At 50.6% G+C, this 115,343-nt stretch carries 87 protein-coding genes, 1 tRNA gene and 1 pseudogene (2 of these 89 cut by a window edge); 16 read left to right on the forward strand and 73 right to left on the reverse strand.

Annotated features, from left to right (window positions below):
• From PXY01_RS04975 to PXY01_RS05035, 13 genes and pseudogenes are all read right to left on the reverse strand, one after another.
• On the reverse strand, window positions 1–495 hold the 5' portion of the coding sequence (locus PXY01_RS04975; protein WP_164744305.1) for a YcnI family copper-binding membrane protein. It extends 189 nt beyond the left edge of the window; 495 of the gene's 684 nt are visible here — the first part of the coding sequence; it begins with the start codon at window positions 493–495; the stop codon falls past the left edge of the window.
• 13 nt (window positions 496–508) lie between these two features.
• The gene (locus tag PXY01_RS04980) at window positions 509–2,188 is read right to left on the reverse strand and encodes a copper resistance CopC/CopD family protein (protein ID WP_127567895.1); all 1,680 of its coding nucleotides are present in this window, start codon (window positions 2,186–2,188) and stop codon (window positions 509–511) included.
• The gene (locus PXY01_RS04985) at window positions 2,185–3,609 is read right to left on the reverse strand and encodes a 4-hydroxyphenylacetate 3-hydroxylase family protein (RefSeq protein WP_127567897.1); all 1,425 of its coding nucleotides are present in this window, start codon (window positions 3,607–3,609) and stop codon (window positions 2,185–2,187) included. The genes PXY01_RS04980 and PXY01_RS04985 overlap by 4 nt, the downstream gene beginning before the upstream one ends.
• 8 nt (window positions 3,610–3,617) lie before the next feature.
• Window positions 3,618–4,550 carry an ABC transporter ATP-binding protein gene (locus PXY01_RS04990; protein WP_127567899.1) on the reverse strand — a complete coding sequence of 311 codons (933 nt, stop codon included), beginning with the start codon at window positions 4,548–4,550 and terminating at the stop codon, window positions 3,618–3,620.
• Complete coding sequence (locus PXY01_RS04995; protein ID WP_127567901.1) at window positions 4,547–5,806, reverse strand: 4-hydroxyphenylacetate 3-hydroxylase C-terminal domain-containing protein; 1,260 nt, start codon at window positions 5,804–5,806, stop codon at window positions 4,547–4,549. The genes PXY01_RS04990 and PXY01_RS04995 overlap by 4 nt, the downstream gene beginning before the upstream one ends.
• 26 nt (window positions 5,807–5,832) lie before the next feature.
• Entirely contained in the window at window positions 5,833–6,177 is a 345-nt protein-coding gene (locus PXY01_RS05000; protein WP_127567903.1) for a 4Fe-4S binding protein, read from the reverse strand.
• A pseudogene (locus tag PXY01_RS05005) lies at window positions 6,174–7,778 on the reverse strand (FAD-dependent oxidoreductase). The gene PXY01_RS05000 and the pseudogene PXY01_RS05005 overlap by 4 nt, the downstream one beginning before the upstream one ends.
• A 328-nt stretch (window positions 7,779–8,106) precedes the next feature.
• Window positions 8,107–9,108, reverse strand: coding sequence for an ABC transporter substrate-binding protein (locus PXY01_RS05010; protein ID WP_246027800.1), 1,002 nt, complete (start codon window positions 9,106–9,108; stop codon window positions 8,107–8,109).
• A 20-nt stretch (window positions 9,109–9,128) separates the two neighbouring features.
• Complete coding sequence (locus PXY01_RS05015; RefSeq protein WP_127567905.1) at window positions 9,129–9,881, reverse strand: ABC transporter permease; 753 nt, start codon at window positions 9,879–9,881, stop codon at window positions 9,129–9,131.
• Window positions 9,878–10,690 (reverse strand): ABC transporter ATP-binding protein, encoded by an 813-nt coding sequence (locus PXY01_RS05020; protein ID WP_246027801.1) that lies wholly within the window; start codon window positions 10,688–10,690, stop codon window positions 9,878–9,880. The genes PXY01_RS05015 and PXY01_RS05020 overlap by 4 nt, the downstream gene beginning before the upstream one ends.
• Complete coding sequence (tenA, locus tag PXY01_RS05025; protein ID WP_127567907.1) at window positions 10,687–11,358, reverse strand: thiaminase II; 672 nt, start codon at window positions 11,356–11,358, stop codon at window positions 10,687–10,689. Before tenA ends, PXY01_RS05020 begins: the two co-directional genes overlap by 4 nt.
• Window positions 11,359–11,380: 22 nt before the next feature.
• Window positions 11,381–12,670 (reverse strand): acetylornithine deacetylase, encoded by a 1,290-nt coding sequence (locus PXY01_RS05030; protein WP_127567909.1) that lies wholly within the window; start codon window positions 12,668–12,670, stop codon window positions 11,381–11,383.
• A gap of 226 nt (window positions 12,671–12,896) precedes the next feature.
• Entirely contained in the window at window positions 12,897–13,151 is a 255-nt protein-coding gene (locus tag PXY01_RS05035) for a prolipoprotein diacylglyceryl transferase family protein (protein WP_246027802.1), read from the reverse strand.
• A gap of 329 nt (window positions 13,152–13,480) precedes the next feature.
• On the opposite strand from PXY01_RS05035, the gene katG reads away from it, so the two are divergent.
• Window positions 13,481–15,673, forward strand: coding sequence for a catalase/peroxidase HPI (katG, locus tag PXY01_RS05040; protein ID WP_127567911.1), 2,193 nt, complete (start codon window positions 13,481–13,483; stop codon window positions 15,671–15,673).
• Window positions 15,674–15,922: 249 nt separating this feature from the next.
• Here katG and PXY01_RS05045 read toward each other — a convergent pair whose 3' ends face one another.
• The 13 genes from PXY01_RS05045 to nrdR all read right to left on the reverse strand — a co-directional run bounded on the left by PXY01_RS05045 (window position 15,923) and on the right by nrdR (window position 29,359).
• On the reverse strand, window positions 15,923–16,945 hold the full coding sequence (locus tag PXY01_RS05045; protein WP_246027803.1) for an ABC transporter substrate-binding protein: 1,023 nt from the start codon (window positions 16,943–16,945) through the stop codon (window positions 15,923–15,925).
• Window positions 16,946–16,975: 30 nt separating this feature from the next.
• Window positions 16,976–18,049, reverse strand: a complete 1,074-nt coding sequence (locus tag PXY01_RS05050) for an ABC transporter ATP-binding protein (protein WP_127567913.1) — start codon at window positions 18,047–18,049, stop codon at window positions 16,976–16,978.
• The gene (locus PXY01_RS05055; RefSeq protein WP_127567915.1) at window positions 18,049–19,707 is read right to left on the reverse strand and encodes an ABC transporter permease; all 1,659 of its coding nucleotides are present in this window, start codon (window positions 19,705–19,707) and stop codon (window positions 18,049–18,051) included. The genes PXY01_RS05050 and PXY01_RS05055 overlap by 1 nt, the downstream gene beginning before the upstream one ends.
• Before the next feature lie 41 nt (window positions 19,708–19,748).
• Window positions 19,749–20,804: an ABC transporter substrate-binding protein gene (locus PXY01_RS05060; RefSeq protein ID WP_127567917.1), complete on the reverse strand. Its 1,056-nt coding sequence runs from the start codon at window positions 20,802–20,804 to the stop codon at window positions 19,749–19,751.
• Window positions 20,805–20,959: 155 nt separating this feature from the next.
• Window positions 20,960–22,228: a PTS ascorbate transporter subunit IIC gene (gene ulaA / locus PXY01_RS05065; protein ID WP_127567918.1), complete on the reverse strand. Its 1,269-nt coding sequence runs from the start codon at window positions 22,226–22,228 to the stop codon at window positions 20,960–20,962.
• 10 nt (window positions 22,229–22,238) lie between these two features.
• Window positions 22,239–22,538 carry a PTS sugar transporter subunit IIB gene (locus PXY01_RS05070; RefSeq protein WP_127567920.1) on the reverse strand — a complete coding sequence of 100 codons (300 nt, stop codon included), beginning with the start codon at window positions 22,536–22,538 and terminating at the stop codon, window positions 22,239–22,241.
• The gene (locus PXY01_RS05075; protein ID WP_127567922.1) at window positions 22,535–24,622 is read right to left on the reverse strand and encodes a BglG family transcription antiterminator; all 2,088 of its coding nucleotides are present in this window, start codon (window positions 24,620–24,622) and stop codon (window positions 22,535–22,537) included. The genes PXY01_RS05070 and PXY01_RS05075 overlap by 4 nt, the downstream gene beginning before the upstream one ends.
• A gap of 399 nt (window positions 24,623–25,021) precedes the next feature.
• Window positions 25,022–25,456, reverse strand: coding sequence for a MarR family winged helix-turn-helix transcriptional regulator (locus tag PXY01_RS05080; RefSeq protein WP_127567925.1), 435 nt, complete (start codon window positions 25,454–25,456; stop codon window positions 25,022–25,024).
• An 8-nt stretch (window positions 25,457–25,464) separates the two neighbouring features.
• Window positions 25,465–26,418, reverse strand: coding sequence for a quinone oxidoreductase family protein (locus PXY01_RS05085; RefSeq protein WP_127567927.1), 954 nt, complete (start codon window positions 26,416–26,418; stop codon window positions 25,465–25,467).
• Between the two features lie 263 nt (window positions 26,419–26,681).
• Window positions 26,682–27,950 carry a flagellar filament capping protein FliD gene (gene fliD / locus PXY01_RS05090; RefSeq protein ID WP_127567929.1) on the reverse strand — a complete coding sequence of 423 codons (1,269 nt, stop codon included), beginning with the start codon at window positions 27,948–27,950 and terminating at the stop codon, window positions 26,682–26,684.
• 63 nt (window positions 27,951–28,013) lie between these two features.
• Window positions 28,014–28,418: a hypothetical protein gene (locus PXY01_RS05095; RefSeq protein WP_127567931.1), complete on the reverse strand. Its 405-nt coding sequence runs from the start codon at window positions 28,416–28,418 to the stop codon at window positions 28,014–28,016.
• A gap of 294 nt (window positions 28,419–28,712) precedes the next feature.
• Window positions 28,713–28,788, reverse strand: a tRNA-Ala gene (locus tag PXY01_RS05100).
• Between the two features lie 70 nt (window positions 28,789–28,858).
• Entirely contained in the window at window positions 28,859–29,359 is a 501-nt protein-coding gene (gene nrdR, locus PXY01_RS05105) for a transcriptional regulator NrdR (protein ID WP_127567933.1), read from the reverse strand.
• A gap of 130 nt (window positions 29,360–29,489) precedes the next feature.
• Here nrdR and PXY01_RS05110 point away from each other — a divergent pair, with 130 nt between their 5' ends.
• The gene (locus PXY01_RS05110) at window positions 29,490–29,702 is read left to right on the forward strand and encodes an alpha/beta-type small acid-soluble spore protein (RefSeq protein WP_127567935.1); all 213 of its coding nucleotides are present in this window, start codon (window positions 29,490–29,492) and stop codon (window positions 29,700–29,702) included.
• A 68-nt stretch (window positions 29,703–29,770) separates the two neighbouring features.
• Here the strand turns inward: PXY01_RS05110 and PXY01_RS05115 are convergent, their stop codons facing one another.
• The 10 genes from PXY01_RS05115 to PXY01_RS05160 form a co-directional block, all read right to left on the reverse strand.
• Entirely contained in the window at window positions 29,771–30,358 is a 588-nt protein-coding gene (locus PXY01_RS05115) for a lytic transglycosylase domain-containing protein (RefSeq protein ID WP_127567937.1), read from the reverse strand.
• A gap of 3 nt (window positions 30,359–30,361) precedes the next feature.
• On the reverse strand, window positions 30,362–30,967 hold the full coding sequence (gene coaE, locus PXY01_RS05120) for a dephospho-CoA kinase (protein ID WP_127567939.1): 606 nt from the start codon (window positions 30,965–30,967) through the stop codon (window positions 30,362–30,364).
• 24 nt (window positions 30,968–30,991) lie between these two features.
• Window positions 30,992–31,696 carry a sporulation membrane protein YtaF gene (ytaF, locus tag PXY01_RS05125; protein WP_127567941.1) on the reverse strand — a complete coding sequence of 235 codons (705 nt, stop codon included), beginning with the start codon at window positions 31,694–31,696 and terminating at the stop codon, window positions 30,992–30,994.
• 106 nt (window positions 31,697–31,802) lie between these two features.
• Window positions 31,803–32,699, reverse strand: a complete 897-nt coding sequence (gene mutM / locus PXY01_RS05130; protein WP_127567943.1) for a DNA-formamidopyrimidine glycosylase — start codon at window positions 32,697–32,699, stop codon at window positions 31,803–31,805.
• 59 nt (window positions 32,700–32,758) lie between these two features.
• Window positions 32,759–35,416 carry a DNA polymerase I gene (polA, locus tag PXY01_RS05135; RefSeq protein WP_127567945.1) on the reverse strand — a complete coding sequence of 886 codons (2,658 nt, stop codon included), beginning with the start codon at window positions 35,414–35,416 and terminating at the stop codon, window positions 32,759–32,761.
• A gap of 164 nt (window positions 35,417–35,580) precedes the next feature.
• Window positions 35,581–35,802, reverse strand: a complete 222-nt coding sequence (locus tag PXY01_RS05140) for a PhoU domain-containing protein (RefSeq protein ID WP_127567947.1) — start codon at window positions 35,800–35,802, stop codon at window positions 35,581–35,583.
• A gap of 6 nt (window positions 35,803–35,808) precedes the next feature.
• A complete protein-coding gene (gene pstB, locus PXY01_RS05145) occupies window positions 35,809–36,579 on the reverse strand; it encodes a phosphate ABC transporter ATP-binding protein PstB (RefSeq protein WP_127567949.1) in 771 nt (256 codons plus the stop codon).
• Between the two features lie 67 nt (window positions 36,580–36,646).
• The gene (pstA, locus tag PXY01_RS05150) at window positions 36,647–37,597 is read right to left on the reverse strand and encodes a phosphate ABC transporter permease PstA (protein ID WP_127567950.1); all 951 of its coding nucleotides are present in this window, start codon (window positions 37,595–37,597) and stop codon (window positions 36,647–36,649) included.
• Between the two features lies 1 nt (window position 37,598).
• Window positions 37,599–38,489, reverse strand: coding sequence for a phosphate ABC transporter permease subunit PstC (gene pstC / locus PXY01_RS05155; protein WP_246027809.1), 891 nt, complete (start codon window positions 38,487–38,489; stop codon window positions 37,599–37,601).
• 87 nt (window positions 38,490–38,576) lie between these two features.
• Window positions 38,577–39,566 (reverse strand): PstS family phosphate ABC transporter substrate-binding protein, encoded by a 990-nt coding sequence (locus tag PXY01_RS05160; RefSeq protein ID WP_127568094.1) that lies wholly within the window; start codon window positions 39,564–39,566, stop codon window positions 38,577–38,579.
• 300 nt (window positions 39,567–39,866) lie between these two features.
• Between PXY01_RS05160 and PXY01_RS05165 the strand changes: the two genes are divergently transcribed.
• Window positions 39,867–40,079 (forward strand): DUF6254 family protein, encoded by a 213-nt coding sequence (locus PXY01_RS05165; protein ID WP_127567952.1) that lies wholly within the window; start codon window positions 39,867–39,869, stop codon window positions 40,077–40,079.
• Between the two features lie 121 nt (window positions 40,080–40,200).
• Here the strand turns inward: PXY01_RS05165 and PXY01_RS05170 are convergent, their stop codons facing one another.
• Genes PXY01_RS05170 through PXY01_RS05180 form a run of 3 tightly spaced genes read right to left on the reverse strand, consistent with a single transcriptional unit; the run spans window position 40,201 to window position 42,371 of the window.
• A complete protein-coding gene (locus PXY01_RS05170; RefSeq protein ID WP_127567954.1) occupies window positions 40,201–40,923 on the reverse strand; it encodes an amino acid ABC transporter ATP-binding protein in 723 nt (240 codons plus the stop codon).
• The gene (locus PXY01_RS05175) at window positions 40,920–41,567 is read right to left on the reverse strand and encodes an amino acid ABC transporter permease (protein ID WP_127567956.1); all 648 of its coding nucleotides are present in this window, start codon (window positions 41,565–41,567) and stop codon (window positions 40,920–40,922) included. Before PXY01_RS05175 ends, PXY01_RS05170 begins: the two co-directional genes overlap by 4 nt.
• A 12-nt stretch (window positions 41,568–41,579) precedes the next feature.
• The gene (locus tag PXY01_RS05180) at window positions 41,580–42,371 is read right to left on the reverse strand and encodes an ABC transporter substrate-binding protein (protein WP_127567958.1); all 792 of its coding nucleotides are present in this window, start codon (window positions 42,369–42,371) and stop codon (window positions 41,580–41,582) included.
• Window positions 42,372–42,540: 169 nt separating this feature from the next.
• On the opposite strand from PXY01_RS05180, the gene PXY01_RS05185 reads away from it, so the two are divergent.
• From PXY01_RS05185 to PXY01_RS05205, 5 genes are all read left to right on the forward strand, one after another.
• On the forward strand, window positions 42,541–43,719 hold the full coding sequence (locus PXY01_RS05185; RefSeq protein WP_127567960.1) for a M20 family metallopeptidase: 1,179 nt from the start codon (window positions 42,541–42,543) through the stop codon (window positions 43,717–43,719).
• Window positions 43,720–43,880: 161 nt separating this feature from the next.
• Entirely contained in the window at window positions 43,881–44,753 is an 873-nt protein-coding gene (locus PXY01_RS05190) for an SPFH domain-containing protein (RefSeq protein ID WP_127567962.1), read from the forward strand.
• A gap of 11 nt (window positions 44,754–44,764) precedes the next feature.
• Complete coding sequence (locus PXY01_RS05195) at window positions 44,765–44,935, forward strand: type II toxin-antitoxin system antitoxin (protein WP_127567964.1); 171 nt, start codon at window positions 44,765–44,767, stop codon at window positions 44,933–44,935.
• Window positions 44,936–45,078: 143 nt separating this feature from the next.
• Entirely contained in the window at window positions 45,079–46,329 is a 1,251-nt protein-coding gene (gene pepT, locus PXY01_RS05200) for a peptidase T (protein WP_127567966.1), read from the forward strand.
• Window positions 46,330–46,480: 151 nt separating this feature from the next.
• Window positions 46,481–47,350, forward strand: a complete 870-nt coding sequence (locus PXY01_RS05205; protein WP_127567968.1) for an AraC family transcriptional regulator — start codon at window positions 46,481–46,483, stop codon at window positions 47,348–47,350.
• A gap of 83 nt (window positions 47,351–47,433) precedes the next feature.
• Here PXY01_RS05205 and PXY01_RS05210 read toward each other — a convergent pair whose 3' ends face one another.
• The 3 genes from PXY01_RS05210 to PXY01_RS05220 form a co-directional block, all read right to left on the reverse strand.
• Window positions 47,434–48,156, reverse strand: coding sequence for a response regulator transcription factor (locus tag PXY01_RS05210; RefSeq protein ID WP_127567970.1), 723 nt, complete (start codon window positions 48,154–48,156; stop codon window positions 47,434–47,436).
• A 105-nt stretch (window positions 48,157–48,261) separates the two neighbouring features.
• Window positions 48,262–50,091 (reverse strand): two-component system histidine kinase PnpS, encoded by a 1,830-nt coding sequence (gene pnpS / locus PXY01_RS05215; RefSeq protein ID WP_127568096.1) that lies wholly within the window; start codon window positions 50,089–50,091, stop codon window positions 48,262–48,264.
• A gap of 29 nt (window positions 50,092–50,120) precedes the next feature.
• Complete coding sequence (locus tag PXY01_RS05220; RefSeq protein WP_373864274.1) at window positions 50,121–51,089, reverse strand: bile acid:sodium symporter family protein; 969 nt, start codon at window positions 51,087–51,089, stop codon at window positions 50,121–50,123.
• A 247-nt stretch (window positions 51,090–51,336) separates the two neighbouring features.
• Between PXY01_RS05220 and PXY01_RS05225 the strand changes: the two genes are divergently transcribed.
• On the forward strand, window positions 51,337–52,227 hold the full coding sequence (locus PXY01_RS05225) for a transposase (RefSeq protein WP_127567972.1): 891 nt from the start codon (window positions 51,337–51,339) through the stop codon (window positions 52,225–52,227).
• A 627-nt stretch (window positions 52,228–52,854) separates the two neighbouring features.
• On the opposite strand, the gene PXY01_RS05230 is transcribed toward PXY01_RS05225, so the two are convergent.
• The gene (locus PXY01_RS05230; protein WP_127567974.1) at window positions 52,855–54,399 is read right to left on the reverse strand and encodes a FumA C-terminus/TtdB family hydratase beta subunit; all 1,545 of its coding nucleotides are present in this window, start codon (window positions 54,397–54,399) and stop codon (window positions 52,855–52,857) included.
• Window positions 54,400–54,518: 119 nt separating this feature from the next.
• Between PXY01_RS05230 and yfbR the strand changes: the two genes are divergently transcribed.
• A complete protein-coding gene (gene yfbR, locus PXY01_RS05235; RefSeq protein WP_127567976.1) occupies window positions 54,519–55,130 on the forward strand; it encodes a 5'-deoxynucleotidase in 612 nt (203 codons plus the stop codon).
• A 94-nt stretch (window positions 55,131–55,224) separates the two neighbouring features.
• Window positions 55,225–55,878, forward strand: coding sequence for a hypothetical protein (locus PXY01_RS05240; protein WP_127567978.1), 654 nt, complete (start codon window positions 55,225–55,227; stop codon window positions 55,876–55,878).
• A gap of 54 nt (window positions 55,879–55,932) precedes the next feature.
• Here the strand turns inward: PXY01_RS05240 and PXY01_RS05245 are convergent, their stop codons facing one another.
• From PXY01_RS05245 to PXY01_RS05295, 11 genes are all read right to left on the reverse strand, one after another.
• Window positions 55,933–56,154 carry a hypothetical protein gene (locus PXY01_RS05245; protein WP_127567980.1) on the reverse strand — a complete coding sequence of 74 codons (222 nt, stop codon included), beginning with the start codon at window positions 56,152–56,154 and terminating at the stop codon, window positions 55,933–55,935.
• Window positions 56,151–57,341 carry a Ger(x)C family spore germination protein gene (locus PXY01_RS05250; RefSeq protein WP_127567982.1) on the reverse strand — a complete coding sequence of 397 codons (1,191 nt, stop codon included), beginning with the start codon at window positions 57,339–57,341 and terminating at the stop codon, window positions 56,151–56,153. The genes PXY01_RS05245 and PXY01_RS05250 overlap by 4 nt, the downstream gene beginning before the upstream one ends.
• Entirely contained in the window at window positions 57,338–57,871 is a 534-nt protein-coding gene (locus PXY01_RS23020; protein WP_127567984.1) for a GerAB/ArcD/ProY family transporter, read from the reverse strand. Before PXY01_RS23020 ends, PXY01_RS05250 begins: the two co-directional genes overlap by 4 nt.
• A complete protein-coding gene (locus PXY01_RS23025; RefSeq protein WP_164744306.1) occupies window positions 57,826–58,443 on the reverse strand; it encodes a GerAB/ArcD/ProY family transporter in 618 nt (205 codons plus the stop codon). Before PXY01_RS23025 ends, PXY01_RS23020 begins: the two co-directional genes overlap by 46 nt.
• Before the next feature lie 22 nt (window positions 58,444–58,465).
• Window positions 58,466–60,016, reverse strand: a complete 1,551-nt coding sequence (locus tag PXY01_RS05265; protein ID WP_127567988.1) for a spore germination protein — start codon at window positions 60,014–60,016, stop codon at window positions 58,466–58,468.
• Window positions 60,017–60,201: 185 nt separating this feature from the next.
• The gene (locus PXY01_RS05270; RefSeq protein ID WP_127567989.1) at window positions 60,202–60,384 is read right to left on the reverse strand and encodes a hypothetical protein; all 183 of its coding nucleotides are present in this window, start codon (window positions 60,382–60,384) and stop codon (window positions 60,202–60,204) included.
• A gap of 37 nt (window positions 60,385–60,421) precedes the next feature.
• On the reverse strand, window positions 60,422–63,304 hold the full coding sequence (locus PXY01_RS05275) for a DEAD/DEAH box helicase (RefSeq protein ID WP_127567991.1): 2,883 nt from the start codon (window positions 63,302–63,304) through the stop codon (window positions 60,422–60,424).
• Window positions 63,301–64,947: an SWIM zinc finger family protein gene (locus PXY01_RS05280; RefSeq protein WP_127567993.1), complete on the reverse strand. Its 1,647-nt coding sequence runs from the start codon at window positions 64,945–64,947 to the stop codon at window positions 63,301–63,303. The genes PXY01_RS05275 and PXY01_RS05280 overlap by 4 nt, the downstream gene beginning before the upstream one ends.
• Window positions 64,948–65,094: 147 nt before the next feature.
• The gene (locus PXY01_RS05285; RefSeq protein ID WP_127567995.1) at window positions 65,095–66,855 is read right to left on the reverse strand and encodes a sensor histidine kinase; all 1,761 of its coding nucleotides are present in this window, start codon (window positions 66,853–66,855) and stop codon (window positions 65,095–65,097) included.
• A gap of 90 nt (window positions 66,856–66,945) precedes the next feature.
• The gene (locus PXY01_RS05290; RefSeq protein WP_127567997.1) at window positions 66,946–67,629 is read right to left on the reverse strand and encodes a tetratricopeptide repeat protein; all 684 of its coding nucleotides are present in this window, start codon (window positions 67,627–67,629) and stop codon (window positions 66,946–66,948) included.
• 116 nt (window positions 67,630–67,745) lie between these two features.
• Window positions 67,746–68,381 (reverse strand): cyclase family protein, encoded by a 636-nt coding sequence (locus PXY01_RS05295; RefSeq protein WP_127567999.1) that lies wholly within the window; start codon window positions 68,379–68,381, stop codon window positions 67,746–67,748.
• 193 nt (window positions 68,382–68,574) lie between these two features.
• Between PXY01_RS05295 and glsA the strand changes: the two genes are divergently transcribed.
• A complete protein-coding gene (gene glsA, locus PXY01_RS05300; protein ID WP_127568001.1) occupies window positions 68,575–69,519 on the forward strand; it encodes a glutaminase A in 945 nt (314 codons plus the stop codon).
• A gap of 208 nt (window positions 69,520–69,727) precedes the next feature.
• On the opposite strand, the gene PXY01_RS05305 is transcribed toward glsA, so the two are convergent.
• The 6 genes from PXY01_RS05305 to PXY01_RS05330 form a co-directional block, all read right to left on the reverse strand.
• A complete protein-coding gene (locus tag PXY01_RS05305) occupies window positions 69,728–71,344 on the reverse strand; it encodes a response regulator (RefSeq protein WP_127568003.1) in 1,617 nt (538 codons plus the stop codon).
• Window positions 71,345–71,672: 328 nt separating this feature from the next.
• A complete protein-coding gene (locus PXY01_RS05310; protein WP_127568005.1) occupies window positions 71,673–73,607 on the reverse strand; it encodes a cellulase family glycosylhydrolase in 1,935 nt (644 codons plus the stop codon).
• Window positions 73,608–73,637: 30 nt separating this feature from the next.
• A complete protein-coding gene (locus tag PXY01_RS05315; protein WP_127568007.1) occupies window positions 73,638–75,410 on the reverse strand; it encodes a cellulase family glycosylhydrolase in 1,773 nt (590 codons plus the stop codon).
• A gap of 175 nt (window positions 75,411–75,585) precedes the next feature.
• Entirely contained in the window at window positions 75,586–78,315 is a 2,730-nt protein-coding gene (locus tag PXY01_RS05320) for a glycoside hydrolase family 6 protein (protein ID WP_373864275.1), read from the reverse strand.
• An 89-nt stretch (window positions 78,316–78,404) separates the two neighbouring features.
• A complete protein-coding gene (locus PXY01_RS05325) occupies window positions 78,405–81,965 on the reverse strand; it encodes a glycoside hydrolase family 48 protein (RefSeq protein ID WP_127568009.1) in 3,561 nt (1,186 codons plus the stop codon).
• Window positions 81,966–82,062: 97 nt separating this feature from the next.
• The gene (locus PXY01_RS05330) at window positions 82,063–85,080 is read right to left on the reverse strand and encodes a glycoside hydrolase family 9 protein (protein WP_246027805.1); all 3,018 of its coding nucleotides are present in this window, start codon (window positions 85,078–85,080) and stop codon (window positions 82,063–82,065) included.
• Window positions 85,081–85,542: 462 nt separating this feature from the next.
• On the opposite strand from PXY01_RS05330, the gene PXY01_RS05335 reads away from it, so the two are divergent.
• A complete protein-coding gene (locus PXY01_RS05335; protein WP_006040330.1) occupies window positions 85,543–85,767 on the forward strand; it encodes a helix-turn-helix domain-containing protein in 225 nt (74 codons plus the stop codon).
• A gap of 276 nt (window positions 85,768–86,043) precedes the next feature.
• The gene (locus tag PXY01_RS05340) at window positions 86,044–87,072 is read left to right on the forward strand and encodes a S1C family serine protease (RefSeq protein ID WP_127568013.1); all 1,029 of its coding nucleotides are present in this window, start codon (window positions 86,044–86,046) and stop codon (window positions 87,070–87,072) included.
• Window positions 87,073–87,130: 58 nt separating this feature from the next.
• Here PXY01_RS05340 and PXY01_RS05345 read toward each other — a convergent pair whose 3' ends face one another.
• Window positions 87,131–87,892 (reverse strand): YhcN/YlaJ family sporulation lipoprotein, encoded by a 762-nt coding sequence (locus PXY01_RS05345; RefSeq protein WP_127568015.1) that lies wholly within the window; start codon window positions 87,890–87,892, stop codon window positions 87,131–87,133.
• A gap of 524 nt (window positions 87,893–88,416) precedes the next feature.
• Between PXY01_RS05345 and PXY01_RS23140 the strand changes: the two genes are divergently transcribed.
• On the forward strand, window positions 88,417–90,183 hold the full coding sequence (locus tag PXY01_RS23140; RefSeq protein WP_307719367.1) for an extracellular catalytic domain type 1 short-chain-length polyhydroxyalkanoate depolymerase: 1,767 nt from the start codon (window positions 88,417–88,419) through the stop codon (window positions 90,181–90,183).
• A 444-nt stretch (window positions 90,184–90,627) separates the two neighbouring features.
• Here the strand turns inward: PXY01_RS23140 and PXY01_RS05355 are convergent, their stop codons facing one another.
• From PXY01_RS05355 to PXY01_RS05385, 7 genes are read right to left on the reverse strand one after another with little or no spacing between them, the layout of a single operon-like run.
• Entirely contained in the window at window positions 90,628–92,280 is a 1,653-nt protein-coding gene (locus PXY01_RS05355; protein WP_127568017.1) for an ABC transporter substrate-binding protein, read from the reverse strand.
• Window positions 92,262–94,058: an ABC transporter ATP-binding protein gene (locus tag PXY01_RS05360; RefSeq protein ID WP_127568019.1), complete on the reverse strand. Its 1,797-nt coding sequence runs from the start codon at window positions 94,056–94,058 to the stop codon at window positions 92,262–92,264. The genes PXY01_RS05355 and PXY01_RS05360 overlap by 19 nt, the downstream gene beginning before the upstream one ends.
• Complete coding sequence (locus PXY01_RS05365; protein ID WP_127568021.1) at window positions 94,021–94,938, reverse strand: ABC transporter permease; 918 nt, start codon at window positions 94,936–94,938, stop codon at window positions 94,021–94,023. The genes PXY01_RS05360 and PXY01_RS05365 overlap by 38 nt, the downstream gene beginning before the upstream one ends.
• Before the next feature lie 14 nt (window positions 94,939–94,952).
• Window positions 94,953–95,978 (reverse strand): ABC transporter permease, encoded by a 1,026-nt coding sequence (locus PXY01_RS05370; RefSeq protein ID WP_127568023.1) that lies wholly within the window; start codon window positions 95,976–95,978, stop codon window positions 94,953–94,955.
• Window positions 95,975–97,756 carry a hydantoinase B/oxoprolinase family protein gene (locus PXY01_RS05375; RefSeq protein WP_127568025.1) on the reverse strand — a complete coding sequence of 594 codons (1,782 nt, stop codon included), beginning with the start codon at window positions 97,754–97,756 and terminating at the stop codon, window positions 95,975–95,977. Before PXY01_RS05375 ends, PXY01_RS05370 begins: the two co-directional genes overlap by 4 nt.
• Before the next feature lie 24 nt (window positions 97,757–97,780).
• The gene (locus tag PXY01_RS05380; RefSeq protein WP_127568027.1) at window positions 97,781–98,869 is read right to left on the reverse strand and encodes a hydantoinase B/oxoprolinase family protein; all 1,089 of its coding nucleotides are present in this window, start codon (window positions 98,867–98,869) and stop codon (window positions 97,781–97,783) included.
• 35 nt (window positions 98,870–98,904) lie between these two features.
• Complete coding sequence (locus PXY01_RS05385) at window positions 98,905–100,971, reverse strand: hydantoinase/oxoprolinase family protein (RefSeq protein ID WP_164744307.1); 2,067 nt, start codon at window positions 100,969–100,971, stop codon at window positions 98,905–98,907.
• A gap of 251 nt (window positions 100,972–101,222) precedes the next feature.
• Between PXY01_RS05385 and PXY01_RS05390 the strand changes: the two genes are divergently transcribed.
• A complete protein-coding gene (locus PXY01_RS05390) occupies window positions 101,223–102,119 on the forward strand; it encodes a LysR family transcriptional regulator (RefSeq protein ID WP_164744308.1) in 897 nt (298 codons plus the stop codon).
• Window positions 102,120–102,194: 75 nt separating this feature from the next.
• On the opposite strand, the gene PXY01_RS05395 is transcribed toward PXY01_RS05390, so the two are convergent.
• The 5 genes from PXY01_RS05395 to PXY01_RS05410 all read right to left on the reverse strand — a co-directional run.
• Window positions 102,195–102,773, reverse strand: a complete 579-nt coding sequence (locus PXY01_RS05395) for an LURP-one-related family protein (protein WP_127568033.1) — start codon at window positions 102,771–102,773, stop codon at window positions 102,195–102,197.
• Window positions 102,774–102,879: 106 nt separating this feature from the next.
• Window positions 102,880–105,192, reverse strand: a complete 2,313-nt coding sequence (gene fabD, locus PXY01_RS05400; RefSeq protein WP_178943797.1) for an ACP S-malonyltransferase — start codon at window positions 105,190–105,192, stop codon at window positions 102,880–102,882.
• Window positions 105,193–105,225: 33 nt separating this feature from the next.
• Window positions 105,226–106,179 carry an acyltransferase domain-containing protein gene (locus PXY01_RS22750; protein ID WP_178943796.1) on the reverse strand — a complete coding sequence of 318 codons (954 nt, stop codon included), beginning with the start codon at window positions 106,177–106,179 and terminating at the stop codon, window positions 105,226–105,228.
• Window positions 106,180–106,237: 58 nt separating this feature from the next.
• Window positions 106,238–107,104 carry an SDR family NAD(P)-dependent oxidoreductase gene (locus tag PXY01_RS05405; RefSeq protein WP_127568035.1) on the reverse strand — a complete coding sequence of 289 codons (867 nt, stop codon included), beginning with the start codon at window positions 107,102–107,104 and terminating at the stop codon, window positions 106,238–106,240.
• Between the two features lie 27 nt (window positions 107,105–107,131).
• Window positions 107,132–115,343, reverse strand: the 3' portion of a protein-coding gene (locus PXY01_RS05410; protein WP_127568037.1) for a hybrid non-ribosomal peptide synthetase/type I polyketide synthase. 50 nt of this gene lie beyond the right edge of the window; 8,212 of the gene's 8,262 nt are visible here — the last part of the coding sequence; its start codon lies beyond the right edge, outside the window — the gene reads right to left on this strand; the stop codon is at window positions 107,132–107,134.

The raw sequence follows: 115,343 nt of genomic DNA on the forward strand, positions 1-115,343 counted from the left end.
ACCTTCCGCGCTATGGTGGTCCTCTCCCCCTGTACCCGGAAGCACTCTAGTGACCGATGCCGGCGTCTTAGCCCCGGCTTCACCCACCCATTCCACTACAGAGCCGTTCGCATAGGTCTGAACTGCTTTCCAGACGAGCTCCTGCACATCATCCGCTACTTTGCCCTGCAGCTTGAATTCACCGAATTCGCCCTCCTTCAGCCCGGCTCCTTCGGCTGTCCATACGATGGAAGCGTTGCCGCCATCCGCATCATTGCCAAACGAATAGCTCCAGCCCGGCTGCGGCAGGACGCGGCTAATCTCTACTCCCTCCGGGAACAACAATTCAATCGTTGTCGTCTCTGATTGCTCCTCCGTCGGTACGCGAACCGTAAAAATTTCGTATGCCCCCTGCGTCGTCTCACTCGGCGACACTGTAACATGTGCGGATACAGTACCCGCCAGCGCCAGCATGAGTACGATCAGAACGATGGCTCCGACCGCCCATTTCGCCACCTGCGTCTCCCCCCTACTCCACAACTGCATGATTACTATAAAATGTTTTTGCCGTCACGTATTCGTCCAAATTCTCGTCCAGCACGCGCACCTCCAGCCTCCACTTGCCCGGCAGCGATAAATAGCTTCCTTCGGCCTCATAGCGTAAGTCGTACAGGCTAGTACGGCTTTCTGCCGCCGGCAGTACCGTTAGCGGTACATCGATCGGCGGAATGTCCGGATGATCGATCGATTGGAGCGTCAGCGTTACGTTTCTTAGCCCATTATTGCTTCTAGCATCAGCTGCCTTCGCTTGTTTGCCCGACGCCCGCACCCCCCCGATAAAGACCGAGAACTGGTTCGTTGAGCCCGCTTGATTCGGCGTTATGATCGTCGCGATATGTACACCGTCTACCTTCTTATGCCAGAATAATGGTCCGGACGCCGGGAGCGGATTCAAATAGGTGAACACCGCGGTGATCCCGATCACGACGACGAACAAGCCGCAATCGAAGGTCAGCCAAGCCGATGCACGACGCAAGCGGCCGCTTCCAAGCGCATGTCTGATGCAGGCCCCCGCGGCCAAGACGAGCAGAACAGCGCCAGCCTTCGCGGTCATGAGCCGTCCCCACTGTGAATCCAGCAGCCGGTCGAAGCCGTTCGTGTACAGCGCAGCAGTAACGATTCCGCTGACGGCAAGGATGCCGATCGCAGCGAATGCAGCCTTTGACAGCCGCGCCGCGGCCGCACCGCCTGCTTCAGTCAACCGCCTCGCCCCAACGACCGTAAAGGCGAGCAGCACACCGGCCCATATGCTGGCTACCGTCAGATGCAGTACAACCAGCGCATAGGAAAGCACCGGGACAGTATAGCCCATCGCATGACCGTTCAAGCCTTTGGCCGCGAATACGAGCAAGATCCACACCGCATCGACGGTACGCCATCTTCCGGTCAACCAGAAGCCGATGAACGCTGCCGGAATTGCAAAGGCGTAAGACAATCCGATGGAGGTGCCCATAAGCAGCTCCATCCGATGGGCCGACTCGATGCCGATACGCAGCTTGCTGTAGTCCTGCCAGGCCAGGAGCAGCAGCGCGAGCAAATGATACCCGAGCAGCAGCCTGCGGATGCTTTCATAACGTCTTCGGTCCCAGCTTACGGCTGCCGGGGCATATACTCGCAAGCCGACCCATCCTGCTGCAGCAATCAAACCGAAAAAATATAGGCCGCGCACCAGCCAATAGGAAACGTTCTTGCTCAGCTCATGCTCCTCGTGCAAGCGTGAAGCTGAAACGTACCCGATGCTTGACTCTGTCGACAATCCGACCGTGAACACATAGGAGCCGCGGACCGGGTGTCCGTCAGCCGATAACAGCCGATAAGCGACCGTGTAGCTTCCATCCTCCAGCGGCGGTAATGCCAAGGTGATCGCCCTGCGGCCTGCCTCCAGCACGGCTCCGTTTGAAGCAACCGGCTTTCCTTGGCGGTCGTATACTTGAATGGCGAAGCCTCGGCTTTCCAGCCGTTCGTTGAACTTCAGCACGACAGTTGATGGAGCTTTGAGCAGCCGGCTGTCCGGAGCCGGCTGTGCGTCCGTCAGCGACGAATGTGCCGAGACGGTACCGCTTAGGAACAACAGCCACACGCTCGCCAATAGTGCTAACGGGATAGCAAGGCGGAGGCGGAGTAGGTTTCGGCCGAAACGTACGCTCATCCCAATCGGCGCGCCGCCTTGTCGAGCAGCCGCTGCTTGTCGTAGTCGACATACTGCCCGGCGTACGTTCGCACCGGATCACCTGCATAGAATCGCTCGTACAGCTCGTGTCTAGCGCCGAGTCGGCTGCCGACCAGCTCCCAGCTCAGCTTAAGCAACTTCACCCGATCTAGCGCATCTCGATCAGCTCCCCGGTACACCTTCTGAAGCTGCGAGCCTAATAAGCCGTTCAATTCCGCAATGGTCGAAGGCACCTGAAGCATTCCAGCACCGGACAGCTGCTGCAAAATTTCAAGCGCTCGGGGATAATAGACGTTGCCTAAATTTTTGGCCGTCGTAATCGGCTCAAGCGCAGGCTCCCATACGCCTAAAGGGTGAAGCTCCGCCCGATGCTCCGACGACAGCAGCAGCGCTCGGATCGATTCCAGCTGGTAATACAGCTCCGCCAGCTTCTCCTGAACGTGAGCGAACTTCGTGATGCCGATCGAATAAGCTAATTCGGTTCCGACCGCCGCCGTAAATTCGAGCTTGCTCGCTAACCGGACGATATTCTCATGCAGGCTGAGCGCTCTGCTCAGCCGGTCTGATCGAATGCTCCAGATGGCCTCCGGATCATCCTTAATGAATACCCTCTCCCATGGAATGAGCGCATCGTCGAAGATGAGAACCGCATCCATCTCATCAAATCTCGAGCTAAGCGGATGATCATCTCTCTGCTCAGAGGCGAAAGACTCGCGGCAGATCATATGCACGCCGGGGTGACTGGCCGGGACCGCGAACATGACCGCGTAACGCTGCTCATCACCCGTCTTCTTGCTATGCGGAGATACGATGATTTCATCCATATAAGGAGCGCCGGTTGCGATCATTTTGGCCCCTCTGACGACGATGCCGTCTTTCGTCTCCCGGACGATTCTCACCGCTGTGTATAGGTCGCCCAGCTCGTGCGCCAGCTTCGTCCGGTCGATCTGCGGATCGTGACCGGCCGCCGTCACCAACAGATCGTTATCCCGAACGAACCTGTAATAGTCTGCGATCTTGGACGGAAAGTGCGGCTGCTCCTCCGCTATAAGGTTCCGAGCGACATACCAGGTCGTAAGCTGAGTCCGGTAAAATCCGCCGACGCGGCTCATGACGCCGAACGTTGCGTCCGACCAAAGCTTAAGACCATAGCTTCGTTTGAACAGTTCATCCTTCGATTCCGGTATGAGATAAGCGATATTCGCTTTGACTCCAGTATCGGTCTGGTAAGTGACATGGGCCTCCGTAGTAGGATCATCCTGCAAATCGAGAATAGCTGCTACCGACTGAACAGTCCCTTGGAACGCTGGATGGCTGCGAATATCGGGAACGATCCCTCCATCGAGCCATACTCGCCGCCCGTCATTCAATCGATTGAAATATGCTTCTCCTGCTGTCATATGCGATTTCATCCTCCACTCTGATCAGCTACCGTTTGCCGCCCTCTTCTGTAATGGTCTTCTTCAAGCTCTGCAATAAGCTGCGGCTTAATAGCAACAACCGAGCTGCCGTGCGCAAGGCCGACCGGGAGAGCCGCTTCGGGCTTGCCCAGCTGCTGGGAGCGGTCAACTTCGTCCTTCAATATCTCCCAAGCCCGCTGACGCAGACTGATAAAGCTTTCAGAGTTACGAATTTCTGCGGCGCGCGGACGCTCCAGCGGAATATCGATCAGCTCTTTCACTTTGCCCGGCCTCGCAGTCATAACAGCGACACGGTCCGCCAGATAGATCGCTTCATCCAGACTGTGCGTAATAAAGACGATCGTAGTCTTCTTTGCCTCCCAAATACGCAGCAGCTCCGATTGCAAAATCTCGCGTGTCTGCGCATCAAGCGCCGCGAACGGTTCATCCATCAGCAGCACATCTGGAGAGTAAGCAAGCGAACGGGCAATGGCAACGCGCTGCTTCATGCCGCCGGACAGCTCATGAGGATACCGGTTCTCGAAATCTTGCAGGCCGACAAGCTGAATATATTCCCTCGCGATCTGCTTACGCTCCTTCGAGCGGACGCCTCGGATTTGTAATCCAACCTCGACATTCTGCAGGACCGTACGCCAAGGAAACAGCGCATAGCCTTGAAACACGACGCCACTCTTCTTATTGACGCCGTCTATCGGAACACCGTCTACCGCAATGGCACCTGAGGTCTGCTTGGATAATCCGGCTAGAATATGGAGAAAGGTCGACTTGCCGCAGCCGCTCGGGCCTAGCACGGCAAGAAATTCACCTTCTCTCACCTCCAGATCGAAGCCGTCCAATACCGTAATCGGCTCGTTATTCTTCGCATCGTTCGTTGATTTGAATTGCATAAATACCTGTTTGGCCGATATTTTGACGGTCATCGTCGCACCTCCGACTCGTTATCACTCTCTAGCGGTTTCACAGCTTGCCAGAACTCTCGGTAACGGCTTCGCAGAAGATGCACCGGATAATGACGGTACAGCTCCTGCGACTGCGCCAGCGGATCGCCGAACGCATGCTGTTCGTGCAGCTTTGTCATGACCGCCTCAGAGCTTCCCGCAAGCTGCCAAGCCAGCTGGAGCAGTGACGGCTGCCCCTCATCCTCACGGGCAGAGGCTAACACATTCGGAAGAGTCAAAAATATTGCGGATCCAATACGCTGAAGCACATGCACCGCCTTGCCGTAATACTGAATTCCGGCTTTGCGTGCCGCAAGCAGCGGCGTCAAATCCGGCAGCAGTACGCCAGCTGGACTTCGCTCGGCTCCAATTTCCGCGGCATGGAGAAGCGCCTTCAGCGTCTCGACCCCTTGTATCAGCTCACCGAGCTCGCCTTGTATGTGCAGCTCGGCGTGTAAGCCCGTCTGCTCCGCAAGCGCGAAGGCCGTACCTGTGAGCAGTTCGATTGCGTCAAGCTGTCTGGATGCCCACTGATAACCTGCGAGCGACTTTATAAGCGGGTGACCAAGCAGCTGCTGCAATCGATTTGCCGCTCGCGTAACGAGCAGCCTTTCTTGCGGGATGATTACGTTCTCGTAAACAACCAAGACACTTCCAGCTGTAGATTTCGAGCTACCGCCGCTAGCATCATGCCCGGCAAAGACCAGCTTCACACCCTCCGTCTCCTTCGGAATTAACGCGGCTGTTCCATCGCCATGGACGATGACAAGCAATTCGTCTGCTTTTAGCACGTCTAATCCGAACGTCTGATGTCCATTCAGCCGGATGTCTCCATGCGGTCCATCTTGAACGATCGACAGGCCGCCACTAAGGCTCGAGGCCTGATACAGCGACGTCGTAATGACCGACCTTAGCCTTTCGTTATGCTCATAAACCCGTCTCCACAATCCTGCAGCCTCAGGCGCTCGAACCGAGTCGCTCCCCGCCTGACCATCTTCGGCCAGCACGTACTCTTCATGAGCGTACCATCCCGCAAGCAGCGAATGTGCATAATCAGCACAGCCGCTCGCGAACGCTGAGACGCCCTCCGCCAATCCGTAGAAGCCTAGCCGCTTAAGCCGAAGCTCTTCTGGAGAACGCGGCAGCAAATACGCAAGCTTAACCAGCTGGTCACCCGGCTCCTTACCGTCTTCGCTGAACAATCGCTTTATTTCCAGATCCTCTTGATTAACCGCCATTGTTCTACGCCCTCTCTCTGAATGCGCTAATGTCCTGGTGTCTTCTGCATCGCCCTAAACATGAGATATGATTTGTCGTTGGCCGCCCCCGGCGATCGCCCCCTGCCCCAGCCAACCTGCTCGCGGTAACTACCGAGCAAGCCGGACTGAGCAAGCTCCAGCTCGCCCGGCACATTCACCGGATGGTCGTGAGGCGAGACATATAAAGCATCTACTGGGCAATAGAGCTCGCACATAAAGCAGGTCTGGCAGTCATCCTGTCTTGCGATGACCGGCATGCCGCTAGGCGATTCGTCGAATACGCGAGTCGGACATACGCTGACGCATTGGCCACACGAGATGCAACGGCTGCTGCTCACGACCTCGATCATGACTGCCGCACCTCCACGCTCGACAATACGCCGCTTTCAGGCTTCACCCATACCTCATCCAATCCACCGGTCAACAGCCGATAATGCTGGCTTGCGTCCGTCCCCGGATAATCGAGCCGCTTGTGCATGCCTCGCGTCTCTCTTCGAGCAAGCGCCGACGAATACATCCACCGCGCCGTCGCCGTCATCGCCTGCACCTCCCGAAGCTTCACCGCATCAGCCGCGTTCATAGCTGCGGCGTTCCGCACATTGCGCCATAAGCTGTGAAGTCTTCCCAGCGATTGCGCCAGCGTCGTTTCCGTCCGGAACAAATTAATGTCGAACGGTTCGACCTCCCGTTTCACAGCAGCGATCCGCTCCTGAATCTCACCAGTACTCACAAGCGCAGACACCGACGCTTCAACACCCGCTCCCGTCAGCTCACGCTCATTACGGCGACTGCCAAGCGATACCGCATACGCAGCCGCCGCCTCGCCTGCCCAATAACCGGTTGACATTGCCCACGCTGCATTATGGCTTCCGCCGCCCGTAAAGCCACCGCATATGAACTGGCGAGTTGCCGCGTCACCGGCCGCATATAAGCCGGGCACACCCGTAGCACACGACTCGTCGATGAGATGAATGCCGCCGGTTCCGCGGACAGTGCCTTCCAGACGCATCGTTACCGGGAACAGCTGGGTGAACGGATCGATGCCTTGACGGTCAAATGAAAGGAAGAAATTCGGCTGCGCGGCCCGCATCCAGCGCCGCATCTCCTCTGTTGTCCGATCGAGTCGAGCATAGACAGGCTGCGTCTGCAGCGTACGAGCAATAACCGAACGCCCCTTCTGCGAGCCTGCACCTTCAATAACGGTTCCGTCCTCGTAATAGAAGGTCGCCCACGTATAGAACGCCGTCTTGGTCACCGTCGAGAACACCGGGCTGATCGCATACGCATTGGAGAACTCCATCCCAGACAAGCTGGCTCCCGCTTCCGCAGCAAGCAGATAACCGTCGCCCGTCAACACGTTGCAGCCGAGCGCCTTGCTTAGAAATGCGCAGCCGCCGGATGCAAGAATGACGGCGCCGGCCTTGACTGTCCATGTCTCACCCGTAGCGCTACGGATGCCGCTCGCACCGCCTACGCCATGCGCATCAACCAGCAGTTCCAGCGCCGGGCTATGATCCAATATCCGTACGCCGGCTTTCTTGACCCGCTTGCGCATTAGCTTCATATATTCCGGTCCTTGCAGGCTGCGGCGATACGATTGTCCCTCATCATCAATTGGAAAAGGATAGCCGGACACGGCCAGATCGTTCATGTTCGCATACGTTTGGTCCAGCACTCTTCTCATCCAGCCTCTGTCCGCTAGATAGCCGCCCAGCGCCTCCCGGCTCTTCATCGCCGCCTCGCGTTCCCCCTCGGTCGGCTCCACGTACCATACACCGGTGCCTGAAGGGGCAGTCGCCCCGCTCGTTCCGCAATAGCCCTTATCGACGAGTACGACGCTCGCTCCTTAGGCTGCGGCTGTGAGCGCCGCCCAAGCTCCTGCTGGTCCTCCTCCGATTACGAGTACGTCCGTTGTTAATTCCACATCAGCACGCCCTGCAGCTTTTACCATGCTCCAGCCTCCATTTCTTCGTTTTGATAAAAAAAGCCTCGCAACCCATACGGGTAACAAGGCCTCCGGATTCCCGGTCGGTAAGAACAAGCAAAAAACCGGAAACTCGCTTTGTACAACAAGCAGAGTTTCCGGTTTTCCGGTATCCCGTCAATTCCTATTAGTTTAATAAGATATGTAGCTCGATATGATCCTACCATGAATAGGCTCCAGAGTCAACCATTTCATCTATTTGTTTCATATAGACAAAAACATAACCGAACAAAGGTTGGACAGAAAACAAGCTATTGTTTTCCGCCCAACCTTTTATTGATCAAACTCTTCTCTACTATAAATTACGGAATACATCTTGCGGCTTAACATCCTTCGCCAGTTGTCCTTGCTCCTTCAGCCAGTCGATAACGGTACTCCATGACTGCTCGGACTGACTGCCGAAAGGCTCCGCGCCCGCATCCATTAACGGCAGCAGAAGCGATAAGCTGTTCTTCTCGATGTCCGCATCGAGCGGAAATTCGCTGCTTTGCTTATCCAACAGCAGCTGCAACGCTTCATCCGGGTGGTTCGCCGTATATTCCTGTCCCTTCGCTGATGCCTCCATAAATTTTTTGATCGCTTCCGACTTGCTCTTCAATCCTTCCTCGCTTGCGGTCAGAACGAGCTCGTAATAATCTGGCACGCCGTACTTAGCGGGATCGAAAGCGGTCACTTCATGTCCATCCTTCTCTAGCAGCAGCTTCTCGTGGTTAATATAGCCGCCAATAATCGCATCGACACGCTTCATCGTCATCGCCGGAATCAGATCCCAAGAGACGTCTGTATAGTTCAGCTTCGAAGGATCGCCTCCATCCGCCTTCACCATCGTATTGACGATCGCTTGATCGAGCGGAATCGACGGGTATCCAATTGTGGAACCAACGAGATCCTTAGGACTTTGAATATTCTTCGAATCGAGCACCATTAATTGATTAAGCGGATGACGGACGATCGCGCCGACCGATACGATCGGAATGTCTTCAGAGCGTGCTATCGCTACCTGCATCTGATAGCTTAGCGCCAAATCCGCTTTGCCCGTCGCCACAAGCTTCAACGCATCATTCGTATCTGCAGGTGTGACCAATTTAACCTTCAAGCCCGCTTCTTTATAGAACCCTTGCTCCTCCGCTGCATACATGAACGTATGCGGAGCATTCGGATACCAATCCAGCAGAACGGTCAGCTCTGTCTCGCCCGATTCCGTTGTCTTCGCTGAGGAGCATCCGACAGCTGCGAGAAGCACAGCGAAGATTGCTATAGACATCCATGCTTGTGGAAGTTTCCATTGAATTTTCAATTGATTTCCCCTCTATCCCTTTATCTATTACGGTACGCGAGAACCGCTTTCTCAAGCCACGATACAATCAGAAACAATAAAATCCCCATCGCAGACAGCAGCAGCACGCCAGAGAACACAGCATCGGCGCGGAGCATATTGGATGCCCGTTTCGTATAGACGCCCAAGCCACTCTCTCCGCCTAACCATTCTCCAAGTGTAGCCCCGCCGATACTGAAAGCCGCCGCCAGCTTCAAGCCGGTAAAAAAGCCCGGCAGCGCAGAAGGAATTTTCCACTTGAACAGCAGCTCACGCTTGCCTGCTCCCATCGTCTGCATCAACGCCCCGATATCGGGATCAGCCGAGCGGAACCCGTCCGCCGTATTCACCGCAATGGAGAAGAACGTGAACAATATCACGACAGCGATTTTGCTCCATATTTCGTAGCCGAACCACATGACCATAATGGGAGATAACACAATGATTGGAATCGTCTGCGAGGCGACGATTAGTGGATAAATCGTCTTCTTCGCCAAGCCTGAACAGTCGATCCATACTGCAGCCAGCGTCCCGACAGCCATAGATATCCCAAGACCCAGCAGTGCCTCCCATAACGTGGTGAGAGCATGCTTGCCGAGCAGCTCCCGATTGTCCCACATGGAGACAAAAACATCCGACAGCTTCGGAATAATGTAATGCGGAATGTCGAGGAAGCTCGTCGCGGCTTCCCATATCACTGCCAGCAGCAGCACAAATAGAAGGACGGGCACATTTGCAGCCAGTTTTCGTCTCACATTAAAGCACCTGCCTTACTGCCTGCCGTCCGGCCAAGCCGCTCAAGCAGCTGCCGCTTCAAATCAATGAAGGCGAGTTCCAGCGCCGCTTCATAGCTGCGGGGACGAGGAAGCGTAACGCGCACTTCGCTAAGCGCAGTAATCGGCGACTCCGACGCTACAAGCACACGATCGGACAGGAGCAGCGCTTCATCGACATCGTGCGTAATAAACAGAATCGTCTTGCGGTGCTGCTCCCATACCTGCAGCAGCCATTCCTGCATGCTGACGCGGGTCATCGCATCCAAAGCGCTGAACGGCTCGTCAAGCAGCATCAGCTCCCCGCCTCCGAGCAGCGAACGCAGAAACGATACACGCTGGCGCATGCCGCCAGACAGCTCTTGCGGATATTTGCTCTCTGTTCCTTCCAATCCAAGCTCCGGCAGCAGCTCCATCACCCGGCGCCGCGCTTCCTGCTTCGGCGTGCCTGCCAGCTCCAGACCTAAGGCTGCATTGTCCAGCACCGTTCTCCACGGCATAAGGCAGTCCTTCTGTGGCATATAGCCGATCTTCCCCTGCCTGGACGCTTCCGCTGCCGAATGCTCTGTGGACCCAATAGAGATTGTCCCTGCCTCAGGAGTAAGCAGACCGGCCAGCATGCGGAACAGCGTCGTCTTACCGATCCCGCTCGACGCCAGTATGCTGACGAATTCGCCTTGCTGAATATCGAAGCTTAGCTGCTCGAACAAGCGAGGCTGTCCAGGGAACGAGAAGCTAAGCCCGCGGACCGACAAAGCAGTCCTTTGCCCTTCAATAACCGTTCGGTTCAAATCGGCCACTCTTCTTTCCGGTAAGCCATATCCCAGAACATATACTCCAGCTTAGATGCAGTCAGAAAACGTTCCTCCAGCCGATCCAGCTCTTGCTCCGGCAAGCCTTCCGCCAGACGGTCCATCATTTCAATTGTCCAATCCGTCAGCGCACCGAATTCCTCCGAGCTGTACATCATAATCCACTCCCGGTACAACGGATGATCCAGAGCGCCTGGAATTGTCGCGAACGCGAAGCCGATCTCCCGATAGCTCCACATGCATGGAAGCAGTGCAGCGACTACCTCGGCTAATGACCCCTGCGAAGCGGTATCCAGTAAATATTTCGTATACGCAACCGTCGTCGGCGCCGGGATCGTCTGCTCCAGCTCTTCGCGAGTAACGCCAAAGCGCGCCGCATAGTCCCGATGGAGCGACATTTCCACATGCAGCGTAGAATGAAGCAGCTCCGCGAACTTCGTCATCGTCTCCAGATCACGGGACTTCATGCTTGCCATGGCGAACAGCTTCGCATAATCGATCAAATACACATAATCCTGCTTCAAATAATAAATGAAACGCTCCGGATCAAGCGTCCCTTCTCTTAGCTCCTTCAAGAACGGGTGCTCATGGCACTGGGCCCATATCTCACGGGCGGATTGATACAGTCTATCGCTAAATCGACTCATCGTTGCTCCTCCAATCCTATTGTTAACATGCGCATTTTGGACGGTTGCACCAATCCGCAATGAAGGCAATCATAATCTTCGTGTAATCTAACAGTTCTTGGATGTCCGTACTTTCATTTACTGCATGGGCATGGGCAAGCTCCCCCGGTCCGTAGATCACTGTTGGAATTCCAAATCGGCCGATCCAGCCGGCATCGGTAACCGTTGGGCTCATGCCTGACTGAGGCTTAATACCGCGCACATGCTCATGGCTCATCACCAGTGCCTTGAACCCTTCGCTCTCTGTATCCAGCTCTAAGGACGGAAAAATTTCTCCCCGCTCCTCGATCATCGACCGTCCTCCCCAGTGGAAGGTCGGCGGATGGTTCCGCAGCCACGGATCGCCTGCCGCTACCCGAAGCAAATGATCCTCGATCTCGGCAGCAACTGACTCATAATCCTCATTCGGATAAAAATGTACCGTAATCCACAGCGAGCACCGGTCCGCAATAAACGCCGCATGGCGGCCGCCTTCAATTACCGCCGGATTGATCGTATTCGACCCAGGCGGGAATCCCGGATACGATTTGGTTACGGCCCAATGCCGCTCCAGCTCTTGAAGCCCTGTAATGAGCTTGGCCATTTTCTCAATTGCGCTTGCACCGCTCACTCCGCCTCCGGCATGGATCATTCTCGACCGCATACCGTCATGGTAAGTAACGGGACTTTGCACCGTCACCCATCCGGTAATAACACCGCCCTGCCCTTGAATCGCTAATCCGCTCGTATCTGCAACGACAGCGAAATCTGCCTGACACCCCTTCTCCATACAAGCGCGTGTGCCAGCTTCACCGGCTTCTTCGCCAATAACCGAGTGGAACAACAAATCTCCTTTCAGCTCCACGCCTGCTTCTGTCAGCAGCTTCACCGCAAATAATAGAGCAGCGAGTCCGCCTTTCATATCTGCAGTTCCTCGGCCATAAGCTCTGCCTTCCTTCAACGTCAGCTTGAACGGGTCGACCTGCCACTTTCGGCTGTCTCCCACTTCAGCGACATCCATATGACCGTTCAGCAGCAAGCTTCGATAAGCATCGCGCTCGGTGCCGCGCTTCACTCCCGTTACATTCGGATCGCCGGGGTACACTTCCCACAGCTCCGTCTCGAAGCCGCATGCCCTCAGCTGCTGCTCTAGAAACTGCTGAGCCAACATCGTATTCCGCGCTGGCGGACTGACAGTCGGAAAAGCGATCAGCTCGCCTAGCAGCGCAAGCAGCTCGTCCTGTCTGGCGTCCACTTGCTGCTGAAGCTTTTGAATCGTTATTGAGTTACTCATAGCTTGCTCTCCTTCGCTTGGAACGCGAGCGGGCGGGAACAAATGAAAAAAACCATTCGAGAATAGACGAATGGTTACAATCCATGACATTCTCTACGCCAGCATTACCTGGTTCAGATTAACGGTCAGGGAAAATACGTTCCCAATCTCAGCCAGACTTCATCCAGCCCCCGCAGTTCGATATGAAATTAAATAGTGGATAGTTTCACTATAGCTTATAAGTAGTCTATTGACAATGGGAGTTAGAGTACAGCAGCTTGGCCCCAACAAATCCGCCTGCTACGCTCCAACCCGCCAATGAGTTGAAACGCGTTAAATCCAATTGACGTTTAGCCGCCCGATAAACCGCCAGTCTGTATGCCAACAGAATCCCGAGCGCGATCATCAGTCCATATCCATAAATCGTGACTGGACCGATTTTAATTAACTCGTTATACATACTCTCTCCCCACATGATAATGTCCTGACTGCTGCTCTTCATCTCTGCCGCCCTCAGATCAAATCATGCTGTCGTTAAAACCTTGTTTCTACCACAGTGTAATATTGCTGCACATTAGTATCAATTACGATCTCATTGATTCCGTAGGACTAACCATGACCTCATCCTAATATAAATGAATTAGAATGCAAGATCTGTTTGCCCGCTCATGTTCGCCACACCCGCCGTTCACCTTCCAGCCTGTACATGAACGCTGAATGAAGATTACATGAAAGATCGTTCAGTTTCATTGATTTCAAGTGTCATTAGCTTTATAACTAGATCAGCACCTAATTTATAATAATTCTAAATAACGAGCAGGAGATGATTATATGGATACAGCTTTTTCCCAAGGCTCAGGCAAATGTCCTTTCCATCACGGCAGCGCTACGACTCACCAATCGAGCGGCACGTCGAACCGGGATTGGTGGCCCAACCAGCTTAACCTAAATATTCTTCATCAGCATGACCGCAAATCGAATCCGATGGGTGAAGAGTTTAATTATAGAGAAGAGTTTAGCAAACTAGACTATTACGCGCTGAAGGAAGACCTTCGCAAGCTGATGACAGACAGTCAAGATTGGTGGCCTGCCGATTACGGCCATTACGGTCCACTCTTTATCCGCATGGCTTGGCACTCCGCTGGCACCTATCGGACAGGCGACGGACGCGGCGGCTCCGGCAGCGGCTCGCAGCGTTTTGCCCCGCTTAACAGCTGGCCGGACAACGCCAACCTCGATAAAGCACGTCGGCTGCTGTGGCCGATTAAACAAAAATATGGCAACAAAATTTCGTGGGCCGATCTGTTCGTTCTGACCGGCAACGTTGCAATTGAATCAATGGGCGGCAAAACGTTTGGCTTCGGCGGCGGACGCGAGGATATTTGGCATCCAGAGGAAGATATATATTGGGGTAAGGAAACGGAATGGCTAGGCGACAAACGTTATAAAGGCGACCGCGAGCTTGAAAATCCGCTTGCGGCTGTTCAAATGGGCCTGATCTATGTTAACCCGGAAGGTCCTAACAGCAATCCAGACCCGCTAGCAAGCGGCCAAGATATCCGCGAAACGTTCGCCCGCATGGGCATGAATGATGAAGAAACGGTGGCTCTCATAGCCGGCGGTCATACGTTCGGCAAAGCTCATGGCGCAGGCGATGCTGCTCTTGTTGGTCCAGAACCAGAGGCAGCCCCTATCGAAGCGCAAGGCTTGGGCTGGATCAGCTCGCACGGCTCCGGTAAAGGCCGGAACGCCATCTCAAGCGGCATCGAAGGCGCGTGGACTCCGAATCCGACCCAGTGGGACAACGGCTACTTCGATATGCTGTTCGGTTACGAATGGGAGCTGACGAAGAGCCCGGCGGGCGCCCATCAATGGGTAGCCGTCAACCCAGCCGACGATCATCTTGCGCCAGACGCTGAAGATGCATCCGTTCGCGTTCCGACGATCATGACGACCGCAGATATGGCGCTGCGCGTAGATCCTGTCTATGAGAAAATATCGCGCCGCTTCCATGAGAATCCGGAAGAGTTCACCGACGCTTTCGCCCGCGCTTGGTTCAAGCTTACCCACCGTGACATGGGTCCGCGAGCTAGATATTTGGGGCCGGAAGTACCGGAAGAGGTTCTCATCTGGCAGGATCCGATTCCAGCTGTCGATAATACATTGACAGAAGCAGAGATCGAAGAGCTGAAAGCCAGAATACTTGACTCCGGTCTTACCGTCAGCGAGCTCGTCACAACAGCATGGGTTTCGGCCAGCACGTTCCGCGGCTCCGATAAGCGCGGCGGCGCGAACGGTGCCCGTATCCGCTTAGCTCCGCAGAAAGATTGGGAGGTCAACCAACCGGAGCAGCTGACGAAGGTGCTTACGATACTTGAAGGCATTCAACAAGGCTTTGATAAAAAAGTCAGCATAGCCGATCTGATCGTGCTCGGCGGCAGCGCCGCAGTCGAGAAAGCTGCACGAGATGCCGGCTTTGACATCACGGTGCCATTCTCACCTGGACGCGGCGACGCATCTCAGGAAGACACCGACGTAGAGAGCTTCGCGGTGCTGGAGCCGATTGCAGACGGGTTCCGCAACTATCAGAAGAAACAGCTCAGCGTCAGCGCAGCCGAGCTTCTCATCGACAAGGCGCAGCTGCTCAACCTTACTGCTCCGGAAATGACCGTGCTTATTGGCGGCATGCGCGTTCTAGGCACCAACTTCGGAGGCACGAAGCATGGCGTATTCACTGATCGTGTCGGTATGCTTACGAATGACTTCTTCGTGAATCTGCTTGATATGAGTGTAGCATGGAGGCCGGTCGATTCCGTCATATACGAAGGCCGCGACCGTAAGACAGGCGAGGTTGTACGTACAGCGACCGTTGTTGACCTGGTGTTCGGCTCGAACTCTGTTCTTCGCGCACTTGCAGAAGTGTACGCCCAGGATGACAACCAAGAGAAATTTGTTCGCGACTTTGTTGCAGCATGGGTTAAAGTGATGAACGCGGATCGATTCGATCTGAAGCAGAGCAATTAATCGATTCGCTGAAGCTTACTGCATCGAATGAGTGACTCTTAGGCACTAGCCCTTTGGGTCACTCTCCCCTTCGCTCAGGAAAAGCTGTTGGTCAGCATCACTATGGTCCGTGTATGTAAACGATTTTGCTCAGCAGCCAGAAAGCTTCATTCCCTTCTCCTGAGTGGAAGGGATAGTGGACAAAAGGCATCATTGGCACTACAGTTGTCAAATAAAAAAGCAGCTTCACATCGCGTATGTGCAAGCTGCTTAATCTTTCTTATAGACTTCGTGAAGCCATTTGTTTATCAGCCGTTCCCGGTTGCTGCCGGACCAATTAATGTCATAAGGTATGACATTAATTGACTCGAGCGCGATAGCCTCTTTAGGAGACTTGGCATCCTTGTTCGTCAACAACTGATAATTACCGACCTGCTTCCCCAGCTCCTGAGCCTGCTTGGTCAGCGCCCAGTCGACAAACTTCTTCGCTTCCTCCATATTGGGACCATTCTTAATAATAGCAACTCCGCCAATCTCATATCCCGTACCTTCTTTAGGGAAAGAGATGACGATATCCTGAAACCCTTCCTTATAGAACTTGATCGCATCATGTGAGAAGGCAATCGCAGTCCCAACTTCGCGCATGCCTGCCGCTCTCCCCGATAAGCTGCCAGAGGTCGTATACGTCGGGCTTTGCTCGTTCAGCTTACGCAGATATTGGAAAGCCTTATCCTCACCGTACAACTGAACGAGCGTCGAAATAACGGTATACCCTGTTCCAGATGAATGGGGCGACCCCATTGCAAGCATCCCTCTATATTCTGGTTTCAATAGATCGTCCCAGGAATCTGGAGCGTTCAAGCCCATCTGCTGAAGCCATTTCTTATTGGATACAAATGCAACGGAGCCAATATATATACCGGTCCAATACCCGTCTGGATCTTTATATTCCGTATCGATCAATCGCGCGTTCAACGATTCGTAAGGCTCCAGAAGACCTTCGAGCTTCGCTTGCACGAAGGTGTCTCCCGTTCCGCCAAACCATACGCTGGCTATCGGATTATCCTTCTGCTTCCGAATACGCTCCAGCACTTCGCCGGCAGACATCCTCGCATAGGAGACCTTAATACCGGTCTCCTTCTGAAAGGTTTCAATTGCTTTTATAGCATGATCCTCATACAAGCCTGCATAAATGACAAGCGATCCATTCGATTTCCCGCTGCTGCAGGAGGTAGTGGCGAATATTGTAATTGCCAGCATCAGAAGGACTATAGAAAACCGCTTCCGAATCATAGCTGACGACCTCCCACTTTCTACACTACACTACGAGTTAGCAGGTATGACGTGGAGAGAATGCTCCGCAAATTGCAGCGACACAGAAGAGCCTACAGCGAAGGTCTCTTCAAAAATCGGGTTAGGCACCGAAATTTGAATGATCTGCCCTTCGTATTCGACCTCATAATCCTGGTTTTGTCCCATAAATACGCTTTTTCGAACGATGCCTACGTGACTGGTTCCTTTCGTCAGCGTAATGGCTTCCGGTCTTATGACAACCGTAACTTTATCATTCACTTTAAAACCGGTACGTTTAACCTTCAGATCTCCGGAGCTCGTATGCACGACAATATGGTCCGCTTCTACAGCTCGTACCGTTCCATCTACGAAATTCGCAGTTCCGATAAAATCAGCAACGAATCTTGTCTGAGGGCGTTGATAAATTTCAATAGGGCTGCCGACTTGCTCAATCTTCCCTTTATTCATAACAATAACAAGGTCGCTCATGCTCATCGCTTCGCTTTGATCATGCGTAACATAGATCGCGGTAATACCGATTTGCTGTTGAATACGGCGAATTTCGTCACGCATGACGACACGAAGCTTAGCATCGAGATTGGACAGCGGTTCGTCGAATAAAAGGACACCAGGCTCCATTACGAGTGCACGAGCCAGGGCAACACGCTGCTGTTGTCCGCCGGACAGCTGGGAAGGTGTACGCTCCTTATATTCTTGCAAATTCATAATTTTTAATACATCATTAACTTTCTTTACGATTTCATCCTTCGAGAGCCTTTTAATCTTCAAACCATAGGCAACATTCTCGAAGATATTCATGTGCGGGAATAATGCATACGATTGGAATACCATCGTGCAATCGCGCTGATTCGGAGGAATATCGTTTACTTTCTCATTGCCGAAATAAATGTCGCCTTCCGAAATTTCCTCAAAGCCCGCAACCATGCGAAGAGTCGTAGTTTTGCCGCAGCCAGACGGTCCAAGCAGCGTAACGAATTTCCCTGCTTCGATCTCAAGGTTGACGTCTTTGACGGCATAGTTTTTAGTGCCTTTATCCGATCCGTAAGATTTATTAACGCCCCTTAAGCTAACTGTCTTTGCCATTAATAGCTCCCCCTTTTCGTGCCGCTGAGCCATTTCACTAGCATATTCAGCAATACTAATGCAATAGCCATAATAATGATCAGAATCGTACAATAGGCGCTTGCAACACCGATCCGCCCATTCTCAACCTGAGCCATAATCGAGGCGGTAATGAGATTGTACTTCGCGGAGATGAGGAAGATTACAGCACTCATCGCCGTCATACTCTTAACAAAGCTGTTGACCAGACCGTTGAAGAAGGCCGATTTAATAAGCGGCAGCACAACGCTGGTAAATACTTTTGCCCGGCCTGCACCCAAATTCGTTGCAGCCTCTTCAATACTTGGATCAATCTGCTGCAGCGCCGTTACGCCGGAGCGAATACCTACCGGCAACGCACGAACGACGAACGCGGCCACAATGATGATACCTGTACCGGTCAATGCAAGCGGTGCTTTGTTGAAGGCCAGGATGTATCCGATACCGATTACAGTACCTGGTACCGCAATGGATAGCATACTGACGACCTCAAGAGTCTTCTTGCCTCTAAATTTCGTACGAACAATTAAGTAAGCAAAGATCATGCCCAGCAAGCCTGCAATTGGTGTTGCGATAACGGCCAGCTTAAGCGTATCAAACACAGCTTTTTGTCCCAGATCGAATACATATTTGTAGTGATCCACCGTAAAGCTGTTATCGACACCCCACAGCTTGATGAAAGATCCTACTGGTACTAGCGCGTAGAACGCAATAACGACTACGGAGACAACCATGCTGGAAATGAACAGAGCCGTTTTGGCAGGACCGCTCTCGATCATTCTCCGTTGACCAGTTGGTTTACCCGTTACCGTTACATAGCTTTTCTTACCAACCCAGAAATTCTGAATAATGTAAACTAAAATCGTAATCGTTAGCAGCAGCATAGCCAGTGCGGCGCCTGCTTGCATATTGTAACTACCTACAGCCTGCAAATAAATTTCACGTGCTACAGTGGAATAGTTACCGCCGATTGTCATCGGGTTACCGAAATCCGCGAGCGATTGGACAAAGACGAGCAGGAATGCGTTAGCAATGCCTGGCACGGAAAGCGGAAGCGTAACCGATACGAAGGTTTTCCATTTGCTGGCACCCATATTTTGACTCGCTTCTTCAAGCGAAGGGCTAATCGAACGCAACAGTCCGGACAGGGTAAGGAATGCAATTGGGAAGAAGCTTAGCGTCTGTACAAGTACCAGACCGTGCAGCCCGTATATATTCGCATTCTCCAGTCCGAGCAGATGTTTAGTTATTAATCCTTGCTTACCTAACAGCAGCATTGCAGATAGAGCGATTACAAATGGTGGTGAAATAACCGGTAAAATTGCGATTGCATTAAACAGCTTTTTAAACGGAATTTTCACATAAGCAAATGTATAAGCGAACATATAAGCGATGACTGTAGACAAAGTAGCCGAGATAGCTGCGAGTACCAAAGAGTTGGTCAGGGAGCGTGAAAGCCCCCCGCCCGACAACACTCTTTTGTACCCATCCATCCCGAATTGCCCATCATTCGTCATGAAGCTAGCTTTCGTAATTTGATATAATGGGAATACGATAAAGACAATTAAGCAGAGCGATACCAACACGATTAAGATCGGCAGGAGCGGCTCTCGCTTGAATCTCTTGTACATCGTGCTCATTCAAGCTTCTCTCCTTTCGGGACGGTGGGAATGAAAAGATATTATTTACTTACTTCTGCATTCCATTTATCGATCAGACGTTGACGCTGTGCACCTGCATCCTTAATGTCATAGTCAACGAGTTTGATTTTAGTCAAATCAACTGCTTGTTCCGGACCAACAGCGTTAGGGTTCGTCAGGTTTTGGAAGCTGCCTACTGTTTTACCAAGCTCTTGTGCGGAAGTTCCAAGCGACCAGTCAACGAACGCTTTAGCAAGCTCTTGGTTTTTCGAGTTCTTAATAATACCGATCGAGCCCGTCTCATAACCTGTACCCTCTTCTGGGAACGTCATAATGAGGTTGTCGTAGCCTTCTTCTTGGTATTTAATAATGTCATGTGCGAACAGAATGCCTACGCCAGCTTCTCCCAAGCCAACCATACGTCCTGGAGCGGAGCCGCTTGTCGTATATTGCTGTACTTGCGGATGCAGCTTTTTCAAGTAATCAAAGCCTTTTTCCTCATCGCCTAGAACCTTCAGAATGCTGTAGATCGTCGTATATGCCGTACCCGAGGATGCTGGGGAGGCCATTACGATCTCGCCTTTCAGCTTAGGATCAAGCAGGTCTTCCCAAGAATCTGGAGCTTCAAGACCGTTCTTCTCAAGGAATTGTTTGTTAGATGCAATGCCTACTGCACCTACGTATACGCCAGTCCAATATCCGTCTGGATCTTTATATTTCGGATCAATAACTTCGGCAACTGGCGATTTATAAGCTTCCAGCAGACCTTCCTCTGTAGCTTGTACGAACGTATCGGCAGGTCCGCCATACCATACGCTTGCCTGCGGGTTATCCTTCTCTGCACGGACTTTAGCCAGAATCTCACCTGCGGACATCCGAATCATTTCTGCTTTAATGCCCGTTTCCTTCGTGAAGAGCTCAATTGCCTTCAAGGCATGATCTTCTTGGAAACCAACATATACGGTCAACTTACCGTCCAGCTTCTTCTCGGATCCCGACTCGTTCGAATCGTCCTTCGTTGCATTCGAGCCGCAACCTGTGAACAATGCTGCTGTAAGGGCGAGTACTGCCACCTTACCGATCCATGATTTTTTCATTGCTGTGTGACCTCCTCTTTATGTTTGGAACAGTTTTTATTATATTGGTTACGTTTACACAAGCGTTAGATTAACGTTTTGCCGTTTGCTTCGGCAAAAAAATATACAAAAAAAATAGACTGCCTCAGCAGTCCATCACACCTATAACTTATCGCCTATATAAACCAACGTACAATCATATGAATAATAATACCGACTACAGAGTAATCGAGATCGGCGAAGGTCACTCTCAAGTAGCCTAAGTTAGACAACAGAGGTACGAGAAATACCGGCATTAAGCTAAGAACAAAACCATGCAGCAATGAGGCAATAACGAGTCCTCTCTTGCCACCCATATGATAGGCAATTACACCGGCTGCGCCCCCCGAGAAGAAGTTCGGAATAACGCCTGGAATAATAACCGTATATTGCAGCTGCAGCATAACAATCATAGCCCCTAACCCGCCAGCAAAGCTGAGCAGAAATCCCGTTACGGCAGCAATCGGCGCATAACTGAACAATACAGGAGAATCAAGCGCGGGAATAGCCCCCGGCACGATCCGATCTGAAATCCCTTTGAAGGCAGGCACAATTTCCGAAAGCATCATTCTTACGCCCGCTAGTACGATATAACAGCCTCCGGCAAACCAGGTAGCTTGAATAATCGACTCCACAATATAATGATGTCCTCCGAACATGCCTTCAATGCTTCCGGATGAAGAGAAGACACTTGCGATCGCAAAGAGTAAGAAAGTAAAGACGAAAATAACGACCATATGGTCTTGAAACAAGCCGCTTAATTTCGTCTTCTTCAGCTCCCGAGGCTTCTCCTGTTTTCTTGACCTAAAGAAGGAACTGATGAAGCCGGCCAGCAAATAGCCCGTACTGTTAAATTGAGCGATTGCCAGTTGATTCCCGCTGATTACTTTACGCACATAAACCTGTGATAGCATTGGCGCGGCTGTCATGCTCAATGCTAACACAATTCCACCAATCAGCATCGTCTGCCATGTTCCGAACGCACTTGACAGCAGCAATGAAGCAAGCATAGCAGACATGAACAGCACCTGATGTCCAGCTAGAAAAATATATTTAACAGGCGTGAACCTTGCGATTAACAAGTGTAGAATCATTCCGACCATCATAATGACTGCGATTTCCTCGCCATAATTCATTTGAGCCATCGCGGTAATCGTTTCATTATGAGGGATTATGCCGATAATCTGAAAGCTGTTCTGGATTACGGCTGACATATTAGACAGAGACGAGCCAGTCTCGTTGGCACCAATTTGCATAATTTTAAAGCCAAGCATCGTCTTAATCGTGCCGCTTAATATTTTCTGGGCAGACTGCCTCTGCAGCAGCAGCCCAACTAGAGCAATAAACCCCAGCATCAATGCTGGCTCGCCTAATAAGCCATTATGAAACCATTGCGATGGATTCATCCTCATTCACCTATTCTGTTTCAGACAGCCACTTCAGAAACACCTTGCTATTCATCAGCTCATGCTTCAAGTATTGGCGATCCATAATATCATCCAGTCCAATTATTTCCTTATCGTCAGCGACCTCAATGGAATCCATAATGTAGGATGAACAAACGATAAGCTTTGCATTATGCGCTCTCAGTGATGTAACGTCAGTATGCTCGACAACAACCTCGAGGCCCAACTCCCTCATCAGCGCCTCAATATTTAAACGAATCATAAGGCTAGTCCCTAGACCGCTGTTACAGGCAACAACAATTTGTTTCATTGGACCTCCCTCTTATGCAAACGCTCCCAAATTTCATTTGCGTCCATCGCAGTCCGCAAGCAGCTCATGAATTCGGCATCATTAAGAGCTTCAAGCAAAGTACTTAGTGCAGCAATATGCCTCTCCTTATCTATAGCAGCAAGTATAATCATGAGCCACACCGGATGCTTAGATGGTCCAAATAATATTGGCTCTTTAAAGGTTACAAGACTGAATGCCGTCTGCATTACATCCTCCGGCATATAGGCATGCGGGAAGTATACGCCTTCGTGAATGAGAAAGGAGTGCTTATTACTATTAACCATATCGACAAGCTTCTGCTCATAATGAATGCCTGAGGCACCTCGATCTATCAATAATTGGCTTCCATATCTAAGCGCGGCTTCCCAGTCATTCGAATCGATCTGCAGCTTAATGGATGATACAGGGAGCAGCTCGACTAATGAATTCGCTGACTCGTTGTCACCCACGCTTCCTCCTTGTAGAAAGAACAATAAATCCTCTACCAGCTTATTGCGATTATGAATAGAAGCATTCCGTTCGATAATCTTAATCATACTATTTACCGACTGAATCGCCAGCGCCGTCACATTCTCACCCTTATAAGGGAGACCGAAATAATCCGCTATGTTACGCTGATCTTTGGCTGTCAGCAGCGGAGACACCTTCAGCCAAGGAATAGGAAGCGAATGGCCGATATCAACGGTAGACAGCACTGCATCCGTATCGAATGCCGTCAATTCAACTGCATCCTTATACGAGCATGTCCTTACGACCTCAAGCTGCGGAAAAATAAAGGACAACCTCTGCTTAATCAGCGCCGAGGTGCCGACTCCCGAGCCGCATACAATAATCACCCGTTTGTTAACATTCATCACCTGCGGTACAATACCGCTCGCAACATGAAGCAGGATGTAGCCAATTTCATCCCGTCCGAACGAGATGGACATGCTTCTAATGACCTCGTTCACAACGCGTTCCAAAATGTTAAGAAGTGAGCCATACTGCTGCTCCAATTGCGCTAGCAGCGGATTCTTGGACTGGAGATTAAATTTGGCCCGGTATACTGCTGGCTTCAAGTGGATCGCCAGACCTTGAATAACCTGTTCAGAAAGCTTCAGACGGTATCCAAGCTCATCCTCTGTGCGCCTAATTATTTCCTCTGCTAAATTAACGAAGATAAGATCCTTCACCGGTACACGCTGCTTCTGCGCTCCTAGCATATGCTGTGTAATATAGCCAATCTCTGATGCCGGCAGCTTGACTTTGAAGTGAGCTTCAATCATTGGCGTAATATGGTTCTCGATGAGATGATACATTTCCGACTCTTGAAGCTCCTCTAGCAGCTGAGAATCGATTTCGATCGAATGACGATGCTTAATCCGCTCCATCGCCATCAAAATATGCAGCGTGACGGTCGTATACCCCGTATCCGAAAACTGCAGCCTCATGGCTGCTTCGAGACTTTGCAGCGCGTTAAATATCACCTCGACATCTTCTGCTTTGAACCATATATAGAGCGGAGATAAGTTCTTCGACTTCTCTTCATTTCGATCAAACATATAACGCAAAAGCTTGTCTTCTGTAATTTCAGTACGCAGCAGCTCCAGATATGCTCTTCGCATCGCCTGCTCACTGCCCGTAACAGACAGAATCCCTCGTGATTTGTGAACCGTTAACCGCCGCTCCTGAAGCCAGATCTTAATCTCGTTCAAATCGGTGAGCAGCGTACTCTTGCTAATCCGATAGTCCTCTATTATTTGTTCCATAGATACATTGTTTTCTTTCAACAACAGCTTTAGAAGCGACGTAATCCGCTGTTTAGAATCCATATAGTCCGGGTGCTGATGGATCTCCTGCTTGAGCAGCTGCAGCTGTTCCATCTCATGCTGCAGCTTTACCCCTTTCACTCGATGGCGGATGAGCAGCACACCATGCTTGCGAAGCCAGTCCTCGAGGTTCAACAGATCGTGACGAACCGTTCGATCCGATATATTGTACATTTCACTTATTTGTTGAAGTGTGATATAGTCATCTGCTTCGATAAGCTGCTTTAATAAACGCTGTTGTCTGCTACTAATCATTTGTTCACCCGAATTCCTTGTTTGTTATATCCCATAATGTCTGATTGCAGCATTACAATGTCTATTATAAGTTACGATGCCCGTATTCTAAACCATGTTGCAAAATTAAAAAAAGTAATTACTTTCATGTGAAGTAATTAATTCTAATTTAGTAACGGACTAGGCATGAAACCTTTTGGTGCATTATCCCTATAACTCAGGAAGAGATGACGGTTACCAAGGCAGTTATGCAGTAGAGCTGCGTTCAGAAGCTACCATCCTTATATATAATAAGTAATAAGGAAACAACGAGCCTCCGGGTGATTTAATGGAGTACATCGAAGCTCATCTTCATTAGCAAAATAAAACCCCTTGCTAAGCAAAGGGTCCAATAATTCTTCGTCTGATTAGTTTCCTGATCTAGTCGAATTTCTTTAACACATCGGACAAACGAGTCAAGTAATCTAACAAGCTGCTCTTGTCTTCAGCCTTCCAATCCCTTAATGCTTCGCGCATAATGCGTTCGCGTGTCGTTTGAATGAATGAATTAATCTCCTTCCCGTTCTCGGTCAATTCAGACACACGTATACGAGAATCTTCAGCCGATGGGTACGTACGCACTAATCCTGCCGCCTCTAATTTATCAATCTGGCGACTGACACTCGAGTAGTTTCTTCCCATCATATCGGCCAATTCACCAACGCTCGTCGATTGAAGATGCCCGATGCCAACGAGAACTCGAAAGGCTGCATCCTCCAGATGTACGCCGGCGCTTGCCATCAGCTTCTTATCACGATCCGGCCGATTAAAAATTGCAAATAAATCAATTAGCGCTCTAAAAATTTTCTCTTCCATGCATACTATTATACCCGTATGACTGGCCGAGGAGTCAAGGGTGCATGCCAAGCCGCCTCGATATCTTCTAAAGCGTACTCCGCGATGGAGATTTTAATGATTCCCTTAGCAGCCAGCTCCAAAACGCTTTTTGCAGATGACACCATATTAGCTAGCGATACACTTCTGCCGCCGCTTCCTAGCAATTCAATGGACGAAGCGCGAAGAATCGAGGAGGAAACTTCAACGTTCTCTTGACCCGACGAGGTTCCGATACTAATAAAGCGAGTTACCCGATCTGCACCGCCCTTAGCAATAGCCGTCATAATGGCAAGAGCGCTGTCGCCCCACAGATAATCCAATACTACGTCTACCCCTTTAGCAATAACGGGCATCAACGCATCTTCAAACTTTTGTTCCCCTCCTTCAACTGTCATATCGAATGCAACGATTTCATCAGCCCCCAGCATTCGCAGTTTTGCTTCGTTACGTCCAGTCGCAATGATTTTGGCAGCTCCCAGATACTTAGCGATCTGAACGGCTAAGTTTCCGGATGAACCAGTCGCGCCATTGATTAGAACCGTGTGGCCAGGTTTGAAGTGCGCCTTGTATACTAGAGCAGCCCATGACGACATTGCTGGATTAGCGATAGCAGCTGCAATCGCATCATCAATACCATCCGGCAGCGGAATCATCATCTTGACGTTAACAAGCGTTTGCTCCGCCAAACTACCGTATGGTGCATTAGGAATAGCAAAATATACGCGAGAGCCATCCTCCAACGTCCCAACACCGTCTGCACCAGCTACGATTGGAAAGTTTCCTTCTGAAGAGTAATGCAGCCCCATCGAACGGTACTTACTCAGCTTACTTAAAGCTGCTGCCGTAACATTAACGACTACTTGACCTTCTGCCGCAACTGGTGAATTGAATTGACCAAATACTGGAGCTGCCCCTGCCTGCTTTACAATTGCCGCTTTCATCGTTTTGAATCTCTCCTTTTAGGATAATATGTGCGGTTTGCACATAAATACTGTAGCACAAATATGTGCAATATGCACGTATTTTTCGAATATTCCGCAGGAGCCTACCATAAGCTGCTGAATAGCGAATTATTAGAGGACCGAGAATCAGCTCTACCTGAGTCATAGTGATAATGGTCAAAGGATTTAACAAAGGAATGCCCTAAAAAAAAGCCTCCCTGCTAAGCAAGGAGACTTCTGTTATTCATCATTCTTAATCGAACCTAATAAAGCGAGTTCACGATCCAACCGCTTGTCTGTGTAGGCATCGTCCACTGCATTGTAGACTGATACATCGCATATTGCTGCACCTGGCGAGCCTTTGAGTTGAGCAAACTGCTTGCCGAAACCTCATTGTACCTTTCTACTGCGGAAGACAAACGGTCAGCCAGACCGTTGCTGCCGCTAATCGCTTTCGCTGTTTGCTCGAAATTGGAGCTTAAGCTTTTCTTTAGTTGATTTTCGTCCAGCTTGAGTGTACCATCCCCGCTGCGGTGAATACCGATTCGCTCATAAGAAGCTGAATCGACTACTGATTCCAAGCTTCGGCGGACAGATGAATTCATAACCCCACCCGCTTCCTTCAGGCGGTCATGCATCGTATTGTAGCTCGACACCAGATCTTTAACTTGCGCAATGATCTTGTCCTCGTCCGGTTTGACTTGAATTTTCAACGTTTCCGTCGATTGAGCCATTAATGTTGCCGTAACTTTTCCCTTCTCCAGTTCGATCGTGTTCGACTGCGAGGTCTGAACTGCGCCGCCATTCACAGTGTAGGACGCGTTGGAAGCTTGTTGCGTTACATTTACTACACCGGTAGCCGACATCGCGTTGCCGGTAACATCTTCAACCTCGAAAGCCTGATCCGTTCCGGTTTTATCGCTGCTTAACTCAAGCTTTTTCGCACCTGTCTTATCATCGGTTACAATACTGGCGGTTACGCCCGTCTTCGCCGCATTGACCGCATTCTTCAGCTTTGTTAAAGCTTGCTCGTTCGTATCGTTATTAGAAATTACAGCCGATATCTTCGTCGTCTTGCCGCCAATCGTAAGATTGAACTCATTTAATCCCTTGCTTACAACAGATGACTCTGATTTCGACAACGATGTCCCGCTGTTCGTCTGAGAAGTGGCGACGGAGTCCACTTTCACTTCATAAGCTTTATTCGTTGCTCCTGCCGATGCCGCTGCAGTAATCTTCTTACTGTCTGAGGATACAGCCGTACGCGCTTGAAATACTGAATCATTCTTCTGCATCAATTGTTGTGCGGAGCCTTGAACATTCTGCGCTGACTTCAAAAAGTTAGCAATTCCCACAGCTGCTGTCTTAATAAATTGCTCATAAACATTGCTCTTGGGAGTGAATTGTGAGTATACAGAAGTATTCATACCCTGGCTGTTAAAAATCTGGGAATCCAATGACGTCATTCTACTTACCGGATTGATAAGATTCATCGCATTAATGGAGTTATTCGAATTAATGGATAATGCCATCCCTTACTCCTCCATTCTGTTATTTATATAATTGAATCATGATTCATAGTTGGCTAATCGATCTCATCTCAGAGAGGCATACTTACTTGATCGAACAAATTCGCGATGCGCATCTTGAATACTGTTCGTACGCATCAGCAGCTCCTCCGAGTTACCATGCTTTAGTTCCCCGGCTATCTGCATCAGCTTATAGCTATTGAGAAAATTCGCATCCGCTTTACTGCGACTGGATTGTAATGCGTCCTCATACGCTTGACGCTCCATTGAGATGCGCATCGCTTGATTATGTAAATCAGGATCATGTCGCTGCAAATAGCCTATCTCACTTACGCTTAGCTTCTTGCCTTGCAAGAGCAGATTTCGAATCGATGACACACGCGACGATTGATCTACTGTAGCGCGTGCATCGTTGTTTTGCTGCATCATTTTGATATAACCGCCGACCGTCTGCACAGAATTCACATTCATGAAATCTCCTCCTAATTTACTATATCGGTATGAATATTTGACCAGTTTAGTAATTTTACACATTAATTTTCCATAGCTCGATGCATAGTTAGGTATTTAGACTTAGTATCATAGGATCAATAGGGGGAGGGAGAGCATTTAGTCAGTCGGTCGGTATTTCCGGTTTGAATAATTTGCAGTTGAGAATAAATTTCCTGAGGTATGCGGACTGAACCCCGGGGTTCGCCCCCTTTATCGGCTCCAACAAACAGCAAAAAAGCACGCCTACGAATGGCGTGCTTCGTTATTGTTGTTTGGTGGAGCCTAGGGGGATCGAACCCCTGACCTCATCGCTGCCAGCGATGCGCTCTCCCAGCTGAGCTAAGGCCCCGAGACGGCTTGTCGACCTGCCAAATTAAGGCGGCGACAGGATCGATCTTACCACGCAGTGGCGCGGAGTGTCAATCCTTTTTGAGCTCGTTCACTGCCCCTGTGCTTCCAGTCATGGTGTTCTTGGAAAGCAGGGAGTTCAGTTCCTTCATGAACATGTCGATATCTTTGAATTGACGATATACAGAAGCGAAGCGGACGTAAGCAACCTCGTCGATCGGGTACAGCTGCTTCATCACGAGCTCGCCGATAACACGGCTCTCGATCTCGGCGTGAGCCGTCGTACGCAGCTCCTTCTCAACCTCGGAGACGACGACCTCCAGCCGTTCGGCGGGCACCGGACGCTTCTCGCAGGCGCGGATTAGACCACGGAGCAGCTTCTCCCGGCTGAACTCCTCGCGGCTGCCGTCCTTCTTAATGACAATAAGCGGTGTTTCCTCAATCATCTCGAACGTCGTAAATCTGCGGCTGCATCTCTCACATTCACGTCTGCGGCGAATGGACTTATTCTCGTTAGCCGGCCTCGAATCGAGCACCTTGGAGCCGGCATAATCACAATATGGACATCTCATTAGGCTAATCCTCCAAGACGCTTTCGCACCGTAATTATTTCGTTATTTCTGCACATTCCATCTGTTACCTGTAATGAAGTTTAAATTAATACACATAATACAGTTACCAACCGCAAGGAGGTGAACGACAATGGCACAGGGTAACAGTAACCAACTGGTTGTACCTCAAGCGTCTGCAGCTCTCGACCAACTGAAATACGAAGTTGCTTCGGAGCTTGGTATCGCACTTTCGCAAGACGGTTACTACGGCAACCTGACGACGAAAGAAGCTGGCTCTATCGGAGGCAGCATCACGCGTAAGCTTGTACAAATCGCAGAGCAATCTCTTGCTGGCCGCGTCTAACGCGTAACAAGCAGCAGGTAGAAAGCTTGAGACAGCCTGCCGGCTCACTCATGAGCCGCAGGCTTGTCTCAAGCTTTATTCGTATGATTGCCGAAATCGGGATACAAGTCCTTATATTTATTATAATAATAAAAAACCCGTTGTACATAGTGCCGCGTCTCGCCAAACGGCACATCCTTCACCTTCTCGATCGTGCCGTCCCACACGTTACCGTTCATCCACTTCTTCACATTACCCGGGCCGGCATTATAAGCTGCAACCGCTGCCACCCGGTTGCCTTCAAACTGTCTATGTAGATTACTCAAGTACCATGATCCAATTCGAATGCTAACATCTGCACGATGCCGAAGTGCTTCTTCCGTTACATTCTCGAACCCTGCCTGCTGAATAATCCAATTTGCTGTGTCCGGCATAATCTGCATCAGTCCGAGTGCACCCTTCTTCGATTCCTTACCCGTCGAATAATTCGTCTCCACCCGGATTACCGCTGCTATTAGCAGCGGGTCCAAGTTATAATGGTTTGCGCTGGCACGTATGTCTTCCTGATAATGGATCGGATACATCCAGCGAGCCATCCAGTCCGATTTCACGAATAGGAAGGCAACGAATAAGACGATAAGCAAAATCAGCACTCTTCGGCGTGCCAAACGTCTCATAGGTTACCCCTTTCTCGATCGCCCGAGTTCATCCCAAAGCCTCGCGACGAGCTCTCGCGTCTGCTCTATCGATCCGCTATTATCGATAACCCAATCCGCCAGCTCCCGCTTGCGCTCAATATTCATCTGGGAACGAATGCGGCTGTCCGCCTCTTCTGCTGTAAATCCGTTGCGGCTCATAAGACGAGCACGCTGAAGCTCGACCGGAACATATACGACAATGACGCCTTCGTATGACGTTTGCTGTCCCGTCTCGTACAGAAGTGGAATGTCCGCAATAATAATAGCATCTGAATCCTCTCGTTCCCAACGCTCCATCTGCTCACGCATGCGCTGCCGGATAGCCGGGTGAAGGATGGCCTCCAGCTCGCTGCGTTTATCCTCTTGACCGAACACGATCGCACCAAGCGCCTGCCGGTTAAGCGTACCGTCCTCGTGCAGTACCGCTTGTCCGAACCGCTCCGCGACGGCGCGGAGCGCCGGCTCACCCGGAAGGACGACTTCCCTGGCCACCTGGTCGGCATCGACAAGGCGAGCACCTCGCTCGACCAGCATAGCCGATACGGTGCTCTTGCCGCAGGCGATGCCTCCAGTTAACCCGATTCTCATACCGATACCCCTCCGATGCTGCACTTAGAACAGCTTTATAATTCCCATAACAATAAGTAACATTCCCGGCAAAACAGATAATGACTGCATGCCTCGCCATCCGGCATACTTGAAGCCTACACGAAGCCCGGCCAACAGGAATACAGCGCTCGACAATGCAATTGCTGCCGCCGTTGTTGCCGAATGAAGACCAATCATTGCTGCGCCCAGCCCTGCGCCGAATGCGTCGAACGACAGCGCTACTCCCAGCAGAACAGCCTCCGATGAAGAAATACTGCCGGAACGGTCCACATCCGCTACTTGCGGCTTACGTAAAATTTGGATCACGATGCCCAGCTGCTTTACTTCCAAACTGACGAGCGTACGATTCGTTAATGGCTCATGCCGAACTTCGTCAAATGCTACTGCACGCTTCCTGTCCTCCACACTGGAAGCTTCTTCATCCTGCTTGCTGTCACGGCTTCGTCTTAATTGCAGGAGCGCCCAGCAGCCGATTGCAATAAGAATAAATGCGCCGATCATACGCGCCACAGCCGGCGATAAATACGTCGTCAGCCAGCCGCCAACTGTCATAGAAAACCAAATAATAATGCCTGAGCACAAGGCAATGATCGCAATCGACAGCACAGGTATTCGGATGCGTCGCAGCCCATACGTTACGCCGACGCCGAAGCCGTCTAAGCTGACAGCGAACGACAGCAGCAGCAATGATGCCAAATGCGCGAACAACCGTTGTCCCTCCCCGCAGACGACCAGTTAACCGCGCACCGTGCGCGGGAACAATCGCCTATGTTCGATAGACCATCTTATGCGGGGAATTCGATCACGTGTTACTTTAATGAATTTTTGGATAGACACCTTTAGGCCTTGCTTGTCTTCCAGCCTTCTTCGCAGCAGCGCCTCTCGGCTTCGGCTGGCATTTCGGGCAAATATGCGTGCCTCGGCCGCCAAGCACAAACTTCTCAAGCAATGTGCCGCACACTGTGCATGGCTCACCGCCTCGTCCATAAGCGAGCAGGGAATGCTGGAACATCCCCATCTCGCCCTGACCGTTCACATAGGATTTGATCGACGAGCCGCCTGCTTGTACCGCACGGCTAAGTGTATCGCGGATCGCATCATACAGCCTTTTCCATTCCGCAGCCTTCAGCGAGTCGGCTGTGCGCTCCGGATGAAGCTGCGCTTGGAACAGCGCTTCATCCACATAAATGTTACCTAGTCCGACAATGTACGATTGATCAAGCAGCAACGGCTTCAGCTTCGTTGATCGTTGAGCAAGTCTATGACGAAACGCCTCCAACGTGAACGTCTCGTCGAGCGGCTCTAATCCAAGCTTATTCAGCGGTGGCATCGTCCATTCCTCACCTGGCTTGAACAGATCCATCGTTCCAAACTGACGTACATCCTTGTACCGAAGCTCTGTATCATCGGTAAAATGAAACACGACATGCGTATGCGTCTCAACCGGCTCGTCCTTCTTGTATACACCATAACGTCCTTCCATCCGAAGATGGGATACAAGGATGAGGCCGTCCAGAACAAAACGAATAAATTTCCCCCGTCGTTCCACCGATTGAATCGTCTGTCCAGCTAAAGCGGCAGCGAACATCTCGGGCTCGACAGGTCTTCTTATAATACGCGGCAAGCTCACCGATACGCTGGCGATCGTCTTGCCTGCGACTAATTGGTTAAGTGTACGGCAGACTGTCTCTACCTCTGGCAATTCAGGCATGATGGATTCACCTCATCGCCTATTATAACGCATAGTGGTCCTAGATGGGCTGTCATGCGTTATTTTGCCTCATACCAATTGACACCGTAACTAACGTCCGCTTTGAGCGGCACATCGAGCTTAATAGCATTTTCCATGACTGATGGCACGAGCTGCTTCATCGTCTCCAGCTCATCCTCAGGCACCTCGAACACGAGCTCGTCATGCACCTGAAGCAGCATGCGGCTTTTAAGCTGTCTATCGCGCAGCTCGGCGTCCATCTTCACCATTGCCAGCTTAATAATATCAGCCGCCGTTCCTTGGATCGGCGTATTCATCGCGGTCCGTTCCGCGAACGAGCGGAGGTTGAAGTTCGATGCTTTAATCTCCGGCAAATAACGGCGCCGCTCCAGCAGCGTCGTCACATATCCGTCCTGCCGTGCCTGCATCACGATGTCGTCCATATACTTGCGTACGCCGCTGAACGTCGCATAATACTGCTCGATGAACTGCGCCGCTTCCTTCCGCGTAATGCCGAGGTTCGTCGAGAGACCGAAGTCGCTAATGCCGTACACGATACCGAAGTTAACCGCCTTCGCTTGGCGGCGCATGCTCGCATCTACCATTTCCGGCGGTACACCGAATACGTCAGACGCTGTCTTCGTATGAATATCCATGTCATGCAGAAACGCTTCCTTAAGTCCATTGTCGCCGGAAATATGTGCAAGCACGCGAAGCTCGATCTGAGAGTAGTCAGCGGCAAGCATATACCAGCCTGGCTGCGACGGCACGAACGCCTTTCGAATTTTGCGGCCTTCCTCGAGACGAATCGGGATGTTCTGCAAATTCGGATATTGACTGCTCAGACGGCCTGTAGCGGCGATCGTCTGGCGATAGTACGTATGAATATGTCCCGTGCTCGGACGTATTTCCTTGAGCAATCCTTCTACATAAGTCGACTGAAGCTTGGTCAGCTGACGGTACATCAGAATCGACGGAATAATGTCGTGATATTTGGCAAGCTCTTCGAGCACGTCTGCATCGGTCGAATAGCCAGTCTTCGTCTTCTTCTTCGCCGGTAATCCAAGCCTCTCGAACAACACTTCACCAAGCTGCTTCGGCGATCCGATATTAAACTCCATGCCCGCCAGCTCATAGATCGTGTTCTTCAATTCCACGATACGGCCTTCAAGCTCTGCGCCAATCTGCTCGATGACGCTTGCGTCGGCCTTAATGCCCTGCAGCTCCATACCCGCTAGCACGCGGGACAGCGGCTGCTCCAGCTCGTAATACAGCTTGTGCATGCCGGTCTTCTCCAGCTCCGCGCGTTGAATCTCTGCAATGCGGCGAACGGCATCCGCCTTCGAAGCAACGAAAGCATGCAGCGCTTCCGTCTCCGGCAGCTTGAACTTCGCTCCCTTGCCGTATACGGCTTCGTCAGAAGCAACACCCGGCAAGCCGTATTTGCTGCAAAGCCCGCTAATCGTCAGCGACGAGTCGGTCGGATCGAGCAAATAAGCCGCCAGCTGCACATCAAATTGGATGCCGCCGAGCTTAATGTCCTGCCATGCAAGCGACAGCTCGCTGCGATGCATATCGAAGCCAACTTTGCCAGCGTCTGCAGCGGTCAGCCAATCGCGTACAAAGCTTAGCGGCTCGGCTTTCACATCCTCGAACGGCACGACATAGACAGCATCCGCTGTCGTTACCGCAATGACAACGATCTCACTATGATGCGGATTGTCTCCGATTACTTCAAAATATACGCTCTGTGCATTAGCCAGTCCGTCCGCCAGCTGCCTGCACGCAGCTTCGTCGCTTGCCGTGACCGAGATGACGCGAAGCTCCGCTGCTTCGGCTGCCCCCTCCGATACTTCTCCGGTAAGCTCAAGCCGCTCCAGCAGTGACTTAAACTCGAGCTTGCGGAATGCCTCCGCTAGCACCGGCTTTTCATAGCCGGTATAAGCCATGTCGGATATCCCTTTATCAAGCGGCACTTCCCGGAATATCGTCGCCAGCTTCTTACTCATCAGAGCTTCATCTTTATGCTGCTCAACCTTCTCCTTCAGCTTGCCCTTCAATTCACCAGAGTGCTCCAGCACGCTTTCGACTGAGCCATACTCGTGCAGCAGCTTCAGCGCTGTCTTCTCGCCGACGCCGGGAATTCCCGGAATGTTGTCGGAGCTATCACCCATCAGACCCTTCAGATCTATAATTTGCTTCGGTACAAGACCATATTTCTCTTGAATTTCGGCAGGGGAGTAGCGTTCAATTTCGCTGACGCCCTTACGCGTAATGGCGATCGTTACTTTATCCGAAGCGAGCTGCAGCATATCCTTATCTCCAGAAACGACCAGCGTCTCGGCGCCCTGCTCGTCCGCCATGCGCGTCAGCGTTCCGATAATATCATCCGCCTCATAGCCGGCAAGCTCAAACTGACTAATGCCGAACGCCTGCAATAGCTCCTTAATAAGCGGGAATTGCTCTGAAAGCTCCGGCGGCGTCTTCTGACGCCCGCCTTTGTAATCGCCGTAGCCTTCATGGCGGAACGTCACCTTGCCCGCATCGAATGCTACGAGCATATGAGTCGGTTTCTCCTCCTCCAGCAGCTTCAGCAGCATCGTTGTGAAACCAAATACAGCATTTGTATGTAATCCACTTGTATTCGTAAGCAGCGGCATGGCGTAGAAAGCCCGGTTGGCAATGCTATTGCCGTCGATCAAAATCCACTTATCCATTGGGGCATCTCTCCTGCATTTTCAAAGTGTTACTGCGTGCCTTGACTGCTAACTATCATACCATAAAAAGGCCAGCCTATGCCCGATGAGACGAGGACGGAGAGAAAAGAAAAAAACACGCCGTGGACGTCGTTCCCACGGCGTGTTGTATCCAGTCATATCGATTAGTTCAGATCCGGTCGTCTGCCCGTTACAAGGTAAACGACGCTCTCGCCAATGTTCGTCGCGTGATCGGCGATCCGTTCGAGAAAATCGAGCAACGAAGCTAAGCTGCATCGACTGTGAAATCGTTTGCGATCTTCCAGCATGAGCGAGAATAGCTCACGCCAAATTTGCTTATAGAGGGCATCGACCTTTGTTGGCGCGGAGTCATTAATCCGCTTCACTCTCCCTTAGCCGAACCGGCCGCTAATATAATCTTCCGTCCTCTTGTCGGAAGGGTTCGAGAACAGCTTTTCCGTCTCGTCATATTCTACGACTTCACCGTTCAGGAAAAACACCGTTTGGTCTGATATACGTGCCGCTTGGTGCATATTGTGCGTAACCATAACGATCGTATAGCGGCTCTTCAAATCTTGCACCAACTCCTCAATCTTGAGCGTCGAGATTGGATCGAGCGCCGAAGTCGCTTCATCCATGAGCAGAATATCCGGGTTCACAGCGAGCGCTCTGGCAATACATAGGCGCTGCTGCTGACCGCCGGACAAGCTGAACGCAGACCGCTTCAAATGATCCTTCACTTCATCCCACAGTACGGCGGAACGGAGGCTCATCTCAACGATTCCGTCAAGCGTCTTCCGGTCGCGGATGCCGTGAAGCCGAGGGCCGTAAGCAATGTTGTCATAGATCGACTTCGGAAATGGGTTTGGCTGCTGAAACACCATGCCAACCTTTTTGCGCAGCGTCTCGACGTCTACTTCACGGGAATATATGTCGGTGCCCGAGATTATAATTTCTCCCTCGATGCGAGTGCCAGGGATCATATCATTCATCCGGTTCAGCGTCCGAAGCAGCGTCGATTTACCGCAGCCCGACGGTCCGATAAACGCTGTTACCGCTTTCTCCGGAATTCGAAGTGATACGTTCTTAAGAGCGTGAAGGGTGTCGTAATATAGGTTCAGTCGATTGATTTCAATTAAAGCTGTCATCGTCGCAGTTTGCATTACTCGACCTCCGCAAGGAATGTAATTGGAACTCCAATCGGGGCCACGTAATCAAATTGTTGTTCCATTAAATATGCTTGTTATATTTATTACGAAGCAGAATAGCCGAGAAATTCATCAACAACAGCATTATGAGCAGCACGATAATTCCAGCGGCAGCAAGCTCTTGGAACGATGCTTGAGGACGGGACACCCAGTTATAAATTTGTATTGGCATAACCGTGAACGAATCCATCGGACCTTCCGGCAGAAAAGCGACAAATGTCAGTGCTCCAATCATGACGAGCGGAGCTGTCTCGCCTATCGCCCGCGACATGGCCAGGATAACGCCGGTTAAAATGCCAGAAATCGACGACGGGAGCACCGAACGGGATACCGTCTGCCATTTGGTCGCGCCGAGGGCGAACGATGCGTCGCGGCGCGACTTCGGGACGGCCCTGATCGCTTCCTGAGCCGAGACGATAATAATCGGCAGCACGAGCAGCGTCATCGTGAATGCACCAGCCAGCAGGCTGCGCCCCAAATGCAGATCACGGACGAATAACGTTAAACCGAGAATGCCGTAGACGATCGAGGGTACGCCTGCCAGCGTACTAATGTTAAGTTGAATAATGCGGGTGAGCCAATTTTTCCCTGCGTACTCTTCCAGATAGATTGCAGCGCCGACGCCAAACAAGAAGGAGAGCGGAGCCATAATAAGCAGCATATAGAGTGAACCGACAATAGCCGACTTCATGCCTGCCTCGCTCGCACGGCGAGACGGGAAATGGTTAAACAGCTCCGGCTGCACCCGGGTAATACCCTCCATTACGATATCAATCAAGAGCGCCATCAGCGCTATGACGCCAATCGACGTTGCGATCAGAAACAATAAACAGAGCAGCCAGTCGATCCGGCGGCGGGCTGCGATTTGCTTGCGATTTGCGTCCTCGAAGATACCTTTTGTTCTAACCAGCGCCTCGTCTTGCTTCTTGGTCACTTTCGTGCTCCTATTTACGTTCGCATTAACGTTGTTCATCTTAATACTCCTCCCTGAACCGTCTTGCCACATACTGGGCAAAGATATTAAGCAGAAAGGTAATGACGAACAGCGTCATGCCTACGGCAAAGATCGTTCCGTATTCCACACTGCCATGAGGCGTGTCGCCAAGGCTTACTTGCACAATATAAGCAGTCATCGTCTGAATACTTTCGAGCGGGTTACCCGTCAGCTTCGGTGTAGAGCCTGCCGCGACCGTAACGATCATCGTCTCGCCAATTGCACGGGAGAAGGCCAGCACGGCCGATGCGACAATGCCCGAGAATGCTGCCGGTACGACGATTTTGAGCGCGACCTCGAATCGAGTTGCGCCTAAAGCATACGCGCCGTCGCGCAAGCTGCGCGGCACAGCCGTCATCGCATCCTCGCTTAAAGAGCACACCATTGGAATAATCATTATACCGACCACAATGCCGGCGCTCAGTGCGTTGAACACACCGGCTTCGGAGAACAGCGAGCGAATGACAGGCGTCACGAAGCTCAAGGCGAAGTAGCCGTAGACGATCGTCGGAACACCGGCCAGCACCTCAAGAATTGGCTTTACGACTCGGCGTACTGTTGGGTGAGCATACTCACTTAAATAAATCGCGCTTGCCAGTCCTAGCGGAACGGCTACGAGACAAGCGATTACAGTAATCAGCAGCGTACCACCAATAAGCGGCCATATGCCAAAGCTTCTAGGCTCTATAAGCGGCGACCATTTGATTCCCGTAATAAAATCAACAAACGGAATTTGCTTAAAGAAGTTGAACGTTTCACCGATCAGCGTTAAGACGATGCAGATCGTCGTTAGAATCGACACTGCCGCACATAGAAAAAGCACGATAGGCATCATTCGATTCGTGAGATGAGATTTCTCGTTTTTGAACATCGCCCCCCGTTTCACAACACTTAACCGCTGTGAATTCGGCATTGACACAGCATCGTCTCGCATGTTGTTATCTCCTAACTTTTGCAATTACCGCAGCTTCGCCGCTTCTTCCGCATATTTCTCCTCCGGCATCGGCACATAACCGACTTCGCTTGCCATGCCGCCGATATTATTGATGTAGTAGTCCGCGAACGCACTTACTTCAGGACGCTCCAGTTCTTTCTTGTTCAAGTAGATGTACAACGGACGGGACAGCGGTGCATATGTGCCATCCTTAATCGTCTCAACCGTTGGCGTAATGGCACCCTTGCCTGCGTCGATTGGAATGACTTTCAGTTTGTCGGCGTTCTCTTCGTAGTAAGCGAATCCAAAGTAGCCAATTGCAAATTTGCTGCCCTCCACGCCTTGTACAAGGGAGTTGTCATCTTCACTGAACGAGATTTGCGTATCGTTGCGAATGCCTTTCTTCCCCAGCACCTCTTCGTTGAAATAGTCGTACGTACCGGAATCTGCGCCTGGCGAGTACATTTTGATTTCTTCCGCTGGCCATCCAGCGCGAACATCTGCCCAGGTCTTAACCGTAGATCCTGTGACGAAAATGTTGTTCAACTCTTCAATCGTCAGATGATCGATAAAGTCGTTGTCTTGGCTAACGACGACCGACAGACCATCATAAGCGATTTGAAGATCCGTATATTCGATGCCATTGTCTTGGCACGCTTGCGCTTCTTCCTCCTTGATCGGGCGCGATGCATCGCTGACAGCCAGTTCGCCAGCACAGAACCGCTTGAATCCACCGCCCGTTCCGGATACGCCGACCGTAACGCGAACGTCCTTATTCAGCTTGCCGAACTCTTCAGCTGCAGCTTCCGTCAACGGATATACCGTACTGGAGCCGTCGATCTCGATCGTACCTGAAAGCGCGACAGCCGCGTTTTCATTCCCCTCGGCCTCACCAGTTACAGTCGTTTCGCTCTGCTCCTTCGCCGGCTCATGATCCGTCGAGCTTGCTTCTTTATCGTTGCTGCCGCAAGCTGACAGTATGACGGTCATCATCAGTATGATTAAAACGACCATCCCTTTAAAATTTTTGATTTTAACCAAACTAACCACTCCTCATCCCTGCTTTATGTTTTTTTATGCTGTCGATCGCAGCACGTCCTTCATAGTTCCAACTATACGAGCAGAATGTAAATCATATATTGCCCCAATGTTAACTGCGTGTTAATTAAATGACGTTTCGTTCGAATTGTGTTAACGTGCATTTCTAACGATTACCCGCCCCTCGTAGCACATGATTTTGAACGATCTTGCCGATGCTAGAAGAGCGGCAGCAGCCGTCACAGGGATACTAACGAGCGGAAGGAGCGATCAACGATGACCACTTCGAAAAATCGCCGCATCAATGCCTGGCACCAGCGCAAGCATAACCAATATCCGACTCATGGCCGAGTCAAATCGTTCGCCGAACTTGCCGAGGAGCCCGGAACACTATCGCAAGGTGATGGCAGTGCAGCAAGACGATCGGCCTCATTAGCTAATGCCAAAGGGCCAAGCGCGCCTAGCTCCTCCGAGGGAGAGTCCATTTAACCGTTCACTCATCAGCTTTGTACAAGATACGCGAACTCATCTGGACATCTTGTCCTAAAACAGCGAAAGGCTGTTCCGCTAATTTAGCAGAACAGCCTCTTCCAATACATTTTACGGTATCTTACAGCACCTTGCTCAAAAACGACTTCGTACGCTCTTCGCGAGGATTCTCGAACACTTCCTTAGGCGTGCCTTCCTCGACGATCATTCCGCCGTCCATGAACAGGACGCGGTCACCCACCTCTCGGGCGAAGCCCATCTCATGCGTTACGATGACCATTGTCATCCCGTCCGCCGCAAGCTTCTTCATCACGTCGAGCACCTCGCCCACCATCTCCGGATCGAGCGCTGAAGTCGGCTCGTCGAACAGCATCACGCTAGGCTGCATCGCAAGCGCTCGCGCGATGGCGATGCGCTGCTTCTGACCGCCGGACAGGCGCGCCGGGTAAGCGTCACGCTTGTCGGCGAGACCTACAGATGCGAGCAGCGACAGCGCAATCGCTTCCGATTTCTCGCGGGCCTGCTTCTTCAGCTTGCGAGGCGCCAGCGTCAAGTTGTCCAATACCGTCATGTGCGGAAACAAATTAAACTGCTGAAACACCATGCCCATCTTCTGACGAATGGCATTCAGATCGCTTTGACGGCCGGTGACCGGCTTGCCCTCGAACAAAATTTCGCCGGCGCTCGGCTCCTCAAGCCGATTCAAACAGCGCAGAAACGTGCTTTTACCCGAGCCGCTTGGTCCGATGACTACAACGACCTCGCCTTTGCGAATATCGGTATCAATACCTTTTAGGATTTCATGCTTGCCGTATGATTTGCGTAATCCCCGAACGTTAATCATTGCGTCTTCAGCTTCCTTTCGAACGCGCCAAGCAGCTTCGACAGCGTAAAGGTCATCACGAAGTAAACGGCTGCGGCAACGAGCAGAGGCTCAAGAGACAGGTACGTAATGGAGGTAACCGTCCCTGTCCGATACATCAGCTCCGCAATGCCAATCGTCGAAACGAGCGACGAATCTTTAATAATGACGATAAATTCATTACCGATCGCCGGCAGCATATTCCGAAATGCCTGCGGCAATATGATGTGGCGCATCGTCATTCCGTGAGTCATGCCGAGCGAGCGGGCTGCCTCATTCTGCCCTTTGTCGATTGCGTCAATGCCTGCGCGAAATACCTCTGCCATGTAGGCAGCGCTATTAAGCGACAACGCAATAACACCAGATGTAAAGCCTGGCAAATTAATACCGAAATTGGTAAGTCCGTAATAAATAATGACAATCTGAACGAGCATCGGCGTACCTCGAATGATTTCGATGTATACCGATGCAAGGAATCGAACAATAAAGGGCTTCGAGATCCGAAGCAGCGCGATGACGATGCCGAGCACCGTACCGAATAGAACGCCGAAGAACGACAGCTGCAGCGTCATCCATGCGCCGCGCGTAAATTGCGGCCAATATTCCGAAATGAACGAAAAATCCATCCTTCGCTCCCTCTATTCGCCGCTTACAAGCTCATTTGCTTCAATGATATATTGGTCCAGCGAACCATCCTGCTTCAGTTCATCCAGTACTCTGTTCAATTCATCAACAAGCGGCTTGTTGTTTTTCTTAACAGCAATGGCAGATCCGCCCTCTTCATCGCCAGGCACAACAACATTCGCAACCGTGATATCATTCCGATTCTTTGCATACTGCTCCGCCACTGGCTTCTCTGCGATCACCGCGTCCACGCGACCGCTCGCTAGTTCCATAACAAGCTCGCTGATTTTGGACAACGAAGTAATTTTTGCACCCTCGACTTCTTTGGCGATGCCTTCCTGAATGGTGCCCTTTTGAACACCAAGTCTCTTCCCTTTCAGATCGTCGAACGATTGATATGAACCTACGGCTTCTTTTTTGACGAGAACCCCTTGCTCCGCAGTATAATAAATGTTAGTAAAATCCACATTTTTCGCGCGCTCCGGTGTCGGCGTCATGCCGGAAATAACGAAGTCTACCTTGTCCGAGTTCAGCGCAAGCAGAAGACCATCAAACTTCATATCTTGGATTTCGAGCTGAACGCCCAGCTCTTCTGCAACCCGCTTCGCGATCGCTATATCGAAGCCTGCAATTTCATCTTTGCCGCCGGCCAAATTATGAAATTCATACGGTGGGTAGTCAGCGCTTGTGCCAAGCACGATTTTGCCGTTCTTCTTAATCGTATCCAGCTTGCTTTCGCTTTTGCCGCATGCGGCAAGTGATACTGCCAATATTGTTATCAGCAGCACAGTTAACCATTTTTTCATGATGTAATCACTCCTCTAGATGTATCATGACAGCAACTTTTCAATTATAATGACAACATTCGACAAAAACAACTAGTTTTCGACACAAAGCGACATATATCCAATATTTTCGTACTTATCGTTTACAGGAATGTCGTATTTCATCCGCCAAAAAGGAGACACTTTCAACATGACAACCAAATTAAAAATTCATGACACGATTCAAAAGCACGCTGAGCGATGGATCGAGATGTCACTCGATATTGGTGCCCATCCAGAGCTCGGACATGAAGAATTCCGTTCTTCTACTTTGCTTGCAGACGAATTGGAGAAGCACGGCTTTACCGTTGAACGAGGAACTCTCGGCATTCCAACCGCATTCATCGGAACGTATGATTCCGGCAAGCCTGGACCTGTCGCCGCTTTTCTGTGCGAATACGACGCTCTCCCAGAAATCGGGCATGCTTGCGGCCATCACATTATCGGCGTAATGAGCGTAGCTGCCGCTGTCGCCCTGAAATCGGTTATTCATGAGACGGGCGGCTCGATCCGCGTATATGGCACACCTGCTGAAGAAACGAAAGGCGCTAAAGTAACGATGGCACAAGAAGGCTTGTTCGATGATTGCTCATTCGCGCTGATGGCCCACCCGTATCATTCGTACGAGAAGTCCGGCGAATCGCTTGCAATGGACGCGATGCAGTTTGAATTTTACGGTCGAGCCGCGCATGCAGCCGCTAACCCGCACGACGGCATCAATGCACTTGATGCGGTCATTCTGCTGTTTAATGCCCTCAATGCGATGCGCCAGCAGGTCCGAAGCGATGCACGGATACACGGCATTATCGATGCAGGCGGCCAAGCGCCGAACATAATCCCAGACTATGCATCTGCCAAATTTTATTTCCGTTCAGCTGACCGGGCATACACGAACGAGCTGACGCAGCGCGCGATAAAATGTGCGGAAGGTGCCGCCTTACAAACCGGCTGCACCTTGAAGACCAATGCGTATGAATACTCCTATGATGAGCTTCGGACGAACGAGACGCTGTCGCGTCTGTTCACCGCCAATCTGATCGAGGGCGGAGTACGCCCCGAGGAGATCAAATCGGGCAAAGATAACGGCTCGCTCGATCTAGGCAACGTCTCGACTCGCTGTCCGGCCATTCATCCATATGTTCAAGTTGTGGATGAGCCGTTCCAGCTTCATACAATCGAATTTCGCGATGCTGCAATGCTGCCCCGCGCGATGGAGGGTCTCTTATTCGGCGCTGCAACGCTTGCCGCTACAGCCTACGATGTATGCGCCGATCCTGAGCTGCTCCGTCAAATACGCGACGAGTTCGAGCGCAGCAGGTCCAACCGATAGTAAACTTCACCCTGCTGAGGCAGGCAAGACGCCAAGCAATTCGCTTAGGCGTCTTTTCTTTTGCCGCCAACCTATTGCACGTTTCTGTAAAAGTGATATCATAAAAATATCAAAATGATTCACGTCACATATCATGGCTAATAAAGGAGAGTGCTTACTTGATGAAAGAGTTTAAAGGCTGGTATATGAATGGATACTTGGCGCTGCTGTTATCGCTTGTATCGTTCGCAGGCGGCGTTGCGCTCATTATTTTCGGTGCCAATGAAGTCGAGCCGAATGTCTCACTAATCATTCTTGGTATCGTACTGCTCGTTGTTTTCATTATCGCGGTTTCCTCCCTTCTCATCGTTCAGCCGAACGAAGCGAAGGTCATTACATTCTTCGGTTCCTACAAAGGCACAGTGCGTGAAAGCGGCTTGTGGATGGTAGTTCCATTCTCCAACAAATCGAAAGTATCGCTCAAAGTACGCAACTTCAACAGCCAGACGCTGAAGGTCAACGACCTTGAAGGTAATCCAATCGAGATCGGCGCAGTCGTCGTATTTAAAGTAACAGACACTGCCAAAGCAAGCTTTGACGTCGACAATTATGAGAAGTTCGTCGCCATTCAAAGTGAAACGGCTATCCGTCATATCGCAGCACAATATCCGTACGACTCATTTGGACCGCAGCCTACAGCGTCGCTTCGCGGTAATTCAGACGAAGTCGCGGCCGAACTGATGCGTGAGCTTCAGGCGCGTCTCGACGTTGCAGGTGTGGAATTGATCGAGACACGCCTGACCCATCTGGCCTACGCTCCAGAAATCGCAAGCGCCATGCTGCAGCGGCAGCAAGCAATCGCGATTGTCGCCGCCCGCCAGCAAATCGTCGAAGGAGCCGTCGGTATGGTTGACTCTGCACTGAAGCAGCTGGAGGCGAACGGAATCGAGCTCGACTCCGAGCGGCGCGCCGCGATGGTGAACAACCTCATGGTGTCGATCGTCTCCGATCGCGCGGCTACTCCAGTCATTAACGCAGGCTCATTGTACAGCTAGAGGACACGAATGTGGCCAAAGAGAAGAAAGCATTTCCGCTCCGTCTCGATCCGGAGCTGTACCGCGCGCTTGAACGATGGGCTGGAGACGAATTCCGCAGCGTTAACTCGCATATCGAATTTCTACTGCGCGAGGCGCTGTCAAAAGCAGGGCGGTTAAAGCCATCTAAGCCACCAGAATAATTTCGAATACTTCGGATTAAGGGTCATCCTTGAAGTCATGGTCTAATGACGTGACGATGGGAGGGCCCTTTGTCATACACGATTCGTATTCCTTGCCCTCTTCATGATAAAATCGAACTAAAGACATAAACGGAGGCCTAACTATGAAAAACGATATCATCCGGCGCTTCACTTCTTATGTAACCGTCGATACTCAATCTAACGACGACAGCGATACCTGTCCTACGACGCCTGGGCAATGGACACTCGCCCGCCAGCTAGTCGACGAACTAAAAGAGATTGGCATGACGGAAGTAACCGTTGACGAGAACGGCTATGTGATGGCGACGCTGCCCGCCAACACGGATATCCCCATTGACACAATCGGCTTTCTCGCCCACATTGATACAGCGACTGATTTCACCGGAGCGAATGTCAAACCACAGATCGTCGACAAGTACGACGGCGGCGACATCATGCTTAACGAGTCCCTCAACGTCGTACTCTCGCCGCAAGAATTTCCTGAACTATCAGGATACATAGGGCATACGCTCATTACGACCGACGGCACGACGCTTCTAGGCGCCGACGATAAAGCAGGCATCGCCGAAATTATGACCGCAATGGACTACCTAATCCACCATCCGGAGATCAAGCATGGCAAAGTACGCGTTGCCTTCACTCCCGACGAGGAGATCGGTCGAGGGCCGCACAGGTTCGACGTCGCTGCATTCGGGGCGAAATACGCTTATACGGTTGACGGCGGACCGCTAGGCGAGCTGCAGTTCGAAAGCTTTAATGCAGCGCAAGCCCGGATCACCATCCAAGGCAGCAATGTTCATCCCGGAACCGCCAAGGGCAAGATGGTTCACTCCTCGAAAATCGCGATGGAGCTGCACAGCAGGCTGCCTGTACAAGAAGCACCTGAGCATACCGAAGACTATGAAGGCTTCTACCATCTAATTTCGTTCCAAGGAACGGTTGAGCGTACACAGCTCCTCTACATTATTCGCGACCACGACAAAGGGAAGTTCGAAGCACGTAAAGCATATATAGAACAAATCGTCGATGAGCTGCGGCAAACCTATCGTACAGCCAAAATCGAGCTAGAGCTGAAAGATCAATACTATAACATGCGAGATAAAATCGAACCGGTCTTCCATATCGTCGAGCTTGCTCGTCAGGCGATGCGCAATCTCGGCATCGAGCCAGTCATCATCCCTGTTCGCGGCGGTACAGACGGCTCTCAGCTGTCGTATATGGGGCTGCCAACACCGAACATTTTCACTGGTGGCGAGAACTATCACGGCAAGTACGAATATGTGTCGGTCGACAATATGATCCGTGCGACGAATGTTATTATTGAGATCATCAAGCTGTTCGAGCAGCGCTCGCGCAGCCACAATGGAGCTTAACTTACAACAATAAGAAAGCCGTTTACGAAGGTCAGTCTTAACCGACCTTCGTAAACGGCTTTTGTGCTTAAGTTATCTGCTCTATACTAGACTTAGCATACTGCAGCACTTATTATATTGATTAAGATTTTGTCATTCGGGGGTACGTACATTGGAAATATTGAACGAGAAGGTCGCATATGAGAACCCTCTTTTGTCATTAAAAATCTATTCGGCGACACGCCATCACGATGCCTATATCGATTGGCATTACCATCGCGAGGTGGAAGTTCTTCTCGTAAATGAAGGCGGCTTGGACGTTGATGTACAGGAGGAACGATACCGGCTGGAGGCCGGCGATATCGCGCTGATTGGGTCATCGCAGCTTCATCGGGACAGAAGCTTCGGTGTACCTCTTAACTATATTGTGCTCCAATTTGACTTAGAACAGTTTTTTGACAGCAGTACGATCCCGTTCATGCGCTTTTTTGCTGAGACGGCGAATCCGCTGAGTAGAGCCAACTACATTTTTCAAGATAATCCTCTGCTTCGGCGCGAGGCTGCAGCCTGTATTCGGTCGCTTCTTCGCGAAGCAACTGACAAACGGATTGGATACGAGCTCGCTGTCAGCATGCTCATTAAGCAGCTGCTGCTCATCATTATCCGCAATGACAGTAAAGAGGTGCTCAGCGGACAGGACGACTTTGACCGAATGAGACTCCGGCCTGTGCTCACCTTCGTTGAGAATCATCTGACGGAGCGAATTCAAGTCGAAGAAGTATGCAAGCTGGCTAACATGAGCTATTACTATTTCGTAAAATTTTTCAAAAAGTCTATCGGTTTATCGTTTACAGAATATGTCAACTACCGCAAGATTAAGTGGGCAGAGCGGATACTGCTTACGAAGGATTTGAGCATTTCGGAGGTCGGGGAGCGGATCGGCATGCCGAACATGGCTCATTTCTACAAAATGTTCCGCAAATACAACGACTGTTCACCGAAGGAATTCCAAAAAAGAATGCTGGCATGGGGTCGCAATTAGAGGGGTAATGTACGTAACCAAAGCAGGGGGCTCAATAAATATGAGCCCCCTGCTTCGTGTTATATGATCGTGTCCTGCCTCTCTCACTTGAAGGAACCGATCTTCTTAGGAAGCACCAGCTTATAGCCGACACCTCGTATGGATTCAATTTGCACCGACTGCTGCCCGAGCTCGAGCTTCTTGCGAAGCGAGCTGACGTGTACGTCCACCGTCCGCTGACCACCGATAAAATCAAAGCCCCACACAATATTCATTAAGTCGTCACGAGTTACGACCGTACCTGGCCGCTGCACAAGATACAGCAGCACCTCGAATTCCTTAGGCCGAAGCGGAACCGTCTCCCCGTTCAGCAGCACCTCGTACTTCTCCGGATAAATCGCGAGATCGCCAGCCATAATGACCCTCTCGCTCGAATCAACAGCCGGAATGCTGTCATTCTGTTGTGTACGTCGAAGCACTGCAGATACGCGCGCTAGCAATTCAGCTACTCCGAATGGCTTCGTAATATAATCGTCTGCCCCAAGCTTCAAGCCTTGGACGACCTCTTCTTCGGCATTACGCGCAGTCAGAATGATGATCGGTGTACGGACACCGTTCTGCCGCAGCCTCGACAGAATCTCAAAGCCATTGATACCTGGCAGCATAATATCCAGAATAATCAGATCGAAGCTTAGCTGAAGTGCAGTCTGCAATCCCTCTCCGCCATGATCAATGACCGTCGTCTCATAGCCCTCTTGCGTCAAGTTGTACGATAGTAGTCGGGCTAGTGTCGGTTCGTCTTCGATGACTAGCACCTTATGCGACATGGATACCTCCAATTCGGTTATCGCCGACAAGCGACAATCTGCGCATTCATTACAGCTATTGTAGCATGGCCTCGTTAACCTCGGTCAACCCTTTTCTTGCATCGTTCAGGGATGAATAACAGGCAGCTCTATCACAAACGTCGTGCCAACGCCTACTTCGCTGTCCACAGCTATAGTTCCGTTATGCAGCTCAACGAGATGCTTCACGATCGACAGGCCTAGGCCCGTTCCGCCTGAACTGCGCGACCGCGCCTTATCGACCCGGTAGAACCGTTCAAAAATTCGCGGCAAATCTTTTTTAGGTATGCCAATCCCCGTATCCTTGATAAGAATACGTATTCGATCGTAATCATCGTGTGTTTTCTCTTCAAAATGTGCAGCTGAGCGGTATGAATCGGGCCATACCGGTTCAACAATAAGCGTAACCTTCCCGCCATCTGGTGTATAGTTAATGCCATTGGCAAGCAGATTCACAATAATTTGCTGCAGCCGATCCTCATCCGCTTCTACATAAACATCACCATCAGCCTCCAGCTTAAGCTGGATCGATTTGCGTGCTGCCTCCGCCTCGAGCAGCTGCAGCGTCTTGGCGGCGAAAGAAACCATCTCAACAGGCGAGAACAAGAGCGGCACACGACGTGATTCTATTTTGGACAGCTCTAGAATGTCGCCAATAAGACGGTTGAGCCGCTCGCTTTCATCATATATGATTTGCAAGAACGAGCGTGCCGTCTCTTCCTCCTTAACCGCGCCGCTAAGCAGTGTCTCTGCGAACCCTTTAACGGCCGCTACCGGCGTCTTCAGTTCATGGGACACGTTCGCGACAAATTCGCTTCTCATCCGCTCTAATCGGCGGATCTCAGATACGTCCTGCAGGACAAGCAGTACACCGGTAAATTCATCCTGATCCTGCATAACTGGAACAATATTGAGCTCCAACAGCCGCTCTCCCGGGTAATAAAACGTCATCTCATCGTGAATATACGCTTGTTTTTCGAATGCTTCACGAACGAGCTGAGTCAGCTCATGCTGCTGCTTCGCATCCGTATAATGACGGCCCACCAGCTCTCTCGATGAGAAGCCAAGTATCTCTTCGGCTCTTCGACTAATCAACACAATACGACCTGACCTATCGATCATAACAATTCCGTTGATCATGTTGTCCAGCACGCTCTCGAGCTGACTTTCGTTCCGGCGGATTTGTTCCATTTGCTCCTGCAAACTTTCCGCCATTGCATTGATCGCCTCTCCCAGCTCGCCGATCTCATCCTGCTTCGCAACACGGACCCTTGCTTGGTAGTCCATATGCTGAATTCGCTTCGCAGCCTCCGTAATCCGGTTAAGCGGGCGCGTCATTCCTTGGGCAAACCGGAAGCTGACGATTGCGCCGATCAGGAAAAGAACAATCAGCCAAACAATAAGTGCCGTCCATAAATCACGGATGCCCTGATCGACGTTCGCAAGACTAACGGCAAGCCGAATAATATACTGCTCTTGGCCGGCTTGAACCGTTCTGGCTACATACAGCATGTTCGTATTTATTGTATCGCTCAGTCGGATAACATAGCCCGTCCCAGCAGTCAGCGCTTTTTGTATTTCTTCGCGCTGCAGATGGTTATCCATCGTTCTCGGATCGTGATTAGAATCGCCAAGCACGACGCCATCGCTGCGAATGAAGGTGACTCGTGCATCCGCATCGCGACTAAGATTTTTCGCCGTTTCCGTATAATAATCAAATTGCTCTGTCATGCCCTCGTTCGCCGACTTCCAGTCCATTACACTGGAAATAATTGCAATTTCACGGATCATGCTGTTCTCTAACTCTTGAATATGCTTACTCTTAAACATCTGAGCCATAATTAATCCGGAAGCTAATACAGATAGCCCTATGATACCGATCATAATAAGAGTCAATCGGGTGCGAAAATGGTTCATCACTCTACATCATCATCTCCTATACGATTTTATCGTACATGCATAGGAGCGGATGCACCAGTGTTCCGTTTGTTAATTCTTTGTAAAATATAATGATGCAGCGTCGCCATCGGCTGTTGAATGAGGATCGATAACACAACCGGTACCGCTGACAGTGGATTAAAATATCCCATTGCTAGCACAAGGCCGAGTGAAATGTTGCGCATACCGGAAGCATAAGAAAGCGTGACCTGAAGCTCGCGGCTGCGATAAGGCATCGATCCAAAAAAGCCAAGCGCATAGCATAGAGCAACGAGCACCACGCTGAGCGGAATGATCTGAACCATATCATGCTTTAATTGATCCACATAAGGCTCTATAGCGGCTGCATTTAGGGCGACAACGGCAACGAAGCAAAGCTTGGACACCGGAGCCGTATAAGGCTGAACAATCCCTTTAATCCGGCCCTTCGATAGCTCGTGCAGCAGTACGCCTAGTACGGTAGGCGCTACAATGATGAGCACAAGATCACGGATCATGCCACTAGTATTCATATCAACGACAGTGCCGAACAGCAGATGAATGCCAGCGGGTACAACGAGCGGACTTAAAGCGGAATCGACGACAACAAGTGCCAGCATCAAAGCGATAATGCCGCCTGACATTCCGACCCACATCACAGACGAGACCCCAAGCGGAATAATGGCGAATAATACAAGCCCAACGACATATGGTGAATCAGCTCCTAACCATGCAGTCCCAATACAATAGGCAGCCAGCGGCGCGACAACGTGCGTAAGCACGAACGTCCACGCCAATATGCCAGGCCGTCGAATGACTTGCCGAAGCTCTCCGAGCCCGCAGCCGATCGCCATTGACAACGTAACAAATGCGAACAAATATGGAACAGCATCAACCATAGGACGCAGCGCCGACGAACAAAGATACCCAAGAACAAGCGATCCGGGGATGAGCAAAAACATCCATTTCTCAAACCAACGATTAAAAGCCACTTCCATTATCCCCTCTCGGTGCTAATACGGTTCAGTATACTACGATTTCAGGTCCTCGAGAAATAAGTAATCCTCCTGCACCCAACTCTGCTTATATTTTCTTTTGCTCACTATCCCCTTTACTCAGGACAAGCTTACGCTTACTTGTGTATAATCTCCATTTTTTTGAATTAGATATTGAAATAAAAACATATGTTCGATATAATAGACACAGAACATATATTCTCATCGCGATGAAAGGAACGACTCCGGCATGCTGTTTCCCGATCTTGAGTCTTTTTCGAATCATTTCTACAGCGAAGAGATATGCTGCGCACTGTTGTTTCAAATCAAATGGCCGAACGGCTTTCGCTGCTCTCAATGTCTTCACAGCAGAGCATACACGATTACGATACGACGACTTCCGCTGTTCGAATGCGCTCGTTGCAATCGCCAGCATTCTCTCACAACAGGAACGGTCATGGAGAACAGCCGTACACCGCTGCGCAAATGGTTTATGGCCTTCTTCCTATTCTCTACTGCCGAACAGAGCATCAGCGCCATGAGCCTAAGCCGTATTCTTGAAGTCACTTATAAGACAGCTTGGCTGATGCTGCATAAGCTTCGTGATGCACTTGACCAAGCCGATCACAAGCCTCTGCTCGAAGGGGTTGTCCGTATACAAGGCGGCGCATACGGTTCTCCTTTTAACCCTTATACAGAGAAGGACCCACAGCGGCATCCACTGCTCGCAGGCGGTTCGATACAAGAATCGGATGAAGTAACTAACCTAATCCTTACCATTGTTGAGCCGCAGCAAGTTCAGCCCAGTGGTCACATTTCTTATTATGCCGAGCAGGCATTCATTCAGCAGAACGTCTCTAGCGCCGCAACCGATGTACAATCCGTACGATACCGACAGCATAGATCCCGTTTTCGTCCTCTTGTGCGCTGCATCTCGGACTTTAGCAAGTGGGTGAACGCAACGTTTCATGGACTAGGACGCAAATATTTACAAGCCTATGCTAATGAATACACCTTCCGATATAATTCACTCCGGCATCATCAATCAATACTCCCACGTGTCTTGCAATTATGCTGCAGTACACCGCAAGCCCCAACCCGTCGTTCATTATCATCAAAATATCACCTGTTCGTGCTTTGAATTAAACTTGATGTCAAGGTGTATTTTACAATCTTTTACACATAAAATTCTCGGGTTATCATTTGCAATCACAGTCGTTTGGGTTTTTGAATATCCCATCGGTGTACTTTGGGCTGTATGCTTCTAGCGAATATCCGAACGTACATTTCTAGCCCATCAATTCATGCCGTGCACTTTAGTCATGCACTTATGACTGTATGCTTTAAGCCGGAGCACTTTGCTCATGCACTTCTGGCCAGTCTCTTCAACCATCTTAATACGCTCCAATGCGGTTTTCCTTATTCCCAAGCCTCTGTCCTACTTTGGGATTGTGGGCAGCCCTATACGATTCCCTCGGTCATAGCCTTTCTTATAGACTTGTACTCGTAGGAGAATAATTATCTATTCCACGCTTGTGAAGATTCCTGCCTGCGTATTAACGTGATGATTTTTCTTAACCTTCATTCCCTCACCATGATCGTCTCCGGTCGTCTCCTGAGCGAAGGGGATAGTGGAGCAAAGGAAAAATGAATGAAACGCAACATCAATTAACTGGGCCCGCGCAAATTATAAAAGCAGAGAAGGAACGGCCTAACTGCCATTCCCCCCCTGCTTCTTCATAAGAGATGTATAAGTTCAATAAGGCGATTATTTAAATACCGGTTCTTTGAATTGCTCCAGCTTCGCGCGGGAGTCCATCTCAACATCCGCATGTAGACTGTTGCCGTGCGAATCCATCGTAACGATCGCGGCAAAGCCTTCCGTCTGCAAATGCCACATCGCTTCCGGAATACCGAATTCCTCCAAGAAGTGAACACTGTTAACTTTCTTAAAGCATTTGGCATAATACTGCGCAGCGCCACCGATAGCATTCAAGTAGACTCCGCCGTGCTCTTGCAGAGCCTTCAATGTCTTCGCACCCATGCCGCCTTTGCCGATCACGGCACGAATGCCGAACTTCTTCATGACGTCGCCTTGATAAGGCTCCTCGCGAATACTGGTCGTCGGTCCAGCCGCTTTGACATGCCACTCGCCGTCGCTATCCTTCATCATGACCGGACCGCAGTGATAAATAACGGCGCCGTTCAGATCGATTGGCGAATCGTGGTTTATTAGATAGCTGTGAAGCGCATCGCGGCCCGTATGCATCTCGCCATCGAGAATAACGATATCGCCCACACGAAGCTCGCGTACTTGCTCTTCCGTAAGCGGCATCGTCAAACGAATTTCGCGCGACTTATTATTGTCAGTTGCTGCAGCTTTCTGCTCACGCGCCGCATTCATCGGAAGCTCTGAGCCTTGTGGATAAATCCATTGCTTCAGCTCGCCCGTCTGTCCATCAAGCAGTACGCCTTGACGGCGATAAGCCCAGCAGTTATATGCGACGGAGACAAAGAAGCTGGCCGGCAGACGATTCATCACACCGATTTTGCAGCCGAGCAGCGTAACCGCTCCGCCGAAGCCCATCGTACCGATGCCGAGCTTATTGGCATTCTCCATTACATATTCTTCGAGCTTGCGAAGATCCTCATTCGGATTCGTGTCGTCAACATGACGGAACAGCTGCTGCTTCGCCAGCTCATAGCCGGTCGTACGGTCGCCACCGATCCCTACGCCAATAAAGCCTGCGCTGCAGCCTTGACCTTGCGCTTGGTATACGGCGTGCATAATACATTTGCGGATGCCGTCGAGATCGCGGCCCGCTTTGCCCAGACCTTCAATTTCAGCCGGTAGGCTGTATTGAATATTTTTATTCTCGCAGCCGCCGCCCTTCAGAATTAGACGAACATCAATATCGTCCTTCTCCCACTGCTCGAAGTGGATAACTGGCGTTCCCGGTCCAAGATTGTCACCCGTGTTCGCACCCGTCAACGAGTCGACGGAATTCGTCCGAAGCTTGCCATCCTTCGTTGCACGTGCAATCGCAGTACGGATCGCCTGCTTCATCACAAGCTGGTTCGCTCCAACCGGCGTATGAACGACAAAGGTCGGCATACCTGTGTCTTGGCAGATCGGCGATACGTTACATTCTGCCATCTCAATATTATCGGCAATCGTCGACAGGGACAGACCAGCGCGTGTTGCGCGGTCCTCCGCCTCTCTCGCTGCTTGAATGGCGACGCGAACGTCTCCCGGAAGATTGGTAGATGTTTCAACAATAAGCTTATAAATACTGTCCTCAAAGTGCTGCATATCGTACGATGGCTCCTCTCTGGTCGCTTGACTCACTAACCTTTATAATAACATAGATAGACGCTTACGGGTACGTGAGGATCAGCGGGATATTCGTACAAAAAAGGAGAGAAAACACGATGGACAGCGATTTTTTTGCCTATATGTATCGATTGAAATATATTGAGCGGTGGAGTTTAATGCGCAATACGACACGCGAAAGCGTCGCAGAGCATTCTTTTCATGTCGCGCTGCTGGCACATATGCTGTGTGAGATAGGTAACCGACTGTTTGGTCAATCACTTAACGCAGACCGGGCAGCAGCCATAGCGCTGTTCCATGATGCAACAGAAGTGTTCACGGGGGACATCCCGACGCCTGTCAAACATCATAATCCGAAGATGCTTGCCAGCTTCCGCGAAATCGAAGCGATGGCTGCAGAACGTCTGCACAGCATGGTGCCAGAGCCGCTGCGTGCAGCATATGCCCCGCTGCTGGGCATTAAGGCCGAAGCTGCAGACGGACATGATCCTGACTATGACCTTCACCGCATGATTAAAGCTGCCGATATGCTGGATGCTTATCTGAAATGTGTATCTGAGGTAGCATCCGGCAATCGTGAATTTGCGGTTGCCAAGACCGAAATCGAGCATAAATTGGCCACTCTTGATATGGCAGAGGTCAACTGGTTTCTTGACCATCTTGCACCAGGTCTTGGCCGTACGCTAGACGAGCTCAGTCGAAGTAATTAACCCTCCATCCATCAATTGGATATTGTTCAACCCAGTCCCTTTCGTGTATCGTTTTGATAGGTCTCATGTGATCTAATAAGGGGGGAAGACATACATGCGACTTAATATATGGGTCATCAGCATCATTATAGGAGCGCTGCTTGGTATTATAATTAGCTTTAGCAACGTGGAATTGAACACAGCGACGCTGATTCTTATTGTTGTCTCTGTTTTCGTCATTCTTGCCGTACCAATCATCCGAATCATCTATATACTACGCTATTCACACAATATGCAAGCCGTTGAGAAGCTGCTGCGAAAGCTGGCCCGTACTGTGCCATATTACGCCGCGATGGCCGATTTACTAGACGGCAGCGTCGACTCGGCCGCAGCTAGAATGGGCAATATTAACAATGATAAGCTTCGTGCCGTTATAGGCGCTAATGTAGCGTTTGCAGCTGATCGCTGGCAAGAAGCCGAACAGCATATCAACCAGCTAAGCCATAGTGACGCCAAACATGTCGGCCGCGCTTTGATCCGGCTCATGCAAGATGATTTGAACGGCTTTGAAAGTGCGAAACGATTGGTTGAGCATCCCGGTTTCGTTCACGCGCTAGAGGCGAACGCTGCCTTTCACAGAGGCGACATTACGAAGGCGGAAGAGCAAGGAGAGTTAGCCATTCAAGCAACAGCCGGACTGCAGCGGTATGCATATATTCGTTACCGTGAGCTTCGCAGCAAGCAGCCTGATCGCAAAACATTTTTTTAACGTTTTAAGCGGCAGTCCGAACCGATTTACGGTTCTTAGTCTGCCGCTTTTCTACTACTTCTTAACGAATGGCTCCAGAGGCTGAAAAACGATTTGAAATAGTGTCGTCAGACCAGGTGTTTCCGGCAAATTCAACATCGACAACAGCCATCCGAGCAAGAACAGCAAGATGAACATCGTCTTATCCTTCCCGGCTTTCTTCTTCACTTTCGGCCAGTCGAAACACCAGGTCACAATGACAGCTAACGTTATTGTAATAAATAAGCTTATATTCATCTGCGCTTTATCTCTTCCTCCGGCAACCCGCCGGGATTGCTTACATTACCGGTGCGCTTAATTTGAGCATCCACCTCCACAACGACCTTTACATGCTGAAACTGCTCATCCCACCGGTTCTTAACCCATTCCCAATGCTTCGGATATTTACGGTAAAACGCTGTGCCGAATCCTAGCACATCTGTTTTAAGCCGTTGCTGAACATCGCTCGCCGCGAGTTCAATATAGCGTTTAATTTCCTGCTCGAAAGCCTGATCCATCTGCCTAAGCAGCTGCTCGTTCATCGGGCTCCAATTGGTATCGTTCTCGACCATATTTCCTTTCGCCTTTACTCGAATTGTCATCTGCCACTGGTCACCGCGGATGGTAGGTATAAGCCTCGTGCTTGCCTTGATTGGACTAATTGACACACGCTTCTTCGATTCACCGATCGGGAATGTAACGGTAAAGTCCTTCACCTCGTTCAATATCCACAGCATTCCTTGGGATACCTTATCTGATAGCTTCCCAATCATTCGATCTTTGCGAATAATTGCACTCCCCTGAATATAAGCTATAGTCTGAGTCGACTCAGCCGCTTTAGGTGGGGGTAAAAGGCGAATAAACGGCAAGGCAGCTGCCCTTGATTCCCCCTTCAGCATCATATTGAGCTCCTGAAGTGTTACATGGTAGCCGATACGCATGTCAGACAGCTCGCGAAGTACATCCGCAGACGTCCTCTCAAGCGGAGGAAACACTTCCAATATATCCGCAGCCTTTCCTTTGCTGACGAACAGATACGATCTTTCGCGCGGCTGGGGGTGACGGATCAGAAAGTCGACCTCCTCACGAATACCTGACCTTGCAAGCTCTTCTCCCAATATGAATACTTTGCACTGTCCCCAGAACAGCTTCCGAGGCAATTTACGCTGCAGCTTTGATAACGCATCTGCAACATTAGAGCCTTTGCTCATTCGAACGGATGACTGCTTAGAGCCTGAGCTTGAAGAGCCTCCGCTCGAACTAGCCGTAGATTGACTTCGCGGCAGAAGATACTGGACCGTTGTCACAACTTGTCCCTCCTCGATATCAAGCGCAAGTGCGGTAACGAGCAGCAGATCGTTCAGCTCAATCCGATCCCAGCAGCCTGATAAAAGTCCAAATAAAGGGAGGAGCAGGACCACCATACGTCGTAGTCGAGCCTTCATCCGCCAGACCCTCCTGGGTTTGGATTAGGCATACCGCGCAGCTTGGCAATAATTAAGAGCAGCAGCGGTATCGCGAGCATACAGGTCAACAGCTCGAATGGCGAACTATTGTTCAGAAATTGCGCGATAGCAGGCAGGTTAGGCATATCCCAATAAGCGAACAGAATCACAATCAGCGCAATAGGAACGACAACGAAGCGATGCTCCGAAAGTCCGGCGGTCTGTTGAAAGGAAATAACCGAACAATAAAGAAAAACCGTCAGCTTTATGAAACTGCCTACAACCCACATCGCAAGCAGCAGTGCCTCCAGATTCTCAAAGAAACCGCCAAAGCTTATATAGCGAAAAGCGATAAGCACCGGAAATATTTTGTCGCTTGTATCGTTACCAAACAACAATAAAGTAATTAAATTGATAAAAATCATGCTGAGGGTGATCGCTGTCAGAGCAATAAATCCCCAACGCTTCCCCTGCTTCGGGTTCTTTAAACTAGGCAGTAAAAATTCATTAAAAACAATTCGCTCATCCAAGCACCCGGCATTAACGAGCCTTTAATAACCGGAACGATACCATGAGTGAGTATAGGCAGTATGTTACTCAGTTCGAGAACCGGTATTAGCATTAACAAAATAAACAAAGGCAGAATAAACAGCGGCGTCAATACTATAGCTCCTCTTGCAATCACTTCGACCCCCCCGCGCACGCCCCAAGCGGACAGTACCATCATAGAGAGGATGATGAAGAGAATCGGCGTGTTAAACAAAAAATTGCTTTTCACAAACTCGGCATATTCTCGCAGTATAACGCCAGTTAGATGCATCAAAACAACGGTATAGATCAACCCGATCACTCGACCGGTTGTCCTCCCAACAATCTGTCCGGCATACTCTACTATCGTTTGCTTCGGATACCCGTTATGAAGCCCAATGGCCAATAGAATAGCTAGTACGCCAAAAAATCCGGCTAGCAATCCTGTCATCCAACCATCGTTCTTCGCATGCTGTGCAGCGAATGAAGGAAGTACCATAAAGCCTGTTGCCAGAACAGCCGAGTACAGCAGCACAGCCATCTGAAGCGCCGATATTTTCTGATTTTCCAGCATGCTATTATGCCTCCTCTTTCCTTCATTCGCTACCGTGCTGCGGACCGGGCTTTTGATTCGGCGCTTGACGAACAGCGTCATACTCGCCTGTTAAGCGCGGCCGCTCGTTCAGCATCCACAATGGTCCTCGAACCAGCACATCCTTCAGCTCTCGCCCTCTGAATGTCGATAAAGCGGACAAATAAGGTAAGCCGAATGAACGTAAGCTGCTCATATGCATTACAATCGCTATTATACCGAGCATGACACCGAGCAGGCCGAAAGTCCCTGCAAGCAAAATAAGCGGAAACCGCAGCATCCGAACAGCGATGCCTGCAGTATAACGGGGAATCATAAACGATGCGATTCCGGTAATGGCAACGACGATGACCATCGGAGCGGATACTAGTCCTGCCTGTACTGCTGCTTGACCGATGACGAGCGCTCCGACAATGCTGACGGCCGCGCCTACCTGCTTCGGCAGCCGTATACCTGCTTCGCGAAGCGCCTCGAATGTCACTTCCATCATGAGTGCCTCGATTAATGCCGGGAACGGCACCTGTTCCCTTGCCGATGCCATACTGATGAGCAGGCTGCCTGGCACCATCTCTTGGTGAAAGGTCAATACGGCTACATAGAGCGATGGCAGCAGCAGTGATATTAAGAGAAATACGTAACGAAGCCAGCGTACGAAGGTGCTGACCATAAAACGCTGATAATAGTCTTCAGGTGCCTGCATTAAGGTAAAGAATGTAATTGGCGCAACCAGCGCAAACGGCGTCCCTTCCATTAAGATCGCAGCTCTTCCTTCAAGCAGTGCAGCACATACGACATCCGGGCGTTCTGTATTCAGCAGCTGCGGAAAAGGTGAGAATGCTGCATCCTCAATCAGCTCCTCAATATTGCCGCTTTCCAGAATGCCGTCGATCTGTATCCGGTTAAGCCGAGCCTTCATTTCCTCAATTAATGTCTCATCCGCCAGCCCTTTAACATAGGCGAGCGCCACATTTGTTCGAGAATACTCACCAAGCGTCATCACTTCAATCTTCAATAGCGGACTTTTAATGATCCGACGAAGCTGTGACGTGTTCACACGGAGCGTCTCTGTAAGTCCTTCCCGCGGTCCTCGAATACCTGGCTCAGCCGACGGCTCTTCAATGGACCGTTTCTCCCATCGAGGCAGCCCGAATGCGATTCCGCCTTCCTCTTGATCGCGCAGCAGTACCGGCATCCCATTCGAAACAGCTTCCATCACCTGTGCATAAGTCGTAACCGGCTTAGAGCTCGCCACAGTAACCGTCTGCTCGGCAAGCTGCGGCAGCTGCATCGCTTGGTTAGACTGTGCTTTCATAAGCGGAGAGATGATGCTGCTGTCAATGGCTGTCGCGTCGCTTAGCCCATCAATGAACAGAAGCAGCGCGTTCGAATTCCCACCGATCATAAAAGAACGAAAAATAACGTCCGAGCAGCCAGCATATAGCTGGCGAAGCTGCTCCGAGCTGCGCTGCAGCTCTTTGCCGAGCGGCTGCCTGCCTAGCGCCTCCAGCTCCTGCTTCAGAAGCTGCGAGCTGGAAGGCTTCGCCTTACTTGTCATCGTAGAAGCTCCTTCCGCAATCGCATTATTTTCCGCTTTCGGCGACAAACCCAGATTATCCCTGGCCTGTTCGTTAGAATAAACTATTTTTTCCTTTTTATTCAGTAGGAGCCCAAGACAAAAAAAGCTTGAAGCAAGATGATAAGTCTCGCTTCAAGCTTTTTGCTTCAACAGTCCTGCTTCGCCTACTGCTCGCACAGCTTGCGCATCGCATCCCGTACGGCCGCGTAAAACGGACGCCAAGTCGGCAGCGCGTCGGCCGGCCCGACCTGCTCATCAGCCTCTGGCATCGCGGCCTCTTCGGGCTTCGCTGCCGCAGCTTGCGCCTGCTCTTGCGACTGTTCCGTTTCCTCGCGTTCACGCTCCATCGCGTTCCCTCCTCATCATAAGCGAGATAAGCGGGCGTTATGAACGGCCGAACCGGTCCCGTCGGAGAGCGAACAGCTCCCGTAGTTCTTCGGTCGACAGCTCCGTAACCCATTGATCAGATTGGCTGACGATCTGATCATTCAGCGTTTGTTTCCGATCGATCATTTGATCGATGCGTTCCTCAAGCGTGCCAAGCGTAACGAACTTATGCACCTGCACCTTCTTCTTCTGACCGATCCGAAACGCACGGTCCGTCGCCTGATTCTCAACCGCCGGGTTCCACCACCTGTCGAAATGGAATACATGGTTCGCCGCCGTCAAGTTAAGGCCTGTTCCGCCCGCTTTGAGCGACAAGACGAAGGCGCAGCCCGGTTCGTTCATGTCTGAAAATTTCGCAATCATATCGTCACGCTGTGCTTTCGGCACTCCGCCGTGCAAATACGGCACCGGCAAACCGATCCGCTCCTGCAGCAACCGCTGCAGCATCATCCCCATATCAACGAACTGTGTAAAAATGAGACACCGCTCACCTTCTGCCGCAATTTCCTCTACCATCTCTAATATACGCATTGTCTTGTTCGAACGCTCGACATCCCATACATCTCCGGTTACACTGTCGCCTAGCAGCAGCTGAGGATGATCGCACAGCTGCTTCAGCTTCGTCAGTGCGGACAATATACGTCCGCGGCGCCGCATAGGTCCTTCTTTATCAATGTTATCGAGCAAATCAGAGACGAGATTCTCATAGAGCGCCCCTTGCTCGGCCGTAAGCGACACAAACATTTTGGCTTCGCTCTTATCCGGCAGCGAATCGACGATCGCCGGATCGCTCTTCACCCGTCGGAGCATGAACGGTCTTGTCCAACGCTGCAGTCCCGCAATCGCCTCTTCGTCGCGTGTTCGCTCGATCGGTGTTACGACATGCTGGCGGAACTCACTGAGCCGGCCCAAATAGCCAGGATTAATAAAATCGAAGATCGACCACAGCTCCGTCAGCCGGTTCTCCATTGGCGTACCTGTCAGCGCAATTCGATGATAGGCATGCAGCCGCTTGATCGCGGCCGATTGCTTCGTATTAACGTTTTTAATATTCTGCGCCTCATCCAAGCATAAGGCGTTCCATTCGATTCTCTCGAGTTCCTCTTCATCGAGCGGAACAAGTGAATAGGACGTAATGACGATATCTGCACCGGAAATCGCTCTAGCGAACTCCTCCCCCTTGTCACGTTTAGGTCCGTAATGAACGATAACGTTCAGATCCGGCGCGAACCTCTCCAACTCCTTCTCCCAGTTACCGATAACCGAAGTCGGGCAGACGAGCAGCGATGGACCGCTCCGACCGGTTCCCTGCCGGGCCATATGTTTAACATAAAGTAAATAAGCGGTGAACTGTACAGTCTTGCCAAGCCCCATATCATCAGCGAGTATACCTCCGAGGCCGAACCGTCGCAGAAAGGCAAGCCACGACACGCCCTGCAGCTGGTATGGACGCAATTGGCCGCGGAACGTATCCGGCAGCTCAATCTCCGGTATGCCTCCCGTCTGCTGAAGCTGTTCCAGCCATTTCGTCAAATGGCTGTTCAGCTCAACTTCAGCTGCCAGCGATATACCATCGTCCTCGTCCTCTGTAAGAGGGGATGTGCCGCGCAAATGCATTTCGAGCACATCCCGAAGCGTCAGCCCTTTGCGTCTTGCGACCTGCTTCATCCACCGCTTTATTCTCTCAACGTCGGCCGGCTCTAGATGAACCCACTCGCCGCCGACGCGCATAAGCCGCCGGTTATCTGCTGCAAGCTGCATAAATTCCGCTTCCGACAAGTCAATATTGCCGACCGCCAGCTTCCAATCGAATTGAACGAGCTCGTTCAAGCCGAACATCGGCTGTTCGCTTGAGCCAACCGATGATTTCATCTTCGCCTTCAGCCGGAATTTGCGGGAACGAACCGTCTCCCACCACGATGGCAGCAGCACCGGACATCCGGCCTGCAGAAGCTTCAGGCTCGTTTTCTCCAGAAACGTATACGCTTCGGAATCGGTCAACTCCGACCGGATATTCCCATCTTCCTCGCGCAATATTTCCGGGGCGGACAGCTGCCATTTGCGTCGTTCTTTCTCAAGCCGCTCAGCCAATAGTGGAAGCCATTCGACTGGCAGCTCCTGTTCACCTACTGCCGCCTGGCCATTGTCGGCTAGCGGAATCCATGCACCGCCTTCCCGATGCTGCACAGCGGAGCGAAGCCGCCAGCCGTGCTCTTCATCCGGCTCTGCAAGCTGCAGCGCCAGACGGAACGGGAACAGATCTTTGCGTATACCAGCCGCTACAAGCCAATCCTCTTCGTCAGCAGCTCCGCCGCGCAGCACGGCTGAGCCGATTCCTGATAACGTCTGATGCCAAGCAGCGGCAACCGCTTCATCAGATTCGATCAAGCTGTTGACGGCAAGCGTCAGCCATTCATCCGGTGCTCCAGGCTGCCCCGCCGCTTCCCAGCGCTTTAACAGGCTGTGCCATTGCTCCGCCTGCTCTGTCTCCGATATATCAAGCCGCCATGCCGGGCGCTCCTCTGACCATTTGACGCCGTCTGGCACATACCAGCCCTGCTCCATCGCTTTCTGCAGCATGACGCCTGTTTCTAGCACCCGCTTGCCGTCATCTGTCCATACGATATTCAACAGCCGCACATGCTGCGGATCAGCCAAATAATCAACGGCGAGAAGAGGGGGCAGCAGCAGTGACGTTCGGCCGAAAGCCTCTTTGTTCTCAATCTCCGAGCCGTACCAGGAGGAAGCGTGCCAAGCGAACAGAAGCCTCTTCAGCCGGAAGCTGTAAGAGGTGTGGCGCTCCTCCATCACGTATACGCCCTCGCCCGGCGCCCATCGGGCATCAAGAACGAGCGGCAGATTCATGTCTATTCCTCTCATAGGCGTATGTTTCCTTTCGCCATTTCTTCCTGCAGCGCGCGCAGACGATGATACTTATCGGACACAAGCGCAATGTACTTTGTCCACTGCTCCTCCCGCTTCAACGACTTATACAGCTTCTCCAGCTTCTTCATCAGCTTAACTGCGGTCTTATACCCTTGTCGGTTACGTGCACCAATCGCTTCATCGATCGCCTGATGATAGATCGGAAGCAGCGTTTGCGGCGCCTGCTTCGCCGCTTCGCGCACATCCTTCGCATCCAAATCGTCCGGCGACAGCCCCATTAGCAGCTGCAAATCAGCCCATTCCTCGTATTTGCCGAGCTCCAGCCAATGGTCCGCCACCTCACTATACGAGTAAGGAAGCAGTGCAATCATCCAGCTCATCCATATCGGATTATCCGGCTGCACAAGATCCGCTTGTCTGCACAAGTAAAGGAACGGGACAAGTGCGCGTGAATTTCCTCCCTTGGAACGTCTGTCAAAAAAGAACTGCATCCAGATCTCAAAGCTTTCCCAGTTCCGCTGCGTCAACCTCGTCTGCGCATACATTTGAATAAGCGGCTCTATCGGGTCGATCGGCGCATCCGCCAGCCTCGCCGCCGCTCTCTCGTCATGACCTTCGAACATATCGAGTGCAGCGAGCCCAATTTCTGTGAAGTAGTTGTTCCGTCTTTTCTGTTCAGCGGTTGACACCGCTGCTTCCGATAGCCCCTCTGCTGATAATGCCTTCGAATCGCTCGCCATGCTCCATTCGTCCGAATTCTCTCGCTGCTTCTTCTCCAGCCTTAGTCGCTCAGCGGCTCGCCATTGGTCGTCGTCAAGTCGGCTGGAGGTCAAGCTTAAATAAAGAAAATCCCAACGGAACAGCTCGTTACCAGTGTTACAAGCTTGATTACGTGCATATTCGGCAACCGTATCAAACCATTCGGACGTACGTGGCGACCATTCGCGCCAATTCGGCTGCTCCGATGCGATCGCTTCATATTGCTCGATCCAAGGCTCTGCCATACGAGTAAAGCTCATCTGCTGATAATATTTGCTGAACGGATCAACCAAGGTGAACGCCTTTTCTGCTTGGCGCAAGGTAAATAGAATAGCCAGCATCCATTCATACTGCTGAATCGGCTTCTCCCAGTCTCTCGCAAGTCCTTTCAAGCCGAGCAGAACGGACTGCAGCGGATGCAGCGAATAGCGGCACTGCTTCCACGCCTCGCCATACAATTCATTCATCCTTGCAGTTATCCGCCCATAATCGTCCTCGGTCATCCCCGCTCTTCCGCTTATAGAAGCATTATCTGATGAGAAAATCCCCATCAGCCTCCGTCTGGCGTCCTCGGGCGAGCGGGTACCCGACTTCGCACATGCAGCAAAATATACAGCTGCCATATGTTTACAATAATCATTATTCGGACACGTACACGTGCTATACGCAAAATGGCCGGCATCCAGCATAACGCTGTACATTTCGGTTCCTCGCACAGCGCCGATCAGCGTATCTCCATCCATCAGCTTAATGGACTGCACCCGGCCCTTACTATAATAATCCCAGCCGCGTTCCGCGACAGCCGGAGGCAAATGATCCTTAAGCTCCGTCTCCAACGTTTGCAACAGCATCAATTCAGTTTGAAATAAGGAGTCCATTTGTTCACTCCGTTCTTCTTACATTCTTTTCATTATAACATAAGGTGACGGGTTAGTGCTTTAAGCGGATTCAATAATAAAGGCTCCCATCACCCTTATAGGATGGCGGAAGCCTTCTTCAACATGCCGCGGCTGCGGCTGCATGTTCTAATAATGAGGCAAGCTTACAGCAAAAATAATATACCCATCAGAATCCGCGCTCACCTGCAGCGTACCTTTATATGAATCGACAATACTTTTAACGATTGCCAGCCCAAGCCCTTGATGACCTTCCGCCTTCGTCGAATATCCCTGCTCCAGCAGCCGACTATCTGCGATAACCTTCTCGGCTTGCTCGCACGTATTGCGAATGACGAATTCGAGCCGCCCTCCATCTAATGCGCCCTCCAGCCTGATGAGTCTTCGCTCCTCTGGATATTTCATCACTTCATCGAATGCATTATCGATTAGATTGCCGATCATGCGCGTGAGATCAAGCGACTTGATACCGAAATCAAGCTTGTCCAATCCACGGAATACCGTCTCGAACTGAACTTTACGCTCGTTCGCCTGCGCGAGCTTGGACCGGAGCAAGGCAGCGATGGCCGGATTACCGATGTTGATTATATCGTTCGTCAGTTGAATATCTCCAGCCAGCTCGCGCGTATACGACTTCAGTTCATTGACTTTACCAAGATCCGCAAGCGACTGGATCGTCTGCACATAATTTAAAAAATCATGGCGCTGCGCCTTGACCGACATGAGAAGCTGGTTCATCTCGTCGACGTAAGTAAGCTGTGCCTCTATGGCTACCTTCTCGCGCGATCGACGCAAATAATGAACCGTCATCATAACGGCCAGCACGCTGAGCATCGTTATGATCGTAATAATGAGTCCGATATTGAGAAACTGCTGATCGAGCGAGTCCTGCACAAACTTATAGTCTGATACGATCGTCAAAATATAACGTTCGATCGATTCCCCCTCCTTGTCCAGAATACTGGAGCCTTTGGGGATCTCGACCGGAATGAACGTCTTAAGAACATGCTTGCCATTAGTATATGCGTTCACCGTCACCGTCTTATTCGAACGGTATGCTTCCTCTACACTAGCGACATCTTCATCGATTCGATAGCTGTATTCACCAAAAATAATCGGCTGCTGCGTAATATGCTCGACCCATTCCCCAACGTCGTTCCTCGTCAGCACCGGTCCGCCCAGCTCGAAGGTTTCAGGATTGATTCCAGTTATCTCTAACAAGGAAGCGTTTTCTTCCACAGCCCTTCTGATCATCCGGTTGACGCCTGTAGCATCCTCGTATTTACTCATCATATCGTTGCTTATGTAGGGATCAATCATATAATTCGTCGAGCCGTCGTAATAGTAGCCCCACTTATAAACCTTCTCTACATCAGTCGACGCACTCTCGAATGGCCCCGTCCAAAAATGCTTCAACGTCTGTCCCCACTTCACGGATACCGGCTCCAAAGCAAACAGCTGCTGGAATGCCGTATACCAAGGATTCCACGTTTTTGAACCGCGGCTGAGCTCCTTCGGATCAGAAGACTTCTCAATTATAATATCTTCCTTCTCCGCATCGGGACGGAACAAGGAAATGTGTGTAACGTCCAGCTTGGCCGCCAGCTCCTTCAGCTGCTCATTCGTCACTTGATCAATATCCGGGTCAAGCGCATATTGCGCCGCTATCGAAACAGCGCGAAGCTCGCGGCCGATTTGGTCCTGAAATACCTCGCCGCCAAGCCGTGACTGCTCAATCGACAGCTGAATCTGCTTCGCTACTGCCAGCATTTCGTGCCGCATACCGTTCTCTAGTGAGCGCTTAGCCATAAAGTAATAGACGGTATTATTAATTCCGATTAAGACCACCATCAATATAATCGTCAATAAAATACTCGTGCGCCGCTGCATCGTTCGTTGCTCCTCTATGAAGTAATGTTCGCGACGATCGCCACACCATCGCAAGCTGTTCTACGGTGATTGGAGAGGCGGCATTGACAACTATACCGTACGCCGCGCGAAGAAGCTAAGCAGCATCCAGCGTCTCTCCTGTCGTTTCTTATATTTCGGAAGCATTCGATACAGCCGAATCGCTTCATCCAGTGCACGTTTCGCTTCATCCTTCCTTCCGAGCAGAATATTCAGCTTGGCGAGCCGATAATAGCCTTCGCAGGAAGATGTATGAATTTGTTGAAAAGCCTCCATATCCTGCATCGCCTTCGGCAAATCCTTCGCTCCTACGATTGCCGCTAATCGAAGGTACGGCTGCCCATACTTAACTCGTGGATTAAGGACAAGCGCGTGCCTTACCGCTGCTTCGCCCGCCTCAAGCTCCCCTGTGCGCAGTAAAGCGGTGCCGAGATCATCCCAATATTCCGCTGATTGCTCAACCGCTTCCCGATCGCGGAGCGGCTCAAGCAGCTCTCTCGCCTCCCGAAAGCTGCGTTTCTCAATAAGCAGCCTTGCAAGCTCAAGCTTCGCCGTCAAGTCGTTTGGATTCATGTCCAGCTCATGACGCAGCCGCCGGATACGGCTGATGCGACGGATCGGCTTCACTAGGCTTGGTGACAACCCGATGAAACGGCGATCAATCAAATATAGAATGACAAGTAGAGCAATAATGGCAATAAAAGGGTTTCCGAATAAAGACCACAGAAGTCCGAACAGCAAAAACTTTCCGATCATCTTGAATCCTCCTGAATTCAACGAACTGAGTTCCTTCTGCCGTCTCTCTATCATATCACAATATTACCCAGCGCTGTTAATGAAACAGAGTCTTCAAAGACTGTCCTGACCTTGTACTATTCAAGCTCTTTCATGGTCGTTCGGGCAATAATTCTAGCAACGGATGAGTCCGCGTCGATGCGAAGCGGAAGTGCCACGACCTCGAATTGGCCGATGCCAATCAATTGATCCGTGTTCGCCAAATTTTCCGCGATAAATATACCGCTGCGTAGCAGCATCTTGTGAATCTCGAACGGCTCTTCATCCGGTGAAGGAAAATCAAGTCCGACAAGCTTAACTTTCTTACGGATCAGCAACTCGGCCAGCGCGGGCGTTAACACCGGATGCTCCGAGAAATATTCCGGGCGGCCAAATTTATTCCCTTGCCCCGTGTGAATAATTACAATACTCTTCTCTTGGATCATCCGTTCATATAACGGATTGTAATCGATAACAGCCTTACCTGTAACGTCAAGCAGGACCCCGTCGCCGATAAAGTGATCAACCGGCACTTGAGAGATCCGATCTTCCCTATCCAATAAATGCATCGGACCATCAATATGTGTACCTGCATGCATATTAATAGACAATTGATGATTGCTATAACCGTCGGCATGGTACGTTTGAGTATGCTTCAATACAGTCGGTTCGTCGCCTGGGTAGACAGGAAGACCGTCCCGAATGGGATGAGTCAAATCAATGATGGACATCATTTCGCCTTCTTTCTATAACCTTTCCTTCCTCTATCAATATTCTATCAATATTCGAGCCGATACCATCTATTTCCTTGCTCTTCTTTTTGGCACATAAAAGATATTGCGAACTTAGTTCGACAAGATTAGACTAACGGTAACAAGAAGCAAATAGGGCCGGACGATTGCCGACCATGCCTAAGGAGTGATCCAAATGAATGAGCAGTGGATGAGCTTACAGACGAACGTTCCCAGATGGCTCGACGAATGTCGTCCTTACGCAAAGGAGGGCAAAGCTGCAGCCTACATTCCGGCTCTGGCCATCGCACCCGCAGATGCGCTAGGTATATCGATACTAAGAGCCGACGGTAGCAGCATAACTGGCGGCGATAGCAGCATGAAGTTCACGATGCAAAGCATCTCGAAGGTGTTTACGCTGCTGCTTGCACTTATGGACAACGGCGAAGAAGTCGTATTCTCGAAGGTAGGCATGGAGCCGACTGGCGACGATTTTAATTCCATCCTAAAGCTCGAGCTCGTGGAGCCAGGCATTCCGTTCAATCCGCTCATTAACGCCGGCGCGATCGCGGTAACCTCTCTCATTAAAGGCTCCAATCCTGCCGACAAAACCGAACGGATTCTTGAATTTATGCGGCTAATGGCAGGAGACGAGCAGCTGGACTACAACCGCATAGTCAGTAAATCAGAATCCGCTACCGCTTATCGCAACCGTTCTCTTGCCTACTTCCTGCAGGAGAATGGCGTACTTTCACCGCATACGAACATCGAAGAAGTGCTGTCGGTCTACTTCAATCATTGCGCAATTGAGGTCACCTGTAACCATTTGGCTCGAATGGGTCTTATTCTTGCGCATGGAGGGTTCGATCCGTTGACGGAACGCCAGCTGGTGCCAAAACGCTATGTTCGGATTGCGAAGACGTTCATGCTCACCTGCGGCATGTATAATGCATCGGGCGAATTCGCTATCCGTGTCGGTATTCCGGCGAAGAGCGGAGTAGCAGGCGGCATTCTCGCTGTTGTACCAGGCCAGTACGGCATCGGTGTCGTGGGCCCGGCGCTCAACAGCCGCGGCAACAGCATCGCCGGCATCCGGCTGCTTGAGACGATGTCCGTCCAGAACGACTGGAGCTTGTTCTAATCCAATTAAGGGGCTAAATCCAGCGGTCAGCTTAACACGACTCTGGAATAGCCCCTCTTTGTTATGGTCAATCATTACATCGATAAGTCCACCAACGTAGTTGCAAATGGTAACGATGCCAGACAGCGCTACGCTGCCTGGCATCGTTCTCGTTACAGATCCGCTGCCGCCGCATAGAGCCTACTAATATAATCGGTTCCAGCGGCTTTTATCGCTTATTCCGCTTGCGAAACTCTTGTGGCGTGAAGCCCTCCTGTTTCTTGAACAGCTTCGAGAAATAGGAGAAGTTCCGATATCCCGTTATTTCGGCTACATCACTTACTTTCAAATCCGATTCGCTCAGCAGCCGTTTCGCTTGCTTCATTCTCTGATCCATAATATAGTCTGAGAGGGATAACCCCGTCTCCTTCTTGAACAATCTCGACAAATAAGCCGGATTGAAATGAAGAAAAGCTGCAATATCCTCCCGGGTTAGATCCTGCGAAATATGGGTCTGCACATACTGCTCGATCAATTCAATAACAGACGGCTCTCGGTTGCGGCGCTTTTCGACAGCTTTCATCGCCGCATCGGTCATCCGTTTCGTCCATGCCCGTAGCTGCGATAACGATTTGGTCGCCTGCGCCATATCCTCCTGCCTAGTCAACGATTCCAAAGAATGATCGACCGATATACCACTCTTGTGAAACGTCTGGTAAATCATCGATACAAAATGAAAATAAAACGCTTTCAAATGTTCCTTAGATAATGACTTCTGATTCTCGTAAATGCTGAACAGCTCATCGATCCTTCTCTGAAGCTCTTCCTTCTTGCCCGACTCGAACAGCACATACAGCTCTGACGGCCAAGTGACTGGCGGCATACCCTGTTGATCCTCATAAAATTCGCCTTTAATAAAAATTGAATCTGACTTGGATACGTTACGCCGCTCCATATCGAGCAATTCCGAGCAGGTGGACGCCATTCGGTCAATCGGACCAGCAGAACCGATATAACAGGATACATGGCCATAAAAATATTGGTTACAATCGGCGATAAACCGGCGGCACCGCCATTCCAGCTCCTTCATCTCGCGCTCAACATTCGACGCTTCGTAGATAATGATAAAGATCGCGCCGCTCCTGCATTTAACGACGGTTCCCGGCCAATTGCGAAGCACCGTCTCCCTTGCCGAGTTCATCATCGCATATTCGAGAATATGCTCATCTCGACTTCCGAAGCTCTGCTTCCATCGATCGACGCTGAACAACACGGGCATAAACACGTCATTCGCCGAAAATTCCGGTTGAATAATCGACAAATATGTCGTATGCGGCTCAGTGTTATACGTTTCGCCGCTCGGTTCAATTAAATCGGTCCAGAAACGGTCAACAAGAATATGCTTCTGCGCACGAAGTAAATTCTCATAACGTTCCACCCGATTATGCATCGAGATCTTCTGCCTCGTATCCTCCAGCTTTGATAATGCTCTCATGACCGTCTCCTTCAGCCTCTCGTGACGGATCGGCTTTAGAAGATAATCAAAGCAGCCCATCTGAAGCGCCGTATGCGCATAATCAAACCTGTCATGTCCAGTCAAAAAAATTGTCTCTGTCGCAACACCTCTTTGTCTTATCCAATTTAACAACTCCAGTCCATTCTCTCCCGGCATCTCGATGTCGCATATCATCACGTCAATTGCATGTTCGTCTAGCAGTTCTCTTGCTTCTTCCGCATCGGATGCGGCGAACACTTGTGCGATCTGCAGTGAGCTCCAATCTATGGTGTCCACTACACTTTTCAATGCGAATGCTTCATCATCGACGACCAGAAGCCGATACACCATCGATACCCCCTTCTCATCCCGGATGCGAATAAGGAGATTCTTCTGTCAGGCAGCTAACAACGCTCCCCTTATCAGTCTATCAAATATTAGGTACTACGTACAATATTGGATAGATCTTCATCCTTACCAGCAATTACGCCCACTGCACAGCGGTGTACGGCGCCTATATGAATAGACGCCGCACCGGAGCTGGAGCGCAAGATCTGTCCGTTACAAAAAGGATGTCGTTATAGCTGTCGGCCCTTTAGGCCATGCCGTTGTGATAAAGCGCTCTTTGCTCCAAATCGCATATGCCATATTGATGTGCTTTAAGATTACTTAATGCTTATTATGGTTCAATGCCCCATACAAGCGTGCCGCTTTGATACAGCGTCACCTTGTCCCAATCCGCAAATGCCGATTTCGTACCATCGAACGAGTAATCGTTGCTCTCATCGAGATTCGACCAGTCGGTTTTGGCGATACGAATTTGAATATCGCCCGTTTGTCCGCCCGCTGGGATCGAGCCTGCCGCAGAGCTGAACGAAAGCTCTAAGTAAGTATCCGCTTTCGTCTTGGCTGGGCTGATTGAATAAAATGTGCCGCTAACCGTGCTCGTTCCAATCTGTGCATAGTCCGTCCAGAAGCTTAAACCAGCATTCGACGAATCCTTCGTCAAGTAATAGCGCAGCTTCAGATTACTCAGGTTAACTGCTGTCGTGCCTGTGTTCTTAATGTTAAACGTTGCATAAGCCATGTTGTCATTCGCATTCGCATTGTTCACTTTATATTGAACGACCAGATTGCCCGTCGGTGGAGGAGTCACCGTACCTGCTGGCGTTGCGCTTGCAGCAGCAGAGTTCGACGATTCGCCTGCACTGTTCACTGCCGAGACGACATAGTAATACGTCGTGCCGTTCGTAAGGCCCGTGTTCGTGTACGTCGTGCCTGTAATTCCCGTCGCGATCGTCGTGTAAGGTCCGCCGCTTGTCGTTGCGCGCTTCACGTTATAGCTTGTTGCACCGGAAGACGCTCCCCACGTCAGCGTTACTTGACCATTGCTTGCAGCTGCACTCAGCGATGCAGGTGCTGCAGGCACAGTCGTTACCGGTGGTGGAGTACCGATCGGCTTCATAATGCGATCGAGCATCGCCTGCTTCGGTGCGTTCCACGTCCGCCAGTCGTCCAGCAGCAAGCCACCAGTATCGCCGCTGTTCGGGTTGAGCGACCAATAGGTCCAGTACAGGTCATTATCTTTAATGTAATCAACCAGCTTGTTCTGCCAGATACCTTCCTTACTTGTCAGATCGACGCTGCGACCGCCGAACTCACCAACGAGGATTGGCGCTATATTTTCTTTGCTAATGTATCCCCAATGTGCATCCCATATAGCCGCCATGTTGTTCGGAAACGACGCATCATCAAACCACGTTTGTTCCGCTACGCCCGGGCCGTAATCATGCGGCGAATAGACGAGACGATTCGGAACGTTGAGCCGAACCGGATAGTTGCGAGCTCCTTTCAGGTTGCCGCCCCACCAATAGTTGCCTGTCTCACCTTGTACATTCGTTTGGATGCCTTCAACAAGAATGAGCCAGTTCGGGTTAACCGCCAGAATTGCATTACCTGCGCGCTCCGCTGCAAGGCGCCAGTCTGTCGCTAAATCGCCCGTTCCCCAAGAAGCTGGTCCGTGCGGTTCGTTGTGCAAATCGGCACCGATTACAGTTGGATTGTTCGCGTAACGTTGCGCCAGCATAACCCAGTCGCTGATCCACCGTTCTTCAGAATATTGGGACGTATACCACAGCTCCGACTGGCCGCCGGAGTCCGGACGGTGACGGTCCAATATAATTTGGATGCCGCGCTCACCAGCCTCTTGGATCACACGGTCCATCAGCTGGATCGGCGTTAACCCTTGCAAATCCGGGTTCGTCGCCGTATTCAAGCTTGTCGGCATGCTGCCTGAATCAAACATCTGGTTGCTGTACGGAAGCCGGATCAGATTATATCCCTTCTCCTTAATCTGATCCATAAAGCTGTCGAGCGAATAAGACCACAATCCATGCGGCGAGTAATTAGCCGTCTCAAAGCCGAACCAGTTCAGACCGTTGAACACGGCAGGATTGCCTGCAGCATCCACAATACGATTGCCAAACGTATGGTAATATCCAAGTGTCGATGCGGCGCTCGCTTTACGTGCCGCTCCCGCTGCTGCGAACATAGAGCAGACCATTGCTGCTGCAAGCAGCATAATGCCCCACTTTTTGAACGAAGTTGTTGCCATTAATATCGTCATCCCCTTATATCAAAATAATTAAGGCTCAATTCCCCATACAAGCGTGCCGTTTTGATAAAGCGTTACTTTGTTCCAGCTTGCAAATGACGTTTTCGTTCCGTCGAACGAGTAATCATTGTTTTCATTCAAATTCGACCAGTCATTCTTCGCGATGCGGATTTGGATATCACCCGTTTGTCCGCCTGCTGGGATCGATCCTGCCGCCGAGCTGAACGACAGCTCCAAATACGTATCCGCGTTTGTCTTCGCAGGATTGATTGCATTGAACGAGCCGCTAACATTCGACGTGCCGATCTGTGCGTAATCCGTCCAGAAGCTAAGACCCGTATTCGAATCTTTCGTTAAGTAGTAACGCAGCTTCAGATTGCTTAGGTTCACGGCCGTCGTTCCAGTATTCTTAATGTTGAAGGTAGCATAAATCATATTGTCCGTAGCGTTCGCGTTGCTCACTTTGTACTGAACTTCTAATGCTCCGCTTGGATTCGTAGGCGGATTTGTGCCTCCTGCTGGCGTTACGCTAGCTTGCGCCGAATTCGCCGACTCGCCTGCGCTGTTCACGGCAGAGACGACATAGTAATACGTCGTGCCGTTCGTAAGGCCGGTATTCGTATACGACGTACCCGATACTCCTGTCGCCACGGTCGTGTAAGGACCGCCGCTCGTCGTTGAGCGCTTCACATTATAGCTCGTCGCGCCGGACGAGCCCGCCCATGTAAGCGTCGCCTGTCCATTGCCCGCAGATACGCTTAGGCTAGTCGGAGCCGCCGGAGTTTGCGGCTGCTGCGGTACGGAGCCTTCGAGCATTTTGGAACGGACATATTGACCGGAAGTGCTCAGATCGCTCAGCGCCCATCCGCCGTTCACACTTGCGCTAGGCAGAAGTGCAGCAGACGATTCGTTCTTCGTCGCGATCGACCAGTTCACCCAGCTAATTTTTTTGCTGTCGAGGAAGTTCAGCCATTGCGTCGATTCAGACAGATATGGGCCGCCGTCCCCGGTTGCCGTACTCGTTCCCCATTCTGTCGAGAATATTGCAATGCCTTTGTTAAGCGCATAATTCACTTTGTCACGCAAATATTGACCATGCGTACCCGCGTAGAAGTGCAGCGAGTACATAATATTGCTGAACGGCAGCGGATTGTCCGCCGCATGATCGACATCCTGGCTCCAGGTCGGCGTACCGACGATAATAATGTTGTCTGGATCTATCGCACGAATCGCCGTAATTACATCCTGCGCATACGGCCTAATGCTGCCGTTCCAGCTGACGCCGTTCGGCTCGTTCGCGATTTCATAAATTACGTTCGGATAAGACCCATACAGCGTCGCCATCTCTTGGAAGAAGGCTATCGCTTGCGATTTATGCTTATTTGGATCGCCATCAGACAAAATATGCCAGTCAATAATGACATAAATGCCAAGGTCAATCGCCGCCTCTACCGCTTCCTTAACCTTGTTCTTCAGAGATGGATTCGTAATGTATCCTTCTTCCTCTGTATACATGGCGGCACGGTAGACGGTCGCACCCCAATCGTCTCTCAGCCATTTAATAACGTTCTTATTCACGTAGTTGCCGAAATATTGAATGCCGTGCGAGCTTGCGCCTTTGAGTTGAATAGGCTGACCGGATTGGCTAACCAATTGATTACCGGACACTTTAATCTGACCATACGTCGGTACGATCGGCCCTGCTGCATAGCTCTTGTTCTTGCCTGCCGGAAGCAGCAAGCTAAGCACCAGCGTTAACGCCAGCAGCATTAGCAGCCCTTTCTTATTCGCCGTAATAGACATAACTCACTTCCTCCTTTGCATTCGATTAATAGGTTGTTGTGCGGCATCTGAAGCTTCTTCCGACTTACTCAGCCACACACCACGTAATAAAACGGTTGAAATCTTATTTGTTGTTGTAACCGTATCAGAGCGCCCACTAAGGGCGCTCCGATTCGCATGCCTTATCAAATTTGATTTACGGCTCGATACCCCATACGAGCGTACCGTTCTGATGCAGCGTTACTTTGTTCCAATCTGCGAATGCTGTTTTCGTACCGTCGAACGAGTAATCGTTAGTTTCATCCAGATTCGTCCAGTCAGCTTTCGCGATGCGAATTTGGATGTCGCCCGTTTGGCCGCCTGCCGCAATCGAGCCTGCTGCTGAGCTGAACGACAGCTCGAGATACGTATCCGCGTTCGTCTTAGCAGGGCTGATCGAGCTGAACGTACCGCTTACATTGTTCGTGCCGATTTGTGCCCAGTCCGTCCAGAAGTTCAGTGCTGCACTGGACGAATCTTTCGTCAAGTAATAACGCAGCTTCAGATTGCTCAGGTTCACTGCCGTCGTGCCAGTGTTCTTAATGTTGAACGTTGCATAGATCATGTTATCGTTCGCATTGGCATTGTTAACCTTATATTGAACGACCAAATCACCCGTTGGCGGAGGCGTTACAGAGCCTGCAGGCGTTGCGCTTACAGCAGCGGAGTTCGCAGACTCGCCTGCGCTGTTCACGGCAGAAACAACATAGTAGTACGTCGTGCCGTTCGTAAGACCCGTATTCGTGTACGACGTACCCGAAACGCCCGTCGCAACCGTCGTGTAAGGACCGCCTGCCGTCGTTGCACGCTTCACGTTATAGCTCGTAGCGCCTGCCGATGCACTCCACGTCAGCGATACTTGTGCATCGCCAGCCGTTGCCGTCAAGCTTGTTGGTGCTGCCGGAACCGATACAGCCGCTTGCGGCGTTGCCGAAGCTTGCGTCGAGTTCGCGGATTCGCCTGCGCTGTTCACTGCGGAGACAACATAGTAGTACGTCGTACCATTCGTCAGGCTCGTGTTCGTGTACGAAGTAGCCGTTACGCCCGTCGCAATCGTCGTGTAAGGGCCGCCTGCCGTCGTTGCACGCTTCACGTTGTAGCTCGTTGCACCTGTCGATGCACTCCACGTCAGAGACACTTGACCATTGCCTGCCGTTGCCGTCAGGCTTGCAGGTGCTGCTGGTGCCGTCACACCCGCTTGCGGCGTTGCCGAAGCTTGCGTCGAGTTCGTTGACTCGCCTGCGCTGTTCACTGCGGAGACAACATAGTAATACGTCGTACCGTTCGTCAGGCTCGTGTTCGTGTACGAAGTAGCCGTTACGCCCGTCGCAATCGTCGTGTAAGGGCCGCCTGCCGTCGTTGCACGCTTCACGTTATAGCTCGTTGCACCCGTCGATGCGCTCCACGTCAGAGACACTTGGCCGTTGCCTGCTGTTGCCGTCAGGCTTGCAGGTGCAGCAGGTACAGTCGGATTGTTAGGATTCGTACTGCTTTGTGGAATTGGCGGATATGCGTTCGTTACAAGCTCAACGAATTGCTCATGGAACCAGTGACCCGATACAGGAGCATTAGGCTTTGCATCAGTTGGGAAACCGCTTGCGCCGATATACGTAGGGTCGCACATTCTGTCGAAGCCTTTGCCTTCGTCGTTCGGAATAGCCGAGCTCGATCCGTCGGACTCGCCTGGAGGTTTAACCCATACAAGCGCATCAATATGCGACGAAGCATAAGCTGCTGGTGCTACTGTTGGAGGTTCACCAATACCTGCACCAGATGGATTACACCAGTTACCGCGATGGGAACGTTTATCGATACGGCCGGAGTCTGCATAAGCGCTTACAGTCGAGCCGCTAGCAGACGTTGGACGATTCGGGCCTCCCCATCCGTTACGGGACGTATCCACGAGGAAGCCGATCGATGTTGGCCAGCCTTTCGCTACGAAGCCGGAGTAAAGTGCTGCCGTAAAGTCAACTTCGTCGAAATACGGATTCCATTCATAGTACGAAGCAGATCTCAGCGGTTGTCCGTTGATGTTCAGATCTGGATTCGGAAGGTTTGGCTCAACAAGCGGCGTCGTATTCGCCGTGTTCGTAATGAAGCCGTCTACGCTTGCCAGACCAGCCGTCGTACCTTTAACAACATCCGTGAACAGGTCGATAGCAGGACCGCGGTTCGAGTCCCATCCGAGCCAGCCGGAGTGACCAATATCCATGTAAGTGTATACGTTCGGAATTGCATGCAGCTTGTCTAGCGCATAGCGCGTTGCATCCACATAAATGCCGGAGGAGTTCGCTGCAGCGCAGTTCGGATCGCTCAGGTTCGTTACGAGGTTCGGGAGCGAATCCGGCTCAATAATGGTTACGATACGGATGTCTTGATACTTCGGATCTGCAAATACTGCAGCGATTGGATCAATGTATTCCGTTTTGTACGTATTGAGGCCGGCTTGCGTCAACGGCAGCTCGCCGTTGGAAGCGAGAGCGTGGCAATCGCGGCCAGGCAAGTTATAAATAACGAATTGTACGACAATCGGCGTGTTACCTTGCTTTGCAGCAAGCACAGCATCCATCGTTTCTACGAGGCTCTTACGTCCATTGTTAACTGCGCCGCCTTGGATCGCCGCTCTGCGGTCCAGCCAGATTGCTGTCGGATATGATTTAACCGTTTCCATTTTCGCTTTCAGCACAGGGTCTGAAACTTGCGCAATGGAGGAATCGACCAGATTCGCATAGTCAGGGTTCACATACTGCGTAGCACCAACATATGGATTGTCAACATGTGCTTCAGCAGCAGAGCTTGTAGCTGCACCGATCGTGGCGAATAGATTGAATACGACTGCGAACACAAGGAAGAGCTTCACGGTGCGTTTCGTTATTACGTTAGACAAAACTTTTCAACTCCTTTTAATTAATAGTTGCATATATTCCTGAAGAGCGGGAATCCGGCGAGCCGGACTCCCGTTCCAAGAACCAGAGCTTACGGTTCGATACCCCATACGAGTGAGCCGTTCTCATACAGCGTCACTTTGTTCCAATCCGCGAATGCGGACTTCGTACCGTCGAACGAGTAGTCATTGTTCTCATTGAAGTTCGACCAGTCAGCTTTCGCGATACGAATTTGGATATCGCCCGATTGTCCGCCTGCTGGGATGGAGCCCGCAGCGGAGCTGAACGAAATTTCGAGATACGTATCAGCGTTCGTCTTCGCTGGACTAATGGCGTTAAACGTTCCGCTAACCGTATTCGTTCCAACTTGCGCCCAGTCCGTCCAGAAGTTCAGACCTGCGCTCGTCGTGTCCTTCGTAAAGTAGTAGCGAAGCTTCAGACCGTTCAGACTTACTGGCGACGTACCCGTATTCTTAATGTTGAACGTCGCATAGATCATATTGTCCGAAGCGTTATTATTGTTCAGCTTATATTGAACCTGAAGGTTACCCGTAGGCGTTACTACCGTACCTGCAGGCGTTGCGCTTGCCGCTGCAGAGTTCGCAGACTCGCCTGCGCTATTGACTGCGCTGACGACGTAGTAATAGGTCGTGCCGTTCGTCAAACCAGTATCTGTAAACGTCGTACCCGTTACTCCTGTAGCAATCGTCGTGAACGCGCCGCCTGCTGTCGTCGAACGCTTCACGTTATAGCTCGTTGCGCCTGCGGATGCCGTCCAGTTCAGCGTGACCTGCGCATCTCCTGCCGCAGCAGTCAGGCCTGTAGGCGCTGCCGGAACCGTTACTGCCGCTTGCGGCGTTGCCGATACTTGTGTCGAATTCGCCGACTCGCCTGCACTATTGACTGCCGTAACAACGTAATAGTACGTCGTGCCGTTCGTCAGACTCGTATCCGTAAACGTCGTGCTCGTTACACCCGTTGCAACCGTTGTATACGGACCGCCGCTTGTCGTTGAACGTTTCACATTGTAGCCCGTTGCGCCTGCGGACGCCGTCCACGTTAGCGTCACTTGCGAGCTGCCTGCGGATGCCGTCAAGCCTGTAGGCGCTGCCGGAGCCGTTACGCCCGCTTGCGGCGTTGCCGATGCTTGAACGGAGTTAACCGATTCGCCCGCCGCGTTCACGGCGCTTACGACATAATAATAAGTCGTGCCGTTCGTCAAGCTCGTATCCGTAAACGTCGTGCCCGCCACGCCTGTTGCTACCGTCGTGTATGGACCTCCCGCCGTCGTAGCGCGTTTCACATTATAGCTCGTCGCGCCTGCGGAAGCCGACCATGTCAGCGTCACCTGTGCATTGCCTGCCGCTGCCGACAGCGTTGCTGGTGCAGCCGGAGCCGTAGGGGTTGTCGAATTGCTGTTAATGAGACGGTCATATTCTGCATAGGCTGTTGCAACATCGACTTGTGACCAGAAACGGTGGTACGTAAACGTAGGCGTTCCGTTCTCCCATTTCTTCGTCGTCGTGTTGTACGACGTCGTGTACAGATTTTGCAAATACGACCACATTGGATCTTGCGTAATCTTCGGACGTTGATCCACATAGCTGATATAGTAACCGTTGCCGCCTTTAGCAGGATCAGATGCTACAGCGTTATTGCCTGGAAGCGTTGCGCCTTGACCGTTCGTGCCCGACCAGCCAGACGGAATATACGTTTCTTTCGTAAAGAAACGATAGTAATCGGCACGCTGCTCAGGCTTCACGATACCGATGCCGTCATTGTAGCTCCAGACCGTATTCAACAGCGTGTACGCCGTATCTTTGGCTTGCGCGCCTTGTGCAGAATACGAGCCTGTCTCTGCCTTCGTAGCCGCTGCGTAGAAGGTAAGCGCTTTGACATAGCTTCCAAGAACACCTAAATCTTGGCTTGGATCTTTCGTAACAACATGATAATTCGGATTGCCTGTATAGGCGCTCAGACTAGTCCACGTATCCGGCTGACCGTTCCATTCGAGCGTACCAGGCAGATAGAACTCACCTGGAGCCGACGTCGTCGCTATCGTTGGATTAGCTCCGCCCAAGACGCGCTGACCGGATGCATTAAGGTAGTAGCCGTCGGAGTCCGTAACAGGTCTTTGATCGATAAACGTATAATCAAGCGCGTAATCGACCCAACGTTCCATAACCTGTTTCGCCATTTTGAAATTGTCGCTCGTCGTATCGCCGTTCGCTGCGAGAATGTAATACATTTCCGCTACGCGCTCGATTGGCCATACTTGGAAGCCGAACCATTGGTTCGAATCCGGATCATGATATACCGGTGCTTTCTGATAGCCGAGGCCATAGAATGTGCTCGTTCCCGTCGGGAACGCTTTGTATTCGCCATCCCAGCTGTTCGTTGCGCCGCCGCCGATCGCGCCTTCGCTCGATTGCAGCCACGTGTAGAACTCGAGTTGACGCTTAAGCGACGTGTTCCAATCCTGCTGTGCCGTTGGCGATGCCGGAATGAGGCCACCTGCCGATGTAGACAATGCATATGCCGCTACCGGATTCTGATAAGCTTGATGCACATGGCTGGAACCAATCCGCCAAGCCCAGTTGCCTTGACCGTTCTCGCCTAAGCCGCCGCCCCAAGCCGTGTACCAGCCAAGCAAGTACGTGCTTGCATCCTTGCCCGTGCCCGGCGTCGAGGAGCCGTTGCCCGTTCCAATCTTCTGGAAGTACTTGTCGTACATGTCATAGCGGAGATAGTCGCCCATCTTCTTCGCTTTATCCAAATACTTCGTATTGTTATAGCCGAACTGCTTCGCCCAGTACATGACTTGAACTGCGCGAGCATCCGCATCAGAGGCGTTCGTGTAACGCCATTGTGCTGCAGGAGCCTGGTTCTCCTTGTTAAAGATCGACATGAAGCCTTCGCCCGGCTGGCCGAACGTTTTGTTGTCCTGGGACGGATGGACGACAGCCTCAAATACAGACTCTTGCTCACCGCGCTGGAACGTATTGACATACGTTGCCGTATGCGACGGGTTCAGCAGGTTACCGAAGCCGTACCAGTTATCTACGTCGATCAACCAGTGCATCAGATACGTTTGATTGTTTCCGTATGTTGCTTTCAGCTCAGCGTCGAGCGGGTCCTTGCCTGCTGTCTTAACGTTGCTGAGCGGTACCGGATATTGGTCTGGCTGAGGCTTCTCCGGTGCATACGTCGCTGGGCTGTTCGGATTATAGTAATTCATCGTAGGCTGCTCTTCTTTGCCGTCGCCCTCATTGACAGGAATGATGTACTTCTCCATGTTGTCCCATGCTTTCTCTAGATGTGTCCAGTCGCCCGTATAATAGCCATACAATGCCTCCAGCCACAGCCAGTAGCTGTATGCCTCAGACGTACTCATATGACCATAGTCCGGCGCTTCACTTAAGAGCGTCTCGATTGCATGGTAAGGAATTCCTTCCGGTGAGAAATACCCGCTTGATGGGTCAGTCAACTGGTTGTACAGAGTTAGGAAGCGCTGCGCTTCAACAGATGTTGCCGGCGCCGCCGCTGCTGCCTTCTGAGGGGCAACCAATGCGGTTCCGCCCACGATAGAAGATACAGACAGCGCTGCGCTTAAAGCAATTGCCAGTCCCTTGCGGGAGGCTTTAATGACCATGAATAAATCCTCCTTCGAAATTGGTATTTCTTCTGTCCGGCGGCTGCCTTACGAAACCGGAAGCCACCGAACCCTCCATGCCTTAACACAAAGAGCACTATGGCTCGAGGCCCCATACAAGCGATCCGCTCTGATAGAGCGTTACTCTGTTCCAGTCCACGAATGACGATTTCGTACCGTCGAACGAATAATCGTTGCTCTCGTCCAGATTCGACCAGTCGGACTTCGCGATTCGAATCTGGATATCGCCGGATTGTCCGCCTGGCGCAATCGATCCAGCCGCTGCACTGAACGCAAGCTCCAGATACGTATCTGCATTGGTCTTCGCAGGGTTGATCGAGTTAAACGTGCCGCTTACCGTACTCGTACCAACCTGAGCATAATCCGTCCAGAAGCTTAAGCTAGCGTTGGACGAATCCTTCGTGAAATAGTAACGGAGCTTCAGATCGCTCAGGCTGACGGCCGTCGTGCCCACATTCCTAATGTTGAAGGTTGCATAAATCATGTTATCGTTCGCATTGCCGTTGTTCACTTTATATTGAACTACGAGATAGCCCGGCGGCGGTGTTACCGTTCCTGCCGGCGTTGCACTGACGGCGGCGGAATTCGCTGATTCACCCGCGCTGTTGACAGCAGTCACGACATAATAATACGTCGTACCATTCGTCAAACCGGTGTCCGTGTACGTCGTGCCCGTCACACCCATTGCCACTGTCGTGAAAGCGCCTCCGCTTGTAGTCGAACGCTTCACATTGTAGCTGGCAGCACCTGCTGATGCCGTCCACGTCAGTGTCGCTTGCGCATCGCCTGCCGACGCCGTCAAGCCCGTCGGCGCATCCGGAGCCGTAACAACCGCCTGCGGCGTTGCCGATGCTTGCGCCGAGTTCGACGATTCGCCAACACTGTTCACAGCGGAGACAACATAATAGTACGTTGTACCGTTGATCAGCCCCGTGTTCGTGTATGTCGTGCCCGTAAGCCCCGTCGCAACGGTCGTATAAGGACCGCCGCTCGTCGTTGAGCGCTTAACGGTATACGTCGTAGCACGGGACGACGCGGTCCAGTTCAGCGTTACGAAAGCGTTTCCTGACGAAGCCGTCAAATTCGCAGGCGCATCTGGAGCAGTCGGGATCGGCGAAATGCCCCCTGAAGGCTCAGAACCGAATACTCGTACTCCTGCATCGTATACCGGCATCAGCGCCGTTTTCGCGACAGTCTCTTTCACGAGTCCGCCGTAAGAGTAATCGTTCGTCGGGTCCCAAGCGCCTTGAGGCCCTGTAATTCGGAACTGCACTTCCTTCTTGTAATGCGGCTGTCCACCCGGATAAATCTTCGTTCCGGTGAAATCGACGTTCACATAATAAATGTGATTCGCCGCATCATAAGCAATCGGACTCGATACCGTTGCCCCTTGGTTATAATTCGTCAGAACCGTCAGGTCTGAAGCCGTGTAGCCTGCATTGTACACTTCGCTCAAATCCATAAAGTATTTGAACGACAGCTTATCGCCCATCCGTGCCGGCCAGCCGGAACGGTTGTTGAGCAGCGCCTTAATTTCCGTAAAATTGCTGCCGGCTTGATTGATCGCAGCCTCTACGAACATCTCGTCCGTCTTCGTCTCGCTTGGCGGGAAATTAGCTGCTGGCTGCTGGCCCGCACCGAATAGTAGATTCATCTTCGCTAGCGAGGCGGTGAATCCGGCATTGTAGTCGGTCGCAACCTCGTTCATCGTATAGTCCTGCACGCTGTCCGTGTAACCGTCAGTCTGGTTCGGACCGCCGACCAATGCTCCATAGAGCACATGACGGGCGTTAGCCGGCTCCAGCATATTATCGGACCAGGAGCCTTGCGACGTCCGATGGTGCGGATGCTGCGGCGGATTCACGCCGTAGCCAACGACATAACTGCGATTTTTCGGATTATCACCTAGCGCGTAGTTAATCTGGCGCACCGCGAAATCGCGATACCGGGCTTTCTTCGTCTGATCCGCTACGAAGTCAGAATAGACGAAGGCCAAGAATGCTGCATTGGACGCATACCTTAGCGACCCCCACGAATCAAGCCATGCTAGACCGCCAGGCGTGTACGTAATACGCTGTCCGTTAACGCCAACCGTCCAGAAATCAAGATTTTTCTCCGTCGCTGTAACGAATGTCGATGCCTCCGGACGACCAAGCTCAGTCAAAATACGGGCAAGCAGCAACTGGGAGCCGTACGTTTTGTCATCCCAGCCGATCGTCCACTTGTAACCCCATTCGCCCGCTTGATCCCTGCTCCAGTCATTAGTTGATTGAACTGCCTTGTTCAGATAAGTCATGTCATTCGTTGCCAGGTAAAGCCAGATCGCCCCCCAAGTCAACTCATCCGCATACCCGCTCCATGAGTTGTAGAACGACTGTGCGTCCTTGATGCAATCGGAATACTTGCCGCGGTACGTGTCCGCGAAGCTGTACAGCTGCTTCGCATGCGTCAGCAGCTTTGCCGAGTAAGCAGAATCCGTGTCAGCGAATACGATGGATGCTGCCGCCATAGCCGCAGCGGTCTCGCCTGCGAGATCGGAGCCCGGGCAGGTCGCCGTAATTTTGTACGACTTGCGCTCCATCTGCATCACTTCGGCCGGCCCCCACCAAGCGTGGTCTATGCTACCGGTGCCGACTTGTCCGTACAGCTCATTCGGAGCCGTATGCGCTTTTACAAAATAGTCGTTAACCCATCTCAAATTGTCCAAAATCGCATCTAATTGGCCAGACTGCACGTACCCGTCTCGGTACTCATATACCGACCAAGCAAGCATCGTTGCAGAGAACGCCATCGGAAAGCCGAATTTGACATGGTCACCCGCATCATACCAACCGCCCGTCAGGTCTACTCCGTTATCGGCACCGTCGGTAAGCCCGGAATCACCGCGCCATTCCACTCGATTGCTCGCGGGCAGTTCGCCTGAACGCTGCGCCTCGTAGAAATAAATCGCTTTCTGTAACGCCTCGGCGTAGTTGAAATCGCTTGCTGCATTCGCTTCAGGAACGAAGACACCCACCGGCGCTCCTCCTAAGACGAGACCTGCCGCCAGCGTGTACGCTAGAAGCTTGGTAACCCATCTCCGCGTACGCCTCATTGCCTTATTCATCTCCTTCATTGCTTGTTGTATTGTCGTAACCGGGTGTCGCCCACTCTCCTCCTCTCTTTCGACGGGTTAGCAGCCATCAAGGGCGGTAATTCCAATTATAAACATCGATAGAAGTCGGACTAGCAAATATCATGACTTCTTGAATGTCACTTTGATGACCTTCGTCATCAAAACTTGACAATAAAAAAGTGCCGAACGCTAATCCAGCGCTCGACACTTATAGCAGCTGCCTACTAATTTCTCTCTATACTTTTGCAGAAGAGAGTCGACAAGTGCACGATTCGTTACAGCCTCGACGAGTTCATTGTGTGCTGCAGAAGCATGCCCGAACGGCGTGCCCATTTTGCCAGGTATACCGCACCATTGGTCCATCCTGTTCATAATATAAGTTGACTGTATCCCTAAACCTTGTTAAACCATACAAACCCGAGCAAGGAGGGGTGACAAAAATTGAAGGGCAGCGACCATAAGAGCAAATTTTTGTTGACGCATCGCGAACGCGAAGTATTCGAGCTGCTAGTACAGGATAAAACAACGCGAGACATTGCTCAGCAGCTGTTCATCAGCGAGAAGACGGTACGCAATCATATCTCCAATGTAATGCAAAAGCTCAATGTCAAAGGTCGTTCACAGGCGGTTGTCGAGCTGATCAAGCTTGGGGAATTACAGATCTAGTCATCGTTCATCTATAGATCCTGATTCGTTATGGAATCGGCCTTCGTCCCATGCGTCCTTCATGGAAGCACGGTGAGAAGGTTTTTTTGTTGGTGCGGCCAGCACTGCGGAACGGGCAGCTTCATTCCATCCTATTCGAGGTAAGACCATTTTATTCTTCTTTTTAGTTTCATTTAAGACTCGATTAAGGTTCAGCCCTCATGATGAACTTAACGAAATCGAAACTGCTGCAAACCAGCACAGCATCCGGCTAATGGATGGGGGAGGAATTATAGGATGATGAATAACCATACGAACAGACCTTGTAGAGGCCAACATAATGAATGGATCGAGACGCATCAAGATGAGAACGGCACTTATATTACCCGCTTCGGCCGAAGCTTCGACTTCGCAAGCGATAAGCCGGCAGCCGCACCTTCACGCCGGCACCCGCTGCTCCCGCTTGCGGCAGCCTTCCTGGCAGGCGTACTCACAATTAGCGGATTCATGTACGCAGCCGATCATAATAATTGGTTCAACGGTACTAAGACCGGACAAGCTGCTTCGACTGCTGCAGGACAAGGCGCCGGCATTACTACGGCTTCAGCAGCTGCTTCCACTCAGACAGCATCGGGCGATATTGCATCCATCTATGAAGCGGCCAGCCCGGCTGTCGTCAAAATCGATACGTACGTGCAGCAGCGGCAAAGCTTCCGTACGCGCGGCGGAATCTGGTTCGAACCGAGCGAGAGCTCGCAGGGTGGACTAACGGCGATGGGGACGGGAACCGGGTTTATTGTCCAAAAGGATGGCTACATTATGACGAATCAGCATGTGATCGCAGGTGCGGATCAAATTCAAGTTACACTGCAGGGAGAATCCGAGCCCTATACGGCCAACGTCGTCGGGGAGCGCGAGGAGCTTGACGTCGCGATTCTGAAGATTAAGCCGCGCAGCGGATCAAACGCATCATTTCCGACGGTCAAGCTAGGCGATTCCGATACGGTGAACATCGGTGATATGGTCGTCGCAATTGGCAACCCTTATGGACTCGATCAGACGCTAACGGTTGGCGTGCTTAGCGCCAAGGAGCGTCCGATCCAAATTCAAGATGGCAATACGACGCGTACCTACGAGCACCTGCTCCAAACTGACGCCTCGATAAATCCAGGCAACTCCGGCGGTCCGCTCCTGAACTCCGCTGGCGAAGTTATCGGTATGAACTCCGCTGGTGAGACGGAGGCACAAGGCATCGGCTTCGCGATTCCGACAACGACGATGAAGAGCGTAATTCAAGAAGTGCTCGGAGGCGGATCGAATATATAAATGAGCTCCAAGCTAGTAAAGGTCAAAGCCATACACACGGGCTTTGACCTTTAAATCGTTACAGATTAACATCCGCTCTAGCTGGGAACAGTCTCTCAACCATCGCGTTAAATTCAGCGATAAAGCCTTGAATCGGGTGGCCAGCTTGTACCTCTTTCCAATAGCCGCTCATCCGATCGACGAAGTCTGGGTTAGCCGAAATGTATACATGCGCAACGCTCGGCGCCAGCTTCCTTACTTCAGCTGCTATTTGGCTTTTCACATGTTCCGTTAATTGAATGTCGGCGTTCGCGTCCGCTCCGGCTCGGGCTCGGTATGTGCCATCGCCGTACATGTTGTTCGTGCGATTGTACATATTATTGTTATGCGGCGCTGTGCTGTACGTTCCATATCGCGGTGATGGTGTCATGCCGCCTGTATTCAAAGGAGTAACCGGGCTAGAACCGCCCGCGCTAGCTCCATCTCGCAGCGAAACCGCAACATACGCATTGCTGTTGGTCAGCATGACGTTTGCGGTCTTTACTTCCTTTACCTTCGTTGTAATGCGATCGGCGATGTTTTTACTCATCTCGAGACGATAATTCTCATGGCTTCCGATTAAGTTATTGCTGTTCAGTCGGCGGCCGTTGACACGGTTCATTTCATTCATCTGATCATTGGCGAACCGCTTGTTCATGATCTGATTGCCGTTCATGTCATAACGAACGCTGTTCGAACGAACCGGTGCCCGGTTGCCCAAGTCGCCTTGATTGGCTGCACATCCCGCCAATATCGCGCCAAGCATTGCCGATGCGGCGATTACTTTGAACTTTCGATGCATGATGGCCCTCCATTCGGCTGGTGAATAATAAAGCCGTTATTATCGTGCGCCGAATCGATGAACCGTATGCCCGCAATAAGTTGGACGTAATGCCAAGACAATATACAGTTGCTTATGCAGCTTTCGACTTCGTAGCTTCACTTAAAATTTTCTTCCGAATTACATTCCTCACAAACTACGCAATAAGGCTTATCTAGCACACGCATTTTCATTCAAGACTTGGAATATAACATCCCTTCACGTCAGACATCGAGTATACGCCAATACCAGCCTGACCGAGATACGATTTCCACTTCACCTTCTTAGGATTGATTTCCGAAGTCGCTTCACATTCTCCTGAAGATCACACAAGACAAACCAGATATATTAAATTTTCACAGAAAATTCTATAAATTGTAGAGTTTCATTTGCGGCTTAAACGTTATAGCATAAAGTCGCATCCTATCTCATGGAAAGAAAGGAGGGCCGCGCATATTCTACGAAATGTAGCACCTTAATTCAACATTTTAGATTGGAGGAGAGTAATGATGATGCTAGTAAGATCAAGAATGGTAAGCTTGTTCAGCGCGCTGCTTTTGCTTGTCAGCCTCCTGCTGCCCACGGCGTTGAACCAGACGGCCAAGGCGTCGCCTGCGGGTGTGACACCAGGCACGCTGTCACGAATCATGTCATTTGGTAACAATCCTGGCGGCTTGAACATGTATGTATACGAACCGCGCAACTTGGCAGCACAACCTGCCCTGCTCGTAGCTATGCACACTTGCGGAGGCAGTGCTTCTGGCTTCTACAGCGGGATGGCACGCGACTATGTTACGGCAGCAGAGCAGTACGGTTACTTGATTATCTTCCCAGAAAGCGCGCGCAGTCAATTCATGAACTGCTTCGACGTATGGAGCCCACAATCGCAAATCCGCGGCGGCGGCACTGACCCCGTCAGTATTATATCGATGGTGAATTGGGCTAAAGCAAACTACAACATTGACACCAGCCGCATCGTCGCAATGGGGGCATCCTCCGGAGCGATGATGACGAACGGCTTGCTTGCCTTGTACCCAGATGTCTTTGCCGCTGGAAGCGCGTTCATGGGTGTGCCAGCCACCTGCCTCGCTACTGGATCAGCCACCGTCTTCTTGAACGACCAGTGCGCAGGCGGGTATATAACGAAGACAGCTCAGCAATGGGGCGACGCGGCCCGCGCAATGTACCCCGGCTATACGGGCAGCTACCCACGCATGCAGCTTTGGCACGGTACGAACGATTTTGTTGTCAACCATAATAACCTCATCGAAGCAACAAAGCAGTGGACGAATCTGCACGGCGTATCCCAGACTCCGGTCTTAACCGATAATCCGCAGCCGTCCTGGAACCGTACCCGCTATGGGAACGCAACTGTCCAGCCGCCGGTCGAGGCGATCAGCGTGCAGGGCGCTGGCCATAGCATACCGGAAAACGGAATGGTCGCCTATTCAATTGCCTTCCTTGGCTTAAACAATAGCAATAGTGGCGGTGGTGGTGGCGGCGGTACTACGACGGCACCGGCAGCACCAGCAACTTTAACTGCTGCTGCTGGCAACGCTAGCGTATCATTAAGCTGGGCTGCATCATCAGGCGCGACAAGCTACACCGTGAAGAGAGCTACGACCAGCGGCGGTCCTTATACGAGCATCGCGACAGGAATAACCGCAACCAGCTACACGAACACAGGCCTTAACAATGGTACGACGTATTATTATGTTGTGAGCGCATCGAACGCAGCAGGCGAAAGCACGAACTCTCCGCAGGCGAGCGCGACGCCGACAAGCGGCAATGGCGGAGGCGGTACAGGTGGCGGTACAGGCACCGGCACGCTAGTTGCACAATACAAGCTCAACAACTCCAACGCAACCGATAACCAAATTTATGCGACATTCAATATTAAGAACACCGGAGCATCAGCCGTCAATCTGAGTGATGTCAAGCTGCGCTACTATTTCACGAAAGACGGCAATGCAAATCTCAATTTCTACAAAGACTACGCCCAGATCGGAGCATCTAACGTGAACGGTACGATCGTAAGCACGACTGGCACGAATGCCGACACATATCTGGAGCTGTCATTCAGTGCAGCGGCAGGCTCGATCGCACCAGGCGGCCAGACTGGCGACATCCAAATCCGCATTGCGAAATCCGACTGGTCGAACTTTAACGAGAACAACGACTATTCATTTGACGGAACGAAGACAGCATTTGCCGACTGGAACAAGGTGACGCTGTACCATAACAATACCCTTGTATGGGGAATCGAGCCGTAATCTTATACGGTAACGAATCAAGAAAGCCGGAGCTTCACAATATGGTGCAGCTCCGGCTTTTTGTCGAGAAATTATATGAAGTATTAATAATCCATCCTAATCCAAAACTCAGTGCAGACATAATTAATATAGTTAAGAATGCTGTCGTCCTTCTCATCCTAGATCAACCACCTTCCATTTCCGATGCCTAGTAACATAACCGCCGCAGGTTCTTGGGTAATCGGTGCCCTCCCAATTGGATAAATTAACTCATCTCCATTTTTTTGTAAATGCCTCATTTTGCCTAGCTGGAGCCCACTAACCTGTGCGACTAAGGCATAAAATTTAAGCTTAGATATCTTAGCGACCATGACCTGTTAAACCCAAAAAAAACCATAGCCCGAACACCTTTATTCAAAGTGTCCGAGCTATGGGAACCCGTATAGGAGGCAAATCGTGTTCTTTCTATTCAGCTGCTGGCTTTAACAGCTCATACGCGATGACGTTGTCGGTACGGAAAGCAAATCCCGTCACGCTGCTTCGCATTGCTTGAAGCGGCTGTACGTAGTTGACCCAAATGAATGGGAGCTCGCTGCCTAGAATCTGCTGCGCTTCCTTCCAATATTGCTGAGCTTCCTCGCTTAGCTCGTTGTTAGTTGAGGTAGCGCCTGTGTTTACCGCATCAAGATAAGATTGATTAACCCATTTGGACCAGTTCAACGGACTCGTGTCGTTAAAGAACAAGAGCAATAAATAATAAGGCGACAACACGATAGAATAATCGCGATCCAGCATCATTTGGAGGCTGCCGCTTGATTTGGCTTGAGCGTAAGACGATGCAGGCATTTCTTGCAGCTCGATCGTGATTCCCGCTTCGCTAGCGCCTGTTTTAATCATATTGGCTACTTCCTTCAAGTCGGCATAGCTGGTGTTATAAGTCATCTTCACCGTAATTCCATTTGCAAAGCCTGCCTCCGCAAGCAGCTCCTTCGCCTTCGCCGGATCATACGTGTATTGCTCGAACGGAGTCGAATCGTAGCCTGGAATATCCGGGAACATTGGCCCGCTCATCGATGCGGAACGGTTCAGGTATACCTGCGATTGAATGCGATCATACGGAATTGCATAGGCCATCGCTTGTCGAACCAGCTGATTGTCGAAAGGAGCGACGCTTGTGTTCAATGGAATAAAGATGTGCATATTCGTGTCGATGGCTGGTATCGTAATGTTCGGGTCATCCTTCAAAGCTTCCTGATCTCTCGGCCGCAATTGGGTTGCAATTTGCACATCCCCGCCGCGCAGCAAAGAGACGCGAGTCGAAGTGTCTTTCACTTCTTTCACTACGATTCGCTTGTAATACGGCTCACCCAGAACATAATTTTCGTTGCTTTCCCACACCAGCTGCTGCCCTGGCTTATATTCGACAACCTTATAAGGGCCAAATCCGTAGCTGTTTTTGGACGCATACTCCAGTGACCAAGGATCGTCGTCTGTTTTCTTCGAAAGCAGCAAATCACTATCATATATGCTTCCCAAATGAGAGTTCGACAGCATACTTAACAGCGTATAGTCTGTATTCTTGTTAAGCTTAAATTGTACCGTATACTCATCAATTTTCAAAACCTGCTGATCGACATCACTAATGACGAAGCCCCCAATAAAGCCCGCCGTGCTGCCTGTGCCCATTTTGCGCTTCATGCTGTAAATGACGTCGTCTGCATTTAATTCGTTGCCATCTGGACTAAGAACCCCCTGCTTCAAGCGGAAGGTGACACTTAATCCGTCCTCGCTAACTTCGTAGCTTTCCGCCAGTACCGGCTCGAAGCTCGTTACTTCCTGCCCCTTCAACCCTTCGCCCTTGTCCACATACGTATTCCGGATCAACGTTGCGTGCATATTGAGTGCCGCTTCTTGGTTCTCATAGCCGATCGCATTCTCGACCTCTAATGACGACGGCAAGCTTGGCGTAGCAATTACTAAAGAGGATGTACCCGAACCCGATCCTCCCGAATTCGAAGATGTATTAGATGAAGGCTCTGATTTCGACGAACAGGCGGTCATAATGACGGACACTGCCAATAATACGGTTACAGCACGGATTACGCCTCTTTTTCCCATAATGCTTGCTCCCCCTTGTCAGAATATTGTAGACATGCAACCATACGATCGCTGCCGTTCCTCTCCATGAGCTCCGGATGCTGCTGATGACACTCCGCCGTCGCGTACGGACAACGCGGAGCCAGGAAGCAGCCCTTCGGCAGGTTGAGCGGGCTCGGTATTTCGTTCGTAAGCTTCATCTCTTGCAGCTGCTTATCGGGGTCCGGATGAAGGACAGACGACATCAAAGACTGGGTATAAGGGTGAAGCGGCGATTGGAACAGCTGCTCCGTCCGCCCGATCTCTACGATTTCGCCCAAATACATAACAGCCATTATTCCGCCCAACAGCTGCACGGCCGATAGATCATGCGAAATGAACAAATACGCGATGCCGGTCTCCTCTTGAATCTTTTTGAGTATCGTCAAGATGTCCATTCGAGTAGCGGGATCCAGCATCGACGTCGGTTCATCGAGCACGATAAGGTCAGGATCATTCATTAAGGCACGCGCAATCCCGATTCGCTGCTGCTCATTCGGCCTTAATTCAAACGGATACCGGTCAAGAACGGAAGGGGAAAGATTGACCTTTGCCAGCACCTCATTCATGATTTCGTCGTGGCTCTCTTTTCCCATTATGCGAAGCGGCTCACTCAAAATTCGCCTAATCGTATGTCTTGGATTTAACGATTCGAATGGCTCTTGGAACACCATCCCGATTCGCGCTTTGCCATTGCCATGCGAGATGAGTCCGCTTGTCGGCTTCTCGAGACCGGCAATACATCTGCCTACCGTCGTTTTTCCCGAGCCGCTTTCGCCAACCATACTTAGCGTTTCCCCTGGTTGAATCGAGAAGGAAACCCCATTGATCGCGTTTACCTTCCTCTTCCCCAGCGTAAATACTTTGTAAAGCTCATGGATGGATACGACCGGCTCTGTTCGCATGCCTTTCGGAGTCGACATCCGATTAATTTGCTGTTGTTCATCCAGCATCATTTGGATCATTTGTTGTCCGGCTTTACTTGCAGGCGAACGGAAGAACGATCTCGTATCCTGAAGCTCGACAGCTTCGCCGCCATCCATAACGAGCACTTTATCGCAATAGCTCGCCACAATTCCTAAGTCTCTCGTGACGAGCAGACAGGATGTGCCCGCCTGGCGGATAACTTGGGATAACAAGTCGAGAATTTGGCGCTGGACGGTTACGTCCAGCCCGGCAGTCGGCTCATCGGCCAATATAAGAGATGGTTCGTTCAGCATAGCAGCCGCAATGACAACGCGCTGCGCCATCCCGCCGCTTAATTCGTGGGGATAAGCAAACATCCGATTGCCGGGGTCCGGAATCGAAACGTTAGCCAGCCATTCCAGCACGCGCTGCTTCGCTTCGGCTTCCGAAACGTTCGCATGCGTTCGAAGGATACGGATGAGCTGCTTTCCGATTGGAACAACCGGATTCAGATACATCTTTCCTCCCGTCGGAATGAAAGCGAGGTCTTTACCTCGAATGGCGTTGAAGCTTCGTTCGTTAAGCGATGTTAACTCTTTGCCACCCAGCTGAATACTTCCTGTTAATTCCACCGGAAACGACAGAATCCGGATGATCGATTCCAGCAGCACGCTTTTCCCGCTTCCGGAATTTCCGATAATTCCGATAATTTGTCCTTTGCCAGCTTGGAACGATACATTGTGCAGAAGCTGCTTCCCGGTCGCTTTATGCGTTAAAGTGACGCCTTCCATATGAAGCACCGGTTCCATCGTCGTCTCACTTGCCGGAATCAACGTTTGCTGTAGGTTTTGCAAATTTCCGTACCCCCTCTCCGAGCAATGCGAAGCAGTAAACTGTTAACCCGAGGCCCAAACCTGGAAAAACAGCAGGCCACCAGTAACCGTAAATAACGTCCGAAGCACCGATTGCAATCATCGAGCCCCATTCAGGAGTAGGCGGAGAAATACCCGCTCCTACGAAGCTTAGGCCGGAAATCAATAACGCTGACATACCGATCGTTACGGAAGCTTGTGCCAATATCGGCTCCATGGCGTTAGGGAGTACATGCTTGATAATGACGTTGATCTCTTTATTCCCGATCACCCTCGCCGCATCAACATAAAGCTTCTTGCGAAGCTGCAGCACCTCGCTGCGCATTAACCGGACATAAATCGGAATATTTACTACCGAAATGACCGCAATGAGGCTGATCGGTGACGGCTCTGCTACAGACATGAGAATCATCGCCAGTACGAAAATCGGAAACGCCTGCAGCACATCGAAGAACCGCATCAACCCTTCCGACAATTTCCCCAGCAGCCCCCTTGCGCCCGAATAATAACCAGCGATAAGTCCAAGCGGGACGCCAAACAGAATCGCTACCGCAAGCGAGCCGAGCGAAATGAGGATAATAATTCGCGGGGCATACAGCATGCGGGACAACACATCCATTCCCGTATTATCGGTTCCGAACCAATGAACAGCGTTGGGAGCTATTAACGAATCTGCTACTGATTTTTCCGGGTCAAAGGGAGCGATCCAAGGTGCAATGAGCGTCAATACAACAATCAAGCAGCAGACAATCAAGCTAAACAGCGTGCTCTTGTCCTGCATCGCAAATCGGATCAGCCAATGCTTCAGTCTCGGACGAACCTCTTCACGAATGACGACTCTATCGTCCATAACCTCTTGCATATTCTTCACTCCCTCTACTCGTAACGCATTCGAGGATTAATAATGAAATAAAGAAGGTCGACTAGTAAGTATACGAACAGCGAGAATGCAGCAGACAGAAGAATGAATCCTTGCATCGCCGGGAAATCGGTATTTACCGCGGATTGGATTGCATATTCTCCCATCCCTCCCCAGCCGAAGATAGATTCGATCAACACCGCACCTCCGAGCAAATACGTATACGTAATACCTGAAATTGTAATGATGGAAGGAAGCGCATTTTTTAGGGCATATCGGATAATAGAAGCTTTGCCGACACCGAAGGAACGCGCGTATTTCATGTATGGAGAGCTTAATGCTTCCCCGATGCTAACCGTTGTAATCTTCAAAATGTTGCCGCTGTATACGAACACGAGCGTCGCCACAGGCAGCATTAAATGAGAAAGGTACGACATCAGTACATCGAATCGGCCGGAAATGATAGAATCAATCGTCAGAAAACCGGTAACCGAAGGCGGCGAAGCAAGAGTCAGGTCGTACCGCCCCATCGGGTTAGGCGCGATTCCGAGCGTGCTGTAGAATAGCAGAATGAGCAAGATCCCAATCCAGAAATCCGGTACGGCTCCGGCAAGAAAGCTGTAGCCCTTCACAATTCGATTCGTCAGCTTCCCGATGAACGTGTTTGGTCCGAATGCAGCGATAAAGGAAATGACAATCGACAGCAGCAGCGATAAGATAAGGCTGATCGTAATTAACTCAAGCGTTGCCGGAAACCGCTGGAACAAATCGCTCGTCACCTGCTGGCTCGTAAACCAGGATACGCCCATGTCGCCATGGAACAGCTGTTTAAAATAATGAATCAGTTGATCCAGCAGACTGCCGTCAAGCCCCATCCGTTCACGCATTTTCTCCATTTCGCCTTCAGATGCCATCCCGCCGGTAATGCGCAAAATCGGATCACCCGGCGTGAGCCGGATGACCAGAAATGCGACGATAATAACACCAATTAATTGAGGGAGAAAATAGCCAAGTCGCTTTAGTGAAAAGGCTGCGAAGTTCATGACAGGCTCAACTCCGCTTGTTGCTGCCTAAGCGAAGCCGTTGCCTCATGATCAACCGAATAAGCCCCCTGTTGTTCCGTAATAACTACACCATATATTTCCTTAGCCGTTTGCACAGAAACATACCCATCCATTACATCCCCTAGCACGCTCTCAATATCGCGGTCGTACGGGCTGCCCCAGCCTCCGCCGCCCCCTTTGAAGGTGAACAACACCTCATTAGGCTCCAGCATGAAGGCAGTCGCAGATTCCTTAACGATTTGCTCTTCATCAGTGCCGTAACGCAGAATCGCGTAGCTTCTTGCGCCGGAGTGACCGCCTGCAAAGCCTTGCAGCGGATAGCGGTTGCCGACCGTCGTAATGTTGACGAATGATGGACGGTCACCATACACCTGCCGCTTCATTTGGAAGGACGGTACACCTCTCCACTGGCCGTGGCCGACCGAATCATTCGCATATTCATACTGACGGTACAGGAATGGGAACTGCAGCTCTTGCGTCTCTATCGTTGCTAGAATCAAGCTACACATTGGCGCGCTCCAGCCGCCCCAGCCGTCTTTGCCGTAAGAGGCCGAGTCAGCAGCGATGGTGTTACCGTATTCGATCGTGAAGTACATCTCGTCGTTGTAACGGCTGTCCGTACCATACGTCGTCGATAGACAGTACCCTTGACCGATCTGTCCTGCTCTCTCTGGCGCAATCTTCGCCAATGCGTTCATTACCGCTTCGCCAATGTCGCCGCCGATCGTCACGGTAGAGAACATAACTGGAGCCGGCTCCAACGGGTTGACGACTGTTCCTTCCGGCGCGTAAATTTTCACCTGACGGAACATACCGGAGTTAACGGGCATATCCTCTGGGAACATACCGCATAACGCCATGTAAACGTAGGAAGCGGTATTGCCCATCGGGCTGTTAATATACCCCGGCACTTGGTTGTCCGTTCCGGTAAAATCTACTGCGATCGTCTCGCCTTGTACCGTAACGGTTGCTTTCACTTTAATGTCGTAGTTTTTGGCCGAATCGTGGTCAAGGAGCCGCTCGCCTACATAAACGCCATCCGGCCATTTGCTAATCTCGGATCTTAGACGTTTCGCTGCATATTCCATCGAATAATCGATCGCATCGACGATCGTATCGACTCCATATTTCTCCACGAGCTGCTTCGTGCGCAGCGCGCCGATATTACAACCGCCGAGAATGGCGAGGAGATCGCCCTTGAGCACCTCGGACAAACGCGAGTTGTTCGTCACGATGTCCCACATATCTTGACGGATAACGCCTTTCTCGTAGAGACGGATAGGCGGAATCCGGAAGCCCTCCTGCCATACGTCGGTTGCGGACGGATTGTAACCGCCTGGCTCTACACCGCCGAAATCGGACATATGGGCGCGCACCGAAGGGAAGATCATCCGGTTGTTATCGAGCATAACCGGCTTCATCATCGTCCAGTCTGCAGCATGCGTTCCTCCGTAATAAGGGTCATTGACTAGAAACACGTCACCCTCATGGATGTCGCTGCCGAACTCTTTAATCAACGCTTCTACCGATGTAATCGATGCGAAGATGTGAACCGGTATGGCCGTGGCCCTTGCGATCATGCTGACTTCTTTACCGTCGTAATAGAAAACCCCGGTACTATAGTCATGAACCTCTTGGAACAGTGGATGGACAGCCGTCCGTTCTACGACACGGCTAATCTCCGATGAGATCGATTCGAATGAATCACGTATAACTTGAGCTGTGATAGGATCCAATTTGTTCACTGTTGTTAGCATACATACCTTCCACCTTTCGTGTACTTATAGAATGTTGATGCCGGGCATGACCACTGCTGGACGGTACGACTTGGAATAAATCCGTTTCTGCGGAACCGAAAATCTAGTAAAATACTCCATCATTGCTTCCTTAATTTCTTCGAATGGGCTGTAAGGGGACCAGCCGACAGGCTTAAGGAAGCTGCAATTCAGCAGCGTATTCTCCTCAACCTCTACCGACAGATGCTTCACTACCCCTGCATTAGGAATACAATCCGTCATTTGAATGAGCGCTGACGCAACAGCCGAACAAGTCGTAGCATACGTTGAATGAATGAAACCGACCGAAATCTCATCTGCAGGCAGGAAGCGGACTGTGAGCTTATCTCCACTGATCTCAGCAGACAAGCTAATTTCTACCTCTTCTCCGCAAATGTTTTTAATCGTCTTAGTTATCGTTCCGGATGGCTCTGTAATTTGGCCAAGCAGCTTCGCAATGGATGCATCCGATTCTGACGTCCACTCTTTGGCGATCGTCGGCGTGTAATAGCTTTCCATCACTTTCGCCAGATCGAGGCTGATGCGAACCATTAATTTCAGATCGTTCTCCAAGAGCAGCGCCAGACGGCTGTTCAGCTTTTGCAGCTCGATCACATCTCTGTCGATCTGTCCCGAACGCGAAACCCGCAGCGGGGTCGTACGGACACCCTCTTGAAACAAATCCTTCGAGTAAGGGTAATAGTTTCCTAATACCATTCCGCCTACATCTGCCAACTGCGATCCGATTACGATATAACCTGCCAACGCGCCGGCACTGAAGAACGGGCTGGCCATATAGTGATCCTTCAGGTGCATCGTACCGGAGTACGGATCGTTGGTAACGACCGTGTCGCCTGATTTCAAAGCCGGAAACTGCTTAATTACGGTCTCAACATAGCTTTGAATGTTGTAGATATTTTTCATGCTGGTGCTGTAAATAAGGTTACCTTCTAAATCCGTCGCAGCGACGAATACATGATTCGGATCGACCATCTGTCTGCATGATAGATTTTTATAAAACTCGTTATAATAAGCAGCAAAGCTTTGCTTCAATTTCTCGCCGGAATCAGTTGCTGTTAACATGGAACCTAACATTACAACGCACCTCTTTCCTGTTTTATGAAGGTCAATTACAAAATCATTTCATACATTTGCTCTGGAGATACAACCACGTAGCTGCCAGGGATGACGACAATCGTCGTATGCGGCTCTTCAATAATAGCCGGACCTTCGATACGATCTCCTGTCACCATACGCTCACCATCGTAAACTGGCGTGTCTACGAAGCCGTTATACTCCTCGTAAAATACTTTCCGCGTACCCTTCACAATTCTCGATGTATCGTTATCAGAAACCGCATCTGTCTTCACATTCAGTTTGGAACGAATGCCCCACAGGTCGACTTGAATACCTAAAATCTCCGTTTCTTCTTCCGGTTTGTTGAAGGAATACAGCTGCTTGTGCATGTCATGGAATCTTTGAATCGTATTTTGCATGCCCTCTTCCTTCAGATAACCTTCAGCAGTCGTATCTCCCTCTACGACAATTTCATGCGTTTGTCCGGCATAGTGCATTTCAAACTTCACGACTACCTTCACTTCACCCAGCGAACGGATTCCGTCAATCTCCTTACTTCCTTCTGCAATAGCGTCCTGAATTAAGCGATTGACCTGTTCCAAATTAACCATGGAGCTGCGCGAGAAATATCCCCGCGTCTTGGAGATCAAGACGTCAGACATGACATCGCCCATTGCGCACAATACGGATGCGTTGCCCTTCGGAACTAATACTCGCTTCATTCCAAGCTCTGTTGCTTGGCGAGCTGCATGAATGGCGCCGGCGCCGCCAAAAGCAATCAAGTCGAAATCCCGTGGATCATAGCCTTGTGAAATCGAAACCTTCCGGATCCCGTTATTCATGCTGTTGTTGACGACGCGGAATATTCCGTTCGCCGCTTCTACAGTAGAAATTCCCATTGGCTTAGCGACGTGCTCTTCAATCGCTTTGGCAGCAGCCTCGTAATCCAGCTTCATCTTGCCGCCCAGGAACGAGTTAGCATCGAGCAAGCCGAGATACAAGTTAGCATCCGTAACCGTTGGCAGTTTGCCGCCTCGGCCGAAGCATGCAGGTCCAGGTACGGCGCCAGCACTTGCTGGTCCGACAGTCAGTCTGCCCGCCTCGTCGACAGAAGCGATACTGCCGCCGCCTGCACCGATCGTATGAATATCGAGTGTCGGAACCGCAATACGGTAACGATTCATCCATGCTTCTGTACTTACCGTCGGCAGTCCGTTCTTAATAAGGCACACGTCGTAGCTCGTACCGCCCATGTCAACCGTAATGACATTGCCGTTACCGGAATTCAATCCGATTTGAGCACCTGCAACTACGCCGCCCGCAGGGCCTGAGAGTACGAGATTGACACCGCTCTTGGCCGCTTGCTCGATGGGAAGCATCCCGCCGTTAGCAGACATGATGAAAATATCGCCGTTGAAGTTTTTCGATTCCAGCCTTGTTTTCAAGTTCATTAAGTAACGTGACAGCTTCGGCGTAACGTACGCATCGACAACCGTCGTACTCAGCCGCTCAAATTCGCGAACACGCGGCAAAATTTCATGAGAAAGCGAGATATGCAAATTCGGAGCCATTTCCTTAATGATTTCTCGCGTTCGTATTTCATGGACAGGATTCAGGAACGAGAACAGATAACATACGACGATACTTTCTACTTCTTGCTTCAATAGCGATTCCACGCTGCTGCGTACATCGTCCTCGTTCAGCGGTTCAACAATATTGCCCGCATAATCGATTCTTTCGCTTACCGCCATCCGCTTACGGCGCGGCACGATTGGATACGGCGGCTGAAGGCGCAGGTCAAATGCCGCCTCCTTATAGTTCCTCCGTAAATCCAAGATGTCACGGAATCCCTTCGTCGTCAGAATCCCCGTATTTGCTCCATTCATTTCGAGCATGATGTTGGTAGCAACGGTTGTACCATGAACAAGGTACTCGCATTCCGACATAAACTGCTCCACATCGGTCGACATTTGCTCAGCAAGCCTTCCCAATCCTTCGACAACCGCTTCGGATTGATCGTGCGGGGTACTCGGCACTTTTGCCGTAAAAATTTTCCCTGCAGCATCAATTGCGACAAAATCTGTGAAAGTTCCTCCGACATCCACTCCAACTGCATGCATCCGCGTTTCCTCCTCTAAATGTAACATAATACGTCATATAGTCTGACAACAACTTCCCATAAACCTGTCGTTGCTGTCACCTAGAATCCTAATACAAGATTATCGTATTGTAAAATTCTTAATATTAATCAAAAGTTAATGAATTTCTATCAAAGTAATTGTCATGTTCATGTTATACTTATTTACACAAAGAGAAATATAGTTACAATTACATTACACAATACCATACTGTATATTTTTGGAGGTGCCCCTTGAATTTCGATCAATTACAAACGTTTATCGTTGTATGTAATCATGGCAGCTATCACAAAGCTTCAGGGGAACTTTTTTTATCGCAGCCAACCATTACTCACCGGATCAACCAACTAGAAGAGGAGCTCGGTGCGGTTTTGCTCATACGAAGCAGGAAAGAGCTGAAGTTAACGCCAGAGGGGAAAATTTTTTTAAAACACGCCAAGACGGTATTGGATTCCATGGCCAACGGAATTGTAGAATTAACTTCTTACAAAAATAAAAAAATCAATAAATTAAACATCGCATGTACACGTACATACAGTGCCTATTTGGTACCGAGAATTATGAATATTTTTCTCAAGCATTATTCAGACGTTGAGGTCTCATTGCACGCGATATCAACCCGAAAAGCAATAGCTGGGCTCATTGAGGAAAGGTATCATTTTTCATTCGCCCGCTATTCCTTTGAACATTCGGAGCTGGAATTTCGTTTGCTAGATCAAGAACCGGTCTATGTTGTTACCAGTCACAATCATCCCTTCGCCCAAAAAAAACGTCTATCGATTCACGACGTGCTGGAAGAGCCATTAATTATGCCTACTGAAGGCTCGCAATCAAGAGAGTTTCTACAGAAAACGATTAATAAATATCCTGTGCCTTACAAAATCCGCTACGAAACGGACGATATCGAGTTAATTAAACATCTCATTATGAAAGGAGCCGGAATCAGCTTTCTGGAGGGCTCTTGTGTAGCGCAAGAGGTCAATAATAAACAATTAGCCGTACACCGGCTTGAGGAGGACCCGTTTCCTTTGCGCCCAACTTATCTCGTATTCAAGCAAGGAGCAGAAATGCTTCAAGCGGAACCATACATCAAGAGCATTATTGATTTGTGGAGCGGGGATGCAGAATAGGAGATGATACAGTATATCCAAAAAAAAAAAGCCGGAGCCCCGCAGTTAAGCGGACTCCGGCTTGTCGTCTTTCCATTAGCCTTGCTGTCCTTCAATGACAACGAGCAGCACTGCAGCAGCTAGCCCTAACCGGCGGTCCAGCTGGTTACCCTTGTCGAGCGAGAAGTCCAGATTCAATTTGCCGACCAGCGGATTCCAATCCTGCTTAAACAGCGCAACCTGTTCCCCTCGGATCTCGACATGGAACTTTTGCGGAATCAGATTGGTCAGGAATCTTCTAAGCAGCGCCATGAGCGGGCTATCCTCTTTAATAAGCCCGATCTCTGTCTCGTAGCGATCCATGATGACCCACTCATCCTTCAGCATCGACTTCATACCTTTGCGGCGAAGAGAGCCAATCCTCTCGCCCGTGGTCGAATCAACGACGTCATAGGTAGCGGCGAAATCAATGACGCTGCGCGCCTGAATAGAGATGAGCTCCTCCTGCATCGAATCATCGGCAAACAGCCGAATATCTTCTTTCAGTTTGAACGCTTTCATTTTCGAAAATAATACCGGCTGACCGCTGCTGTCAAAAATATCTATCTTTGCCCCCGCAAGCGACAAAATTTGTTTCCTGACGAGGTATTGCGTATGGGTAAATTTTGGATTCATGGACAACCTCCTGCGACTTTAATCATATTGATAAAATTCGACAGCAAGGTGGAGAATCCTTCCTCAGTAAATTCCATCTGTGAGTCAGAATCGAAAGAGGGGGACCTTAACGTAATTTTGAATATCTATCATTCAAATGCTGTGCCGTTTCAACCATTATTTTTATGCCTATTTCATCGACATGCCTGTTTCTCCAATTTTCTAGAGCTGTACCTTTAACCCACTGGTTAAAAGCGCCTAGAGCCGGACCGCAGTGAACTTGATAATCCACCTTATTGTGTTTGTCTCCATTCAGAGCAAGCCTGGTCGAGTATGCAAAGTACCATTTAAATATGAGCGCCATTTTACGTTTCGGGTTTTTTTCCGCTTTTTCGATCCTTTCAGCAGGATAATAAGATTTAATGTCCTCATATACATCTTCCATGCTTTTCTTAAAAAACTTTTCTTCGATATACTTCTTGGTTTCGTAATCGATCTCATCGATTGAATTGTAATGGCGGTAAAGATCATAAAGCTTATTCGCTCTAGCCGGGAAGAAGACTCCTTTTTTCATCACTTGAATCTGGGCTCCCAATTCGAACATATCTCCTGCCGGTGCATATTCTGTATCCTGTATGTTTAACTGCTGGAGCAAATCCTTGACCTCATCGCTTGTTCCCGCTTCAACGGTGCACTGATTAATGGAGCCTGTCATGATGAAATCCGCCCCCAACATGAACGCTGAAGCGGCTGCCTGCGGAGTCCCTATTCCACCGGCTGCTCCCACACTTATGCTTCTGTGGTACTTATATTGGGCCATCGCTTCATCTCTCATCTTAAGTGCAAGCGGCACTAATACGTACGCAACCGCTTTGTCGGTATGTCCGCCTGAATCCGCTTCAACGCATAGGTCGTCCGCCATAGGAATTTCCATCGCCATTAAAGCTTCATCCCTCGTAATCTTGTTGTCCGCCAGCAATTTATCCACGATATTCTGAGGAGCGGGACTTAAGAATGCTTCAAAAACCTCGGGCCGGGATACTTTTGCCAAAATCCTATTCTTAGGTACTACTCCCCCCTGACTGTCCCGTTTCAAGCCATTCAGCCTGTACCTTATTAAGGAAGGCGTAATACTCATAAATGCTGACGCTTCAATATTTCTTACCCTGTGCTTGAGGTACAAATCGACCACGCGATCTTCAATATCAGGGTGATCTGGCACATGGATCAGATTCATCCCGTAAGCCTCTCCGCTGTTCAATTCATTCTGAATATAGTGAATCGCATCCTCCAAAGCTTCTAGCTTCATCCCCCCAGCCCCGAAGAATCCCATCATTCCTGCCTTCCCTACTTTAACGACCATCTGCTTAGAAGAAATCCCCTTATACATAGAGCCTGTAAGATAGGCGTATTTTAATCCATAACGTTCTTTAAACTCTTGGTTGCCAAGAGACTCAGCGGTAATCGGTTTGTTAGAGGGCGAAGACGCTAATACAAGTCCCCGCATTGGTTCAGAATCCTCCTCACCATTAACTTGATCTGCATCTTGATTCTGCCCGTCATCCTCATCTTCGTCTGTCACCCGCAGCGGCTCTGCTTCTCGCTGAATTGTTTTAACCAGTGCAGATAATACGTTACCAGGTCCTACCTGAATAAATTGACTTACGTTTTTGCCCATTAAATATCTTATACTTTCCGACCACTTGACCGGGCTTACGATTTGATTGACCAACGTATTCCGCAAATCTTTATACTTATATGGTCTAGCATAGACATTAGAGATAACAGGTATCTCGATTTTCGAGAACTCAAATTGCGCTGCATAAGCCTCGAAACGCTCCCTGGCATACTCCATATACCTTGAATGAAACGCTCCGCTTACTTTCAAAATTACATAAGCTCTGGCTCCCGCATCCTCAAAAATAGCTTTAGCTTGCTCAATCCGGTGCTTCGGCCCTGAGATAACAATCTGTTGAGGGGAGTTAAGGTTGGCCACATCAATCTCCGATAGCTTATGATGCTTAATAATTTCTGTACATGTTTCTTCATTCAAGCCAATAACCGCCGCCATTCCACCGCCGGAGGCCCTTCCCATCAGCTCGCCTCTTTTGACAACCAGCTTCAACCCGGTTTCAAAATCAAATGCTCCTGCGGCGAGGAGAGCATTATATTCTCCCAAGCTATGTCCGGCAACATAATCGGGCTTTCTTCCAGTCTCCTTCAAGATTTTCAGATAGCTTAATGCATTTACAACATATAAAGCCGGTTGGGTATAATCCGTTTGCTGAAGTTGGTCGTTAGGATCCTCAAGGCACAGCTCCTCAATGGAATAACCAAGAATGTTATCAGCTTTTGTAACCAACTCTTTAAAGTCATCAAAAAGTCCTTCCCCCATGCCTTTGATCTGAGACCCTTGTCCAGGAAACAGATATGCGATCATCAATCTTCCCTCTCTTCTTGTTGATAAAGGAGTTTATTGGGATATGCATAATAGATTCTGTAAATTTTGCAGATCACGTTTATACGGTGTCATAACGGAATAAAGCTGTGCCCGTCTGTCTGCGCCAAAATTGTATTTCACAAAATTAGATAGCGTACCCATAGGGCCAAGATCAATGTATATCCTCTCTTCCCCGTCTCCTATAACGTTGAGTGCGCGCCGAAAATGAATCGGATTGCGGACGACGTCCCATAGAAAACCGTTGTCAATCGTCGTCACATGCCCCCCATACGCAGATGAAATAATATTAATTGTTGGTCGTTTGATAAACATTTGCTTTAAAAAGTCTGTATATTCCAAAGCGATAGGATCGATGCGAGGTGAATGAAAAGCAAACTGGACTGGCAATCGCTGGCATATGACTTCTTTGGCTTTCAATACCTCTTCTATTATTTCAAGCTGTTCGCAACTGCCTGAAACGATAAAATGCGAGTCATAGTTAACAGAGACCAACTCCGAGTTGCTATGTAGCAGCAACTCGGAGTTATAAAGAGTGGAGTCGCCTATGACGGCCAGCATTCCCCCTCTCTGACAGCTTGCTTCCACCAATTGTGCTTGCTTGACAATGCATCGGATGGTATCTTCATCACTCAAACAGCCAGCTGCAGCGATTGATGCGCACTCGCCCAAGCTGGTTCCCAGAACGATGTCGGGAAATAGACCGTTTTCCAATAACACCTGGGTTAGAGCATACTCCACCATGAAAATGGCTGGATGGGTGTACAATAAGCTGTCAAACGGCTCAACGCTCTTCTTAGTGTCATCGTACAATACGTTTAGCACTGATTTTCCCGTCAGATCCGCATGTATTTCATCCAATCTGTTCATCCATTTCCGGAACACAGCATTCGTCGTATACAATTCTTTTCCCATGCCATAATACTGCGAGCCCTGACCCGAATACATAAAAACGATAGTCTTGTTCATTGTTCCCCCGCCACTATATATTGCTTCGATACGGTTTATTCTTTGTAAATCAGACATTTTACAGCAAATTGCGTACCATTTGCATTTGGGAAGGAGTAGGATTGCTTTCGTTCAGCACGTTCTCCATATGCTGTCTTATGGCAGGCTTGAATTTTGGTTCTGTTATAATGTAGAGCTGTCCGCTTATAATCCCTTCAAAAATCTGATCTGCCACATCCTCCGGATATAATCCATTCTCGACAGCCTTACGTGCCAATTGAACGATAGCATTCCTGTCAGGAGAAAGCGGGGGCGGATTGTGCAGCCCTGCCGGGCGGTTCCGCTCCGCATCCATGATCCGAGTGCGTACGAATCCTGGGCAGACGACCGAAACGCCGATATTGGAGCCTGTCAGCCGAAGCTCTTGGTACAGCGTTTCAGAAAGGCTTAACACAGCATGCTTCGTTGCGCTATATATTCCGTTGCCAGGGCCGGACAACAGACCTGCAATGGATGCCGTGTTGACAATATGGCCTTCCGACTTCTGCTGCAGCATGATCGGAACAAAAGCTTCAATGGCATAGAGCAGTCCCCACATGTTAACGTTGATGACCCACTCCCAATCCTCTACCACGTTCTCCCATAACAAACGACCTGTACCAGCATCGACCCCTGCATTGTTGAACAGGAGATGTACAGCCCCGAACGTCTGAATCGTTTGTTCCGCTAATGAACGAATATCAGTATGCTTCGAAACATCTGTCACAACGGATAGCGTTGCAGCCCCCATTGCTTTCAATTCATTTGCTGCCTTATTGAGCGCCTGCTCCTCAATATCGGCCAGAACAACCTTCATCCCCTCATTGGCGCAGCGGTTTGCAATAGCACGGCCAATACCGCTTGCTGCTCCGGTAACGACAGCTACCTTCTCTTTAAATTCCTTCATATTCCCCTCCTAGATTCGCTCATATTGTTATTTCATAGCTTCCATTTCTACAGCTTTTGTGCCAAAGGTTGAGGTCGGCAACGAAACGCGGCGGACATTCTTGTTCCCATGGAGCGCTTCCCATGAAATCTTTCCTCCCTGAATCCAATACAAAGCGATTTTCTCCAAGTTATTCTCCTCTACTAGCATTTGAGAGACGGTCTCGCCTACTTTTCCTGATAGAAGGCCTCCCATACTTGCGTCTTCTCCGCATTCTCCTGTAAATAATGGAATAGACGTCCCTTCCCGATCAGCCCCATTCTCTTTACCGGTCGATACGACAAACTCCCTAAGAGCGGCAAGCAGCTCCTCCCGCGAGCTTACGACCATTGCCACGCGCCATTTCATCGCTTCGCGACCAGTCTGAAGCGTATAGGCAAGCTCTTGCAAGGAAATAGCAGGATGCTGCTCTAGATGGTGGTGCAATTGATTCGCGGCAACAAGTAATCGTTCCTTGCTATTGTCCGATAAGACCACGATTTCAGCCTTATTAGTCTCTATTGGTGCGGATTCTTCATACGGCGGGAGGTACTCTTCTAGAATGAAATGAACATTAGAGCCTCCCACTCCGAATGAGCTTACTGTCGCCCGCAGCGGAGCTTCCTGAGCTTCGCCTTGAAGCTCAATAACAGGCCGTTTCCACTCTTGAAGCTCGCGCTGCAAATAAAACGGAGTGCTGCTGAAATTGATGTTTGGATTTAATTTATCCGCTTTAATATGCGGAACCAGCTTGCGATGCCATAATTGCAAAATGACTTTGGTGAGCTGCGAAATACCTGAAGCCGCTTCTGCATGACCGATATTCGATTTGACCGAGCCGATCGCACAATATTGCTGCTCATTCGTAAATTTCCGGAATGCTTTGCTCAAAGCGGCAATTTCAATCGAATCTCCAAGAGAAGAGCCGTTAGCCGCAGCCTCTACATAGCTCACTGTCCGCGGGTCAATGCCAACTTTCGCAAAATTGTCTTCAATTAACTGTGCCTGCGCGTTTAGATTAGGAGTCGTAAAGCCTTGGCTATTTCCACCATGGTTGGTAGCCGAGGACTTGATGACAGCCAAGATGCAGTCTCCGTCCTGAACAGCCTTGCGGAGCGGCTTTAACAGTACTGCCCCGGCTCCTTCCGCCGGAAGGAATCCGTCTCCATCCGCAAAGCTTCTGCTGCCCTCATGACTTCCAATCAGCTGATTCTGACTTGATTCAATAAATTTTTTCGGACTTTCCAGCAGATTTCCTCCGCCAGCAACGGCCAGTTGACATTCACCCCTTCTCAGGCTTTCGCATGCCATATGAACCGCTACGGCAGAGGAGGAGCTCATCGTGTCGATCGATATGCTCGGACCCTGGAAATTAAAATAATGCGAAATTGGGTTTGCGACTGCAACCGATCCGAAGTGACTGACCCGATTGGTTGCCTCGCCATTCATGCCAGCATCACAAGAGCAGTATTTATGATACGTAGCGCCTATATAGACGCCAACCTTGGACTCGTGCTTCTTCTGCAGCGTCTCTCTCGTATATCCCGCGCTTTCAAGCAAATTCCAGATCACCTGCACAAATAACTGCTCCATCGGGTCCATTAAACTTACTTCATAAGGTGTAAGATGAAAATAGGCCGGATCCAACGGATCGATCCGATCCATGAAACCGCCCCATTTGCAGTAGGTTTTGCCCGGCTTATTCCTCTCCTTGTCATAATAAACCGCATGGTCCCAGCGGTCGCGCGGAATTTCGGTAATGCAATCCTTGCCCTCCTGGAGATTTCTCCAGAACTGCTCTATATTGTCCGCTCCTGGATATTTTCCGGCTACTCCGATGACTGCAATATCCATCATTCCTTGCTCTTGCCGCTTATCTTCTTGAGACTCAACTCGCGTTGGAGTATAACGGGGACGCAATGTTCGATGAGCAGCCCATTGAACAGGCTTAACGGGCTTACCAGCTTCTATGCTGGATGATACAATGACCTCCTGCTCAAGTCCGAACCATTCGACCAGCCGTTCGCGATACGTTTCCAGGAAATATTCCGTTAAGCTTCGGACATTCGGATATTCGAATAGAACAGTTCTCGACAGCGAACCGAACGTTTTTTCTAGTTGATCGTTTATTTCCATCGATTTTATGGAGTCAACCCCGTAGTTTTCAAGCGGCGTGTCCTCCTCGATCCGGTACGCAGGCAGCCCAGTTGAGGAAGAGAGCAGCTCTTTCAGATAATTAGCCGTTTTCTCACGCAGCACAGCATCGTTGTCGAAGGTGACTGATTTCATACCGGTAGCTTCCGTTCCACGGGCCTGTCCTCTAACCGTATCGGCGCCTTCTCGGATCTGTCCCTCCAAACCCATCATCCGGCGGATTGCCTCGATATCCCCTTCTACCACCATCGCCTGATCGGGAATTAGGCTTATGCACTGATACAAGGCTCTAATACCCGTCTCTGACTTCATCGCGTACATACCGGCTTGCCTCATTGCAGCCTCCGTGTGAGAATCGAGACGCATGCCGCCGTCCTTCCATAACGGCCAGTTAATGGACAACGTTTTACCGCTGCGCCGATTATCGGATACAAGTGAATTGCGGTACGAGGCATAGACATCCATAAAAGCATTGGCAGCTGCGTAATCGGATTGCCCCGCATTACCGCCCACTCCCGAACCCGAGGAGAAGAGGACGAAGAAATCAAGCGGGATGTCCTTGCTCGCCTTGTCCAGATGTACCAGTCCGGCTACCTTCGGCGCCAGAACCTCCCGGAACTCCCAAGTCGTCTTCTTAATCATGTAGTTATCCTTAATGATTCCAGCGCTGTGCAGAATGCCGTTCAGTCCGCCGTACGTCGCACGAATCTGTTCAATGAGGTCCGTTACCTCTTCCTTCCGCGTAACATCAGCCGTTCTATATTCCGCACGGGTCCCCAACGCCTTTAATTGCTCCAATCTCTCCTCAATATTCCGATTCAAAGGGGAGCGTCCTGTAACAATTAACACCGCATCTCTCGCCTGACGGGCAATGTCCGTTGCAACAATATATCCTACGCCCTTGGCGCCGCCGGTAATCAGATAAATCCCTCGATCTTTCCATGGCATGCTCACTTCCTTCGACGACAGCTCTATTTCCTCCCATACGGGAACCAAGCGCTTACCTTCCGCAAACCGGATGCGCTTGTCCTCGGGACGCCGGCTGCTCTGCTTAATAATATGAACAAGCCCTTTTGTCTCTTCCGCTGCCTCTACTTCAAGCAACTGCCCATGGAACCTCGGATTTTCTTTTCTAGCCGTATTCAGTATGCCAGACAGTCCGGAGAACAGCATTGCCTCACGATCGATAGTCGTTACGATTTGGACTAGTACATTGCCTTTAGGTTTGTCATTCAGGAGACTTTGCACCTTCTCGAATACTTGAACAGCATACGATTCATAGCGCCGCTCGATCTCATTCCCATCGGCATGCATAGCAATGCATTCCACTCCAGGTAAGGCTGCCTCGACATGCTCCGAAGCAATGCGGCCGGTTTCGCAAAGCATAACCACATGGCATTCGTACAAAATATCTGCCGCCTCTTCCGAAACAGCCTGCTCGTCCCAGAAAGGCTGGAGTATCATACAGCCCGTGGCTGTCTCACTAACATCCTCATCCTCGTAGGCACACCCTTTTAGTCTCACGCAAAGCCTGCCTTCCTTGTCGCACAAATCAATATCGTACTTCTGCGGTTCGCCTTGAGCCATAGCTCCTGCTCTGTGCCGGGCTACTGCCCACATTTCGGGAGCGCATGTCCCGAATAGCTCAAGCGACTCCAAAGCCGTCATCTGCATTGTGGTTTGTGGAGCTTTATCTGGGCGCTGGAAGTCGTTCACCGTATTCGACATCAAGTATGTCGGCAGCTGCAAAGCAGCGTCGATTAAGCTAGGATGCAGGACGAAGTGGTCCTCGGTCGTCTTGGCCACATTAGGCAGCGACAGCTTGGCCAACGCCAGCTCTTTTGTAATCTGTACTTGTTCTACAACTTGATTTCTTAAATCCGTATCTGCTCCTATTGTGCGATCATATAACCGAGCGATGGCAAGATGAGTGCAATCCGCCTGCAATTCCGTTATATTAAGCGTCTCGGCTTCATTCAGAATCATTAGCTCAGCGCTGCCGCGGCACAGCAGGAGCGAATCTGTGGAACCTTCCATATAAATATAAATTTGAAATTCAATTTCTCCCTGATCTAGCGAGAATAGTCCAATATGGACTTGCAGCGGCATCTCTCCATGGACCGGAGCATGAGTCCATATCGTATCCTTAATCACGATAGACGCCTGACCTTTCTCCAAATCAGTCAACGACTGTTCAATCGCTGCCCGGGCCATTTCAAGGCAGACCGCTTCCCGAAGAAGCAGCCCCCCGTCAGCTGTTACGTCTTTCCAATACAACTCCCCGTCGCCAAAGATTGAACTAAATCTTTGTTCCGATAGCACAGAAGTATTCCGATGCAGAAGCGGATGAAGTGGACGTTCCGTTCCGGAAACGGGCTTATCCTCTTCCACGGTTATCCAATACCGTTCCCTAGCAAATGGATATGGAGGCAGACTAATGCGGCGAGGTTTAACGCCACCGTAAAGCTTGTCCCAATCAATATGGACGCCGCTGACCCAGTGTGCGGCCAGTTTGTCATAATTTTCCATATTTATCCACAACTCGACCGCTGCATCCGACACTTCTTCCCGAACCGTTATACCCGGCGACTCATTGTCCTGTCTGGACCGTCCCTGATAAAGCTGCGTAATATCGGTCCTTCCCATTACATATGCCCGCAGCTTGTCTCCAAGCTCCTTCACCGATTCCACGACGACAGCTAGACGCTCTTCCATCGCCTCGCGTCCACTCTGCAAGGTGTAAGCAATATCCGCGAGTTCGCAGTCGGCCAATTGGTTTTGGTCCAGAAACGAAGCCAGTCGAGCTGCCTGCTCTTTCAACGCCTCATGATTTTTCGCCGACAGCACAATGACAGCCGGACCTTGAGCAGAGACAGGAGGCAGGGTACAATCGTGCTCCTGAGGAATAAACTCCTCCAGAATGAGATGAGCATTGGCACCTCCAGCCCCAAAGGATGAGATCCCGGCGATTCTCGGATATTCCCGTCTCTCGCCGTTCTCTTCGATTACCGGACGCTTCCACTCGGCAAGCTCCTGCTGAACGACAAACGGTGTCTTTGCAAAATGAATGTTCGGGTTCAACCGCTCAGCATTCAGGCTAGGGACTATTTTCCGATGCTTCATCTGCAGAATGATTTTGGTAATTCCCGCAATCCCAGCGGCCGATTCCAAATGACCGATGTTCGATTTAACCGAGCCGATGGCACAATAATTCGTATCCTGCGTATCTTTCCTGAACGCTTGGGTAAGTCCGGTAATTTCAATCGGATCGCCGAGCTCCGTTCCGGTGCCGTGGGCTTCGATATAACTGACCGTTCGAGCATTGACGCCGGCTTTATCTAATGCCTCTCTAATTAACTCGCCCTGTGCTACCGGATTAGGTACGGTATAGCCGTTCGTTTTGCCGCCATGATTGATACTCGTTCCCCGGATAACGGCATAAATTTGGTCGTTGTCCGCAATGGCGCGGGACAAAGGCTTTAGAAGCACTACGCCTGCACCTTCACCAGGAACAAAACCGTTGCCACCTGCTCCAAAGCTCTTACAGCGTCCGTCCGGCGACAGCATCCTCATCGCGCTCAGAAAAACGTAACTGGAAGGGTGTAAATACAGGTTAACCCCCCCGGCTATGGCCATCTCGCATTCTCCGTTATAGATATGCTCGCAGGCCTCATGAATTGCGGTCAACGAGGAAGAGCACATCGAATCGATCGGCAGGCTCGGCCCTTTCAGATTCAAAAAATACGATACTCGGTTTGCGACTGAACTGAAGGATGTGCGCGGGAAAATAGACTGTCCCCGCTTCCACAGCCCCGGTCCGTACAAGTTGAATCCCGTTCCGGTAATTCCAGCAAAGACTCCGACTCTCCCCTTATATTTCGCTGCAAGCTGCTCTCTCGTATATCCCGCGTCTTCGAAGACCTTCCAGCATTCCTCCAGAAAAATTCGTTCCTGCGGGTCCATACTCATCGCTTCCCGGGGGGAAATATTAAAGAAGAGAGGATCGAAATCCGCAAATTCATCGATGAATCCCCCCCATTTCCCATAGCTCCAGCCCTTCTCTACCGCTTCCTTGATATCAGGAGAGTAGAAATGCTCCATCTTCCAACGGTCTGCAGGAATTTCCGTTATGCAGTCCTCCCCTTTCTCTAGATTACTCCAATACTCCTCGATGTTTTTCGCCTTCGGATATCTACCGCTTATCCCAATAATCGCGATAGGCTCGCGTCTATTGCCTGTTTCTCCTTCGATCGTGCCGCTTCTACGTGCGATCTTTTCTTCCCGTTCCGGTGCGGGCGGGGTGGCTGGTTCGCTCTTCACAGAAAAGGGTGTCGCTCTATGTGCAGGCTCCTCTGCCGGCTTCGGCTTGCGTTCCCCTCCTGTCCAGCGCATACATTCTTTCGGGTATTCCGTTACAAAATAGTCCGCCAACGCTTCAAGAGTCTGATATTCATAAAACAAGGTCATGGATATATCGTTAAAAATTTCTCGAAGCTTCTGATTAAGTCTTGTAATCATAATAGAATCGATGCCATAGCTCTCCAAGGGCTCGCTAGCATCGATCTTGTCGATACTTAATTTAGTGACCTCTCCAAACAGCAGCTTAAGCCGTTGTAATGTGTTGGCCGCAAGTAGATTCGGATTATCCGGTGCGTCGTCTAACTCCTCGTCCTGCGTATGTTTAACCGTTGTGGCCGAAAGCAAATGCTCTCGCAGCCTGGACACGGTTCCTTCAATCACCATCGCTTGTGACTGACCTGACGCCAGGGCGTCATATAAAGCCTTGATTCCGTTTGACTCCTGCATGGCGACCATGCCAATGCTTCGCCAAGCGATCTCCGTCTCTTCATCGACACGCATTCCCCCGTCCTTCCACAGGGGCCAATTGACAGATAAAGTCTGCCCTTTACGCAGCTTTAATGCACTCAGACCGTTTCGGTATGCGGCATAGGCATCCATGAAAGCATTAGCCGCCGAGTAGTCGGCTTGACCAGGATTGCCCATAACTCCTGCAATAGAGGAGAACAAAATAAAGAAATCAAGCTCCTGATCCTTCGTCATCTCATCCAGGTTCACCAATCCCATAACCTTAGGAGCTATTACATCCGCGAATTCTTCTGGCGTTTTATTGATAAGAAACCGATCCTGAATCACCCCGGCGCTGTGAATGATACCATTCAGAACGCCGAACTCCTCTCTAATACTATGAACGAGTCTTGCAGTCTCCTCCGTCCTAGCTACATCAGCCCGTCTGTATTCCACGCGCGCCCCCTGCGCCCTCAGCTCTTCTATTACCGCTTGTTTGTCTCCGCTTAACATAGAACGGCCCACGAGAACGATCACAGCCTCGCTGACCTGCCGCACGATTTCTCGAGCAAAAACGAGCCCTAGGCCTCCCATGCCGCCGGTAATCAAATACACTCCCCGATGCTTCCAAGGCGATTGCCCAGCTGGGCCGATCGGTTTCATCTCGTTCCAACCGAGTACCAAACGTTTGCCATTCTCATACCGCACCCTTTTAACTTTAGGATGTCGGCTGTTTTCTTCCAGGCTCTCCATTAACCGTTCTACGTCTGCAAAATCCAATTCGATAAGCTGCCCTGTAATCTTCGGATTTTCTTTCTCAGCGGTCTGCAGTATTCCCAGAAGACCCGCGAATGGCTGTTGTCCGCTTGGCGAGGAAACAACGATCTGGATGAGAACGCTGTCTCTATTGTTATCTTTGAGAATAGACTGCACTTCCGCAAGCAGCTGGAGGGCGTACGCTTGAAAGCGTTCGCCCATCCCTCCTTGAACGGCTTGCAATTGAATGCAACGCGCGCCTTTCAGGCGCGCCTCAATCGTCCGCTCCGAGATACCGTCCAGCTCGCAAAGCACGACCAGACGCTGACCAAATTCAGGGGTCGCTGCTTTATGAAGGTCGGCTTGCTCCTTCCAGCAAGGCTCCAGCATAAGAACCGAACAATCCGAAAGGAATTCACCATTACCTTCTTCGCTTTGCGATGTAGGCTGGGAAGCCCTTTGGGCTTGCCATTGGCGTAGCTTACGAAAGGCATCCTCTTTCCGC

Origin of the sequence: Paenibacillus xylaniclasticus, assembly GCF_004001065.1 — a bacterium.
Taxonomy (GTDB): domain Bacteria; phylum Bacillota; class Bacilli; order Paenibacillales; family Paenibacillaceae; genus Paenibacillus_T; species Paenibacillus_T xylaniclasticus.

Excerpts from the sequence above, each read along its gene's own strand:
- PXY01_RS04980 (WP_127567895.1), bottom strand. The coding sequence starts at position 2,188 with ATGAGCGTACGTTTCGGCCGAAACCTACTCCGCCTCCGCCTTGCTATC.
- PXY01_RS04985 (WP_127567897.1), bottom strand. The coding sequence starts at position 3,609 with ATGACAGCAGGAGAAGCATATTTCAATCGATTGAATGACGGGCGGCGA.
- PXY01_RS04990 (WP_127567899.1), bottom strand. The coding sequence starts at position 4,550 with ATGACCGTCAAAATATCGGCCAAACAGGTATTTATGCAATTCAAATCA.
- PXY01_RS04995 (WP_127567901.1), bottom strand. The coding sequence starts at position 5,806 with ATGGCGGTTAATCAAGAGGATCTGGAAATAAAGCGATTGTTCAGCGAA.
- PXY01_RS05000 (WP_127567903.1), bottom strand. The coding sequence starts at position 6,177 with ATGATCGAGGTCGTGAGCAGCAGCCGTTGCATCTCGTGTGGCCAATGC.
- tenA (WP_127567907.1), bottom strand. The coding sequence starts at position 11,358 with ATGAGTCGATTTAGCGATAGACTGTATCAATCCGCCCGTGAGATATGG.
- PXY01_RS05030 (WP_127567909.1), bottom strand. The coding sequence starts at position 12,670 with ATGAGTAACTCAATAACGATTCAAAAGCTTCAGCAGCAAGTGGACGCC.
- PXY01_RS05035 (WP_246027802.1), bottom strand. The coding sequence starts at position 13,151 with ATGAAGAGCAGCAGTCAGGACATTATCATGTGGGGAGAGAGTATGTAT.
- katG (WP_127567911.1), top strand. The coding sequence starts at position 13,481 with ATGGATACAGCTTTTTCCCAAGGCTCAGGCAAATGTCCTTTCCATCAC.
- PXY01_RS05045 (WP_246027803.1), bottom strand. The coding sequence starts at position 16,945 with ATGATTCGGAAGCGGTTTTCTATAGTCCTTCTGATGCTGGCAATTACA.
- PXY01_RS05050 (WP_127567913.1), bottom strand. The coding sequence starts at position 18,049 with ATGGCAAAGACAGTTAGCTTAAGGGGCGTTAATAAATCTTACGGATCG.
- PXY01_RS05055 (WP_127567915.1), bottom strand. The coding sequence starts at position 19,707 with ATGAGCACGATGTACAAGAGATTCAAGCGAGAGCCGCTCCTGCCGATC.
- PXY01_RS05060 (WP_127567917.1), bottom strand. The coding sequence starts at position 20,804 with ATGAAAAAATCATGGATCGGTAAGGTGGCAGTACTCGCCCTTACAGCA.
- ulaA (WP_127567918.1), bottom strand. The coding sequence starts at position 22,228 with ATGAATCCATCGCAATGGTTTCATAATGGCTTATTAGGCGAGCCAGCA.
- PXY01_RS05070 (WP_127567920.1), bottom strand. The coding sequence starts at position 22,538 with ATGAAACAAATTGTTGTTGCCTGTAACAGCGGTCTAGGGACTAGCCTT.
- PXY01_RS05075 (WP_127567922.1), bottom strand. The coding sequence starts at position 24,622 with ATGATTAGTAGCAGACAACAGCGTTTATTAAAGCAGCTTATCGAAGCA.
- PXY01_RS05080 (WP_127567925.1), bottom strand. The coding sequence starts at position 25,456 with ATGGAAGAGAAAATTTTTAGAGCGCTAATTGATTTATTTGCAATTTTT.
- PXY01_RS05085 (WP_127567927.1), bottom strand. The coding sequence starts at position 26,418 with ATGAAAGCGGCAATTGTAAAGCAGGCAGGGGCAGCTCCAGTATTTGGT.
- fliD (WP_127567929.1), bottom strand. The coding sequence starts at position 27,950 with ATGGCATTATCCATTAATTCGAATAACTCCATTAATGCGATGAATCTT.
- PXY01_RS05095 (WP_127567931.1), bottom strand. The coding sequence starts at position 28,418 with ATGAATGTGAATTCTGTGCAGACGGTCGGCGGTTATATCAAAATGATG.
- nrdR (WP_127567933.1), bottom strand. The coding sequence starts at position 29,359 with ATGAGATGTCCATATTGTGATTATGCCGGCTCCAAGGTGCTCGATTCG.
- PXY01_RS05110 (WP_127567935.1), top strand. The coding sequence starts at position 29,490 with ATGGCACAGGGTAACAGTAACCAACTGGTTGTACCTCAAGCGTCTGCA.
- PXY01_RS05115 (WP_127567937.1), bottom strand. The coding sequence starts at position 30,358 with ATGAGACGTTTGGCACGCCGAAGAGTGCTGATTTTGCTTATCGTCTTA.
- coaE (WP_127567939.1), bottom strand. The coding sequence starts at position 30,967 with ATGAGAATCGGGTTAACTGGAGGCATCGCCTGCGGCAAGAGCACCGTA.
- mutM (WP_127567943.1), bottom strand. The coding sequence starts at position 32,699 with ATGCCTGAATTGCCAGAGGTAGAGACAGTCTGCCGTACACTTAACCAA.
- polA (WP_127567945.1), bottom strand. The coding sequence starts at position 35,416 with ATGGATAAGTGGATTTTGATCGACGGCAATAGCATTGCCAACCGGGCT.
- pstB (WP_127567949.1), bottom strand. The coding sequence starts at position 36,579 with ATGCAAACTGCGACGATGACAGCTTTAATTGAAATCAATCGACTGAAC.
- pstA (WP_127567950.1), bottom strand. The coding sequence starts at position 37,597 with ATGAACAACGTTAATGCGAACGTAAATAGGAGCACGAAAGTGACCAAG.
- pstC (WP_246027809.1), bottom strand. The coding sequence starts at position 38,489 with ATGTTCAAAAACGAGAAATCTCATCTCACGAATCGAATGATGCCTATC.
- PXY01_RS05160 (WP_127568094.1), bottom strand. The coding sequence starts at position 39,566 with ATGGTCGTTTTAATCATACTGATGATGACCGTCATACTGTCAGCTTGC.
- PXY01_RS05165 (WP_127567952.1), top strand. The coding sequence starts at position 39,867 with ATGACCACTTCGAAAAATCGCCGCATCAATGCCTGGCACCAGCGCAAG.
- PXY01_RS05170 (WP_127567954.1), bottom strand. The coding sequence starts at position 40,923 with ATGATTAACGTTCGGGGATTACGCAAATCATACGGCAAGCATGAAATC.
- PXY01_RS05175 (WP_127567956.1), bottom strand. The coding sequence starts at position 41,567 with ATGGATTTTTCGTTCATTTCGGAATATTGGCCGCAATTTACGCGCGGC.
- PXY01_RS05180 (WP_127567958.1), bottom strand. The coding sequence starts at position 42,371 with ATGAAAAAATGGTTAACTGTGCTGCTGATAACAATATTGGCAGTATCA.
- PXY01_RS05185 (WP_127567960.1), top strand. The coding sequence starts at position 42,541 with ATGACAACCAAATTAAAAATTCATGACACGATTCAAAAGCACGCTGAG.
- PXY01_RS05190 (WP_127567962.1), top strand. The coding sequence starts at position 43,881 with ATGAAAGAGTTTAAAGGCTGGTATATGAATGGATACTTGGCGCTGCTG.
- pepT (WP_127567966.1), top strand. The coding sequence starts at position 45,079 with ATGAAAAACGATATCATCCGGCGCTTCACTTCTTATGTAACCGTCGAT.
- PXY01_RS05210 (WP_127567970.1), bottom strand. The coding sequence starts at position 48,156 with ATGTCGCATAAGGTGCTAGTCATCGAAGACGAACCGACACTAGCCCGA.
- pnpS (WP_127568096.1), bottom strand. The coding sequence starts at position 50,091 with ATGAACCATTTTCGCACCCGATTGACTCTTATTATGATCGGTATCATA.
- PXY01_RS05220 (WP_373864274.1), bottom strand. The coding sequence starts at position 51,089 with ATGGAAGTGGCTTTTAATCGTTGGTTTGAGAAATGGATGTTTTTGCTC.
- PXY01_RS05225 (WP_127567972.1), top strand. The coding sequence starts at position 51,337 with ATGCTGTTTCCCGATCTTGAGTCTTTTTCGAATCATTTCTACAGCGAA.
- PXY01_RS05230 (WP_127567974.1), bottom strand. The coding sequence starts at position 54,399 with ATGCAGCACTTTGAGGACAGTATTTATAAGCTTATTGTTGAAACATCT.
- yfbR (WP_127567976.1), top strand. The coding sequence starts at position 54,519 with ATGGACAGCGATTTTTTTGCCTATATGTATCGATTGAAATATATTGAG.
- PXY01_RS05240 (WP_127567978.1), top strand. The coding sequence starts at position 55,225 with ATGCGACTTAATATATGGGTCATCAGCATCATTATAGGAGCGCTGCTT.
- PXY01_RS05245 (WP_127567980.1), bottom strand. The coding sequence starts at position 56,154 with ATGAATATAAGCTTATTTATTACAATAACGTTAGCTGTCATTGTGACC.
- PXY01_RS05250 (WP_127567982.1), bottom strand. The coding sequence starts at position 57,341 with ATGAAGGCTCGACTACGACGTATGGTGGTCCTGCTCCTCCCTTTATTT.
- PXY01_RS23025 (WP_164744306.1), bottom strand. The coding sequence starts at position 58,443 with ATGCTGGAAAATCAGAAAATATCGGCGCTTCAGATGGCTGTGCTGCTG.
- PXY01_RS05265 (WP_127567988.1), bottom strand. The coding sequence starts at position 60,016 with ATGACAAGTAAGGCGAAGCCTTCCAGCTCGCAGCTTCTGAAGCAGGAG.
- PXY01_RS05270 (WP_127567989.1), bottom strand. The coding sequence starts at position 60,384 with ATGGAGCGTGAACGCGAGGAAACGGAACAGTCGCAAGAGCAGGCGCAA.
- PXY01_RS05275 (WP_127567991.1), bottom strand. The coding sequence starts at position 63,304 with ATGAGAGGAATAGACATGAATCTGCCGCTCGTTCTTGATGCCCGATGG.
- PXY01_RS05280 (WP_127567993.1), bottom strand. The coding sequence starts at position 64,947 with ATGGACTCCTTATTTCAAACTGAATTGATGCTGTTGCAAACGTTGGAG.
- PXY01_RS05285 (WP_127567995.1), bottom strand. The coding sequence starts at position 66,855 with ATGCAGCGGCGCACGAGTATTTTATTGACGATTATATTGATGGTGGTC.
- PXY01_RS05290 (WP_127567997.1), bottom strand. The coding sequence starts at position 67,629 with ATGATCGGAAAGTTTTTGCTGTTCGGACTTCTGTGGTCTTTATTCGGA.
- PXY01_RS05295 (WP_127567999.1), bottom strand. The coding sequence starts at position 68,381 with ATGATGTCCATCATTGATTTGACTCATCCCATTCGGGACGGTCTTCCT.
- glsA (WP_127568001.1), top strand. The coding sequence starts at position 68,575 with ATGAATGAGCAGTGGATGAGCTTACAGACGAACGTTCCCAGATGGCTC.
- PXY01_RS05305 (WP_127568003.1), bottom strand. The coding sequence starts at position 71,344 with ATGGTGTATCGGCTTCTGGTCGTCGATGATGAAGCATTCGCATTGAAA.
- PXY01_RS05310 (WP_127568005.1), bottom strand. The coding sequence starts at position 73,607 with ATGGCAACAACTTCGTTCAAAAAGTGGGGCATTATGCTGCTTGCAGCA.
- PXY01_RS05315 (WP_127568007.1), bottom strand. The coding sequence starts at position 75,410 with ATGTCTATTACGGCGAATAAGAAAGGGCTGCTAATGCTGCTGGCGTTA.
- PXY01_RS05325 (WP_127568009.1), bottom strand. The coding sequence starts at position 81,965 with ATGGTCATTAAAGCCTCCCGCAAGGGACTGGCAATTGCTTTAAGCGCA.
- PXY01_RS05330 (WP_246027805.1), bottom strand. The coding sequence starts at position 85,080 with ATGAGGCGTACGCGGAGATGGGTTACCAAGCTTCTAGCGTACACGCTG.
- PXY01_RS05340 (WP_127568013.1), top strand. The coding sequence starts at position 86,044 with ATGATGAATAACCATACGAACAGACCTTGTAGAGGCCAACATAATGAA.
- PXY01_RS05345 (WP_127568015.1), bottom strand. The coding sequence starts at position 87,892 with ATGCATCGAAAGTTCAAAGTAATCGCCGCATCGGCAATGCTTGGCGCG.
- PXY01_RS23140 (WP_307719367.1), top strand. The coding sequence starts at position 88,417 with ATGATGATGCTAGTAAGATCAAGAATGGTAAGCTTGTTCAGCGCGCTG.
- PXY01_RS05355 (WP_127568017.1), bottom strand. The coding sequence starts at position 92,280 with ATGGGAAAAAGAGGCGTAATCCGTGCTGTAACCGTATTATTGGCAGTG.
- PXY01_RS05365 (WP_127568021.1), bottom strand. The coding sequence starts at position 94,938 with ATGCAAGAGGTTATGGACGATAGAGTCGTCATTCGTGAAGAGGTTCGT.
- PXY01_RS05370 (WP_127568023.1), bottom strand. The coding sequence starts at position 95,978 with ATGAACTTCGCAGCCTTTTCACTAAAGCGACTTGGCTATTTTCTCCCT.
- PXY01_RS05375 (WP_127568025.1), bottom strand. The coding sequence starts at position 97,756 with ATGCTAACAACAGTGAACAAATTGGATCCTATCACAGCTCAAGTTATA.
- PXY01_RS05380 (WP_127568027.1), bottom strand. The coding sequence starts at position 98,869 with ATGTTAGGTTCCATGTTAACAGCAACTGATTCCGGCGAGAAATTGAAG.
- PXY01_RS05385 (WP_164744307.1), bottom strand. The coding sequence starts at position 100,971 with ATGCATGCAGTTGGAGTGGATGTCGGAGGAACTTTCACAGATTTTGTC.
- PXY01_RS05395 (WP_127568033.1), bottom strand. The coding sequence starts at position 102,773 with ATGAATCCAAAATTTACCCATACGCAATACCTCGTCAGGAAACAAATT.
- fabD (WP_178943797.1), bottom strand. The coding sequence starts at position 105,192 with ATGATCGCATATCTGTTTCCTGGACAAGGGTCTCAGATCAAAGGCATG.
- PXY01_RS22750 (WP_178943796.1), bottom strand. The coding sequence starts at position 106,179 with ATGAACAAGACTATCGTTTTTATGTATTCGGGTCAGGGCTCGCAGTAT.
- PXY01_RS05405 (WP_127568035.1), bottom strand. The coding sequence starts at position 107,104 with ATGAAGGAATTTAAAGAGAAGGTAGCTGTCGTTACCGGAGCAGCAAGC.